At 70.6% G+C, this 115,343-nt stretch carries 98 protein-coding genes, 1 tRNA gene and 2 pseudogenes (1 of these 101 running past the window's edge); 37 read left to right on the plus strand and 64 right to left on the minus strand.

The window, feature by feature from the left end; genetic code table 11:
- The 18 genes and pseudogenes from GA0111570_RS17870 to GA0111570_RS13460 form a co-directional block, all read right to left on the minus strand.
- Positions 1–263, minus strand: a pseudogene (locus tag GA0111570_RS17870) (hypothetical protein); the annotation flags it as partial.
- Between the two features lie 116 nt (positions 264–379).
- Positions 380–1,474, minus strand: a complete 1,095-nt coding sequence (locus GA0111570_RS17720; RefSeq protein WP_175557493.1) for a glycosyltransferase family 2 protein — start codon at positions 1,472–1,474, stop codon at positions 380–382.
- Positions 1,464–3,056, minus strand: coding sequence for a lipopolysaccharide biosynthesis protein (locus tag GA0111570_RS17725; RefSeq protein WP_281245214.1), 1,593 nt, complete (start codon positions 3,054–3,056; stop codon positions 1,464–1,466). The genes GA0111570_RS17720 and GA0111570_RS17725 overlap by 11 nt, the downstream gene beginning before the upstream one ends.
- The gene (locus GA0111570_RS13390; RefSeq protein WP_139283250.1) at positions 3,053–4,225 is read right to left on the minus strand and encodes a glycosyltransferase; all 1,173 of its coding nucleotides are present in this window, start codon (positions 4,223–4,225) and stop codon (positions 3,053–3,055) included. The genes GA0111570_RS17725 and GA0111570_RS13390 overlap by 4 nt, the downstream gene beginning before the upstream one ends.
- Complete coding sequence (locus GA0111570_RS13395; protein WP_092612269.1) at positions 4,222–5,376, minus strand: DegT/DnrJ/EryC1/StrS family aminotransferase; 1,155 nt, start codon at positions 5,374–5,376, stop codon at positions 4,222–4,224. The genes GA0111570_RS13390 and GA0111570_RS13395 overlap by 4 nt, the downstream gene beginning before the upstream one ends.
- A complete protein-coding gene (locus tag GA0111570_RS13400; protein WP_092612273.1) occupies positions 5,373–6,569 on the minus strand; it encodes a glycosyltransferase in 1,197 nt (398 codons plus the stop codon). The genes GA0111570_RS13395 and GA0111570_RS13400 overlap by 4 nt, the downstream gene beginning before the upstream one ends.
- A gap of 1 nt (position 6,570) precedes the next feature.
- Entirely contained in the window at positions 6,571–7,263 is a 693-nt protein-coding gene (locus GA0111570_RS13405; RefSeq protein ID WP_092612276.1) for a NeuD/PglB/VioB family sugar acetyltransferase, read from the minus strand.
- Positions 7,260–8,447: a DegT/DnrJ/EryC1/StrS family aminotransferase gene (locus GA0111570_RS13410; RefSeq protein ID WP_217634173.1), complete on the minus strand. Its 1,188-nt coding sequence runs from the start codon at positions 8,445–8,447 to the stop codon at positions 7,260–7,262. The genes GA0111570_RS13405 and GA0111570_RS13410 overlap by 4 nt, the downstream gene beginning before the upstream one ends.
- Positions 8,448–8,467: 20 nt before the next feature.
- Positions 8,468–9,502, minus strand: coding sequence for an NAD-dependent epimerase/dehydratase family protein (locus tag GA0111570_RS13415; protein WP_245703212.1), 1,035 nt, complete (start codon positions 9,500–9,502; stop codon positions 8,468–8,470).
- A complete protein-coding gene (locus GA0111570_RS13420) occupies positions 9,499–10,602 on the minus strand; it encodes a Gfo/Idh/MocA family protein (RefSeq protein WP_092612279.1) in 1,104 nt (367 codons plus the stop codon). The genes GA0111570_RS13415 and GA0111570_RS13420 overlap by 4 nt, the downstream gene beginning before the upstream one ends.
- Complete coding sequence (locus GA0111570_RS13425) at positions 10,602–12,308, minus strand: sugar transferase (RefSeq protein ID WP_217634174.1); 1,707 nt, start codon at positions 12,306–12,308, stop codon at positions 10,602–10,604. The genes GA0111570_RS13420 and GA0111570_RS13425 overlap by 1 nt, the downstream gene beginning before the upstream one ends.
- 239 nt (positions 12,309–12,547) lie before the next feature.
- Positions 12,548–15,250 carry a helix-turn-helix transcriptional regulator gene (locus GA0111570_RS13430; protein ID WP_092612282.1) on the minus strand — a complete coding sequence of 901 codons (2,703 nt, stop codon included), beginning with the start codon at positions 15,248–15,250 and terminating at the stop codon, positions 12,548–12,550.
- Complete coding sequence (locus GA0111570_RS13435) at positions 15,247–17,652, minus strand: response regulator transcription factor (RefSeq protein ID WP_175557495.1); 2,406 nt, start codon at positions 17,650–17,652, stop codon at positions 15,247–15,249. Before GA0111570_RS13435 ends, GA0111570_RS13430 begins: the two co-directional genes overlap by 4 nt.
- A gap of 438 nt (positions 17,653–18,090) precedes the next feature.
- Positions 18,091–19,125 carry a metallophosphoesterase family protein gene (locus GA0111570_RS13440; RefSeq protein WP_092612288.1) on the minus strand — a complete coding sequence of 345 codons (1,035 nt, stop codon included), beginning with the start codon at positions 19,123–19,125 and terminating at the stop codon, positions 18,091–18,093.
- A gap of 304 nt (positions 19,126–19,429) precedes the next feature.
- Positions 19,430–20,575, minus strand: coding sequence for a thiolase family protein (locus GA0111570_RS13445; RefSeq protein WP_092612291.1), 1,146 nt, complete (start codon positions 20,573–20,575; stop codon positions 19,430–19,432).
- Positions 20,572–21,612: an acyl-CoA synthetase family protein gene (locus tag GA0111570_RS13450; protein WP_139283251.1), complete on the minus strand. Its 1,041-nt coding sequence runs from the start codon at positions 21,610–21,612 to the stop codon at positions 20,572–20,574. Before GA0111570_RS13450 ends, GA0111570_RS13445 begins: the two co-directional genes overlap by 4 nt.
- A gap of 294 nt (positions 21,613–21,906) precedes the next feature.
- Positions 21,907–22,896 carry an NADPH:quinone reductase gene (locus tag GA0111570_RS13455; RefSeq protein ID WP_217634175.1) on the minus strand — a complete coding sequence of 330 codons (990 nt, stop codon included), beginning with the start codon at positions 22,894–22,896 and terminating at the stop codon, positions 21,907–21,909.
- Positions 22,897–22,954: 58 nt separating this feature from the next.
- Complete coding sequence (locus GA0111570_RS13460; RefSeq protein WP_092612299.1) at positions 22,955–23,995, minus strand: alpha/beta hydrolase; 1,041 nt, start codon at positions 23,993–23,995, stop codon at positions 22,955–22,957.
- Between the two features lie 163 nt (positions 23,996–24,158).
- Between GA0111570_RS13460 and GA0111570_RS13465 the strand changes: the two genes are divergently transcribed.
- From GA0111570_RS13465 to GA0111570_RS13480, 4 genes are all read left to right on the plus strand, one after another.
- The gene (locus tag GA0111570_RS13465; protein ID WP_139283252.1) at positions 24,159–25,229 is read left to right on the plus strand and encodes a sulfite oxidase; all 1,071 of its coding nucleotides are present in this window, start codon (positions 24,159–24,161) and stop codon (positions 25,227–25,229) included.
- Positions 25,226–26,053, plus strand: coding sequence for an SDR family oxidoreductase (locus GA0111570_RS13470; protein WP_092612302.1), 828 nt, complete (start codon positions 25,226–25,228; stop codon positions 26,051–26,053). Before GA0111570_RS13465 ends, GA0111570_RS13470 begins: the two co-directional genes overlap by 4 nt.
- A gap of 213 nt (positions 26,054–26,266) precedes the next feature.
- Positions 26,267–26,464, plus strand: a complete 198-nt coding sequence (locus tag GA0111570_RS13475) for a helix-turn-helix domain-containing protein (protein WP_175557496.1) — start codon at positions 26,267–26,269, stop codon at positions 26,462–26,464.
- Positions 26,461–27,645, plus strand: a complete 1,185-nt coding sequence (locus GA0111570_RS13480; protein ID WP_092612305.1) for a type II toxin-antitoxin system HipA family toxin — start codon at positions 26,461–26,463, stop codon at positions 27,643–27,645. The genes GA0111570_RS13475 and GA0111570_RS13480 overlap by 4 nt, the downstream gene beginning before the upstream one ends.
- Positions 27,646–27,702: 57 nt before the next feature.
- Here the strand turns inward: GA0111570_RS13480 and GA0111570_RS13485 are convergent, their stop codons facing one another.
- Entirely contained in the window at positions 27,703–28,359 is a 657-nt protein-coding gene (locus tag GA0111570_RS13485; protein ID WP_092612308.1) for a phosphatase PAP2 family protein, read from the minus strand.
- A 122-nt stretch (positions 28,360–28,481) separates the two neighbouring features.
- The gene (locus GA0111570_RS13490) at positions 28,482–28,949 is read right to left on the minus strand and encodes an SRPBCC domain-containing protein (protein WP_245703214.1); all 468 of its coding nucleotides are present in this window, start codon (positions 28,947–28,949) and stop codon (positions 28,482–28,484) included.
- 123 nt (positions 28,950–29,072) lie between these two features.
- Here GA0111570_RS13490 and GA0111570_RS13495 point away from each other — a divergent pair, with 123 nt between their 5' ends.
- From GA0111570_RS13495 to GA0111570_RS13515, 5 genes are all read left to right on the plus strand, one after another.
- Positions 29,073–30,332 (plus strand): saccharopine dehydrogenase family protein, encoded by a 1,260-nt coding sequence (locus GA0111570_RS13495; protein WP_092612314.1) that lies wholly within the window; start codon positions 29,073–29,075, stop codon positions 30,330–30,332.
- Between the two features lie 68 nt (positions 30,333–30,400).
- Complete coding sequence (gene trpD / locus GA0111570_RS13500) at positions 30,401–31,768, plus strand: anthranilate phosphoribosyltransferase (RefSeq protein WP_092612317.1); 1,368 nt, start codon at positions 30,401–30,403, stop codon at positions 31,766–31,768.
- Complete coding sequence (locus GA0111570_RS13505) at positions 31,765–32,469, plus strand: indole-3-glycerol-phosphate synthase (RefSeq protein ID WP_092612320.1); 705 nt, start codon at positions 31,765–31,767, stop codon at positions 32,467–32,469. The genes trpD and GA0111570_RS13505 overlap by 4 nt, the downstream gene beginning before the upstream one ends.
- Positions 32,466–33,149 (plus strand): phosphoribosylanthranilate isomerase, encoded by a 684-nt coding sequence (locus GA0111570_RS13510; RefSeq protein ID WP_092612323.1) that lies wholly within the window; start codon positions 32,466–32,468, stop codon positions 33,147–33,149. Before GA0111570_RS13505 ends, GA0111570_RS13510 begins: the two co-directional genes overlap by 4 nt.
- 190 nt (positions 33,150–33,339) lie before the next feature.
- Complete coding sequence (locus GA0111570_RS13515; RefSeq protein WP_092612326.1) at positions 33,340–33,615, plus strand: SHOCT domain-containing protein; 276 nt, start codon at positions 33,340–33,342, stop codon at positions 33,613–33,615.
- Between the two features lie 99 nt (positions 33,616–33,714).
- Here the strand turns inward: GA0111570_RS13515 and GA0111570_RS13520 are convergent, their stop codons facing one another.
- The 3 genes from GA0111570_RS13520 to GA0111570_RS13530 form a co-directional block, all read right to left on the minus strand.
- A complete protein-coding gene (locus GA0111570_RS13520) occupies positions 33,715–35,010 on the minus strand; it encodes a radical SAM protein (protein ID WP_092612329.1) in 1,296 nt (431 codons plus the stop codon).
- Positions 35,011–35,112: 102 nt separating this feature from the next.
- Positions 35,113–35,865, minus strand: a complete 753-nt coding sequence (locus GA0111570_RS13525; protein WP_175557497.1) for a metal-dependent hydrolase — start codon at positions 35,863–35,865, stop codon at positions 35,113–35,115.
- 127 nt (positions 35,866–35,992) lie between these two features.
- Positions 35,993–37,477, minus strand: coding sequence for an XRE family transcriptional regulator (locus GA0111570_RS13530; protein WP_217634176.1), 1,485 nt, complete (start codon positions 37,475–37,477; stop codon positions 35,993–35,995).
- Between the two features lie 130 nt (positions 37,478–37,607).
- On the opposite strand from GA0111570_RS13530, the gene aceA reads away from it, so the two are divergent.
- The 4 genes from aceA (at position 37,608) to GA0111570_RS13550 (ending at position 43,885) form a co-directional block, all read left to right on the plus strand.
- On the plus strand, positions 37,608–38,879 hold the full coding sequence (aceA, locus tag GA0111570_RS13535; protein WP_092612338.1) for an isocitrate lyase: 1,272 nt from the start codon (positions 37,608–37,610) through the stop codon (positions 38,877–38,879).
- Between the two features lie 32 nt (positions 38,880–38,911).
- On the plus strand, positions 38,912–41,140 hold the full coding sequence (locus GA0111570_RS13540) for a malate synthase G (RefSeq protein WP_217634177.1): 2,229 nt from the start codon (positions 38,912–38,914) through the stop codon (positions 41,138–41,140).
- Positions 41,141–41,318: 178 nt separating this feature from the next.
- On the plus strand, positions 41,319–42,335 hold the full coding sequence (locus tag GA0111570_RS13545; RefSeq protein ID WP_092612344.1) for an alpha/beta hydrolase family protein: 1,017 nt from the start codon (positions 41,319–41,321) through the stop codon (positions 42,333–42,335).
- A 209-nt stretch (positions 42,336–42,544) separates the two neighbouring features.
- The gene (locus GA0111570_RS13550) at positions 42,545–43,885 is read left to right on the plus strand and encodes a cysteine desulfurase-like protein (protein WP_092612347.1); all 1,341 of its coding nucleotides are present in this window, start codon (positions 42,545–42,547) and stop codon (positions 43,883–43,885) included.
- Between the two features lie 314 nt (positions 43,886–44,199).
- Here the strand turns inward: GA0111570_RS13550 and GA0111570_RS13555 are convergent, their stop codons facing one another.
- Together GA0111570_RS13555 and GA0111570_RS13560 are read right to left on the minus strand one after the other, a co-directional pair.
- On the minus strand, positions 44,200–44,397 hold the full coding sequence (locus GA0111570_RS13555; protein WP_092612350.1) for a hypothetical protein: 198 nt from the start codon (positions 44,395–44,397) through the stop codon (positions 44,200–44,202).
- Complete coding sequence (locus tag GA0111570_RS13560; protein ID WP_092612353.1) at positions 44,397–45,857, minus strand: NAD(P)/FAD-dependent oxidoreductase; 1,461 nt, start codon at positions 45,855–45,857, stop codon at positions 44,397–44,399. Before GA0111570_RS13560 ends, GA0111570_RS13555 begins: the two co-directional genes overlap by 1 nt.
- Before the next feature lie 236 nt (positions 45,858–46,093).
- On the opposite strand from GA0111570_RS13560, the gene GA0111570_RS17730 reads away from it, so the two are divergent.
- Complete coding sequence (locus GA0111570_RS17730) at positions 46,094–46,252, plus strand: hypothetical protein (protein WP_175557498.1); 159 nt, start codon at positions 46,094–46,096, stop codon at positions 46,250–46,252.
- Positions 46,253–46,398: 146 nt separating this feature from the next.
- Here the strand turns inward: GA0111570_RS17730 and yidD are convergent, their stop codons facing one another.
- From yidD to GA0111570_RS13580, 4 genes are all read right to left on the minus strand, one after another.
- Complete coding sequence (gene yidD, locus GA0111570_RS13565; protein WP_092612563.1) at positions 46,399–46,677, minus strand: membrane protein insertion efficiency factor YidD; 279 nt, start codon at positions 46,675–46,677, stop codon at positions 46,399–46,401.
- A 247-nt stretch (positions 46,678–46,924) separates the two neighbouring features.
- Positions 46,925–47,566: a vitamin K epoxide reductase family protein gene (locus tag GA0111570_RS13570; RefSeq protein ID WP_092612356.1), complete on the minus strand. Its 642-nt coding sequence runs from the start codon at positions 47,564–47,566 to the stop codon at positions 46,925–46,927.
- A complete protein-coding gene (locus tag GA0111570_RS13575; protein ID WP_092612359.1) occupies positions 47,559–48,332 on the minus strand; it encodes a DsbA family protein in 774 nt (257 codons plus the stop codon). The genes GA0111570_RS13570 and GA0111570_RS13575 overlap by 8 nt, the downstream gene beginning before the upstream one ends.
- 136 nt (positions 48,333–48,468) lie before the next feature.
- Positions 48,469–48,972, minus strand: coding sequence for a hypothetical protein (locus GA0111570_RS13580; RefSeq protein ID WP_139283253.1), 504 nt, complete (start codon positions 48,970–48,972; stop codon positions 48,469–48,471).
- A gap of 154 nt (positions 48,973–49,126) precedes the next feature.
- Here GA0111570_RS13580 and GA0111570_RS13585 point away from each other — a divergent pair, with 154 nt between their 5' ends.
- A complete protein-coding gene (locus tag GA0111570_RS13585; protein WP_245703215.1) occupies positions 49,127–49,468 on the plus strand; it encodes an MGMT family protein in 342 nt (113 codons plus the stop codon).
- Between the two features lie 41 nt (positions 49,469–49,509).
- On the opposite strand, the gene GA0111570_RS13590 is transcribed toward GA0111570_RS13585, so the two are convergent.
- Both GA0111570_RS13590 and GA0111570_RS13595 read right to left on the minus strand, forming a co-directional pair.
- Positions 49,510–50,883, minus strand: a complete 1,374-nt coding sequence (locus GA0111570_RS13590) for a cytochrome P450 (RefSeq protein WP_092612367.1) — start codon at positions 50,881–50,883, stop codon at positions 49,510–49,512.
- Positions 50,884–50,979: 96 nt separating this feature from the next.
- Complete coding sequence (locus GA0111570_RS13595; protein ID WP_092612370.1) at positions 50,980–51,432, minus strand: DUF1810 domain-containing protein; 453 nt, start codon at positions 51,430–51,432, stop codon at positions 50,980–50,982.
- A 171-nt stretch (positions 51,433–51,603) separates the two neighbouring features.
- Between GA0111570_RS13595 and GA0111570_RS13600 the strand changes: the two genes are divergently transcribed.
- The 5 genes from GA0111570_RS13600 to GA0111570_RS13620 all read left to right on the plus strand — a co-directional run bounded on the left by GA0111570_RS13600 (position 51,604) and on the right by GA0111570_RS13620 (position 60,223).
- Entirely contained in the window at positions 51,604–51,984 is a 381-nt protein-coding gene (locus tag GA0111570_RS13600) for a tautomerase family protein (RefSeq protein ID WP_092612373.1), read from the plus strand.
- Between the two features lie 74 nt (positions 51,985–52,058).
- Complete coding sequence (locus tag GA0111570_RS13605) at positions 52,059–53,591, plus strand: TIGR02677 family protein (RefSeq protein WP_092612376.1); 1,533 nt, start codon at positions 52,059–52,061, stop codon at positions 53,589–53,591.
- Positions 53,588–54,766: a DUF2398 family protein gene (locus tag GA0111570_RS13610; protein ID WP_092612381.1), complete on the plus strand. Its 1,179-nt coding sequence runs from the start codon at positions 53,588–53,590 to the stop codon at positions 54,764–54,766. The genes GA0111570_RS13605 and GA0111570_RS13610 overlap by 4 nt, the downstream gene beginning before the upstream one ends.
- The gene (locus tag GA0111570_RS13615; protein ID WP_092612384.1) at positions 54,763–59,022 is read left to right on the plus strand and encodes a TIGR02680 family protein; all 4,260 of its coding nucleotides are present in this window, start codon (positions 54,763–54,765) and stop codon (positions 59,020–59,022) included. Before GA0111570_RS13610 ends, GA0111570_RS13615 begins: the two co-directional genes overlap by 4 nt.
- Before the next feature lie 286 nt (positions 59,023–59,308).
- The gene (locus GA0111570_RS13620; RefSeq protein WP_281245216.1) at positions 59,309–60,223 is read left to right on the plus strand and encodes a TIGR02679 domain-containing protein; all 915 of its coding nucleotides are present in this window, start codon (positions 59,309–59,311) and stop codon (positions 60,221–60,223) included.
- An 83-nt stretch (positions 60,224–60,306) separates the two neighbouring features.
- On the opposite strand, the gene GA0111570_RS13625 is transcribed toward GA0111570_RS13620, so the two are convergent.
- Entirely contained in the window at positions 60,307–61,293 is a 987-nt protein-coding gene (locus tag GA0111570_RS13625) for a DUF2695 domain-containing protein (protein WP_245703216.1), read from the minus strand.
- A 127-nt stretch (positions 61,294–61,420) separates the two neighbouring features.
- On the minus strand, positions 61,421–63,319 hold the full coding sequence (locus GA0111570_RS13630; protein WP_245703217.1) for a DEAD/DEAH box helicase: 1,899 nt from the start codon (positions 63,317–63,319) through the stop codon (positions 61,421–61,423).
- Positions 63,320–63,459: 140 nt separating this feature from the next.
- On the opposite strand from GA0111570_RS13630, the gene GA0111570_RS13635 reads away from it, so the two are divergent.
- Positions 63,460–63,879 (plus strand): iron chaperone, encoded by a 420-nt coding sequence (locus GA0111570_RS13635; RefSeq protein WP_092612569.1) that lies wholly within the window; start codon positions 63,460–63,462, stop codon positions 63,877–63,879.
- 142 nt (positions 63,880–64,021) lie between these two features.
- Positions 64,022–65,092 carry an FUSC family protein gene (locus GA0111570_RS13640; protein ID WP_175557499.1) on the plus strand — a complete coding sequence of 357 codons (1,071 nt, stop codon included), beginning with the start codon at positions 64,022–64,024 and terminating at the stop codon, positions 65,090–65,092.
- A gap of 33 nt (positions 65,093–65,125) precedes the next feature.
- On the opposite strand, the gene GA0111570_RS13645 is transcribed toward GA0111570_RS13640, so the two are convergent.
- A complete protein-coding gene (locus GA0111570_RS13645; protein WP_092612396.1) occupies positions 65,126–65,986 on the minus strand; it encodes a glycerophosphodiester phosphodiesterase family protein in 861 nt (286 codons plus the stop codon).
- 448 nt (positions 65,987–66,434) lie between these two features.
- Between GA0111570_RS13645 and GA0111570_RS13650 the strand changes: the two genes are divergently transcribed.
- Together GA0111570_RS13650 and GA0111570_RS13655 are read left to right on the plus strand one after the other, a co-directional pair.
- The gene (locus GA0111570_RS13650) at positions 66,435–68,120 is read left to right on the plus strand and encodes a DUF8189 domain-containing protein (protein ID WP_139283255.1); all 1,686 of its coding nucleotides are present in this window, start codon (positions 66,435–66,437) and stop codon (positions 68,118–68,120) included.
- A 12-nt stretch (positions 68,121–68,132) separates the two neighbouring features.
- Positions 68,133–68,474, plus strand: coding sequence for a protease inhibitor I42 family protein (locus GA0111570_RS13655; protein ID WP_092612402.1), 342 nt, complete (start codon positions 68,133–68,135; stop codon positions 68,472–68,474).
- A 57-nt stretch (positions 68,475–68,531) separates the two neighbouring features.
- On the opposite strand, the gene GA0111570_RS13660 is transcribed toward GA0111570_RS13655, so the two are convergent.
- Entirely contained in the window at positions 68,532–68,735 is a 204-nt protein-coding gene (locus GA0111570_RS13660) for a cold-shock protein (RefSeq protein WP_092612405.1), read from the minus strand.
- Positions 68,736–68,986: 251 nt separating this feature from the next.
- The gene (locus GA0111570_RS13665) at positions 68,987–69,457 is read right to left on the minus strand and encodes a carbohydrate-binding protein (RefSeq protein WP_092612408.1); all 471 of its coding nucleotides are present in this window, start codon (positions 69,455–69,457) and stop codon (positions 68,987–68,989) included.
- Between the two features lie 135 nt (positions 69,458–69,592).
- Between GA0111570_RS13665 and GA0111570_RS13670 the strand changes: the two genes are divergently transcribed.
- On the plus strand, positions 69,593–70,813 hold the full coding sequence (locus GA0111570_RS13670; protein WP_092612410.1) for a cytochrome P450: 1,221 nt from the start codon (positions 69,593–69,595) through the stop codon (positions 70,811–70,813).
- A 48-nt stretch (positions 70,814–70,861) separates the two neighbouring features.
- Positions 70,862–72,295, plus strand: coding sequence for a type I glutamate--ammonia ligase (locus GA0111570_RS13675; RefSeq protein WP_217634178.1), 1,434 nt, complete (start codon positions 70,862–70,864; stop codon positions 72,293–72,295).
- A gap of 64 nt (positions 72,296–72,359) precedes the next feature.
- On the opposite strand, the gene GA0111570_RS13680 is transcribed toward GA0111570_RS13675, so the two are convergent.
- Entirely contained in the window at positions 72,360–72,542 is a 183-nt protein-coding gene (locus GA0111570_RS13680) for a DUF1059 domain-containing protein (RefSeq protein ID WP_092612575.1), read from the minus strand.
- A 241-nt stretch (positions 72,543–72,783) separates the two neighbouring features.
- Positions 72,784–75,600, minus strand: a complete 2,817-nt coding sequence (locus GA0111570_RS13685) for an AAA family ATPase (RefSeq protein WP_245703220.1) — start codon at positions 75,598–75,600, stop codon at positions 72,784–72,786.
- Positions 75,601–75,745: 145 nt separating this feature from the next.
- Here GA0111570_RS13685 and GA0111570_RS17735 point away from each other — a divergent pair, with 145 nt between their 5' ends.
- Positions 75,746–76,111, plus strand: a complete 366-nt coding sequence (locus GA0111570_RS17735) for a hypothetical protein (RefSeq protein WP_175557502.1) — start codon at positions 75,746–75,748, stop codon at positions 76,109–76,111.
- A gap of 138 nt (positions 76,112–76,249) precedes the next feature.
- Here GA0111570_RS17735 and GA0111570_RS13695 read toward each other — a convergent pair.
- Positions 76,250–76,323, minus strand: a tRNA-Pro gene (locus GA0111570_RS13695).
- A 92-nt stretch (positions 76,324–76,415) separates the two neighbouring features.
- Here GA0111570_RS13695 and GA0111570_RS13700 point away from each other — a divergent pair.
- The 5 genes from GA0111570_RS13700 (at position 76,416) to GA0111570_RS13720 (ending at position 80,573) form a co-directional block, all read left to right on the plus strand.
- The gene (locus GA0111570_RS13700) at positions 76,416–77,531 is read left to right on the plus strand and encodes a patatin-like phospholipase family protein (protein WP_139283256.1); all 1,116 of its coding nucleotides are present in this window, start codon (positions 76,416–76,418) and stop codon (positions 77,529–77,531) included.
- A gap of 87 nt (positions 77,532–77,618) precedes the next feature.
- A complete protein-coding gene (locus GA0111570_RS13705) occupies positions 77,619–78,224 on the plus strand; it encodes a biotin transporter BioY (RefSeq protein WP_092612419.1) in 606 nt (201 codons plus the stop codon).
- Between the two features lie 53 nt (positions 78,225–78,277).
- Positions 78,278–79,279, plus strand: coding sequence for a thiolase family protein (locus GA0111570_RS13710; RefSeq protein ID WP_217634179.1), 1,002 nt, complete (start codon positions 78,278–78,280; stop codon positions 79,277–79,279).
- Positions 79,273–79,965, plus strand: coding sequence for an energy-coupling factor ABC transporter ATP-binding protein (locus GA0111570_RS13715; RefSeq protein ID WP_092612422.1), 693 nt, complete (start codon positions 79,273–79,275; stop codon positions 79,963–79,965). The genes GA0111570_RS13710 and GA0111570_RS13715 overlap by 7 nt, the downstream gene beginning before the upstream one ends.
- A complete protein-coding gene (locus GA0111570_RS13720) occupies positions 79,965–80,573 on the plus strand; it encodes an energy-coupling factor transporter transmembrane component T family protein (RefSeq protein ID WP_092612425.1) in 609 nt (202 codons plus the stop codon). Before GA0111570_RS13715 ends, GA0111570_RS13720 begins: the two co-directional genes overlap by 1 nt.
- 1 nt (position 80,574) lies before the next feature.
- Here the strand turns inward: GA0111570_RS13720 and der are convergent, their stop codons facing one another.
- The 14 genes and pseudogenes from der to metH form a co-directional block, all read right to left on the minus strand.
- Positions 80,575–81,900, minus strand: a complete 1,326-nt coding sequence (gene der / locus GA0111570_RS13725; protein ID WP_092612428.1) for a ribosome biogenesis GTPase Der — start codon at positions 81,898–81,900, stop codon at positions 80,575–80,577.
- 9 nt (positions 81,901–81,909) lie between these two features.
- The gene (locus GA0111570_RS13730) at positions 81,910–82,701 is read right to left on the minus strand and encodes a lysophospholipid acyltransferase family protein (protein ID WP_092612431.1); all 792 of its coding nucleotides are present in this window, start codon (positions 82,699–82,701) and stop codon (positions 81,910–81,912) included.
- Positions 82,702–82,716: 15 nt separating this feature from the next.
- Positions 82,717–83,394, minus strand: coding sequence for a (d)CMP kinase (gene cmk, locus GA0111570_RS13735; protein WP_092612434.1), 678 nt, complete (start codon positions 83,392–83,394; stop codon positions 82,717–82,719).
- Between the two features lie 71 nt (positions 83,395–83,465).
- A complete protein-coding gene (locus GA0111570_RS13740) occupies positions 83,466–84,551 on the minus strand; it encodes a prephenate dehydrogenase (protein WP_092612437.1) in 1,086 nt (361 codons plus the stop codon).
- Positions 84,544–85,245 (minus strand): proteasome subunit alpha, encoded by a 702-nt coding sequence (prcA, locus tag GA0111570_RS13745; RefSeq protein WP_092612440.1) that lies wholly within the window; start codon positions 85,243–85,245, stop codon positions 84,544–84,546. Before prcA ends, GA0111570_RS13740 begins: the two co-directional genes overlap by 8 nt.
- 28 nt (positions 85,246–85,273) lie before the next feature.
- Positions 85,274–86,086 carry a proteasome subunit beta gene (prcB, locus tag GA0111570_RS13750; RefSeq protein WP_092612443.1) on the minus strand — a complete coding sequence of 271 codons (813 nt, stop codon included), beginning with the start codon at positions 86,084–86,086 and terminating at the stop codon, positions 85,274–85,276.
- Positions 86,083–86,265, minus strand: a complete 183-nt coding sequence (locus GA0111570_RS13755) for a ubiquitin-like protein Pup (RefSeq protein ID WP_092612446.1) — start codon at positions 86,263–86,265, stop codon at positions 86,083–86,085. Before GA0111570_RS13755 ends, prcB begins: the two co-directional genes overlap by 4 nt.
- A gap of 33 nt (positions 86,266–86,298) precedes the next feature.
- Complete coding sequence (gene dop / locus GA0111570_RS13760) at positions 86,299–87,801, minus strand: depupylase/deamidase Dop (protein ID WP_092612449.1); 1,503 nt, start codon at positions 87,799–87,801, stop codon at positions 86,299–86,301.
- The gene (locus GA0111570_RS13765; RefSeq protein WP_092612451.1) at positions 87,798–88,163 is read right to left on the minus strand and encodes a DUF3054 domain-containing protein; all 366 of its coding nucleotides are present in this window, start codon (positions 88,161–88,163) and stop codon (positions 87,798–87,800) included. Before GA0111570_RS13765 ends, dop begins: the two co-directional genes overlap by 4 nt.
- A 30-nt stretch (positions 88,164–88,193) precedes the next feature.
- Positions 88,194–89,861 carry a proteasome ATPase gene (gene arc, locus GA0111570_RS13770; RefSeq protein ID WP_175557503.1) on the minus strand — a complete coding sequence of 556 codons (1,668 nt, stop codon included), beginning with the start codon at positions 89,859–89,861 and terminating at the stop codon, positions 88,194–88,196.
- A pseudogene (locus GA0111570_RS13775) lies at positions 89,854–90,738 on the minus strand (tRNA (adenine-N1)-methyltransferase); the annotation flags it as partial. The gene arc and the pseudogene GA0111570_RS13775, both read right to left, overlap by 8 nt.
- 55 nt (positions 90,739–90,793) lie before the next feature.
- Positions 90,794–92,314 carry an ABC transporter substrate-binding protein gene (locus tag GA0111570_RS13780; protein ID WP_092612460.1) on the minus strand — a complete coding sequence of 507 codons (1,521 nt, stop codon included), beginning with the start codon at positions 92,312–92,314 and terminating at the stop codon, positions 90,794–90,796.
- Positions 92,311–93,033, minus strand: coding sequence for an HAD family hydrolase (locus tag GA0111570_RS13785; protein WP_092612463.1), 723 nt, complete (start codon positions 93,031–93,033; stop codon positions 92,311–92,313). Before GA0111570_RS13785 ends, GA0111570_RS13780 begins: the two co-directional genes overlap by 4 nt.
- Positions 93,023–96,517: a methionine synthase gene (metH, locus tag GA0111570_RS13790; RefSeq protein ID WP_281245215.1), complete on the minus strand. Its 3,495-nt coding sequence runs from the start codon at positions 96,515–96,517 to the stop codon at positions 93,023–93,025. Before metH ends, GA0111570_RS13785 begins: the two co-directional genes overlap by 11 nt.
- A 46-nt stretch (positions 96,518–96,563) precedes the next feature.
- On the opposite strand from metH, the gene GA0111570_RS13795 reads away from it, so the two are divergent.
- Both GA0111570_RS13795 and GA0111570_RS13800 read left to right on the plus strand, forming a co-directional pair.
- Complete coding sequence (locus GA0111570_RS13795; RefSeq protein WP_092612469.1) at positions 96,564–97,406, plus strand: PAC2 family protein; 843 nt, start codon at positions 96,564–96,566, stop codon at positions 97,404–97,406.
- A complete protein-coding gene (locus GA0111570_RS13800; RefSeq protein WP_139283257.1) occupies positions 97,403–98,494 on the plus strand; it encodes an FUSC family protein in 1,092 nt (363 codons plus the stop codon). Before GA0111570_RS13795 ends, GA0111570_RS13800 begins: the two co-directional genes overlap by 4 nt.
- Positions 98,495–98,513: 19 nt before the next feature.
- Here the strand turns inward: GA0111570_RS13800 and thrC are convergent, their stop codons facing one another.
- Together thrC and rpe are read right to left on the minus strand one after the other, a co-directional pair.
- A complete protein-coding gene (gene thrC, locus GA0111570_RS13805) occupies positions 98,514–99,941 on the minus strand; it encodes a threonine synthase (RefSeq protein WP_092612474.1) in 1,428 nt (475 codons plus the stop codon).
- A 26-nt stretch (positions 99,942–99,967) separates the two neighbouring features.
- Complete coding sequence (gene rpe / locus GA0111570_RS13810; RefSeq protein ID WP_092612477.1) at positions 99,968–100,645, minus strand: ribulose-phosphate 3-epimerase; 678 nt, start codon at positions 100,643–100,645, stop codon at positions 99,968–99,970.
- Between the two features lie 42 nt (positions 100,646–100,687).
- Here rpe and GA0111570_RS18285 point away from each other — a divergent pair, with 42 nt between their 5' ends.
- The 3 genes from GA0111570_RS18285 to GA0111570_RS13825 are packed head-to-tail and all read left to right on the plus strand — an operon-like array spanning position 100,688 to position 104,976.
- Positions 100,688–102,655, plus strand: a complete 1,968-nt coding sequence (locus GA0111570_RS18285) for a primosomal protein N' family DNA-binding protein (RefSeq protein ID WP_092612480.1) — start codon at positions 100,688–100,690, stop codon at positions 102,653–102,655.
- 15 nt (positions 102,656–102,670) lie between these two features.
- The gene (fmt, locus tag GA0111570_RS13820; RefSeq protein WP_092612483.1) at positions 102,671–103,594 is read left to right on the plus strand and encodes a methionyl-tRNA formyltransferase; all 924 of its coding nucleotides are present in this window, start codon (positions 102,671–102,673) and stop codon (positions 103,592–103,594) included.
- Positions 103,591–104,976, plus strand: coding sequence for an RsmB/NOP family class I SAM-dependent RNA methyltransferase (locus GA0111570_RS13825; protein WP_092612486.1), 1,386 nt, complete (start codon positions 103,591–103,593; stop codon positions 104,974–104,976). Before fmt ends, GA0111570_RS13825 begins: the two co-directional genes overlap by 4 nt.
- On the opposite strand, the gene GA0111570_RS13830 is transcribed toward GA0111570_RS13825, so the two are convergent.
- From GA0111570_RS13830 to carA, 9 genes are all read right to left on the minus strand, one after another.
- Complete coding sequence (locus GA0111570_RS13830) at positions 104,962–106,452, minus strand: HNH endonuclease (RefSeq protein WP_092612489.1); 1,491 nt, start codon at positions 106,450–106,452, stop codon at positions 104,962–104,964. The two genes, GA0111570_RS13825 and GA0111570_RS13830, sit on opposite strands and share 15 nt — an antisense overlap.
- An 81-nt stretch (positions 106,453–106,533) precedes the next feature.
- Entirely contained in the window at positions 106,534–107,751 is a 1,218-nt protein-coding gene (coaBC, locus tag GA0111570_RS13835) for a bifunctional phosphopantothenoylcysteine decarboxylase/phosphopantothenate--cysteine ligase CoaBC (protein ID WP_092612492.1), read from the minus strand.
- 8 nt (positions 107,752–107,759) lie between these two features.
- The gene (gene rpoZ / locus GA0111570_RS13840; protein WP_092612495.1) at positions 107,760–108,176 is read right to left on the minus strand and encodes a DNA-directed RNA polymerase subunit omega; all 417 of its coding nucleotides are present in this window, start codon (positions 108,174–108,176) and stop codon (positions 107,760–107,762) included.
- 40 nt (positions 108,177–108,216) lie between these two features.
- The gene (gene gmk / locus GA0111570_RS13845) at positions 108,217–108,711 is read right to left on the minus strand and encodes a guanylate kinase (RefSeq protein ID WP_245703221.1); all 495 of its coding nucleotides are present in this window, start codon (positions 108,709–108,711) and stop codon (positions 108,217–108,219) included.
- Positions 108,712–108,773: 62 nt separating this feature from the next.
- Positions 108,774–109,085: an integration host factor, actinobacterial type gene (gene mihF / locus GA0111570_RS13850; RefSeq protein WP_092612501.1), complete on the minus strand. Its 312-nt coding sequence runs from the start codon at positions 109,083–109,085 to the stop codon at positions 108,774–108,776.
- Positions 109,086–109,133: 48 nt separating this feature from the next.
- On the minus strand, positions 109,134–109,976 hold the full coding sequence (gene pyrF, locus GA0111570_RS13855) for an orotidine-5'-phosphate decarboxylase (RefSeq protein ID WP_092612504.1): 843 nt from the start codon (positions 109,974–109,976) through the stop codon (positions 109,134–109,136).
- A gap of 13 nt (positions 109,977–109,989) precedes the next feature.
- Positions 109,990–111,084 (minus strand): quinone-dependent dihydroorotate dehydrogenase, encoded by a 1,095-nt coding sequence (locus GA0111570_RS13860; protein WP_092612507.1) that lies wholly within the window; start codon positions 111,082–111,084, stop codon positions 109,990–109,992.
- 1 nt (position 111,085) lies between these two features.
- Positions 111,086–114,436: a carbamoyl-phosphate synthase large subunit gene (gene carB, locus GA0111570_RS13865; protein WP_092612510.1), complete on the minus strand. Its 3,351-nt coding sequence runs from the start codon at positions 114,434–114,436 to the stop codon at positions 111,086–111,088.
- A gap of 3 nt (positions 114,437–114,439) precedes the next feature.
- Positions 114,440–115,343: the 3' portion of a glutamine-hydrolyzing carbamoyl-phosphate synthase small subunit gene (gene carA, locus GA0111570_RS13870; RefSeq protein WP_092612513.1), read on the minus strand. 221 nt of this gene lie beyond the right edge of the window; only the last 904 of its 1,125 coding nucleotides appear in the window; its start codon lies off the right edge, out of view; its stop codon occupies positions 114,440–114,442.

Below are 115,343 nucleotides of genomic sequence, written 5' to 3' on the forward strand. Positions count from 1 at the left end.
CACCACCCGAACGGAACATGAGCCAACCGCCGAGTCACCGAGTCACGCGGGTCCCCGCGCCGGCCGCAGGCCGGACACAGGTCACCGGGCGCGACGACGTGGCAGACCAGAACGGTGTGGTCGGGAGCAACCTGCTGGCCGACCACGGTCAGGCCGAGCCGGTCGAGGCGGCAGAACTCGTCCAGAGACGGAGCGGACAGGGGTGACGTAAGCTGGGACATACGGGCCTTGGGCTTGGCGATGACGGCGTAGAGAACCTCCATCTTCCAACCCAGGGCCCTTCTTCACGCCCCCGTCCCAGCCCTCACCCGCCCAGAGCCCCTACACCCCCAACTGTGAAGAGCCAGATGACGACCGTGTGTGAGGGGTGCGGGGGGCGTCAGTACACACCGGTACGTTCCCAGCGCCAGGTACGAAGACGATGTCGCAACGCCAGACGTGACCTGCGAACGAGACGGCTCATGGGGTTCGACGAACGCGTGCCCGCTGCGCGTCCGTCGAGCCACCTGAGGCGCCGGGATGACTCCAGATCGGGGGAGATCCGGAGCGCGAGGTCACGGAAGGGCCTGTACTCGGACTCGATCGGAAGGTTCGCATCGAGCGCATGGGTGGCCGCCATCAGCGCCAGTTCGGCGATCGTGTCTCGAGCCCTCGCCAGCAGGGTGTCTGCCCCGGCAATGGGCTGAGGCGCTGGCGACCTCACGTCGTGCCTCGGGGAAAGGCGAGGCTTCAACAAGGTCTCGAAAGCTTCGAGGCGCTGTTCGAGGTCCAGAACCCCGGACACTTCCCGGGCGGAGAGGCTGGCGCTGTGCTCGCGGTGCCAGGCCTGATCGACTCCGCGTAGGTAGGCAACCTGCGAGACGGAAGCGATGCGCAGCCAGTGCTCCATGTCGTGGCTGTGTGCCAGCGGCGCCTGTCCCCCTACTCGGCGCACGACCGAGGTCCTCATCACGACCTCGGGTGAGGTGATCACGTTGGCCCCGTCGCGGCAACGATCCACTAGCCACCGTCTGCCATCCCACACGGTCACGCCTCTCATGCGCGTACGCGGGACAGGTAGGTTCTCGGCGTGGAAGTGCAGGGGGTGCCCGTAGACCAGGCCCACGCGGGGCCGGGAAGTGGCGGCGCCGACGGCTCGGGAGAGGGAGCCCGGAGTGAGCATGTCATCAGCATCCAACCGGACGAGGAACTCCCCAGTGGCCCGCGCCAGCCCGTCGTTGAAAGCGACCACGGGACCTCGGTTCCGGTCGTGCCCGACGACCGTGACGCGGGTATCGATCGCTGCCAAACGACGTGCGACGAGCAGGCTGTCATCCGTGGATGCGTCATCAACGATGATGACCTCGACATCGACACCCTGTTGTGAGACGGCGCTCTCCACCGCTTCCGGCAGGAATCTGGCGTAGTTGTAGCAGGGGATGACCACCGATACGGTGATCGGCGCCGCGAGCGAGATGGAGCTGTCATGCCTCATGGTGCGGGCCTCCCTGTACTGTCCGACCGATCACGCTGGGACTCCCCGGCGGTTCTGTCCCCAGCGTCGCGGTGTGTGCCGAGCCGAGGCGGCGGGCCTCGTTGAGGCGTCCCCGGAACCAACGCCATAGCAGGGCGGTATAGACCGCCGTGCCAACCACGCCGCCGACGAGCAAGTCCACCAGGGGCCTGTGAGCGATGAGTGTGCATGCCCAGGCTGCGGGGGCGGCAACCACGGCCGCGGCCAGCGGCGGCCAGAATGACGCCCAAACCGCCCGAATGTCCGTTCCGACGCGAGCGAGGGAGATGCCGTACAGCAGGAGCAGGAGGGCGCCGGCAGTGACCTGGGCCAGAGCCGCGCCCACAGCTCCTGCGGTTCGGATCCCGAGGACCAGCCCTGGAACCAGGATCACCATCCATCCCAGCTGAAGCCAGAGCACGCGGGTCGAGTACCCTCGCGCCAGGAGATACGTGGTGGCCAGGTCCAGGACGGTTCGTAACGCCCCGAAAGCGCCGAGGATCATCAGCAGCGGTGCAGCCTCCAGCCACCGGGTGCCGTACAACAGCTGGACCGCAGGAGAAGCCAGCACTGTCAGCAGCAAGCCCGCCAGAACGCTGATACTCCAGACAGGCCCCCAGGCGATGCCCAGGGCCCGATCCCCTGTAGCATCGGAGACTCGGGAGAACGTCGGAAGGGACACCGAACGCACCACTTGTCCGAGGGCGCTCATTGGCCAGTTCGCGATATTGAAAGCCAGAAAATAGACGCCCAAGGCTGCGGCCCCTGCCATCCCGGAGAGCAGCATCTTGTCTGCACCGAGGAGGGCCCAAGACAGAAGATTGGCCCCGGCCACCGGTAGACCAAACGCCACGACACCGCGAGCCACGCTCCGGTCGAAGCCCAACCGGGGACGTTCACCGACGAACCGGTATTGCAGGATGACGGCGATCGACTGAGCTGCGACGCGGGAAACTGCTAGGGACATCACGCCTAGTCCCGCCAGGATCAGTACTAGGGTCAACGCGGTCCCCACCGCGAAATCTACTACGGATATCAGGAATAGCTCCCTCTGCCTGAACTCGCGCTGCAGTGTCGCATACGGGACCACCCCGACCCCTGCGATGAGCAATGTCAACGACATGACCGCCAGTACGGGGCCGCCGCCCGGTGCACCGACAGAGGCAGCGAGCTCCGCGGCAACAGCCATGGTGATCGCCGTCAGGACTGCGGAGATACCCAGGGAGAGCGTGGCCACTGTGGGGGCCTTCCGCGTGTGATCCCCGGAACGGATCAGATCAGTACTCAGCCCGAAGTCGGCCACCGTCATGAGGACTGCCTGAACCGTCAAGACAACTGCATAGACGCCAAACTCCTCGTGACTGAACATCCGGGCCAGGAAGATCCCCACTGCGAAGGTTCCCAGCCGCATCACGAGGCTACTGACGCTGCTCCATGCAAGTCCGTGGCGTATATCGACCTGTAGTGCCGAGATTGGGTCTGTGATGGGTGGGATGTTCGGTGGCCCGAGCGTCGGCTGCCGCGAGTCGGCCCGGGGGAATCGCCCATGGTCATCCGGTGTCATGCGACTGCCCTCCTAGGCAACACTCGATGGACCATGTAGGAGCCCACTCCTGCCGCCGACTCCAGCAACGAGGCCGCGCCGCCCCACGAGGAGCCTCGGCGAGCAAGCGCCTCGCTGTACACCCCCGTCAGCACCTCCGCGGCATGTCCGAGGCTGTACCGGTCGACCACCACGCCGCGAGACCAGATGCCGATGATCTGCCGATCCTCCGGCGAAGCCGCCAACCGCTCCAGGAAGCCAAGAAGTCCTCGATATCCACTACCGTCGTCGACGCCGTAGAAGCCCTGCCACGTGAAGGCTTCGATGGTCCGTCTAGTCACCGGGAGACAGAAGCCCGAGGCCCCCAAGACGATGCACGGTCGGGCGAATGCCATGGCACGCAAGATGGAGCTTCCCATGCCCAGTACCACATCAGCGGCCGCGTACACGGGTCGCGGGTCCACCAGGCTGCCGGTCATTTCGACGACGGTTCGATCATGGCGCGTATTCACACGTCCCGCGGCATCAGCCACCCGTACCAACTCGGGCCCATCGCCAGCCACCACAAGGACGACGTGCCGTTCGGCAGCCATCTCATCGACAGCCTCGATGGCGGCCAGTACACCGGCGACCTTGTCCAAATCTGTGGTCAAGCGCCCGACCAGCGAGACCACGAAGGCGTCCGGATCCAGTCCGAGAAGGTGCCTTTGCTGCGCTCTATCGCGGGGGGCGTCCTGCTGCGTGTCCACCGGCGGCTCTATCACGTGCCGGTGCTGGAACCGACCCGAGTCCGCCCCCAGCTGCTGTGTCCCGACCACGAGGTCCAGGTGCCGTGGTAGAAAGTCCGGCACATCCATGGACAGCACCGTCATGACCTGCGCCGTACCCAGCAGCCCGTGCGGACCGAATGCCGCACCGACGGACGGGGCCCACTCGTAGGTGTGGACGAGGTCCGCGTGCCATGATCGGGCTAGCCTGACGAGGCCGATGGTCCACGCCGCCGATAACCGCAACCCTGGTGGGGATGCGGTCCAGTCAAGGTCCAATGCCCGGACGCGGTCGAGGAGCGGGCCTGGAGGTGCGTACAGCATGACATCGTGGCCGCGCTGGCGAACCGCCGCAGCCAGGTCGATGGCATTGATCTGGCTGCCCCCCATCCCAGTGTCGTGCGGGCAGACAATGACCCTCACGATACGGCCTCCGACTGCCCGGATGCGGTCACTGCAGCTGCCAGAGTTTCCGCCACGTGCTCCTGCTGATCCCGCGTGATGTGCGGGAACATCGGCAGCGACAGCAGCCGGTCAGCCGCCGCCTCAGCCACCGGGAACGCCCCCCGCGGATATCCCAGGTGTTCGTACGCACCGGTGAGGTGCACCGGCACTGGATAATGGATGCCTGCCGAGACTCCCCTCTCCTGGAGTCGCCTCAGTACGCCGTCCCGGTCCTCGACCTGCACCGTGAACAGGTGCCAGACGTGCTCGTTGCCCTCTGCCTCGGACGGCAGCCAGATTCCCTCGATGCCGTCCAGGAGTTCCGCATAGCGGGCGGCCGCCTCCCGGCGCATCCGGTTCCATTCCTCCAGGCGGGCCAGCTTGGCCAGCAGCACCACTGCCTGGACCGCATCGAGGCGGGAATTCATCCCGATGACGTCGTGCCGGTACTTCGCCGAGCTCCCGTGGTCACCCAGCCTGCGTACCCCGGCAGCCAGGTCGTCGTCGTCGGTGATGACAGCACCTGCGTCGCCCGCGGCGCCCAGGTTCTTCCCCGGGTAGAAGCTGGTACCGGCGGCGGCGCCCAGGGTTCCGGCCCTCCGTCCGTTTCGCCTTGCCCCCTGTGATTGGGCGGCGTCCTCGATGATCAGCGCCCCCGTACGCTCCACGATCGGTTCCAGCTCCTCCACGAAGGCAGCCTGCCCGAACAGGTGCACCGGGATGATCGCCCGGGTGCGCGGGGTGATGGCAGCTTCGATGGCTCGGGGGTCGATGAGCAGGTAGCGGGGATCGACGTCCACCACGACGGGCCGGGCCCCGATCCGACTGACCGCCTCGGCGGTGGCGATGAACGTGTTGGCCGGGAGGATGACCTCTGCCCCGGCCTCGACACCGGCTGACCGGAGCGCCAACTCCAGGGCATCCGTTCCGCTGGCGACCCCCACGCAGTGCCGGGCGCCCAGGAACGCCGCATAGGACTGCTCGAAGCGGGCGACGTGCGGGCCCCCGATGAATGCCGTATCGGCGAAGACCTGACGCAGGTCCTCCTGCACCTGCGCGTCGATTTCGCGTTGCTGGGCTCTCAGATCCACGAAGGGGACGCTGGTGGTCTGTGGGGTGATGGTGGTCATGCGTACGCTCCTTGGCGGGCCCATTCCTCGCGCGCCACGACCGACCCCATGCGCATGGCGGCGTAGTAGCGTGCCCCGGTCATGGCGGACCGGGTCAGCGAGCGCATCTGGGTGGTTCGAGGGCAGCGATCGAGGACGGTATCGGAGTAGATGGTGGCCAAGTGGGCGGCTGCCCGACTGGCGTCGTAGCGATCGATGACGAGGTTGCGCCCGTACGCGCCGAGGCGGTGCCGCAACGCGGGCGACTCCACGAGCCGGGTCAGGGCAGTGACCAGGTCCCGCGCCCCGTCCCCACCGTGGCCGTACCACCCGGCGTGGAGGAAGTCGTGCGCCGTCGTCTCGTCGAGGACCTTCCAGAACCCCGCCTCGCCGTGCACGACCAAGGGTTTGGCATGGGCCATGCCCTTGATCGCGGACGACCCCATGCCGAGCACGATGTCGGCGGCCGAGTAGACCGGGGCACTGTCCAGCTGGAAGCCGAGCGGCTGGATGACGGTCCGCCCGTGCCGGGCGTTGACCGCTTGGGCACGCGCCTCGACCGCCGCCCGTCCCTCGCCGTCGCCGGCGATCAGCAGCCGAAGGGGGTGGTCGGCGGACAGCCGGTCGACCACCCGGATGGCTTCCAGCACGCCCTGGAGCTTCTCCAGGTCGGTGGTGAGCATGGAGACCACGCCGATGACCAGTTCGTCCTCGGAGATGCCCCATCCGGCCCGGGCCGACGAGGCGTCGACGGTGTGGAAGCGGTCCATGTCCACCGGCGGCTCGAGCAGGTGGGCCGTACGGCCCTGGGCCAGCATGCGCTGCTGGAGCTGGGGGGTGCCGACCACGATCGGCAGGTGCGTGGGCAGGAAGCTCGGTACTTCCATCGACATCACGGACATCAGCATCGGGACGCGGCGGCCGCTGCCGAAGGCGGCCTGCAGGCAGGTGCGCCATTCGTAGACGTGCAGCAGCTGGACGTCCCACAGCCGGACGACGTTCGCCAGCCGCCTCGACCAGGCAAGGCCCGGACTGTCCGGCGGGGGCGCCTCGATCCAGGTCAGGCCCGCGTCCCGGACGATCTCGGTCAGCACACCCGGCGGTGAGTAGACCAGCGGCTCGTGGCCGTACTCGCGAATGGCGGAGGCCAGTTCGACGGCGTTGAGCTGGCTTCCTCCCATTCCCATCTGGTGGGGGCAGATAAGGATTCTCATGTCACGCGACTCCTTCGGTCTGCGACGCTGCGGGATTCTCGTGGATCGGGGCAGGGCGTCGGACGGCCTTGGCCAAAGGCGCCGCCGGGTTCCCCGCCCAGGTCTGGGCAGCAGGGACGTCGCGCAGCACCACCGCACCCATCCCGATCACGGCGTCCTCGCCGACGGTGAGGTCCTGGCGGACACTGGCCTGCATCCCCAGGTAGGTCCGGGCGCCGATCCGGACACGTCCGGCGACGGTCGCACCGGCGGCGCAGGTGACGCCGTCGGCGAGCACGTCGTCATGGGTCAGGACCGTGCGGGGCATCAGCACCACGTGCCTGCCCAGCCGTACGTCACAGGTCAGCACACAGCCGGCCAGCAGGATCGATCCCGCGCCGACCCGGCTGCCGGCCCCGACCACCACCGACGGATGGACGTGGACCGCATAGCGATCCTCGCCGACCCCGAGGGCGGCCAGGCGGGAGGCCAGCGCCAGGCGGCCGGCTCCCGATCCCGGGCACAGCAGGAGCATCTCCGTTCGGTCCGCCGCCAGTTCCGCACCGCCGAGGACGGGCACCCCCCCGATCGTGGTGCCGTGCAGGGCAGGGTTGTCGTCCAGCAGGCCGGTCACCCGGTCATGGCCGGCGGCACGGATCGAGGCCATCGTCTCCCGGGCGAGGCCGCTGGCAGCGACCAACAGGATCTGGGTCATGGCCGGACACCGTTCGCCGTCGAGGGCCGGGTCGCGTGGCGGCCCGGCGCCCCGGCCGCCGTCACCAGGCTGTCGAGCACCCGATCGAGTTCCTCGGCGGTCATGGTGTGGTACATCGGCAGGATCAGGGTCGAGTCCGTCAGCCGCTCCGTCACCGGCAGCGGGGCGACCACGCCCGAGTGATGCTCGTAGGCCGGCTCGAGGTGGGCCGCCATGATGCCGCGCCTGGCGGAGATGCCGTCGGCCGCCAACCAGGCGAGCAACTCGTCCCGGTCCACGGGGAACCCGGGCAGCACCTCGACCCAGAAGGACTGGAAGTTGGAGGTCCCGTACGGCGGGTCGACCACGCACCGCAGGTCGGGGATGCTGGCCAGCACCGTGCGGTAGTCCTCGGCCAGCGAGCGCCGACGCCGCACCATCTCCGGCAGGCGCCCCAGCTGGACCAGCCCGAGGGCGGCCTGGAGGTCCGTCATCCGGTAGTTGAACCCGACCTCGGTGTACGACTCCTTGGCGGCCAGGACCGCCGAGTGGCGGTCGGCCGCCGAGATGTCCATGGAGTGCTCCCGCAGCCTCCTGGCCCGCGACGCCCACTCCGGGTTGCAGGTGGTGATCATGCCGCCCTCCCCCGTCGTCAGCAGCTTGCGCGGGTGGAAGGACCAGGCGGTGACATCCGCCCCTGCACCCACAGGCGTCCCGGCGTACGTGGATCCGGCGCCGCAGGCCGCGTCCTCCACCAGGACCAGTGAGCGGCGGTCACACATCTCCCGCAGCGGCTGCAGGTCCACCGGGACGCCGCCCTGGTCGACCGCGATCACCGCGGTGGTCGCCGGGGTGAGGACGGCCTCCACGGTGTCCGCCGTGATGTTTCCGGTGGTCGGGTCGACGTCGGCGAAGACCGGGCGCGCCCCCACGTACGTCGCGGCATTGGCCGTGGCGATGAACGAGAAGGACGGCAGGACGACGTCGTCCCCTGGCCGGACACCGGCCACCACCAACGCGAGGTGCAGCGCAGTGGTGCACGAGGACGTCGCCACGCCGTGGGACGCCCCCTGTGCCTGGCTGAACTGCCGCTCGAACTCGGCGACACGGGGACCCTGGGCGATCCACCCCGAGGCGATCACCTCGGTGACGGCCTCGATCTCCTCGGCCCCCAGCCACGGGCGCATCACGCTGATCCTGTCCATTGCCGTCGTCCTCCGATGTCTCAGGCGGTTGACTGCGTGGTCATGAGGTTCCGGCCTGCCGCAACCTCGTCGCGCAGCGGCCGCCACCATTCGACGAGTCGGCGCAGCCCCTCGTCGAGGGACACGGTGGACCGGAAGCCGAGGTCCCGTGCGGCCGCCGACGTGTCGGCGAGGCGCCGGACCACCGAGTTCACCGTCCGCTCCGGTCCGTGCACCACCGGGAGGTCGGAGCCCATCACCCGCAGCAGGGTCTGCGCCAGTTCGAGCAGACTGGTCTCCTCGCCGCTCGCGATGTTGTACACGCCGGCGGTGACCGGTCCGGCGGCAGCGAGCAGGTTGGCCCGGGCGATGTCCTCGGAGAAGACGAAGTCCATCGTCTGGCTCCCGTCACCGAAGATCAGAGGCGGAAGTCCGTCGTCGATCCGCTCCATCCAGCGGACCAGCACCTCGGTGTACTTCCCGTGCACGTCCATCCGCGGCCCGTAGACGTTGAAGTAGCGCAGCATGACGTAGTCCAGCCCGTACATCGCCCGGAAGCTGGCGAGCAGGCCCTCGTTGAACGTCTTGGCAGCCCCGTAGATGGTGTCGTTGTTGTACGGGTGGTGGCGCTCGGTGGTGGGGAACTCCTCGGCCATCCCGTACACCGAGGCGCTGGAGGCGGCCACCACCTTGGACACCCCTGCGGACGCCGCTGCCTCGACCACGTTGAAGGTGCCGTTCACCATCACGTCGACGGCCAGGCGGGGATCCTCGGCACACTGGGTGATGCGGATGGCCGCCTGGTGGAACACCACGTCCTGGCCCCGGACCAGGCCGCCGACGAGGCTCCGGTCACGGATGTCCCCCTCGACCAGTTCCACCCGACCGCTGGCCAGGGCACCTGCCAGGTTGGCCCGTCGCCCGCGGACGAGGTTGTCCAGGACGTCGACGCGCTCCGCTCCGGCGGCGAGCAACTGGTCGACGATGCCCGATCCGATGGTCCCGGCGCCTCCGGTCACCAGGAAGCGACGACCGCGCAGTGCCTCCGTGCCGTCACCGGCGCCGAGCGGATTCACCGCTCCTCCCTGACTGCGCCGGCCGGGACCGGGTCCTCCAGGCTGACATGCCGTCCGTGGTCGGCCAGTGACCTGCTGGTGGCCTCCAGGACGTTGAGCACGCGCAGGGCCGAGTGTCCATCGGTGGGGGCCGGTGTCCCGCTCCGGATGGCCGAGGCGAACTGCGAGACCATCAGGCCCAGGGGCTCGAACTCGGACAGGGCGGGTGACCAGGTGTCGCCGAGCCGGTAGGAGATGGTCACGCCCTTGCGCGTGGCCACATCGTCCAGGACGCGCTCCTGTCGTCCGAGGTCGACACCGCGGTCGAAGACGCTGATCCGCTGCTGGGGATTCAGGTCGTCCCAGACCAGCGTCCGCCGGCTGCCGCAGATGACCATCTGGCGGATCTTGGTCGGCGAGAGCCAGTTGACGTTGACGTGGACCAGTGCCCCGCTGCGCTGCGGCAGGGACAGGTATCCGATGCACGCCTTGCCTGCGTCCAGCGGGTCGGCACCCTCGGCGGCGACGCTGACCGACTGCAGCCCGTCGGGGAGGACGAAGTCAAGGATGGCCAGGTCGTGGGGCGCCAGGTCCCAGAAGACGTCGACGTCCGGCTGTACCAGTCCCAGGTTGATGCGTACCGAGTCCACGTACAGGATCTCCCCCAGCTCCCCGGCCCCGATCAGGTCGCGGATCTTGATCACGGCCGGCGTGTAGCAGTAGGTGTGGTCGGCCATCAGGATCGTGCCGGCCTCCTGCGCGGCAGCGACCAGCTCGCGGCCGCGGGCTGCGGTGTCAGCCAGAGGCTTCTCCACCACCACGTGCTTGCCGGCCCCGATGGCCTGCATCGCGATCGGGTGGTGGGTCCTGGCCGGCGTGGCGATGGCGACCGCATCAACGTGCTGGCCGGCGAGCAGGTCGTCGACGGACGTGACGACGTCCGGGTTCCCGGTTCGCCTGGCGAGGCCCTGCGCGCGTTCGGCATCGGTGTCGCAGATCGCCACGAGTTCCCAGTCCGTGCTCATGGCGAAGTTGCGCGCCAGGTTCGGACCCCAGTAGCCGGCCCCGATCACCGCGACCCGGAGTGCGGGGTTCACGGTGCTGTCTGCTGCGATGCTCATCAGTAAGCTCCTTCGGGATTGACCATGACCTTGAAGGTCCGCCACATGATCATGAGATCGCCGGTGACGGACCAGTTCTCGACGTAGTAGAGGTCCAGTCGGACGCTTTCCTCCCAATCGAGGTTCGAGCGTCCGTTGATCTGCCAGAGCCCGGTCAGTCCGGGCTTGATGTAGAGCCGGCGGCCGGTGTCCCCCTCGTAGGTGGCCACCTCCTCCGGTAGCGGTGGGCGCGGTCCCACCAGTGACATGTCGCCCCGCAGCACGTTCCAGAACTGGGGCAACTCGTCCAGGGAGTGCTTGCGCAGGACGGCGCCCACCCGGGTGATCCGGGGGTCGTGGCGGAGCTTGAACAGCGGCCCGGCGGCTTCGTTCTGCGCGACCAGCGCTGCACGGTCCTGTTCGGCGGTGGCGACCATGGTGCGGAACTTGTACATCCGGAACGGACGTCCGCGGCGACCCGTACGGATCTGGGAGAAGAACACGCCTCCGTCGGAGTCGCGGGTGATGAGCACGGCGAGCACGGCGAACAGTGGCAGCATCACCAGCAGGGCCAACGCGGACACCACGATGTCGAGACCGCGCTTCAGCACGTGGCGCCCACCCTCGAAGCGGGGCTGCTCCACGTGCATGAGGGGGAGGCCCTCCATGGGACGCATGGTGATCCGTGGCCCGGCGACGTTGACCAAGGAGGACACCAGGATCAGTTCGGTCCGGGACGGTTCCAGCGCCCAGCCCAGCGCGCGGATGGCACGGTTCCCGTCGCGCAGCGGACCGGCCACGATCACGGCGTCCGCGCCCAACTGCTGGACAACCTCGGGCACGTGTGCAGTGCCGTGGAACTCGGGAAGCCCGGCGGATCCGATGCCGGTGTCCGGGCGGGCCGACGAGCCGGCAGGGGCGACCGAGCTGTCTCCGCGGCCGGCGCCGTCCGTGCCGTCGAGCACGACGCCGATCACCCGGTAGGCGACGGCGGATCGGCGGGCGATCTGCCTGATCACGTACGCGACGTCCAGCGGCTGGCCGACCACCACGACGTCCGACAGCGCGACGCCACGGGCACGCAGGTGCTGCAGCCAGGTGCGCCAGGCCCACCGCCCCAGCATCAGCCCGACCAGACCCAGTGGGAAGGTCAGCAGTAGGTGTGACCGGGCGGCCGGCCCCATCCCTGTGCTGAGGAACAGGAGCGAGGCTGCGGCCATGATGCCTGCCGTGGCCGCGGTGGCACCGACCGTGCGCTTGTACTCGTCGGCTCCCACCGCCATCCGCCGCGGTGACCGGGTACGGAATACCTGCAGGGTGACCATCCACAGCAGGACCAGCCCGGTGACCTGCCAGACCTGGAGGAGCGGCATGGATCGGCCGGCGGCGACCATGGATCCCGCGGTGGCGGCGAGGCTGATGACCGCCAGGTCCGTCACGAGGACCCTGTGGCGGTAGCGCGCGGCCCACGAGGCCGCCGAGCCCGGGGCGTGCGAGGCGACGGCGTCGCGGTCGACCAGGTGCAGCACGCCCGCGCCGCCCGTCTGGGGCATCGTCGGTTCCAGAGCCGCAGCGTTGGCGATCTCAGGCTGCACCGGATCATGCAAGGGAGCAGTCGACCGGACGGCCGTCGCCTGGACGAGACCGCGGAGCCGGTCATCGATGGCGACGAACGCCCGGGCACGCGCCCGGCTCCTCTGCTGGACCGCCGTTGGCTGCTGCTGCATGGTCAGACTCCCGTGGGGCGGGGGCCTGTGATCACGTGGTGTGTCGTCGGCCCCTCGGAGGCGGCTGTGCCGCCGGGACTCCTTCGACACTAGAGACGGGACCTTCGTCGAACATCCGTGCGGACTACTCGTTCGTCCCTCGGGCCGACACCTATTCCGCTCCCCCACTCGCAGGGACTACTCGGTCCCGCTGTCGACGGGCAGGCAGTGGGTGCTCAGGGTCAGCTGGACCGCCGGCCTCAGAGTCCCAGGTCCCACAATTCACTGCGCTCGCTGATGCCCAACTTGGTGAACACCCGGTACAGGTGGCCCTCCACCGTCCGTGGCGAGACCACCAGGACCCGGGCGATGTCAGCGTTGCTGAGGCCATCGAGGGCCAGCCGGACGATCTCGTGCTCCCGGTCGGTGAGTGCTGCGAGGTGCAGGGCCTCGCCCACGTAGCGACTGGGTATTCCTCCGAGTGCCTGTACAACGTCGTGCAGGTGTCGCAGCGCCTCCCCGCGCCTGCGCAGGTCGTGCGACTGGTTGTGCAGCAGCACCACACGGGCCCACACGCCCGCCGCGAGGGCGAGGTCCCCGGACCTCCGTACGTCGTCGGCGACCCGGGCGAGCAGGACCGCATCCGAAGCAACCGCGGGATCACAGACCTTTCGGATCAGCGACGAACGCGGTCCGTCGAGTGGTGAGCACGCTTGGTGCAGCCGCGCCACCAGTTCGTCGTGGTCGTCCGCGGGACCCCGACCGAAGGCTGCGGCGAACAGGATCTCCCTCCGGACCACCGGGTAGCGGTCCAGGGCAGGATCATCGAGGACCCGGCGCCACAGGGAGATCTCCTCCGATGTCCCGGCCTGGGCGAGCTCATCGGCCAGACTGGCGAGGGCCGATGCCAACAGCCACCGGTCCTGCGGACCACGGCGGCCATCGGCTCGGATGCGTGCGAGGGCCGATTCGTCGGCCGGGGCCGGCGGAGCGACGACCGGGACGGTGGTCAGGGCGTGCAGTGCCTGCACCAAGGGCATCAGGTGCGCGGGGTCGGCGTGGGCCAGGTCGACGCCGGCATCCTGCAGTCCGCGGATACCCGAAGCCATCCGCCCGCGGAGGAGGTCCACGAATCCCTGGAGCGCCTGGACGGTTCCCGAGGACGCGTGCCACCGGTGGGCCGCCCGACCCCGCTGGTCGTCCAGTACCTGGTCGGCCGGGTCGGGATCGCCGAAGAAGGCCAGGGCCATGGCCAGCTCGACCATCGCGTGCCCGCCCATCATGGCGGTCATCCGCGGCGTACGGGCCACCTCCTCGTGCGCGAGGGCGGCCTCCCGTACAGCCTCGCCCAGTCGGCCCGTACGGGACAGCCCGTCCATGCGCAACCAGTGCGCGATGGTCCGCACGGCCGGATGCACCTGGGGTGCTTCCAGCAGGTCGGCGGCCAGGGCCAGCAGTTCTGATCGCCCAGAGGCGGGTTCGTCCTGGTGCAGGGCGGTCAGCAGGGTCGCGACCGGTCCGGTGGCCAACAGCGCCGTGCGGCCTTGCTGGCAGGCTCGGTCCCGGTACTCGGACCAAACCTGCCCCAGTGCCTCCCAGGGGGAGCTTTGGGGGCCGCACCTGACCAGATCCATGGCCAGCACGCACAGCACCTCGCTCAGCAAGTGGTCGTCGCACAGCGTGTCCGCCAGTTCGACCAGGTCGGCGCGGCCGGACCAGGTCCGTGTCGAGGAGAGCATGACCTCACCGCGCAGGAGCGCCAGACGTGGGCCGTCCGACGGTGCGGTCCGGGCGGCCAGCGACCAGGCCGCGGCCAGGTCTCCGGCCGCCAGGCACTCGTAGCCGGCGGCCAAGCGGTCCGATTCGGAGGCTGGCAAGCCGTTGTCGAGGCTCCAGACCACGCTCCGCCCGGGAAGGGGCCGCAGGGCCGAACCACCGGCTGCCTGCCACTGCTCCAGGAGCAGCGAGCTTCGGCCGGGAGGCACCGTGCTGCGCAGGACGTCGGCGTACAGGGGGCAGGAGAGTTCGATCATCCCGTCATCGGTGGAGCGGGTGACATGCACGTCGGCGAACCCCTGGCCGTGGTCGTCTGCGACTACGCGCAGCAGGGTCCGTGGCATGCGTCCGGCCAGCGCGAGCATGGTGGCCGCCACCTGCTGCTCGTCGGTCAGCTCGGCGTGCATGGTCTCCACGGCATCGACCAGGCGCTCGTCGACCGACGGGGCGGGTCGCAGCAGCGTCCACGCCGCGGACGGGGCCGCGCTTCGCCCGGGGCCGCGGTCCCGCACGACGATCCCCTGGTCCAGTGCCGAGGCCAGGAAGGCTGCGATCAGCCGGGGGGAGCCCCCGGTCATGCCGAGGACGGTACGTACCGCCCCTTCGGTCGGGCTACCGCCGACCAGCGATTCGCACATCGCCCGCGTCTGGTCCATCCCGAGGGGGGGCATCGTCACGGTGGCCAGCAAGCCGGTGTCCACCAGGGCGGTGAGCGCAGACTCCCCTCGCAGGCCGACACTGGTGGCGAGCAGGATGGCCTCACGGTTCTGTCCCAGCTGGGCGAGGACGAAGGCGCTCGCCGCATCCAGGAACTGGCAGTCCTCCACGATGATCACCGGGCGCTGGTGGGTCCGGACAGCAGCCGACGCCCCCTCGTCAGAGGGTGGGTCGGCAAGGACGTCCAGGCGTCGCTGGACGGCACGCAGGACATCCACCGGCCCTTGGACCTCATCCAGGTCGGTCAGGAAGGGCGAGAGCGCCCCGTACGCGACGTCGGCCAGTGAGGCACTGCACTGCAGGCTCAGCGAGGCGGCATGGCCGCTACCCCGGAGCACGGTTCGGACCAGTGTCGTCTTTCCGGCCCCCGGTCCCCCGACGACCACCGCTCCGGCACGCTCGGCATCGCCGAGGACGGCCCGCAGGGCGTCCAGCTCGGGGCCCCAGAACTGGACGGCGTGCTGGCTCATTCAATCGCCTGGAGTTGTGCCGACTGGGCGGCCAGACGCGTCAATCCGTCGCGTCCGCGGACCTGCAGCTTGGCGTAGATCTGGTAGAGGTGGCCCTCCACCGTACGGACGGAGATCCCGTTGCGCCGTGCCACCGTGGCGTTGGACAGCCCCTCGACCACCATCTGGGCGATCTCCCGCTCGCGCGGCGTGAGGGCTTCCATCCAGACGGGGGCCGCGTCGGGCGCCCGCTCCATCCCCGCATCCTGCTGGACGGCCATGGCCTCGGCGAGTCGGCGTGCCTCGGCCGGTGGCAGCCGCGCCACCACCGGGGTGATCCCGCCATGGCACCAGCCGGTGTAGCCACCGGATGCCAAGCGGGTCAGGGCAGTGCAGAACATCGCGGTGTCGTCGGCCAGGATCGCTGCTGCCAGCTCGGCACTCGGAGGCGATACCGCTGCTTGGGTCCGAGCGGCAACGTCCTGCAGCCGAGGAGCCAGATCGGACGATCCCAGCAATACCGCCCCGAGGAGCGCGTGCAGCTCGACGACGAAGAGACCCTCGCCGCGGGCCCGATCGGCAAGGGCAGCCAGCCGGGCCACGGCAGCGTCACCCGCCCCGTCCGCGGCGACGGTCAGCGATCGGATCACCTCGGTGAACCATCCGAGCCGACCCCATACGACCGGCCCGACGTCCGTGGCCCGAGCGTCCGCTCCTGCAGCGTCCGGGCCCGGCTGCGGGTCCGCACGGTCGTACGTCGATCGGCAGTAGGCCGCCAGCGCCTGCGCCACGGCCGTCGCGTGGCGGTCACCGACTGCCTCGCCCTGTACGGCGAGCCGGGAGGCCCGGTCCTCGGCCTGCTCGAACTGTCCGGACAGGAGCTCGAGGGCGACGACGACCAGTTCGGCGAACAGCACCGCCTGGGGGTTGCCGTGACGGCAGGTGAGAATCGCCTCGGCCAGGTGCCGGCAGGCCTCCAGGTCACCGCACTTCAGGCGGGTCTCCAGCAGCGAGACCGCCAGGGCGGCGCGGTCATAGCTGCTCATGATGTCGTCCAGGACACCCCGCCGGTGGAACATGGCCAATTCGTGGTCGACCCAGGTCGCTGCCCGGCGGGCACCGTCCTGGTCGTCGGAGAAGGCCAGGACCTCCGCGCGCGTGGCCTCCGCCCGCAAGCGGACGGCCTCTCCGTTCAGCCCCGGGTGCTGCGGATCGAGCAGGTCTGCGCGGTGGAACGCTTCGTTCACGTCCAACCAGCGGCGTGCTGCCGGCAGGTCCCCCCGAGCGGAGGCCGCAACCGCCAGCAGGACGGTCAGCGAGTGCTCGTCGGTGTCCGGAGACCACTCGGCCGTGTCCAGGGCAGTGGAGAGATCACTGGAGGCCATCAGGGCCCGGACCTTCGCCCAGGCCAGGCGTGCGCGCACCGAGGCCGGCATGTCCACGTCCGAGGTGGCCTCGGCGGCCCCGCTCCCGGAGAGCTCCGGGGCGAGCAGGGCAAGCGCACCGGCGGCATCAGCTGTGGCGAGATGTTCCTCGGCCAGGCGGAGCCGGTGACCCAGCCCGGTGTCGCGATCCTGGACCAGGGCATCGAGCTCGCGCTGCCGTTCGGGTTCGAGCGCCCCCAGGACACGGTCCCGCCACATCGGCTGGACCACGGCCACTCGTCCGTCCGGCGTGGACCGGATCTGGACGATGCCCTGGCTCTGCAGCTGGTCCAGCTCGGCGCCGTCCCCTGCACGGATGAGTTCACTGACCTGCACGGGCCCCCTGGCGGCCAGTACCTCCAGCAGCGCCCGACGGCGAGCCGGCAGGCGCCGTAGCACGATGTCGTGCCCCCCGGGCCCCTCGCCATGGGGCATGGGTCCACTGCCCATCACCCAGGTGCCGTCCACCCGCCGGAGCTTCCCGGACTCGATGCACAGCTCGGCAACCTCCGAGAGCTGGCCCGGATGGCCGGCGCTGTAGCGCCAGAGGACCGTGGTCGCCATCCGGGAGATCGGACCACCGAGTTCCCCGGACAGCAGCTCACGGGCGGCGGCCGGCGTCAGGGGCTGGACCGCAATGCGCTGCAGGCTCCCTGCCCGGGCCAGGGCGGCGAAGTCAGAAGGCAGGTCGAGTTGCCGGTCGCACTGCACCACCAGGGTCACCCGCCGTTGCTGGGCAAGTTGTGCCAGCACGGTGACGGAGTCACGATCCATCAGCTGGGTCTGGGAGAGGATCACCACGGCGGGCTCGACCCCGTCCGGTGACAGGAACTCCCCCAGCACCTTGGTGGTGTGGTGCCAGCTGGCACCTGGACTTATGTCCAGCCGGGCGAGCAGGACGGACAACGAACCGTACGACATCTCGGAGGCGAACGTGCTGCCGTGGAGCTGGTACACCGGACGACTGGCCGACATCTGGTCGAGAGCGGTCTGGATCACCCGGCGGCGATCCTCGTGCGTACCCACCAGAACGACACCGGCACGCTCGTCGAGAACAGCCCTGAGAAGTGCATCGACCGCAGACAGCGGCTCGTGACTCCAGGTCCCGTCCGAATCCGGGTTCAACCACGCGAATGCGCTGATCATGCTATCGGGCCCCCTCCCGGCAGCCCCAGGAACGCGCGTCCCGCATCGATGCGGAATGGGAACGATACAGTGCTGCTTCTGTCGAGGATAAAAGTCGACAGTGATCCTTGTCACGCGTTAGCCAAAAGTAGCCACTCATTACTAGACAAACGTCTAGTGCGCGGCGTGCGGACGGGCGCTGGGTGCCGGCCCACGCCCGGCGCGTCAGCCGGGCCCGCTGCGGGAACGAGGATGCCGGCCCGCCCGCCCCGGGAGGCGTGCAGGCCGGCACACAGTCACTCGGCGTGTGCCTCAGTGCGTGTAGGCGACCCGCTGCCAGCTCAGTGCCTCGGCGGCGCCGGGACGGTTGACCGTAACCCTGAGCCAGTCCTTGTTGTTGCTCGAGCCGTCCACGGTGATGCGGGTCAGGTTGTCGGCCGTGCCGCGCACCCCGTAGTAGCCCAGCCAGGCCGACCCGGCGGCCAGCGGCTTGTCGACATTGTACGTGTGGCTGTCCCCGTCGAACAGGTACACGTCACCGTTGAAGGCGGACGATTCGTCGGTGAGGACCTGGACCAGTTCGTTGAACGCCGAGGTGTCCCAGAAGCCATCGCGCGGGTTGTCCGGGTCGAACATGTCGGCCTGCAGGAAGATCGCCACCGCGCGGTCATGGCGCCGGCCGGCATTGGCGAAGGTCTGGCGGACCAGGTCGATGGAGGCGTCCATCCGGGCCCGCTCCTCGGTGACCTGCACCTGGTTCGGCGCGGTCGCGCCGGTCCAGGGGGCCAGACCGTTGTTGGACCCGACCACGTGGATGGCGGCCATGGAGATGCCCTGGCGGCGCAGGGAGACGTTCTCCGGGAAGCCGAGGGCCGCCTGGGAGCTCACCTTGGTGGGCGGCTCGCCGAGCGTGGTGCCGGGCTTGTCGAAGAAGATCCGGCGGATGGTGTCGAGGCGCTCGTACGGGTTGTACGAGCCGTTGTTCGGTCGGTGGCAGTCGGTCCACTCGTTGTCACCGGGGGTGTAGACCAGCGGGGCCTCGAAGCGATCGAACTGGGTGCGGATCATCTTGTAGTAGCTGGTGTCGCAACGGTCCGAGCCGCTCTTGATGTCCCCGACGTGCAGCACGAGGGATGGGTCCGCGGCGTTGATGTCGTCGACCCAACCCGGGAACCTGGCGACCTGGGCTGCGCCGTAGGGCACGTCGCCGATCACGGCGAAGGAGTAGTGGCCGGCCTGCTGCTGGCCGGGGGCCTGGCCGGGGGCGGCCTGCGCGGCCGGGACGCCCACGAGGGCGGTCACGGCCAAGGTGGCAGCGGCCACCGCCAGGGAACGGATGCGGGACATGGAGTGCTCCTGTCGTAGGGAAGATGCACTCCGTTCCTAGCGCCCGGGCCATGAACACCGCGCCCTGGCGAGGTGACGGCTGGATGAACGCTTGCCGCCCTTCCGGCGGACCGTCCGCATCCGCCACGGTCGACAGGAGGGCGCCACCCCGGGGACGAGAGGGAGCTCAGAGCACCGAGAACTCGGCCGGCAGCGGTCGGCTTCCCGTGATCGCCACCTGCAGGCATCCGTTCGCCGCGGTGGTGAACCATGTCCGGGTGTCCAAGGCACCAGTCAACACGCGGTCGCGCGCCAGGGGAAGGCCTCAGATGGCCTCGACCAGGATGGCCGTGCCCTGTCCGCCGCCGATGGCGATGCCTGCCAGCCCCAGCCGGGCGCCGGTCGTGTTGTGTCGGACCAGCTGGCTGAACAGCCGGGTCAGCTGGACCGCTCCCGTCGCCGCCCAGGGGTGGCCGAGCGCGATGGCACCGCCCTGGGGGCAGTTGCGTCGCTCGTCGATGCCCAGCCCGTCCAGGCAGGAGAGCACCTGCCCGGCGAACGCCTCGTTGAAGTCGACGACGTCGATCCGATCCAGCTCGACCCCGGTACGTCCGACCAGGCGCCGGACCGCCGGGACGATACCCCAGCCGGGCCGGTCGGGGTCGCAGCCGACGCTGATCGCATCGAGTACCCGCAGGCCGTGCAGCCCGCGGCTCGCGGCCGTTCGTCCGTCACAGACCAGGACGGCCGCGGCGCCGTCGTTGACCCCGCAGCTGTTGGCGGCCGTCGCCGTGCCCTCGGGGCTGAAGGCGGGCCGGAAGCGGGCCAGCCGCTCGGGCGTGAAGCCCGGCCGTGGGCGTTCGTCGTGGTCCAGTCCTGCCACCGGAACGATCTCGGCCCTGAACAGCCCCTCGTCAGCGCTGGCAACCGCGCGCTGGTGGGAGCGGGCGGCGTACGCGTCCTGTCGCTGGCGTCCGATACCGCGCTCGGCGGACAACAGGTCGGCGGCCAGGCCCATGTCGGGGTCGGCGTGGCGCGAGTCGGTGAACGGGGCGCGGAAGTACTGCTGCGGCGGGGCGTCCGGACCGGCGGGTGGCCAGAAGGTCAGCGGCTGGGTGCTGGAGGACTGGGTGCCGCCGGCAAGCTGGAAGCCCTCACGGTACCCGGAGAGCATGGCGACGCTGTACTCGATGGCCGCCATCCCCGAGCCGCACTGGCGGTCCAGGGTGACGGCGGGGGTCGACTCGTGGATGCCGGCCTGCAGTGCGGCGATCCGGGCAGGATTGCCGCCCGGGCCGCGGATGTTGCCGACCACCACCTCGTCGATCGGTCCCTCGCAGCGGCGGGCCAGCTCGGCGAGCACCGGCGCCAGCAGGCTCGGCGCGTCCACCTGGCGCAGCGCTCCGCCAACGGTGCCGATCGGCGTCCGTAGGGCGTCGACGATCACCGGGCAGTCCTCGGGATTCCTCATGCCTGGTCCTCTCGGCGATCCTGCCCGGTCCGTCGCGATTCTCGGTGGGGGTGCCGGTCGGTCGCCAGGATGTCGGCGACCAGTCCTGCCCGGTCGATCTTCCCGGTCGGGGTCAGTGGCAGGACGTCGCGGACCAGCCAGCGGCGGGGGCGCCTGGCGCCGATCAGGTGCGTCCGCCCCCAGGCCCGGATCGCCCGGAGGTCATGGCTGGTGGTCACGCAGCACACCACCTCGCCCAGGCGTGCCTCCGGAACGGCCACCACCACCACGCGGGCGCTGGCGTGGTCCTGCAGCTCGGCCTCGATCGGAGCCAGCTGGACGGTCGCCCCGGCCGTGGTGGCGTTTCCGGGCCGGCCGAGGACCTCGACGTGGTCCCCCTCGAGCCGGGCCACGTCGTGGACGCTCGCGTAGCCGCGTTCGTCCGTGGGCACCCGGGACAGCCAGGGCGAGCGGACCCAGAGCACGCCGTTGCGGACTTCGGCATCTACGTGGTCGAACAGGCGCAGGTCGGTCGCGTCATGGCCCCACGCGACCAGGGACAGCTCGGCAGCGCCGTAGTAGTGGTCGACCCGCCATCCCGCAGCTTCGGCCCGCCGGCGCAACCCCGGTTCCAGGCCGTCGCCGGCGACCAGGGCATGCCTGCCCGGTGCGCCGTCCTCGACCAGTGCCAGGAGTTGGGCCGGGGTCAGCTGGGCGTGGGTGCAGCCGTCGGGCTCGCTGCTCCACCGGGCCCCCACGTACGTGGCCAGGCAGGCGGCGAAGAGGTTCATCGTGGCAGCCAGGGGTCCGGGGATCCAGAACCTGCTCGACTCCGCCAGCTGGAGCCGCTGCGCGCACGCGTCGAAGCTGTCCACCCAGGAGGCTGTGCTGCGGACGATCACCCGGGGCGCGCCGGAACTGGTCCCGGAGGTGGACAGCGCCACCTCCCGGCCCTCGCGGTGCGCCTGCCAGAACGCGGCGACCGGATCGGTCTCCTCGAGCACCGGGAGCGGGGCGGGGCGAGCAGGTGCGGAGGTATCGGGCGGCGCTGGTGTCATCGGTCCTCCGAGCACAGTAGGGAACTCCAACCCTATTTGAACAGCGTTCAAGGCGAGGGTGCAGGCGGGTTCAGGGTGTGGACCGCAAGACGTGCCGGGGGACTGAGGCGCCGTTCGGCGGCCGTCAGCAGGTGCGGCGCTACCAGAACCACCGCCGGGTGGCACGCAGGCGGGGGCTCGATCGGCGGCGCCGGTTGATCGAGAGGGACGGTGCGCTCAGGCCGGGGCCGGCGCGAGCGGCGCGAGCGGCGCGAGCGGCGCGAGCGCGGGCGGCGCGGGGCGGCCCGGCCGTGGTCAGGGGGTCAGCAGGAGCCGGCCGTGCACCCCTCCGTCCTGCAGCATCCGGTGCGCCCGAGCGGCCTGTGCGAGCGGCAGGGCCGCCGCCACCCGGCCTCGCAGCGTCGCGGTGGCGAGGAAGTGGTTGATTACCTGCGCCGCGGCGGCCAGGTCCTCGACCGTGGCGTTGCTCATCGCGAACCCGTGCAGGGTCAGGTCGCGGGTGTAGAGGGCACCGACGGGAAGGGCGGGGCGTGCCGCCATCGCGGCGGTCACGACCACCGAGCCACCGACCCGTACCAGCGGCAGGACGGTCTCCACGTCAGGCAGTCCGCTGGTGTCCCACCAGATGTCGATCCCCTCGGGTGCCGCATGCCCCACGCGGGTGACCAGATCTGGTGCCCCGTGGTCGAGGACGACGTCGGCGCCGTTGTCACGACACCAGGCGGCGTCCCTCGGGGATGCGGTGGCGACCACCCGCGCCCCCGCGGCCGCGGCGAGCTGGACCAGGGCGGTGCCGACTCCCCCGCTGGCATGGCCCACGAACAGCGTCTGCCCGGGCTCGAGCCGTGCCCGACGGAACAGCCCGATCGACGCGGTCGCCGCCGTGTGGAGCACTGCAGCGGCGACCATCGGGTCGACCCCGGGCGGCAGCGGGTAGAGGCGGTCCTGGGCCACCACCGAGTACTCCGCGAACGTGCCCTGCCGGCCGCCGTGGCCCATGCTGTTGCTCCAGACCCGGTCACCGATGCCGAACGCCGTCACGCCGGGTCCGGTTGCGACAACCGTGCCGACCAGGTCGCGCCCGATGACGAACGGGAACGGCGTCGGTGTCCGGTAGGCGCCCGAACGGACCAACAGATCGACGTGGTTGACCTCGGAAGCCTCCAGCCTCACCAGCACGTCGGTCGGCCCCGGCCGCGGGACGTCGAGCGGGCCGACCTCGATCAGCTCCGGGCCGCCCAGGGTCCGTACGAACGCGGCCTGCATCCTCGTCGGCACGTCCATGCCCCGTCCCCTCCCGGTCGTCGCTGTTTCCCTGGTCGCCACGAGGGATGCGGCCCCCTCAGCGAGCCGCCTCGCCGAGCACGCGCAGCAGGAACTCGCGCTGCACAGCCGCCGCCTCCTCGAACACCTGGCCGGGCCAGTAGACCAGCCCGAAGTGTCCGTTGCGGATCTGCACGACCTCCTTGGCACCTCCGGCCGACTCGTACGCAGCGCGGGCGACCTCCGGGGCCGCTCCCGGCATCTCGTCGGTCGGCGAGAGCAGCCACAGCGAGGGCACGGCCAGGTGCGGGACTGCGAGCCCGGCATGGAAGGGCACAGGGGTGTCGGGGGTGAACCGGGTCGCGACGTTCTCCCACCCGGTGCCGTGCCGGGCGCCGTGGTCGATGAACCAGCGGAAGGCGGTCAGCGGCGTGAGTAGCGAGGGGGTCCCGAGCTGGTCGGCCGATACCACCGGCAGCGGCCCCGCGCTGGTGCCCGGCCCGGTCACCTCGCCGTCCTGCAGGGTCCCGCGAAGCGCAGAGAACAGCGTGCCGTCCGGATCCGCCGGCGGATGCCTGCGACCGCAGGCCGGCACCTGCGCCACCACCGCCGTGACGCGCTCGTCGACGGCAGCCACCACCAATGCCACGGCGGCGCTCAGACTGTCCCCCCAGACCGCGATCCGGCTGGCATCGATCCCGTCCAGGGCGGACACGTACGTGACGGCGTCCTGGTACCCGCGGGCCTGCAGCCACGGGTTGACCACCAGGCGCTGGTCCGCGTCGCTGCCGCCGAAACCGGCATGGTCGTAGAGCAGCACCGCCAGACCCGCGGCGGCGAATACATCGGCGTACTTGTCGGCGGTCATGGTGATCGTGGCCGTGAAGCCGTTCGCCATCACCACCACGGGACGATCCCCACCGGCATCGCCTCGCCCGTACAGGCGTCCCCGCAGCCGGGCACCATCGGAGGACAGGTCCCGAGCGGTGAACGCGACCTCCTCGAACGCGACCGCGTCGTCCATCACCGGCACGCTCGCGCCACCGTGGTCACCATCGGGCCTCCTCGGGCTCGCGACACGACTGACGGCGCAGGTCACGCCGTGCTGGACGACAGACATGGCAGATCCCGGCCTCGTCTGCCAGTTTTGCCGATACCGCGCGGAGTGCACAAGAGCCGCGTCCGTCCGCTGTCGGGGGCCGTGGACGTCCGGGGCCTCCGCTGTCCTCCGAGCGGCCCTTCAACCTCTTCCCGCCACCTCGGGAGAAGGCCTAAGGTAAGTCATGGACGTGCCCCAGTCCCCCGACCGGTTCTCGCTGGTCGAGCTGCAGAACGCGTTCCGCAATCGCGGCATGCCCCTGGAGGCGCTGCGATCCGACATCACCCCGACCGGACTGCACTACCTGCTGGTCCACTTCGACATCCCCGAGGTCGACGCCGACAGCTGGCGGCTCAGGATCGACGGCCACGTGGACACGCCCCTCAGCCTCTCCTTGGCCGACCTACTGGCGCGCCCGTCACGTTCGGTGCCGGTGACACTGGAGTGCGCCGGCAACGGCCGGGGCCGGATGGCTCCGCGGGCCGAGTCCCAGCCGTGGCTGCTGGAGGCAATCGGCACCGCTGACTGGACGGGAACCCCACTGCGCGGCGTGCTGGCCGAGGCCGGCCTCCGGGACGGGGCGGTGGAGTGGGTGTTCACCGGTGCCGACCACGGGATGCAGGGCGGCGTCGAGCAGGACTACCAGCGCGCCCTCACCCTGGCCGAGGCCGATGGCGAGGACGTCCTGCTGGCGTACGCGATGAACGGGCGCCCACTGGAGCCGCAGCACGGGGCGCCGGTGCGCCTGCTGGTGCCCGGTTGGTACGGGATGACGAGCGTCAAGTGGCTCACCCGGATCGAGGCGGTGACCGAGCCCTTCGGCGGCTACCAGCAGGCGGAGGCCTACCGCTACCAGAGCGACCCGGAGGACCCCGGCGAGCCGGTGACCCGGATCCGGGTGCGGGCGCTGATGGTCCCGCCGGGCTTCCCCGACTTCCCGGATCGACAGCGCTACGTCGACGCCGGCCCGGTCACGATCCGGGGTCGGGCGTGGAGCGGCCAGGCCCCCGTCGTACGGGTCGAGGTGGGTGTCGACGGGCAGTGGTGTGAGGCCAGGCTCGAGGCCGCGCCCGGACGGTACGCGTGGCGTGCCTGGTCGGGCGAGGTCGACCTCGCTCCGGGGCCACACGTGCTGGCGTGCCGGGCCACCGACGCTGCCGGGAACACCCAGCCCGAGGAGGTATGGAACGTCCAGGGGATGGGCAACAACGCGGTCCAGCAGGTGCCGGTCCTGGCCAGGTCCGGGGTCCGATGACGGAAACACTCGCGGGTCGCACGCTCCTGATCTCGGGTGGCAGTCGGGGGATCGGTTTGGCCATCGCCCTCAGGGCCGCACACGACGGTGCGAACATCGCCCTGCTGGCCAAGACCGACCGGCCGCATCCGCGCCTGGCGGGCACCGTCCGCACAGCCGCCGCTGCGATTCGCGAGGCAGGCGGCAGTGCCCTGGGGATCGTCGGGGACGTACGCGACGACGAGGCGATCAGCGCAGCGGTGAGCGAGACGGTCGCGGCGTTCGGCGGGATCGACATCGTGGTGAACAATGCGAGCGCCATCGACCTGTCAGGCACACTCGACCTCGAGCCCAGGCGATATGACCTGATGCAGGACGTCAACGTGCGCGGCACCTTCATGCTCTCGCGGGCGGCGATGCCGGTGCTGGTCCAGGCGGAGAGCCCGCGAATCCTGACCCTCTCCCCGCCCCTCGACCTCAGCCCCCGGTGGCTGGGGGCGTTCCCGGGCTACATGGTCGCGAAGTACGGCATGACCCTGACGACACTCGGCCTCGCCGCCGAGTTCGCCGGGGCCGGCGTACTGGCCAACTGCCTGTGGCCGCGGACAACCATCCGGACGGCAGCCGTCGCCAACCTGCTGGGCGGCGATGAGGTGATGCGACGAAGCCGGACCCCAGACATCTACGCCGACGCCGCGTACCTCGTGCTGACGGATCCGCTGGGCAGGACGGGCCAGACCTTCATCGTCGAGGAGGTGCTGGCCGAGGCCGGCATCACCGACCTGGCCCGCTACTCCCCGGGCGTCGCGGAGGAGGACCTGTACCCGGACGCCTTCGTCGAATGATCCCACCCCGCACCGTCGGATCCAGAGGGAGCGATCGGGACCGGGGGGAGGGCGTGTACCGGCACGATCGTGCCGGTCTCAACCTCTAGATCCGATTCCGGACGCACCGGGTGGTCCAACCGGCACGATCATGCCGGTTCGTCTCGCCACAGACCGCTGGACAAGGATCGGGCGATTCAACCGGCAGGATCATGCCGGTTGGAGGTGGCGAACATGACGTTGGCCCAGGACGTACGACGGCGTCGCAGGGAACTCGGCCTGACCCAGGTCGACGCCGCGGAGCTTGCCGGCGTCTCGGAGCGGTTCGTCCGACTGGTGGAGGGCGGCAAGGACTCGGTCCGGCTCGACAAGCTCGAGATGCTGCTCGCGACCCTCGGACTGGAGTTGCGCGCAGGGGTGCGACAGACGTGAGTGTCGACCTGCGCACCGTCCGGCACGCCGAGGTCTACAAGGCAGGTCGTCCGGCCGCCACCCTGACGCGCGGAGACGGGACGGTGACCTTCACCTACCTGCCCGAGTACGCGGGTCCTCCGGTCGCCCGTACGCTCCCGGTGGGCCGCTCGGTGACGACGTACGGAGGTTCCCTGCCCCCGTTCTTCGCGGGCCTGTTGCCTGAGGGACGTCGCCTCACCGCTGTCCGCCGGGCCGCCAAGACCTCCGCCGACGATGACCTGACTCTGCTGCTGGTGGTCGGCTCCGACACCGTCGGCGACGTGACGGTGTTCCCGGAAGGAGCCGACCCCTCCCCCGCGGCGCCCGCCGTCGCGTCCACCGATCTGGCTTCACTGCGGTTCGCCGACCTGGTGGCCGAGGCCGGCTTCGTGGACCGACGGGCCGTACCGGGGGTCCAGGACAAGCTGTCGGCGAGCCGGATCACCTTGCCCGTGCGTTTCGCGGGGATCGACGCGATCATCAAGCTGGACACGCCGGACCATCCACTCGCAGTGGCCAACGAGTCCTACTTCCTCGACGTGGCGCGACGACTGCGCCAGCAGGTCGTCGAGTCCGAGGTGATCCGCGACCGGGACGGGCGCCCGGGCCTGCTGGTCCGCCGCTTCGACCGACCCCGCGGCACGGTGTCCAAGCTGGCCGTGGAGGACGCCACCCAACTGCTGGACCGCTACCCCGCCGACAAGTATGCCGTCACCGGCGAGGAGACGGCCATCGCTGTCGCACAGGCCTGCGCCGCCCGTCCGGTCGCGGCCCGGGGGATGTTCCAGCAGTTCGCGCTGGCCTGGTTGGTCGGCAACGGCGACCTGCACGCCAAGAACGTCTCCGTGGTGCAGCTGCCTTCCGGTGAGTGGCGGGTAGCCCCGATCTACGACGTCTCCTCGACCCTGCCGTACGGCGACCCTGCGATGGCCCTGTCGCTGCAGGGCTCGATCGAGGGCCTGACCCGATGTCACTTCCTGGGGTTCGGAGCGGCCCTCGGGCTGCCCCCACGGGCGGTGGAATCGGCGTTGGCCGAGGTTCTGGAGGCCACCGAGAGCGTGCCCGACGACCTGCAGGCCGGCGCCGTTCTCTGGCCCCCGGGCGTTCGCCAGGCACTGGCCGGCGAGTTGCTCCGGCGCCGGCACGACCTCGAGGCCTGACCGGGCTCGTGTCCGCAGGCGGCAGGAGCACTGGGACGCCGAGCGCCGAGCGCCCGGTCAGCGCATCGCCATCCGGGGGCGGGAGGGCAGCAGGGGGACCGAGGCTTCCACGTGACGTACGTGGCGTCCTGGGCTGCTGGCGATCGTCGACCCGATCGCTCCCCAGCCGACGGCGACCAGGATCGCGGCGGCCACGTCACTGGGACGGTGCCACTGCAACACCACGACACTCCACCCGGCGGCCAGGACCAGCACCGCCCCCGCCTTGGCAAGGGGCGCCCGGGCCCGCAGCGGGGCGAGCACCACCAGTGCGACCACGACCGACGCCACCGCTGTCAGGTGACCGCTGGGGAAGGAGTTGCCCATCGGCAGCTCGTCGATCGCGGGCCGGGACAGCACCAGCTTGAGCAATTCACTGGTCACCATCGCACCGACAATGGTCAGGAGCGCCGAACCGTAGCGGCGGAACTGCCGCCTCCCGATCGCCATACCTACCAGGACGAGAGCGACCAGGCCCACGAGCGGGGCGATAGCGCCGGCCATCCATGCCGCGGCGGTGACGGCCGCGGGCGTCAGCGCGCCGGCGCTGAGGCCCGGCAGATGCGTCATCAGGGCCTGGTCCACCTCCTGCCCCGGCAGAGTCGTCACGAAGATGCGGTACAGCGCGGCGATCCCGGCCGCGCAGCAGAGGACAACCCAGGTGGTGCGTTTCATGGTCCGTCCTCTCGAGCGTGTCCCTCCAACCTAGGGAGCGATCCCGAGCCCCTCCCCTGTCGGTCCTGTGCCCACGATGTGTGCCGTGCGGAACGCTGGGGGCGGGGCAGAGGAGGTCCGATTCAGGTCTCGACGAGGCGCGCCAGCTTGTCCAGGGCCATCCGGGTCCCGATCTCGTTGTCGTGCGCGGGCACGCCGTCAGGGATCCCCTCGTAGCTGATCGTGACGTCGGTCCCCTCACCGGCGTCGGTCAACGTGGTCGTCATGGTCATCGTGCCGCGCAGCCCGGTGTCCTCGGTCTCGAACTCGGAGGTCTCGATGACCTGCACGTCGGGGACGAGCCGCACGAACGTGCCCTGGTAGGTGTCCGTACGCTCCCCGCTCTTGCCGACCCCGTCCGCCACCACGTAGGTCAGCGAGATCCGCAACCGACCGCCCGGCCGGGCATCGAATTCGTGGACCAGCCCGACCATCCCGTCGGGGACTCGCCAGCGGGCGATGGCCAGCGGATCCACCAGTGCCTGGTAGACCACGGGGCGCGGAGCCTGCACGTGTCGGGTGACCGTCATCGCGTACATGGCAACCCCCACGATTTCGACAGTGCGGAACACAGCCAATTCTGCGCGCCGATCGGCCCACTCTCCAGAGCCGGCGGACCGGACCGCCCCCGCGCGCCTCGACAGCCGTGCCCAGCCGCCTGCCAGACTCGCGGCATGACGACCCGAGAGTTCGACATCGTCCTGTTCGGCGCCACCGGCTTCGTCGGTGCCCTGACGGCCGCCCACCTGGCCTCCGCCGCCCCGGCCGGCACCCGGATCGCGCTGGCCGGCCGCTCGCTCCCCCGTCTCGAACAGGTCCGGGCGGAGCTGCCCGCCGATGCCCGGGACTGGGACCTGGTCACCGTCGATGCCACCGACCTCGAGGGGCTGCGCCGCCTCGCCGCCCGCACCACCGTGCTGGCCTCGACCGTCGGACCGTACGCCCCGCACGGCAAGGACGTCGTCCGGGCCGCCGCCGAGCAGGGCACCCACTACGCCGACCTGACCGGTGAGGTCCTCTTCGTCCGCTGGACCATGGACGAACTGGATGGCATTGCCCGGACCAGCGGCGCCAAGATCGTGCACTCCTGCGGATTCGACTCGGTCCCCTCCGACCTCGGCGTCCTGGTCACCGCGCAGCAGGTCGCCGCCGACGGCCAGGGCACCCTGGCCGACACCACCCTGGCCGTGACGTCACTGCGCGGGGGTATCTCGGGCGGCACCATCGACTCGCTGCGCCAGCAGATCATGATGACCCACGAGGATCCCGCCCTGCGCCACGTGCTGGCCGACCGGTACGCGTTCAGCCCGCGCCGGTCCGAGGAGCCGACCCCCCACCGGCACATTCCGACCGGACCGCTCGCGCGGCTGCGCCGGCTCTCCCTGGCCCGCCGCGACCCGGCCACCGGCCACTGGACCGGCCCGTTCTTCATGGCCGGCTACAACACCCGGCTGGTGCGGCTGTCCAATACGCTGACCGGCTGGTCGTACGGGCGAGGCTTCCGCTACCGCGAGGTGAGCGACCTGGGCACCGGCCCCGCTGCCCCCGTGCGGGCGACGCTGATGGGCCTGGCCCTGGGCTCGGTGGCCGCCGGACTGTCCTGGCGGCCGACCCGTACGCTGCTGGACCGCCTCCTGCCCAGCCCCGGCCAGGGGCCGAGCGCCGCCCGACGCGCCGCCGGCCGGTTCCGGATGGAGATCACCGCCACCACCTCGACCGGCGCCCGCTACCGGACCACCGTCGCCGCCGACCACGATCCCGGCTACGACGGGACAGCGATCATGCTCGGCCAGAGCGCCCTCTGCCTGGCCCTCGACGGTCCACGGCTCCCCGACCGCACCGGTGTCCTCACCCCGGCGACCGCCCTGGGTGCTGTCCTGGTGGACCGACTGCGCAGCCAGGGCTTCACCTTCGCCGTCGAACGAGTCGCCTGAACCGCACAGCTGTTCCGCCAGCACCCGAACCGGCACACGCCGGCACGGGAAACCGCAAAGATGTCCTCGTGATCACCGCGATGGTTTCCCTCAAGGTCAAGAAGGGCGCCCTCTCCCGGGTCGCCACCGAACTGAGCGCGATCGAGGAGGTGTCCGAGGTCTACTCGACCACCGGGACGTACGACCTGCTCGCCCAGGTACAGGTCCACGAGTACGAGAACCTCTCCGACGTCGTCAACGACAAGATCGCCAACCTGCCCGGCATCCGGGACACCCGGACGGTGACCGCCTTCAAGCAGTACAAGTTCCGCCGGCTGGATGCCGGCGGGGCCCCCGCCCTGGACACCGCCCCCGGCGCCCCCGGGGATGCGGGGAGCGAGGCGGCCCAGTCCCAGCTGGCCCGCGGCCGCCGGGCGATCGCCCCGATCCTGGCCAAGCTGTCCGACAACTTCAACCTGGACCGGGCCGAGATCTCCGCCGTCATCGCCGCGATCAACGCCGGCGAACTGTCGGACGTGCAGATCGCCGGGTTCCTGGTCGGGCTGACCACCAAGGGCCCGACGGTCCAGGAGGTCGCCGCAATCGCCGAGGCCATGCGGCGGGTGGCCGTGCCGTTCAGTGTCGAGGTCGCCGGCGAGCTGTCCGACACCTGCGGGACCGGGGGTGGCCTGACCACCTTCAACGTCAGCTCGGCCAACGCGATCCTGTCGGCGGCCGCCGGGGTGAAGGTCGCCAAGCACGGTAGCCGGTCGATCTCCTCCTCCTCGGGCAGCGCCGACGTACTGGAGGCCCTCGGCATCGACATCGACTCCACCCCTGAGCAGGCGGCCCGGCTGCTGGAGACGGTCGGCGTGGCGTTCCTGCACGCTCCCACCTTCCACCCGATCATGGGCCGGGTCTTCGGCCCGGAGAACGAGCTGGGCATCAAGTCGATCTTCTTCACGATCATCGGCCCGCTGATCAACCCGGCCGGCGCCCGGAACCACTCGATGGGCGTCTACAAGCCCGAGCTGGTCTCGATGATGGCCCAGGTGGTCGCCGAGATGGACTTCAACCACGTTCTCATCGCGCACGGCCTGGACGGCCTGGACGAGCTGTCGCTGCTGGGACGTACGTCCATCGCCGACGTGCACCGGGGCCGGATCCGCTACTACGAGCTGACCCCGGAGGACGTGGGACTCCGACGATGCACGATCGAGGACCTCACCGGCGGCACCCCGGAGCAGAACGCCCGCATCATCCGGGACATCTTCACCGGTGCCGAGACCGGCCCGCGCCGCGACATGCTGCTGCTCAACTGCGGCGCGACGCTGTACGTCAACGACAAGGCCGCCACGATCGCCGACGGCGTGGCGCTGGCCCGCCAGGTCCTCGACTCCGGGGCCGCCAACGCCAAGCTGGACGAGCTGATCGCCGCCTCGCGGGCGCAGGCATGACCCGCTCCCTCGTCGCCTCCATCCGGGATCGCCAGCACGCGGGTCTCTTCCCGGTGATCAGCGAGGTGAAGAGCCGCTCCCCCAAGGAGGGCGACCTGCTGGCCGGCCGCGATCCGGTCACGTACGCCCGGGCGATGGCCTCGGCGGGCGTGGCCGGGATCAGCGTGGTCACCGAGCCCGAGCATTTCGGCGGCTCGATGGACGTGCTTCGGGCCGTCGTCGCCGCGGTCGACCTGCCGGTGCTGGCCAAGGACTTCGTGACCTCCCCCGACGAGATCGACCCGTTCGTCCAGGCCGGCGCCGCCGCCCTGCTGCTGATCGCCTCGCACCTGGAGGCCGACACCCTGGCGGCACTGGTCGACCACGCCCGGGCCCGCGGCATCGAGACGCTGGTGGAGGCGCACACCGTTGAGGAGGCCCGCATCGTCGGGGCCCTGCCCGGCGACCTGCTGGGCATCAACAACCGGGACATCACCGTCCTTGAGGTCGACGACAGCGACGTCTCCCGGACCGCCGAGCTGGCCGGCCTCTACCCCGCCGGCCGACCGGTGGTCAGCGAGAGTGCGATCGCCGGCCCGGCGGACGTGCGCCGGGCTGCGGCCGCCGGGGCGGATGCGGTGCTGGTCGGCACCGCCGCGCTGCGTGCCCCCGACACGGTGGCCTTCCTGCGTGGGCTGGCCGGGGTGGGCTGGCCGGTATGACCTGGGCCAAGATCTGCGGGATCTGCCACCCCGAGGACGTGGCGACCTGCGTCGGGGCAGGGGTGGACGCGCTGGGCTTCGTGGTGGAGTATCCCGCCGACGTGCCGTGGAACCTGACCGTGGCACGTGCCCGGGAGCTGATGGCCCTGGTGCCACCAGGGGTCGAGCGGGTAGCCGTCGTCGGCGACGATCACGGGCGGGTCCTGTCCATCGCCGGCGAGCTGCGGCCCGACCTGGTCCAGCTGCACGCGGACGAGGATCCGCGCACCACGGCCCGGCTCGTCGGAGAGCTGCACGGTCTGGGCATCCGGGTGGTGAAGGCGTTGCGCTTCGACGTGGACTCCGGACGCCTCCTCACCGCCCACCCGGTGCCCGGGACCCCGCTGGCCACCGCGCGGTGGTACGCCGAGGCGGGCGTCGACATCCTGCTGGTCGACTCGGTCAGCAGGGACCGCCCTGCCGGGACCGGCCGCACGGTCGACCTGCGGGTGGCCAGGGCGGTCCGGGAGGGAGCAGGGGTGCCGGTGGTCCTGGCCGGCGGCCTGCGGGCGGACAACGTTGAGGCGGCGATCGAGGCGGTGCAGCCGTACGGGGTGGACGTGATCAGTGGGGTGGAGGGGCCGGTCGGGCACAAGGACCCCGACCGGGTCCGGGCGTTCCTGGCCGCTGTTCGGGGCTGATGAGGGTCAGGTTCCAGGATCCTCCGGTCGAGACCCACCACCACCCGACGAGGACCACCGCGACCAGGCCCGCGGCCGGAACACCAAGATTCCCCGCCTGTCTGAGCAGGGCTGCATGTTCGCCAGAGGGCCCCACGACGAGAGGTGCCGGTTACGATGACGAACAGGGACTCCGGCGAAAGGGGAGGCGATGCATCCGTTCTACGAGCCGAATGCCCGCCAGTTGGCCGGCCGCGGCACGTCGGCCTCAGGCCTGCTGTCGATGGCGGCCTACCTCGCGTTCTGGGCGGTGGCTCTGGTGATCGTCCGGCGCGAGGTCGACGCCCGGTTCCCCAAGGGGAGGATCTCCCAGCCGGACACCGCGATGGTGCTGCTCCGCGAGCGCTTCGCCAGGGGCGAGATCGACCAGGACCAGTTCCGCGCGATGACGGCTGTGCTGCAACGACCGGCCCCGACCCCCGGGTAGGCGCGTCCACCCTTCGGGCGGTGCGGCGTGGTCCTCGCCGGCGGGTCGTTCCGGCGGTTCGGGGAAGCCCGTCAGTGCCGTGCGCCCTGCCTCCCTGGCCTACCTGTGCTGCCCGGGACGGGGACGCTCCAACACGCGCGAGACCACCGGCCAGAGCGGACCACGCCGGGCGGAGACGGTGGTGGCCCAGGCCGCCCGTCCCCCCTCACGGTCGTGTTCGGCCAGCATCTCGGCCCACAGCGGCTCGATCAGGTGGTAGGTCACCCAACGCTCCAGGTCGTGGTACCGATCGAATCCGCGCGGCGTCAGCGCGTGGATACCATCGCCGGACGGCTGCGCGAACAGGCCAGCCGGGGCACCGAGCGCCAGCGGGGCCCGCAAGACGTCAGCCAGGCGTCCGTACGAGGCCTGCAGGGCCGGGAGGTCGATGGCGCCGGCGTAGGCCTGCCAGAAGGCGTCGTACGCGAGCCCACCGGCCCCACCCAGCTGTAGCCGACGCGCGATCGGCAGCTCACCTCGGTCGACCGCCGCGATGTAGGTCTCGACCCCGAAGTGGTTGACCAGGAAGTTGCGGCCGAGGAAGGACGAGGACCCCGCGCCGAAACCGAGGAAACGACGGCGGGTGATCGAGGTGTAGCTCGCCGACGAGCGCCGGTTGAACGTCCAGACAGACCGACGCTCGTAGCCGTACGACGCCGCGATGTCGGTCGCCGCGGCGAGGACCTCGTGCTCACGCCTGCGCTCGTGCCGGGCACGGCCGAACGGGGTGTACCCGAAACGCATCAGCGGATAGGTCGAGACCTGGTCGGCCCCGAGTTCGAGACAGGTCCGCAGGTCGCGCAGGAACGCCCCCGCATGGGCGTCGTCGTACTCGACGTCGACGATCAGGTCGACGTCAACGAGATCGAAGCGCCCCACGGCGGCCTCCACTGCGGCTCGGGTCTCCGCGGCGTCATGCGGACGACGCAAGTGGCGCAGCACGTCGTCGGAGAAGGACTGGGCGCCGATGCTCACGGCGCTGAATCCCATGGCGCGCAGGGTGTCCAGTCGTTCCGGGGTGCCATGGGTCGGCAGCACCTCGATCGCCCGCTCGCCGGCAACCGGGAAGTCCGCAAGGAGCTCGGCGAGCGCCTCGGGGAAGAGGGTGGGAGTCCCGCCGCCCACGTACAACGACGTGAAACCTCCCGGTCCGGCGATCCCGGCATCCAGGTAGCGCCGGATCTCACCGAGCAGCGCGGCGAAGTATCGCCCGGGCTGCCCGGTGCGGGGGACGACCTTGTTGTACGGGCAGAAGGGGCAGATCCGCGTGCAGAAGGGGACATGCACGTACGCACCGACGGGTGCGTCCAGCATGGCGACCACGTCCGCAGGTCCCAGCCCGGAAACCTCGCCCATGGAGACATCGTCCCACGACCGCTCGTGATCGGGGTGTGCTCGCTCCCGAAGGACGACGGGGCAGTAGCACGCCTGGGGGCCGCCGCTGCTGGTGCGCCCGCGTCAGGCGAGGAGGTTGGTGAACGCGGTCCGTGCCGCGAACAGCGCACTGTCGAGGAAGGCGGTCGGGTCGGCGGACCGGGTGAAGAGCCAGGACATCTCCCCGACGACGACCAGGCTGAGCACCGGGGAAAGGACGTGCTTCTCGAAGAACCTGCCGGTCGTGAGGTCCGCAACATGGAAGCGGATCCTGGAAAGCGGCAACAGGTAGGGCACGCCTTCCCTGGTCAGGGTGTCGCCGAGCAGGTGTGCGACGTACCCGATTCCGAAGCTCCAGGTGACCAGCCCCAGCGGCACGTACAGGTCCGACGTGGTGATCGCCACGAGGACGACACCGACCGCCAGGGACACGAGGGTGTGCAGGACCATCGACGTCTTCGAGAAACGCAGCTGCAGCGCCGCGAACCCGACGGCGAACAGGAAGCCGCACCAGAGGCCGGCGACCAGGCCACCGACCCACATCAGCAGGCCCGTGATCGCGGTGAACACCACCGCGCCGAGGATGGAATGGGTGCCCTGGCGGTGACCGCCGGAGATGTGCCCGACCAGCGAGGCCAACCCCTTCGAGATCGGCCCGAGGGACCGCGCGATCGTCGCGCTCGGATGGTCGAAGTCGGGCATCATCGCACCGCCGGCCGCCGCCGCGGCGACCAGCGGGATGCTCCACGCGTTGCCGAGGACCCCGAGCCCGGTCAGGGCAGGGACGGCTGCGAGCGCCAGGGCTACCCCCGACGTCGCATGGGTTCGCCCTAGCACGAAGGCTCCGGTGCTGTTGTCCCAGGTGCTGTCTCGGACTCCACGGCACCGAATCCCTCGTCGATCACGCCTGACCTTAACCCCTGCGGCTGCGCCACGATCCCCCGGGATGGACCGGACCGGTCGATCAGGCCTGTGGCGGACCCGAGTGCGAGTCGAGGAACCGATAGACCTCCACGTCGTCGACGCCCGGGAAGGTGCCCGGTGGTAGCGCGGCCAGCAGGTGCGCGTGCGTCCGCGCGCTCGGCCAGGACATGGACGACCAGCGCTCGGTGAGCGCCGCCGGTGGTAGGCGGCAGCAGTTCGGATCGGGGCACGTGGAGACCGAGTGCTCCTTCGTGTCCCGCCCCCGGAACCACTTGGAGTCCCGGTAGGGCACCCCGATGCTGGTGGAGAACGACCCACTCACCCCGGTCCGGTCGACTCGAGCCGTGCACCAGTAGGTGCCGCTCGGGGTGTCGGTGAACTGGTCGAACGAGTTGAACTTGTCCGCCACGTCGAACACCTGCCGCGAGGTCCAGTTACGACACACCGGCTGCCCCTCGATCGCGCCCAGGCTGTCCTGGGGGAAGCTGATCCCGTCGTTCTCGTACGCCTTGTAGATGATGCCGGACTCGTGCACCCGCTGGAAGTGCACCGGGATGCCGAGGCGCTTGGTCGCGAAGTTCGTGAACCGGTGGCAGGCGGCCTCGTAGCTGACCGCGAAGGTGTCCCTCAGGTCCTCCGGCGCCAGCTCCCGCCGGGACTTGGCCTCTTCCAGGAACTTGACTGCGGGCTCCTCCGGCATGAGGAGCGCCGCGGCGAAGTAGTTGGTCTCGACCCGCTGGCGCAGGAAGTCACCGTAGTTCGTCGGTGGCGTGTGGCCGAGGATATAGTGGCCGAGGGCCTGCAGCAGGACCGACTTCGGGTCCTGGTCACCCAGGCCCGCCGTGGGCAGGTAGATCCGCATGTTCTTCAGGTCGGTGACCGAGCGGGTCGAGTGCGGCAGGTCGCTCGCGTACTGCAGGGAGAAGCCGAGGTGCGCAGTGATCTCGCCGATGACGTGTTGTGACAGCGGCCCCGAGACGTAGCCGACGCGCTTCAGCAGCTTGGCCGCCTCCGCCTCCAGCTCACCGAAGTAGTTGTCCCGGGCGCGCATCTCGTCGCGCAGCAGGGCGTTGGCGCGCCTGGCCTCCTCGGGTGTCGCGACCCGCTCCGCCGCGTCGTGGGCGATCTCGCGGTGCAGCCCGACGAGCGCCTCCAGCACGTCCATCGGCATCCGCGGGGAGATCCGCACGCTCGGCAGGCCCTTGGCCCGGGCGAGGGTGGAGTTCATGTGGCGGTCGAGCTCGATCTCGAGCTGGGCACGGCGGCTCGGCACCGGCGCGGTCAGGTCGTCGAGCGTCGCCTCGTACAACCGGGCGAGCACCTGCAGGGTGGACACCTTCGCCTCGCGCTTGCCGTTCTCGAGCAGCGACAGCTGCGATGCTGCGATGCCGGCCTGCTCGGCGACCTGCGCCAGGGTCAGGTTGCGCTCCTTGCGCAGGTGGCGCAACCGGCGTCCGAGTGAAAACGGGTCGAAAGGCTCTGCTGCGGCGTCGGGACCGGTGGGCCGATCATCGTTGACTAGCACGATATTCACAATACCTGAAGATATGCATTTCTTTCCAAAGAATTTTCTCCAAAATGACTGGCGCGTACCGGAGAGTTGGTCCTACGAGGCGCACAGCAAGGAAGCTGGCCCCAGAGCCGAAGGAACGGTCATGACCTACACCTCCTCCGAACTGATCCAGCACGACTGGAAGACCAACCCGCGCTGGGCGAACGTCAAGCGTGACTACACCGCCCAGGACGTGCTCCGGCTGCGTGGCACCGTGCAGGAGGAGCACACGCTGGCCCGTCGCGGCGCCGAGCGGCTCTGGGACAAGATCCACACCGAGGACTACGTCAACTCCCTCGGCGCACTGACCGGCAACCAGGCCGTCCAGCAGGTCAAGGCCGGCCTGAAGGCCATCTACCTGTCCGGCTGGCAGGTCGCGGCCGACGCCAACCTGTCGGGCCACACCTACCCCGACCAGTCGCTGTACCCGGCCAACTCGGTCCCGCAGGTCGTGCGCCGGATCAACAACGCGCTGATGCGCGCCGACCAGATCGAGCACTCCGAGGGCATCCGCTCCGTCGAGGACTGGCTGGTCCCGATCGTGGCCGACGCCGAGGCCGGCTTCGGCGGCCCGCTGAACGCCTACGAACTGATGAAGTCGATGATCGTGGCGGGCGCCGCCGGCGTCCACTGGGAGGACCAGCTGGCCTCCGAGAAGAAGTGCGGCCACCTCGGTGGCAAGGTGCTGATCCCGACCAAGCAGCACGAGCGCACGCTCAACGCCGCACGCCTGGCCGCCGACGTCGCCGACGTCCCGTCGGTCATCATCGCCCGCACCGACGCCGAGGCCGCCACCCTGATCACCTCCGACGTCGACGAGCGCGACCAGGAGTTCCTCACCGGGGAGCGTACGAGCGAGGGCTTCTACAAGGTCCGCAACGGCATCGATGCCTGCATCGCCCGTGGCAACGCCTACGCCGAGTACGCGGACCTGCTGTGGATGGAGACCGGCACCCCCGACCTGGAGGCCGCCAAGAAGTTCGCCGAGGCGATCAAGGCCAAGCACCCCGACCAGTTGCTGGCCTACAACTGCTCCCCGTCGTTCAACTGGAAGAAGCACCTGGACGACGCCACGATCGCCAAGTTCCAGCGCGAGCTGGGCGCGATGGGCTTCAAGTTCCAGTTCATCACCCTGGCCGGCTTCCACGCCCTCAACTACTCGATGTTCGACCTGGCCGAGGGCTACGCCCGCGAGGGCATGACCGCCTACGTGAACCTGCAGGAGCGCGAGTTCGCTGCCGAGGAGCGCGGCTACACCGCGACCCGTCACCAGCGCGAGGTCGGCACCGGCTACTTCGACGACATCGCCACCGTGGTCAACCCGGAGAGCTCGACGACCGCTCTCAAGGATTCCACCGAGCACGCCCAGTTCTGATCCGACGACGTAACCCAGGCGAGGAGACCACCATGACGACATCGACAGCACTTCCGGCCATGTTCCGGATCGAGACCCACGAGCCGATCGGCAACCTGCTGGTCGACAGCCGCCTGGTGGAGTTCCTCGACCTGGAGGCACTCCCCCGCACCACTGTCGACCGGGAGCGGTTCTGGGACGGCTTCGTCCGGCTCTTCAACGAGTTCACCGGCCCCAACCGCGCCCTCCTGCAGGAGCGCGAGCGCCTGCAGGAGGCCATCGACGAGTACCACCGGGAGCACCCGGGCGTCCCCGAGCCGACGGCGTACCAGCAGTTCCTCCGCGACATCGGCTACCTGCGCCATGAGCCGATGGGGGTCCGGGCGCGGACCCGGAACGTGGACACCGAGATCGCCCAGATGGCCGGGCCGCAGCTGGTGGTGCCGATCACGAACCGCCGGTTCGCGATCAACGCCGCCAACGCCCGGTGGGGCTCGCTCTACGACGCGCTGTACGGGACGGACGCGATCAGCGAGGCGGACGGGGCCGAGCGTGGCCGTGGGTACAACCTGGTCCGGGGCGAGCGGGTCGTCGCCTGGGCACGCGAGTTCCTCGACCGGGCCGTGCCGCTCACCTCGGGCTCGCACGCCGACGTGGTGGAGTACCGCGCCGGCCGGCTGTTCCTGGCCAAGCTGGAGTCCGGCCGCGTCGTCGGCCTGGCCCAGGAGGACGCGTACGTCGGCTTCACCGGCACCGCCGAGGCCCCGACCGGGATCCTGCTGCGCAACCACGGGCTGCACATCGAGATCCGGATCAACCCCGACAGCTCGGTCGGTCGCGCCGACAAGGCATCGGTGAGCGACGTCGTCCTGGAGTCCGCGGTCACCGCGATCATGGACTTCGAGGACTCCGTGGCCGCGGTCGACGGACCCGACAAGGTCATCGGCTACCGCAACTGGCTGTCCCTCAACGACGGTAGCGCCGCCGAGGAGATGGAGAAGGGGGGACGGACGTTCACCCGTACGCTCGCCACGGACCGCAAGTTCACCACCCCGGACGGTTCCACGCTCCGGCTGCCTGGACGCTCGCTGATGCTGTGCCGCAACGTCGGCCACCTGATGGACACACCGGCGGTGCTCGACGAGAACGGCGACGAGCTGCCCGAGGGCATCCTGGACGCCCTGGTCACCGCCCTGTGCGCGCTGCCGGGCCTGGCCTGGGCCAATGAGCGGGCCAACTCGCGCACCGAGTCGATCTACATCGTCAAGCCCAAGCAGCACGGCCCCGAGGAGGTCGCGTTCACCTCGGAGCTCTTCGCCGCCGTCGAGGACGTCCTGGGCCTGAAGCGGCACACCATCAAGATGGGCATCATGGACGAGGAGCGCCGCACCACGGTGAACCTGATGGCCTGCATCGAACAAGCCGTCGACCGGATCATCTTCATCAACACCGGCTTCCTGGACCGCACCGGGGACGAGATCCACACGTCGATGGCCGCGGGCCCGATGATCCGCAAGGCGGAGATGAAGTCCGCCACCTGGATGAAGAACTACGAGGACTGGAACGTCGACATCGGGATGGCCTGCGGGCTGCCCGGTCGGGCACAGATCGGCAAGGGCATGTGGGCCATGACCGAGCTGATGGCGGACATGCTCGAGACGAAGGTCGCCCACCCCACGGCCGGGGCGAGCACCTCCTGGGTGCCCTCACCGACCGGCGCCACCCTGCATGCCACCCACTACCACGAGGTGGACGTGCGGGAGCGCCAGGCACAGATCATGTGGCAGGGACGCCGGGCCCACCTGGCCGGCCTGCTCGAGATCCCGCTGGCCACCGACCCGGACTGGACCGAGGAGGAACGGCGCAACGAGGTCGAGAACTCCTGCCAGTCCATCCTGGGCTACGTGGTCCGCTGGGTCGAACAGGGCGTGGGGTGCTCCAAGGTGCCGGACATCAACGACATCGCCCTGATGGAGGACCGCGCCACCTGCCGGATCAGCTCCCAGATGCTGGCCAACTGGATCCACCACGACGTGGTGTCGGCCGGGTTCGTCGTCGAGGCGCTGAAGCGGATGGCCGGGGTCGTCGACCAGCAGAACGCCGGCGATCCGGACTACCTGCCGATGACACCCACCACGCCCGAAGGATCGTACGAGGACTCGATCGCCTGGTGCGCCGCCCGTGACCTGGTGCTCCAGGGCACCACGTCACCGTCGGGCTACACCGAACCGATCCTCCACGCGCGACGTCGGGAGTTCAAGGACCGCCACGGCATCAGCTGACCCCACCGTGGTGCACCACGCGTGAGCCCCACCGGCCCCCGGCCGGTGGGGCTCATGTCCGTCCGGAAGGACGCCCCGGCTGATCCCCCGGACCGTCCGGGCAGTACCTTCGAGGCAGCAGTTCGAGGCAGGTGTGGGATGACGGCGAGGTCATCGCACCCGGGCCCGGTCAGGGGGAATGAGCATGCCACTGTCGCGCCGTGAGGTGCTCGGTGCCGGGGCCGGCATGGCAGCCGCCCTGGCTGTCTCCAGCACCACCGACACCATGGCAGCGGTGCCCGTCCGCCGGGTCCGGGCCCCCGATCAGGCACCCGGACTGCCGCCGCTGCGGCATCCGGACTCCCTGCCGGCGCTGATGCGCAGGACGTTCGCCAGCACGGCCCCCGACCGGCGCAAGCAACTGGCGGCCACCGACCGGTGGCGCAAGTACCTGGTGATGTACCCGAGCGCCGACCTGCACATCTCCGGAGTGCTCTACGTGCCCCGCGGCACCGGCCCGTTCCCCGCGGTCGTGCTCGCCCACGGCTACTCGGTGCCGGCCCAGTACGTCAGCGGCCTGGGCATGGAGCGCGAACAGCGCTACCTGGCCGACCGGGGCTTCGTCGTGCTGCAGACCGACTACCGCGGCCACGGCGCCTCCTCCAGCACCGACGAGCTGCAGCTGGAACTGCGCCTTGGCTTCGCCGAGGACACCCTGAACGCGGCCCAGGCGCTCAAGCAGATGCCCGAGGTGGACCCCGGCAAGGTGGCGCTGTTCGGGCTGTCGCTGGGGGGAGGAGTGGCAACCAACGCGCTGGTGGCCGGGCCAGGTATCGTCCGGGCGGGGGTGACCTGGGCGGCGGTGAGCTCGAGCTTCGTCGACAACTACCGCAGCCTGCTCGCCCGCCGGCTCCCCGGCCGGGTCGAGGCGATCCGCCGGCGCTACGGTCCGCCCACCGAGGCCAGCACCTTCTATCCCGACCTGTCCTCGCGCACCTTCTTCGACCGGATCAGCGAACCGGTACTGCTCGACCACGGCACCGCCGACCCGATCTGCCCGGTCGGTTGGTCCCGGGCCACCGCCGCGCACATGGAGCAGGCCGGCGTGGACGTACGCCTGCGGCTGCGCCGCGGCGAGCCGCACATCTACTCGCGGCGCTGGCAGGCCGCGATGGACGACACGTACGCGTTCCTGCGCGAACGCCTCGAGTCGTAGGGGCGGGAATCAGGAGCTCTCGTGCTGCTCGAGCCCGGCCGCGTCGGGCAGCTCGCGGCTCGCCCGCCGGAGCCGCTCGGAACCGGTCCGGCCTGCTCGTCCAGCAGTTCGCCGAGGGCCGCCACGAGGCGTTCAGCCTCTGCTGGGTCGCCTCGAGTGGCACGCGATCCTGGGGATCGGCTCGGTCTGCGATGCCCTAGGTTGGCCGGGTGAGTTACGACGTCGACGCCGTCCGCCAGCACTTCCCGGCCCTGCGCAGCGGGACCGCGCACTTCGATGGGCCCGGGGGCTCCCAGACCCCGGCCGTGGTGGCCGAGGCGGTGGCCCGTACGTTGACCTCCTCGATCGCCAACCGCGGCACCGTCACTGCCGCCGAGCGGCTCGCCGAGCAGACGGTGGTGGCAGCCCGGGCGGCGATGGGCGACCTGCTCGGGACCGACCCCGACACCGTCATCTTCGGGCGCAGCATGACCGCCAACACCATGGAGCTGGCCCGGACGCTGGCGCGCTGCCACGGCTGGGGCCCGGCTGACGAGGTCGTGGTCAGCTCCCTGGACCACGACGCGAACATCCGGCCGTGGGTCCTTGCCGCCGAGGCCGTCGGCGCTACCGTGCGCTGGGCGCACGTCGACCCCGACACCGCCGAATTGCCGCTCGACGCCGTGACCGAGGTGCTCTCGGAGCGGACCCGGCTGGTCGCCGTGACCGCTGCCAGCAACCTGGTCGGGACCAGGCCCGACCTGCACGGGATCATCGCTGCCGCCCATGCGGCGGGGGCACTGGTCCACGTCGATGCGGTCCACCTCGCCGCGCATGCCTCCGTCGACCGCGAGCAGCTCGGGGCGGACCTGGTCTCGTGCTCCCCGTACAAGTTCTTCGGGCCCCACCTGGGCGTCACCGCCGGTCGGGCCGAGCTGCTCGAGCAGCTGCGGCCCGACAAGCTGCTGCCCTCGACCGACCGGGTGCCCGAGCGCTTCGAGCTCGGCACGCTGCCGTACGAACTGCTCGCCGGCACGACCGCGGCCGTGGATTTCCTCGCCGGTCTCGCCGGTGTCGCCGGAATGGCCGAGCCGGCCGACGCTGCCGGGAACAGGGCTACGGGGCCACTCCCCCGCCGCCGGCGACTCCTCGCCTCGTACGCGGCGATCGAGGAGCACGAGGACCGGCTGCGCGCGCAGGCCGAGGCCGGTCTGCGCGGGATCGATGGGATCACCGTCCACTCCCGCGCCGTCCGTCGTACGCCGACACTGCTGTTCACCCTGGACGGCGTCGACCCCCAGGTGGTCTACCGACTGCTCGCAACCCGCGGCATCAATGCGCCGGCCTCGCACTTCTACGCCTGGGAATGCTCCCACCGGCTGGGGCTGGGCGCCGCTGGAGGCGTTCGGGTGGGGATGGCGCCGTACACGACCGCCGAGGAGGTCGACCGGCTGCTCGAGGGCGTCGCCGAGGTCGCCGCAGCGCGCTGGGTGGCCCGAGACGGTGGCCGCAGGACCGCTGGACGGACCGCGCCTCGGCACGCACTTGATTTTGTTTTACGCAAGACATAAAGTTGGGGTTGTCAGGGGGACCGGCCCCGGACAGGACGAAGGAGAAACACATGATGGAGCGCAACGAGAACAACAGGACCATCGCCCAGATCTGGCTCGAGGGTTTCCGCCAGACCGCCGCCCAGCAGGCGCAGGCCGAGGAATGCGGCCTGCGCTTCTGAGCCAGGCACCCACGGACACCGTCGTCCGGGGACCACACCAACTGCGGGCTGGAGACCATAGGTCCCCGGCCCTTCTTGTTTTCCTCCCGTTGTTCCCCGTCCCGGCCCGAGGCGCCGCCCGCATGGTCAGTGGTGGCCGGTGGTCACCGGTGGTCAGTGGTGGCCGGCCAGCACCATCCGGGTCAGCCGGAGCGCGAAGACCACCAGTCGAACGAGTTGCCTGGCGGGATTGGCGCGGGCCGCGAGTTCCCGCGACGACGGGATGCGCGCCGCCGACAGGTCGAGCCACGGCTGCTGGGCATCGCCCTTGTCCGCGTTGGTGGTGTAGAGGGCCTTGTTCGTCATGATCATCACTCCGGAATCAGGTGCCAGCCGGGCCGGCCCTTGGCCTTGTGCAGGAACAGGTGGTGGAGCAGCAGCTTCATCCAGTGCCCGGACAGCCCGATCTCACCGCGGGTGTCCCCCGTGTCCCGGCCGGTCGGGTAGGTCAGGGGGTCCGGAACCACGGGCATCACCGAGATCAACGCCGCCGATCCGGTCCGCAGATCAGCTCCGGCCGAGGCCACGCAGGCAGCGCCCATCTTGTACATCGGCGCACTGCTCAGCGGTGCGGCCGGCCCCTTCTCGATCCGGTCGCGGATCGACATCGCGACGGTCTTGGCGATCACGCCCGAGGGCATCCCGGTGCGCGGGGGCGCCGGCGTGATGACCGTCCCGTTCGGGGACTTCCTGGGCCGGGAGATCTGGTGCGGCGGCGCGAACGCGATGCCGGCGGCGAAGATGTTGTCGTGGCCGGGAACGGCGTACGTCTGCGGCCAATCAGCCGGCTTCCAGTCCTCGTACGGCTTGGGGGTGTAGTCGCCGTCGACCTTCATCAGGCCGTTGGGGGCGAAGATCTCGCCGGTGATGTCGGCGCCGTCCCGGGCGTACGCCTTCATCGGCTGGCCCGCGAACGGCGGGATGAGCATGGCGAAGTCGTAACCCAGGGCGTGGGTGGTCCCGTCGAGGGTCTCGTAGTGGATCAGCCCCTCCTCGATCCGGTTCACGTGGGCCCCGACGATGGCATCGATCCCACGCTCGCGGTAGAGCGACTCGGCCCACTCCTGGCTGGTGACCAGCTTCCCCTTCGTCGGCTCGAAGACCATCCCACCCATGCCGAAGTCGCCCAGGGCCGCCTCATTGGACAGGTAGACCAGCCGGCACCTGCCGCGGACCCCGGCGTCACGCAGTTCGTGGTCGACGTTGAACAGGTACTCGAACGCGGCACCCTGACAGGTCGCCGTGCCGTGGCCGGTCCCGATCACCAGCGTCTGGGGCACGTCGGCCTTCAGCGCCTCGATCTTCTCCGCCAGCACCTTCGCGGCATGGACCGCATGGTCGGCCGTACAGACCGAGACGGTGTAGCCCTCATCGGGTCCCAGCCCGGGCGTCGCACCGAAATTGAGCCGGGGGCCGGTCGCATTGACCAGGAAGTCGAACCGGATCCGCTCCTCCTGGCCGTCCTTTCCCTGGCCGGTGTAGACGATGTCCACCGCGCCACGTCCGTCCTCGGCGTCGCCGTCCGGACGGATGGCCACGGCCTTCGCCTGCTTGTAGGCGATCCCACGCTTGGCGTAGACGGGGGCCAGCGGGAAGGTGACCTGCCTGGGGGTCATCCTGCCGACCCCGACCCAGATGTTGGACGGGATCCAGTTCCAGCGTGCATTCGGTGTCACCACCGTGACGGTGTGCTCGTTGCCGAGCCACCGGGACAAATGGAGTGCCGCCGTGTGCCCGGCGACCCCTCCCCCGAGAATGACGACGTCGGCCATGACTACCCCTTCATGCCGCTGTCCCTCGCGTGCGCGACGCGCACGACCGGTCGATGAGCCCGACGCCACGTACGCGAACCCGGACGTGGACGGCAGCTCACCTCGGATGGGCCGGACACAAGGACCCGGACCCCACCATCGCCGGCCCTTCCCCTGGACGAGTCGGACGTCACGCGGGCACCGATCAGGATGCCCTGTCTCCATGTCACCACGCCGGACCGGTCCTGACCGGAGCCGTGACGGATCTCACGGCTTCCACGGCGAGCCGCCGTGCACTGCTCCGGCGCAGGGACGGCCATCGCAACGATCATCCCGGCGATGCCGAGTCCGATGATGGCGTCGGACTGCTGGAAGCCGATGACAGCAGCACCGCGGTGAGCACGTCGACGACGTGATGGGTTCCGGACTCGGCCCGCACCGGATCAGAGGTGCTCATGTCGCCACCTCCCCCGAGATGGGGGTCGCAGAAGCTTCCTACTCCTGATGGTAGATGGCGATCGCCGGGTCCGCGGGCTACTCGGGCGCGAGGCCGATCACGGCCTCAGAACCGGAAATGGATCGGGATCGGACCGCAGCAGCAGACCCCCTGCACGTGTGAGGGCAGCAACATCGAGGCCAGGGCGCAGGCGGCGAAGCGACGCATCACCGGCAGGCTTCCGCGCACCAATCCCCGCTCGGCGATGATCGTCCGGACGGCGGCCGAGCAGCTCTGGCCCCCGTTCGCGACGAGGTGGGCGCAGTTCCAGCCCTTCCGGGGCGACAGGCGTCGCTGGTACCAGGCGATGGCCCGGTCGACGGCACGGCACGGTAGGTCCTTCATGCCGACAAGCTTGGCACGCATCGGGGCGCCTGTCGCGGGTCTGCGACGCCCCGCCTCAGCGGCACACGGGGCCACCTCCGTGCCGGGCCGGTCACCCGGGCGGCTTACCTGGCGTGGTGATGGGCGCCCTGGTGCTGCTGGGCTGATCCGCGGGTGGGGCACCGGTTCCGGTCCCCCGCCCGCGGCTCGAACGACCAGACTCACCCGCAGGGACCCGGCTCACCCGTACGACCCCGGCAGGCTGCGGTCAGGCGATCAGCGCCGCCCCGTAGCGGACGACGATGAAGACCAGCAGGCCGAGCAGCCACAAGCCGACGATGATTCGGTCCAGGCCCCAGCGCACCCCGGTGAGCAGCACCGCGTGTGTCCGGGGCGGCAGGAACAGGTTGTTGTGCACGATGTTGAACCTGGTCAGCGAGGCGAACACCCCTGTCGTCGACAGCGTGACGAGCAGGCACCAGGGACACAGGGCCCCGATCCGGAACACCGCCTCGAAGAACAGCCAGTAGGCGAACAGGAAGCCGAGCAGGTAGACGACCTGCGCGGCGAGCATGAACCCCCGCGGGAACCGGACGCCGGCCAGGCCTGCGACGGCCAGGGTGATCACCACCGGCTCGGCGACCAGGCCCAGGAAGGCGTTCGGGAACCCGAACACGCTCGCCTGCCAGGACGTGCCCACCGTGCCGCAGCTGATGGTCGCGTTGATGTTGCAGGACAGCGCCGCCGTCGGGTCGGCGGCCAGCTTCACCGCGTCGACGGAGAGCACGAACGAGGCCAGCAGGCTCAGTGCTGCCGAGACGAGCATCGTCGCGAACAGCACCCGATCGGCGCGATCCTGCCCGGAAGTGATATCCGCGGTTTCCCGCTCGGCGGTGGCGAGGTCACTCATCGGCGGCGGCATCGATCGCGGCCTTCAGCGGGCCCGGCGTGTAGAGGTCGCCGTCGTACGTCTGCCCGTTGATCTTCACGGTCGGGGTGCCGGTGATGCCGGCGGCGAAGTCGGCCTTGGTGCCGTTCCTGAGCCACTGCTCGTACGTCCGGTCGGCGAAGGTGTCGACGACGGTCTGGTCAACGCCGACACCGAGGGCGATCTGGGCGATCTGCCCGTCGGTCAGGCCGGCGGTACCCTCGGCCGGCTGGTTGGCGTAGAGCGCGGCATTGAGGGCCAGGGTGTGCTCCGGGTCGGCCTTGGCCGCGGTGACGAAGGCGTTGGCGGAGCGGGTGGAGTACTCCGAGCCCTGCGAGGTCGAGTCGAGGAAGGACATCGGATGGAAGGTCAGGTGGACGGTGCCGTCCTCGACCAGCTGGGCGAGCTGTCCCCCGTTGGCGTTCTCGAAGCGGCCGCAGTACGGGCACATGAAGTCCTGGTAGACCTCGACGCTCACCGGCGCCGTGGCCTGGCCGACCTCGATGGTGTAGGCGTCCTCGCCGGAGGCCGCGTCGGCCGAGGGACGGGAGGCGACGTAGGACTTGCCGACCCAGGCGCCGGCGAAGACCACAGCGGCCACGATGGCAAGGGTCAGGGTGAGTCCGACGCGACGGCGGATCCTCCGGTCGCGCTCGGCCTGGGCGGCCTGGGCCGCCAGTTGCTGGCGGCGGCTGCCGCTGGGATGGGGGTGGGAGGACGACTTGTCGGATGGCGTGTTCTTGGCCATGGTGGTGGGCTCTCTCGTTGGGCGTACGTCGTGGGCGGCCGGGAGCCGGCCGCTGGTTGACACGGCGCGGGCATGGCCCGGCGCCGGGGGATGCTCACCCACGCCACGCGGCACTGGTAGTGCGTGCTGGCGGGGGCTACCCGTGAACGAGGAGGAGCGGCGGTCCGCGCCGCTGCGCGTCGCGCTGGACGATGATCGAGCGCAGGTCCGGGAGGCGGAAGTTGGCCGGCCGCTCCGGACGCCGGAGGGGCACGTGGCCTGGTCCGAACCTGGGCAGGGGAAGGCGCCCGACGAACCAGTCCCGGACCCGGCGCAGCAGCCGGTGCAGGGCCAGCCCGAGTCCCGTGGTGCCCAGCAGGCTGGCCGATCCCAGCAGCAGGCTGCCCAGGCACAGGCTCCAGGCGAGCGGGCCCGCCTGGATCACCGCGACCCCCAGGTCGTGGAGGTTGAGGCCGCAGACGGGTGACTCGACCATGATGCTGACGTCGATGCCGAGGACCGACAGGCCCGGCGGCAGGGAGGGGCAGGCGGCCGCTTCCCACCCGTGCGCCCCGGACAGGCCGAGCAGCAGGAGGATCCCGGTCACGATCAGGGGCTGGGGCGTGAGGAGCCCGCGCCGGCCGACAGGCGGGGGCTTCATCGCCGCGGGCTTCGGCCGGCGACCGTACCTGGTGGCATCCCGCGGCGCAGCGTCGCGGATGTCATCGTCACGCATCGATGTTATCGGGCCCCTCGACCGGCATCAAACGCCCGCACCTGGCCGCATGTGCGACGCTGGCCCCAGGAGGTGCACCGTGCCCGGAGTCGTCGACCGCGTCCTGCTGGCCGTTGAGCAGATCCCGGCCGGCAGCGTCGCCTCGTACGGGACGATCGGCCGGATCGCGGGCGCCGGCCCCCGGCAGGTCGGCACCATCATGCGGTTGTACGGCGCCGACGTCTGCTGGTGGCGTGTCACCGACCGCGAGGGCGACCTGGTGCCGCTGGAGAAGGCCCGGACGCACTGGGCCGCCGAGGGCATCGTGGTCAAGCCGAACGGGCGCGGCTGCCGGATGCCGGACTTCGCCGCGGACCCGATCCAGCTGGCCGGCGACTACCAGGAGGCCTGCCGCGAACGCGGCTGGGATCCCGACCGCTGACCGGGCACGCGCCGACCGGTCGACGTACGGTCCGGAGCTGCTCAGTGGCGCGCGAGCACGCGCATCGGCAGGCCACCCACCGGCACCAGCACCCCTTCCATGGCCCACCGCGGCGGGCCGCCGACCAGCGCAGGCGCGAAACGCCGGGCCAGGACCGCCAGGAGCAGGTGGGACTCCAGTAGCGCGAAGTGGTTGCCGATGCAGACCCGCTCCCCGGTCGCGAACGGGTGGTATGCCTGCGGGTGGCGGGCCGCCTCCGCCGCGGGCGTGAACCGATCGGGGTCGAAGCGCTCCGGGTCCTCCCAGAAGTCGGGGTGGCGATGGGTGTAGTAGGGCGACAGCATGACCGGGGTACCCTCGGCCACCTCGTAGCCACCCACCCGGGCCGGCCCGACGGCGTCACGGACGTAGAACGGCGCTGCCGGGTAGAGCCGCAGCACCTCCTTGATGACCTGCAGGGTGTAGGGCAGCCGGCGCAGGTCCTCGACCGTCGGTGGCCGGTCACCCAGGACGTCGTCCAATTCGGCGTGCAGCCTGGCCGCCACCTCGGGATTGGCCGCCAGGGCCGCCCACGTGGCCGCGAGCGTACGGGCAGTGGTCTCGTGGCCGGCGAAGAACACCGTGATCGACTCGTCGCGCAACAGCTTGGCCGACATCGGCCGGCCCTCGTCGTCGCGGGCGGCCATCAGCCGGTCCAGGAGGTCCGGCACGTGCGGCGAGCCCGTCGGTACGGTCACGTCCGGCGTCGGCACCGCCTGACGCTGCGCGATGATCCCCTCGAGGTAGCCGTGCACCTCGTCGCGGGCGACCCGATAGGCGCGGCCGGCCGGGGTCGGCACCCAGTCGGGCAGGTGCGGGCCCATCCGCCGGGTGGTGTAGCGGATCATCGTCTCGACGTGCTGCTTCAGCCGGCCGATATCGGCGGCCGCGGCGGTCCCGAACATGGTCCGGACGATGATGGAGGCGGTGAGCTCCATCATCTCCGCGCCCATCTCGACAACCTCGCCCGAGGCTGCGAGCCCGTCCCAGCGTTCCTCGAGCCGGTGTGCGTCCTCGAGGAAGGTCTGCGCGTAGTGCTGGATCCCTCGTGGGGTGAACAGTGGCGCCATCAGCTTGCGCTGGCGCCGCCACAGCTCCCCCGTGCTCGCGACGAGGCCGTCCCCGACCAGGTACTTGCGGGCGCCGTCGTAGCTCCTGCGCTTGTCGAAGCTGCGACGCTGGGTCAGGCTGACCTCCCGTACGTCGTCGGGGTGGATGGCCATCACCAAGGAGCCGATACCGAGCCTGAGCTCGAAGGTGTCGCCGTGCTCGCGCCACATCCGGCCGGTCTGGCCGAGGAACCCGTGGCGGGCGATGCCGGCCAGCGAGAGCACCGGGTTCGGGCCGGGCGGGGCGGCTGCTGGCGTCATCGTCATGCCATCAGCGTACGGGCGGGGCCCGAATCGCCGGCTGCTGCCGGATCCGCTCTCCGTCACCTCCGCGGAGGGAGGCGTACGGCCGGCCGTCCGGACTCAGGCGTCGTCGTGCGGCCGCCGCCCGAGGATCCGCAGGGTCCTCGGATCCGGATCCCCGTGGAAGTAGCGTTCCAGGACCAGCCGGAACACCGGGGTGCCCGGGCTCGCCGCCTCGAACAGGGTCATCGACGAGCGCAGCTTCACGGCATCGATGTGCCCGAGGAGGTGCTCGGCGGTGGTCGCCGGCCCGTCCGCCACCGCTCGGGAGGCCTCGACGAGCCGCTGCTCCAGGAGCGGGTGCTGCAGGTAGGCGTGGGCCTCCTCCATCCCGGAGATCGCATAGTGCACCGCCGTCGAGCTGTGGCCCAGGCCGGCGACCTGCGGGAACACGAACCACATCCAGTGGCTCGTCTTGCGCCCCTGGCGCAGCTCGGCGAGGGCCTGTTCGTACACGCCATTCGCCTGGGCGCGGACGAACCGCTCCAGGTCGTACGGATCGGTGGCAGCCATGGACCAATTCTGCCCTCCGCCGACGATCTCGTCAGGAGCCGGACGTGCAGCGCCGCGGCAGTGTCCGGTCGCGACCCCGGTCGTCGTATCGTGCAGGGGCCGGCTCCGCCACGGACAGACCCGTGCGGACCCTGCCATCCATTGCCCACCACCTCACCGAAGGACCAGACCATGCCGCTCGTACGGATCGACCTGCCCGCAGCCACCCCCGCCTCCGATCGGGAGGCGATCGCCGCCGTGATCTACGACGCCCTCGTCACCGTCGCCGCCGTCCCAGCGAACGACAGGTTCATGGTCATCTCCGAGCACGAGCCCAGCCACCTCGTGCTGGACCCGACCTACCTCGTCGAGCGGACCGACCGGGCGCTCATCATCCAGATCACCCTCAACGCCGGACGTACGGTCGAGGTGAAGAAGAACCTGTACCGCGCCATCGCCGACGGCCTGCACGAGGCGATCGGGATGCGTACCGAGGACGTCCTGGTCAACCTGGTCGAGGTGCCCAAGGAGAACTGGTCCTTCGGCGGCGGGGTCGCCCAGTACGCCGACTGACTGCCAACCGACCTCCAGCAGGGCTCGTCGTGTCAGCGGTATCCCCTAGCGTGGTGGTCGGCGGAAGGAATCCGATGACCGACACTGCGATGCCAGCCTCCAGCCGTGAGCCGGAGCCCCTTGAGTCCTGGTCACTGCTCGGGCTGCCCGGCACCCTTTCCGCGGCCTCGTTCCTGACCAGTACGCGCGCCCACCAGTACCGGCTCATCGTCGACATCCTTGCCGAGCGGCAGACGCAGTCACTGACCGGGGTCGGTCACGACGAGCTGACAGTCCTCCTGCGCGAGCGCCTGCCCCTTGAGTCAAGCGACGAGCTTCTCACCACCCTCAACGTTGACGAGCGCCTGGCCCAACTGGTCCAGTGGGGGACGTGTGAGGCGTGGCAGGAGACCGCGAGCACAGAGGCGGACTTCCTGCGGAATCGCTTCCGGTACCAACTGACTGAGGCCGGTGCCGAATTGCACCGGACGGCACTGCGGATCGAGATCGAGGCCGGAGCAGGCTCCACGGCCGCCTTGATGGCCCCGGCATCCCTGGCCGAACGTCTCGAGGCCACGATCAGTGCCCTGCGGTCGGGCGATCTGGGAGCGGCGTCCAGTAGCTACGCGCAGGTGCAGACCACCCTCGAGAACATGGCCAGCTCGGCGTCCACGTGGCAGTCGAAACTCGCGGCCGCGCTGGGCGGCGCTCCCGAGGAGGCCAAGGTGACGCGGTTGCTCGAGACGATCCTCGCCTACGTCGAGGCATGGGGTTCCGGTATCGACGCCTACACGGCGCGCATCGCCGACGCCCTTCCCACCCTGCGCGCCATGGACGACGACATCTGGCGGGGTCTCGCGCTCGTCCGTGTCCAGACGGGCGCCCCGGAACACACCCTGGCCGGCACCATCGATGAGCTGCGGGGGATCATCTCCACGCTGGAGCTGTGGTTCAGCGGCCCTTCCCCGCAGGCTCAACGCCTGCGACGCCAGATGCGCGATGCCGTCGCCCCCGTGCTGCGCTCGCACCGCACCCTGCTCGCCGTCGGCGGCACCGTTTCCCGCCGGGTGGAGTTGCTCAGGCTCGCCCGGGCACTCGAGGCGGCCCCGGACGCTGACGTCGCCTGGGAGCTCTGGGTGTCCGCCACCGGGCTGTTCTCGGCCCGCCACCTGCGGCTGGAAGCTCCCGCGATCGACAATGCCCAGCACACCTCCACCTGGGACGCGCCACCGGCTCCGGTCTCGCGCAGGCTCCGCACCCAGGGCCACCGGTCTGTGGCGGGCCGCACCGCGCGCATCCCCGACATGGCTGGCGCCCGCGCCGAAGCGCGCAGCCGGGCCGCCCGGGACCGCGCCGACCTCGCCCTCGCCGAGGCTGCGCTCGCCGCCCGCTCGGGTACCCGACTCGCCGACTGGGATCCCCTCGATGCGGCCCAGACCGACCTCTTCCTCCGCCTTGTCTCGGATGCCCGGGACAACCGCACTCCAGACGGGACCCAGACCGGCCTCAGTGCAGACGGCCGCTGGCGACTCGTACTCCACCCCGTCGAGCCTGCCGCGTACGCGGTGCTGCACACCCCCGACGGTCGTCTCCTCCTTCCCGACGCCTACGTGGAGATCAGTCCATGACCTCGTTGTCCTTCCGCGCGGTGGATCTCGCCGACAAGCAGACCGCGTTCACTGGCCTGCTCGCCTGCCCGCTGGTCACTCCATGGGTGGATCCCACCCTGTACGCCCTCGTCACCCGGCACGAGCGCGAGCTGGAAACCTGGTCGGCCCGGCTCGGGTACCGCCTTTCCCGCATCGACAGGTGCATCCGGCTCCGCCGCCCGCCGCTCGGCGCCCTCCCTGCCGTCCCGGCGGGCAGGCCTCCACACCGGCGCCCGCTGGTGCTGGCCCTACTCGTGTCTGCGGCGCTGGAGGACCAGCGCGAGGACTCGGTCACCCTCCAGGAGCTGTCGGACACCGTGCGTCGGCTCTCGGCGTTGCATGGTCTCGCCCCGTACGATCCCAACCAGCGCGGGCACCGGGTCGACCTCGTCGCGGCGGTGCGGCTGTTGGGCAGCTACGGAGTCCTGGAACAGCGGACCCACCGTACCGACCTGCTGACCAGCTGGGAGCGCGAGGGCTCCGGAATTGGCGCCGGCTACACCATCCACCGTGACGCCATGGTCCTGCTGGTCGACACACGTGACGTCGGACGCACCCTCGCGCCCGATCCTCCCACCACCGACACCCGCGGCGCCCGGCTGCTGCGCGCACTCGTCGAGAGCCAGGCCCTGTACCCACTCGAGCTGGACGAGTCCGATCGCGCCTACCTGCAGTCGCAGCGCCGCCGACTCATCCAGCAGGCAGAGGAGATGACGGGGGGTGTCGTCGAGGTCCGGGCCGACGCGCTGGTGCTCGTCCTGCCCTCGGACAAGGGGCTGGCTCCGGCGCTCTTCGTTGACTTTCCGGAGGCCACCGCCGCCGACTGGGTGGCCCTTTCCCTCCTCGACGGGGCGATCACCGCGTCCGCGCCTGATGCGGTCCCCGGACGCCGCCGTTGCCCGACCGCCATGGTCGACTCGCTTGCCACCGCGCTGCATGGCCGCCATGGCACTCGGCTCACCCTCGCCCTCCGCGAGGGCCCGTCGGCCGTCCGCAGCGCCGCCGAGCAGCAACTGGAGGCAGCGGGCCTGCTGACCGTCTCCCCCACCGGCGACTGGGTGCTAAGACCAACAGCTGCGCGCTACCGGGACGCCGAACTCGGCTCGGAGAGCTCACGTCTCGCCGATCCCAGCCTGCTCGAGGAGGAGCAATGATTGTGGACGGACCTGGCACGGACCGTGGGGTCGTCCCCCTGGACGCTCTTCCGGACACCCTCTCGGTATGGCTGGCCGCTGCCCAGGCGGGCGGTTTCCCCACCCCGAGCCGCGAGGATCGCTGGCAGCCAATGCGTGCCGGGGTCGTGAACCTGTGGGAGTTCGAAGCTGCCGAGTACTGGTACGCGAACGGTTGGGTTCAGCTCACCGGACGCAACGAGACGGGCAAGTCCTCCTTGATGGCCCTCACGACGCTCATCCCCTGGCTCGCCGACACCTCCAGCACGAATATCGACACCCTCGGTCGCTCGGGCAAGAAGTTCCGCTACTACGTCGAGCCGACCGGCCAGGACGGCGACAGACGATCCAGTGACACATCCACCAATCGCGGTTGGCTCTGGGTGGAGTACGGCCGGCTGGTCGAGGGAACCCCTCGTTTCTTCACCACCATGCTGTTCGCGGAGGCCCGCGCGGCCTCGTCGAGTGTGACCCTCGGGTGGTGCACCGCGGAGGGCGGGCGCGTACGGGAGTCGGTCGACCTGGCGCCCCACCGCCTGGTGGCCCACCCCAAGGACCTGGCGTCGTGCGGTGTGCTCTCCCACCCCTCGGCCACGGCCTACAAGCAGTACGTCGCCCGTCACCTGCTCGGCTCCACGCCGGACCGGCTCGAGGCGGCCGGCAAGATGCTGCGCGTCACCCGCACGCCCAAGCTCGGCGCCCAACTGGAGATCGGGTTCGTCTCCGAGCAGCTTCGCACAGCCCTGCCCGAGCTCGACCGGACTGAGGTGGATGCCCTGGCCGCTGGCTGGGACCAGCTCGACCACCTGCGTGCCGACCTCGAGGCCACCGACCAGGCGGTAGCCACTGTGGAGAAGTTCCGCAGGACCGCCTGGCTGCCCTGGGTCCGCGCCGAGTTGCGGCGCCGGGCAGACATCGCCTCCCGTGCCCGTACCGATTTCGACCGCGTCACCCGGGAGGAGCGCTCGGCGCGGGACAGGTTCACCTCGCTCACCGAGCAGGAGCGGCAGTTGACGGACGACCTGCGCACCGCATCACAGGATGCGAACGCCGCCCGCACGGCCACCGAGGAGCTCCAGGACTCTGCACGCTTCCGGGACGCCCAGGCGCGACTCCAGACCCTGGAGCAACGACGCCGGGAGGCCAACCAACTCCGGGACCAGCAATTGGCCCGCACCGAGTTCCTGGGACGAGCCCGCTCGGAGGAACAAGCGGCCGCCCAGGAAGCCGACCGCTACCGCGAACTGGTCGAGAAGTCCCGAGCGGAGACCACCGACGCGCGCGACGAACTGGCCAGAGCGGCTGTCGACGCCCATGTCCCGGTGCCAAGCGGCGACGTCGACCTGCACCTGTTGGACCAACGGGTCCGTGAGCGACGGCAGGAGATCACGAGGGCCCGCGCCCTCCTGGTCGAGAACAGACGGGCCGATCAGGATGCTGCCCGCGCCGAGGACGTGGCGGCCAGTACCCGCGACCGCGCCACCGAGGACCGGACCAGCGCCGAGCAGGCGTGGCAAGATGCCGAGACCCGTCGCGCAACACTGGTGGAGGCGGTCTCCGCGTGGGCGACCACGCTCACCCCGGAGCCGGCTGCGGCCGCCATTGATGCCTGGATCGCCGCTCTGCCCAGCGGCGTCTCCGACGACGGCCGCGTCGCGGGACGGCCGCTGCGCGAGGTCATCCAGGCCGATTGGTATCTCCCCGTTCGCGACGCCGTGCGCCGGCGCGAGCAGGCCGCCGCGTCCCGCCGCGCCGAGGCCGAGGCTCGGGTGGCGGCGCTGGGCGAGCGGATCGAGCAGTTGCGATCGGCGCCGCCTCCTGTGTTCGCCCCGCCCGCCGGATGGTTGCGACGCCAACGTCCGGACGCCTCCGCTACCGGGGCGCCGCTGTGGGCACTGGTCGACCCGCGCCCGGAGGTACCCGCCGACGACCTGTCGCGGATCGAGGCGGCAATGGCAGCACAGGGGCTGCTGGATGCCTGGGTCACACCCGACGGGGTGTTCCGCCCCGAGCGTGACGGGAATGACCTGGTCGTGGCGACGGGTGTGGGGGACGGCATGGCGACCCCGCCCGATCGTGCACAGGAGATGCTGAGCAGCGTGCTCGTCCCCGCGGAGGGACGGGAGGATTTGGCGCCGTCCGTCACCCGGATGCTGGCCGGCGTCCGGCTCCTCACCGCCGACGAGCCTATCCCGGAGACCGGTATCGCGGTGGGCCGGGACGGCCGGTGGCGCAGCGGCGTCCTTGCCGGACGGGCCGCCCCCGAGCATGCCCACCCGGAATGGATCGGCGACTCGGCCCGAGCCGCCCAGCGGCGACGGGCCATCGAGGAGCTGTCGCTGGCTCGCGAAGAGGCACGCGACGAGGCCGGCACGGCGGCCTCGGACGAGCAACGGGAGGCGGCGCAGCTGCTCACCCTCGCGCGAACCTTCGAGCGCTGCCCGTCGGACACCGAACTGCGCCACGACCTGACGCTCGCCGCCGAGCGGGACGCAGCGGCGGAGAAGTCCGCCGCCGATGCTGCCCGGAAGCAGGCCGCAGCGGACCAGCTGCGCACTACGGCAGATCGCGCGCTCGCAGCCGTCCGCGACTTCTGCGCCCAGCGCCAGCTGCCCAACGACGAAGCTGGACTCGAGGTCGCGGTCGAGGCTCTGGCGGAGGCTGAGCGGGTCGCCACTCGGTTCCGGAGCAGGCGTGAGGCACTGGTTGTCACCGAACACACCTTCGACGAGGCACGAGGTCGGCTCCTCGGCCGCCAGCAGGACGTGGTCACCGCCCAACGCCAGCTCTCCGAGGCCGAGGGTCGGCTGGCCACGGTAGAGGCCACCGTCGCGGCACTGGAGAGCACGCTCGATGCGGACGACCACGCCGTCATGGCCGAGCTCGACCGGCTGCGGGCTGCCGAGCAGGCCGCGTCGGGCGAACGCGACCGCCTCCAGGGCATCCTGAGAGTGGTGGGGACCAATCGCGGCGAGGCACAGGCCAAGCTGTCGGGTGCCGAGGAGCGCCGGAGTTCAGCCACCATGGCTCGGGACCAGGCCTTCGCTGGGTTCCGGGTCCTGGTCGACCGCGGCCTCGGCGACGAGGCGGAACTGGACCTTCCCGACGTCCACGCGAGCACCGTGGACAAGGTGCGCGACCAGGTGGCCGCCGCGCGCCGGCAACTCGACCTCGACCCTTGGCCCGACGACGCCACCGCCCAGACCACCGAGGAGCGGCGGCTGTACGGCCGGCTAAGCGAGGCTGTGCACGAGGTCCGGGCCCTGTTGGAGACACGCGGACGATCGCTGCAACTCGTGCCCGATGACCTAGGACTGCCGCGGATCGAGGTCCAGGTGGACGCGACAGGGGTACCGCTCGGTCCTCGCGAGGCGGCCACCAAACTGGCTCAGATTCATGCCGATCTCGGCGCCACGTATACCGCGCGGGTCCAGGAGACCCTGGACGAACTGCTCGGCTCGACCTTCCTGGAGCACCTGCGCGGACGGGTCGGAGCAACCGACGCCCTCGTCAACCGGATCAACACCGTGCTGGCCGACCACCAGGTCGTGACGACCTCGACCTCGCTACGCATCGTGCTGGAACCGGAGGCAACCCAGGATCGCATGATGCTGGACGCGGTCCGTGGGCCCTCCCTGGCCAACCCGGAGGCTGCCGTGCACGTCCGCAACCATTTGCGCACCCGGGTCGAGGCCGCGAAGCGGCAGGCGGCGGCAGCAGGCGAGGCCGACTGGCGCGACCGGCTCGTCGAGACCCTCGACTACCGCCGGTGGTTCAACGTCCAGCTCCAGAGGAAGGTGGGCTCGTCCGGAACCTGGCGTCCCCTCACGAGCCAGGGCTTCGCCGAGATGTCCGGGGGCGCACGGGCGGTGATGTTGATGCTTCCACTGGTGGCCACCCTCGCCGCCCTGTACGAGGACATGGACGGTGCGCCGCGTCCGCTGTGGCTCGACGAGGCCTTCGACGGGCTCGACAGCGCCAATCGCGCGATGATCATGGACCTTTTCCGCAGCTTCGACCTGGATGTCCTGCTGGCCGGACCGACGCGGCTCGTCAACGTACGCACCGTGCCCGCCGCCTCGATCTACCAGGTGGTCCGCTCACCCGCACCCTTCCCCGGAGCCGACCTCACCCTCGAGCTCTGGGCCGGCGGCGACCTGACCGTTGTCAATCTGCCCGCCACCCTGCCGGTTGGCGCGCCCGCTACCGGCGACGGACCGCAGGAGGCCCTGCTGTGACGGGGACAGTTGTTCCGGATTTCCTGCTGGACTGGGCACGACGACCGGGCCCGGACAAGGTGCTGCAGATCGCCCGCACCCGACTCGAGCGCGGGCGGCTCGGTGATCGCTCGGTCATGGACATTCCGCTGTCCAGCGACGAGCGGCAAGACGTCGGACGGTTGCTTCCAGCGTCCTGGACGGCGTCGGGCGAGCCTGTACACACGCGTGGGTTGCGTGCCGGTCTCCGGGCGCATGGCGCGACATTGGAGCAACTGCTGGTCGCGACGGGGGTCCCCTCCGAGACCTGCCTGCCGAGCGCCGCAGAACCCGCCAGACCGCTGCCCTGGAGCGGGCGAGCGCCCTCGGCGACCTCCGGCAGCTCATGGGTCTTCCTGTCCATGTGGACCCCGGGGATGGAGTGTCCGCAGCCATCCTGCGCTGGGTACTTCGCGACGGCCAACCGCCCCAGCGAGCACGCGAGGTTTCGCGGGTCGTCCAGGAACTGCCCCGGGAGGGCAACCTCCCCCTGGCTGCACTGGCCGCCGCGGTGTTCGCGGATGCCCACGCGCTGGACCGGTCCCGTCCCCTCGGACGGGCGATGGCCCGCTTCCTGGCCCTGCGTGCCGCCGTGGCGGACAGTATTTCAGGAGGCGCAGCCAGGGACTCGACAGTGGCCCCAGCCTTCGAGTTCACCGATCCGCTTTCCACTCCCGCTGGCTGGCGCGCAGCATGGGCCTCGGCCGGAGTCACCTGCGACGCCGTGTCATCTCAGGTCCTCGTGCTCAACCTGTCCCTGGTCGGCGATGCACCGGCAGTCGCGATCTGTGGCGCCTGCCCGGGAGAGCCGACGTGGCTGACCCTGCGCTCACTGGAGGGCAGCTTTGGCCTCGCAAGCCCGCAGGACGTCTTCGTCTGCGAGAATCCCACGATCGTCGAAGCCGCCGCTGCAATGTCCGGAGCACGATCCCGTACCCTGGTGTGCACTTTCGGACGACCATCTGCGGCTGCCTGGGCCCTCCTTCGAGGCTTGGTCCCCGCCGCCCGGCTCCATTTCCGAGCCGACGGGGACGTCACAGGGTGGAGCATCGTCGAGACATTCCTCACCGAGTTCCCCCAGGCCACCACGTGGCGGATGCCACCGGGCATGACCGCCTTCGAGGAGGAACTCCTGGGGGATCTGCTGTCCGACCTTGTCAACGAGGCCGACCAGACGGAGTAAGCGGGTGCCCGTGCCCAGTACGAGGAGCCATCGACCAACAAGCAGATCGTCCCGGCTGATCGAAGGGCCCGTCACCAGCATGCTCATTGCCACAACCCGCAGGGCTGCGTCGAGCCTGTGCTCACCCCCGTGCAGGCCGGGAGGGAGTCGGGCGATCGTTCGCCCTCGTCGATGACCGTGCGGCCGTCCTCCTCGTGGGTCAGGGCGGGAAGCCAGTGCTCCGGGCGCAGGTCGTACGCGTTGAGGAGGACCTCGCAGTCGCAGAACCCGCCCGCATTCGCCAGGCGCCGCTCGAGACCAGTGGCTCGAGGCGCCCGTGCGTCGCGGTACTGCCGGGCGAACCGCAGATGGTTGTCGCACCCGAACTGCAGCACCATGCGACTCACGTAGCACAGGAGGCACTCCCCCGGTCGAGGTGCTCCCGAGCTGTCGGCCACAACGTCCCCAGCATGGGGTATGGCAGTGCCGGCATCATCTGGGCTCGCCGGGAGGGGCGCGACCGGCTGCCGCCATTCGACTCCGGGGGCCGACTGGTCACCAGTGACGGCCTGGACCGGTAGCACAGGACTGCAGCCCGACCATTCGGCCAACAAACCCGCCCATCCGCCGGGAGTCACCACGTAGACGTCACCGTGAAAGCCGGCCGTCAGGTGGTTGCTGTACCGCCACCCCCAGAAGAACTGCTCCTCGACTGGACTGATCGCCGCCTCGCCCTCGCGGCAGACGACTGTCACCAGCTCGCCTGTGATCGGCCCCCACCGATCACCCGTCCACGTCCGCGCGGGAACGATGTCCGTGGCCATCGCACACAGCTGGTGGCTCAGGGAGGAGATCGCGCCGATGGGCTCAGGCACGCCGTCCACGAACGGCTCCGGTGTCGGGATACTGCGGACGGCAAGCACCTCGAGCGTGGCCCGCTCGACGTGGGCGATGAGGGTGACCCCGCAACGAGCCAGCCCCGAACTGACAATCTCGGTGAGGACGCGCTCACGGTCCTCACGGCCACTGAACAACTCAATGAAGGACGACATGGAGCCAGCGTGGTGCGCCAGCGGCCAGTCCGGCCTCACCGGCCGCAGGGTGTAGAAAACCCCCTCGTTGCTCCTCCATATCCACAGCGCGACAGCAGGAGAAGGGGGCATTCCGGGTAGTTACGGCGTCCGGATCACCTCTTCGAGGTCGGGACCCGTCGCAGGCTCAGTCCCTGCGCTGGCGCGGCCGATCGTCGCGCCAGGGTCGTCCACGGTCGAGTTCGAGCTTGATGAGCTGGCCGGAGATGCGGGTGGAGCGCAGGGCGTCCCAGGCCTCCTGCGGCAACGTCGCCGGCAGCTCGACCAGCGAGTGGTCGGGCCGGATGTCGATCCGGCCGAAGTCATCGCGCTGCAGCCCACCCTCGTTGGCGAGGGCACCGACGATCTGTCGCGGCGAGACCTTCTGCCGGCGTCCGACGGCGATGCGATAGGGGACCAGGTCGCCACCGGACCGGCGGGCGCCCTTGCCGGGTCGCCCTTCCCGGTCGTCGCGCCGGTCCCGACCCCGGGGACCACGGTCCTCCTCGCGGGCGCCGCGCTCGCGCTGGCCGGGCCTGTCGTCACGGAAAGCGGGTCGCTTCGGCTCGGGCTCGGGTTCGAGCAGCATCGGCTCGTCGCCCTGCATCACGGCCGCCAGGGCGGCAGCGACGTCCATCTCGGGGATGTCGTACTCCTGCACGTAGTGGGCGACCACGTCGCGGAAGAAGTCGATCCGCTCGGTGGTCTCCAGTGCTGCGGTGATGGCGTCGTCGAAGCGGGTCAGGCGGGTGGCGTTGATGTCCTCGACAGTGGGCAGGTTCATCTGCGTCAGCGACTGCCCGGTCGCCTTCTCGATGTCGCGGAGCAGCCGTCGCTCGCGCGGGGTGACGAACGAGATCGCGTCGCCGCTGCGCCCGGCACGCCCGGTCCGGCCGACGCGGTGGACGTACGAGGCTGTGTCGGTCGGGATGTCGAAGTTGACCACGTGGCTGATCCGGTCCACGTCGAGTCCGCGGGCGGCCACGTCGGTGGCGACGAGGATGTCGAGCTTGCCGGACTTGAGCTGGTTGATCGTCCGCTCACGGGCCGCCTGGGCGATGTCACCGTTGATGGCTGCCGCCGAGAGTCCCCGGGCCCGCAGCTTCTCGGCCAGCGTCTCGGTCTCGTTCTTGGTGCGGACGAAGACGATCATCCCCTCGAAGTTCTCCACCTCGAGGATGCGGGTGAGTGCGTCGACCTTCTGGGGGTACGAGACCACCAGGTAGCGGTGCGTGACGTTCGCTGCGGTTGAGGTCTTGGACTTGAGGCTCGCCTCGACCGGGTCGGTGAGGTACTTCTGCGAGAGCGACCGGATCTGCCGGGGCATGGTCGCGGAGAACAGGGCGACCTGCTTGTCGGCAGGCGTGTCGGCGAGGATCTTCTCCACGTCCTCGGCGAAGCCCATGTTGAGCATCTCGTCGGCCTCGTCGAGCACCAGGTAGCGCAGTTCGGACAGGTCGAGGGTGCCGCGTTCGAGGTGGTCCATGATGCGTCCCGGCGTGCCGACGACGACATGCACGCCACGGGCGAGCGCACTGAGCTGGACGCCGTACCCCTGGCCGCCGTAGACCGGCAGCAGCCGGACGTTGGGCAGGTGTGTCGAGTAGCTCTCGAACGCCTCGGCCACCTGCAGGGCGAGCTCGCGGGTGGGCTCGAGCACCAGCGCCTGGGGCGCCTTCTGCTTGCGGTCGAGGCGGTTCAGGATCGGGAGCGCGAAGGCGGCGGTCTTGCCGGTGCCGGTCTGCGCCAGGCCCACGACGTCGCGGCCCTCCAGGAGGGCGGGGATGGTCGCCGCCTGGATCGGGGAGGGCGACTCGTAGCCCAGGTCCCGCAAGGCCTTGAGGATCCGCTCGTCCAGGCCGAACCCGAGGAAGGAGACCCCATCGTCCGTGTCCGCATCCGCGTCGGTTCCGCTCCCGGTCTCCGGCTGGACGTCGGTGTCCGGAATCGACTCGGTCTCGGTGGCCACAATCGCCTCGGCCCCGGGAATCGTCTCGTTATCGGCAGTCGTCTCGGGCTCCACGGCACCGAACCCTTCGTCACTCACCCTTAGACCCTAGTCCACCTTGGGACGGCATGCGCGGAATGGCATGGCGTCATCCCCTCGGCCATGGGGCTGCGGACCATGCATGGTGCTGGATCCCCGGCTCCTCGTCTCGGATCCGCAGCCATGGCATCATCGTCCCCATGGCAACCAAGAAGGACGGCCTGTCGGCCGAGGAGAAGGCCGCCGTGCGGCAGGCCGCTGCGGAGCGCAAGCGCTCGGAGGCCGGCAAGAACGGCGAGGCGGACGTCCTGGCTGCGATAGCGGCGATGGACGAGCATGACCGGCCGATCGCCGAGGGTCTGCATGCCCTGGTCCGCCGTGAGCTTCCGGAACTGACGTGCAGGACCTGGTACGGCTTCCCGGCCTACTGCAAGGACGACAAGGTGGTGTTCTTCTACCAGTTCGCCGCCAAGTTCAAGACCCGCTACGGCCACATCGGCTTCCAGGACGTCGCGAACCTCGACGATGGGGCCATGTGGCCGACCGCGTTCGCGATCATGGAGTGGAACGATGAGGTCGAGGCGCGGGTGGCCGACCTCATCAGGCGGGCCGTCAGTTAGCAGATCCGCCACTCCCCCGCTGGGCGGCCGCGTCGACAGGCAATCAGCCGACCACGAGGGACTGCTCCTCCTTCTCGTGGACTTCGACGCCCTCACGGGATCTCTCAGATTCACCGGCCGCGAAGCGAGTAGCGTTCCGATCGTGTCGGACAACCCGCTTCGCCTGCGCAACCTCTTCACCCTGGGTCCCGCAGCGACCGATCCCTGGGTGTCGCTGCGCTGTGGGCTGGGGATCTTCCTGCCACTGCTGGCCCTGATCCTGTTGCATCGCCTCGACCTGGCCGTCTTCGCCATCTTCGCCGCGTTCACCAACGTGTACGGCCGCGTCCCGGGCCACACCGACAGACTGCTCGCCCAGCTCAAGGTGGGCGGCACCTTCTGGGCGATGATGCTGGCCGCCTGGCTGTCGTCGAGGTACCTGCTCGACTACTCCTCCGACCGGGGCCTGTGGCTGCTCGTGTCGCTCACTGCTGTGGTCAGCGGGCTAATGACTGCCTGGGCGGCCTTCCTGCGGATCCGGCCCGCCGGTTCGCTGTTCCACATCTTCTGCTTCGCCACGATCGCGGCCCACCCGGTCACCGCACCGTTGGGCGACGGCATGTTCGTCGCGTCGGCGACCATCGGGTTCGCGCTCCTCCTGGGGCAGGCCGGACGACTGTGGAACCGACACCGCACGCCCTGGACGGTGACCACCCCGGTACCCCTGTCAGCGGTGGAGCGCCGCGAGGCGTGGCTGTCAACGGCCCTGCACGTCGTGGCGGTGATGACCGCCGGGGCGATCGCCATCGCGATCACGCCGCAGATCGGCGCCGGGCACCGGTACTGGGCCCTGGTGGCGGCAGTCGTCCCGCTGGTCGGGCACACCACGCGGCACCGCATCGCGCGCGGCATCCACCGTATCCTCGGCACGACCATGGGCCTGGCGGTGCTGGCCGTGATCATGTGGTGGGGGCCGCCGACCTGGATGGTGGTGCTGCTCATGGGCGCTGCCCAGTACGGCACCGAGTTGCTGGTCAACCGCAACTACTTCTTCGCCCAGACCTTCGTCACGCCGATGGCACTGCTCGGCTCGGCCCTGGGGAAGCCCTTGACGCCTGCCTTGCTCTACGACCGGATCACCGAAACACTCATCGGCGCCACGGTCGGCATGACAGCGGTGGTGTTGTTGTCCAGGGCCCAGAAGCGGATGGAACGCCGTCGGACCGGCACCTAGCGGGACCGCTGCCGATCGCGGACGCCGCACGGGTCACGAGCGCGAGCCCGGATCCCCGATCACACCATCGCAGTGACGAGCGGCAAGCGCGGCATCGGCGGGGTTCTCCGCCGTCCAGCACAGCAGTGGACGTCCCCAGCCGCGCTGCACCGTGGTCGTGACCGACGGCACCAAGTCCAGATCCATCGCGACGAAATCCGGCTTGCTGGCCCAGTTCATCAACAGGTGCCGCAGGAGGAACACCTCGTACCAGGCGAGGTCCTCGCCCTCGAAGTCCCCGGAGAGCTGGCCGCGCGGCAGGTCGGGTGCGACGGACGCCATGTGTCGGAGCGAGTAGGGGTTGAAGGACATCACCGCCGCCGGCCCGCGGTAGTCGGCCAGTTCGCGAGCCACTGCCTCCTCCAGGGGCCCCACCTGCGGCGGGCTCTTGACCTCCACGAACACCGGGACGCGGCCGTTGACGACGGTCAGCGCCTCGGAGAGCGCCGGGACCGTCTCCGCCCCGCCCTGCAGGTGCCGGGCGGCGACCTCGGCGTACGGGGTGTCGGCGACCCGGCCGGGTCGGCCCGTCATGCGCGCCAGGTCCTCGTCGTGGAGCACCACCACGACGCCGTCAGAGGTCAGTTGGACGTCGAGCTCGATGGCCAGGGAGCGGTCCGCCGCGGCCTCGAAGGCAGCCAAGGAGTTCTCCGGACGCTCCGGTCCCGTGGTCCAGTCGCCTCGGTGGGCCACCGGCGCGGCCGTCAGCCACGCCGCCGGTTTCCGTGCCGGAACACCACGGGTCGCGAACAAGGCGACTGCTGCCACCACGAGAGCCACGATGCGGACGGCGATGACGGCGAGGCGGACCCGATGGGCCCCTCGCCCGGACCGTCTGTGGCGATTGGCTGCCATCGCTCCCCCATCCCCTGCCCGATGACACCAGTGTGTCCCGGCGAACGTGCTGATACAGGGGTGCTGACAGTGACCGTGCTCACCTGTCCACTCGCAGGAGAATCGATCCGGTGGACAGCAGGATTTCCTCTACATTCCGGACCCGAAGCACACCCTGAGAGAATCCATTCACCAGTACACCGAAAGCCGGCGCACGACAATAGTCGCGAGATTCACCGACTTTCTTCCACCACCTTCCGAATCTGACGGAGGTACGGCAGAAAATAACTCGCGAAACCCGTGTCGGCAAGATCTTGCCGCGGATATTGCGGCGCTTCTATCATTTCCTTGGAACCGCTTTTCCACCCAGCCCTTTGCTCCCGGAGGGTGGAACCCGACCCCTTTCCCACCAGGAGGACTGCGCGCCGCCAGGCGCCCAGCGGAAGCAGGCGACATACCCGAACCCAGGTTGAACGTCGACGAACTCATCAAGGACCTCTCACAGCGCGGCAAGCGCTGGACAGCACGGAAGACGCCCCAGTCGGAGCTCGACGAGGAAGGCCAGAAGGCGCTCCTCGGTGTGGTCTTCACCCAGACCGACATTGAGCTGAGGGCCAACCCTCCGACGGCCTCAGCCCCGCCGGCGGGTGCAGTGACCTTCGACCCGGCCGTCGATTGGCGGAACAAGGGCGGTAACCATGTGACGTCGGTCAAGGACCAGAAGTACTGCGGCAGCTGCGTCTCGTTCGGATGCACGGCGCTCGTCGAGTCGATGGCATCCATAGAACTCGGCGCGCTGCTCGACCTCTCGGAGGCCGACTCGCACTTCAACTCGGCCCACGGACCTTCCTGCGGCGGCTGGAACACGCCGGCATGCCTGGAAGAGATCCGGCTGCGGGGCGTGGTCAAGGATGCCGCCCTGCCCTACATGAGCGCCTTCGACAACCCACCGGTCATCGATCCGACGACCAGCCTGTGGAAGCCGTACGTACGTCCCACCCCCGACCGCGCGGCCAACCAGGTCTCGATCGACAGCCATGACCTGGTCGTCGACATCAATGCTCGCAAGCAATACCTCAGCAAGGTCGGGCCCGCCGCAGCCTGCTTCGACGTGTACGAGGATTTCTACGCCTACTCCGGGGGAGTTTACGAGCACGTCTCGGGCGTATTCCGGGGTGGACACTGCGTCGAGGTAATCGGCTATTCGGAGGCCGAGCAGTGCTGGATCGCCAAGAACTCCTGGGGAACCGCCTGGGGTGATGGCGGATTCTTCAAGATCGGGTACGGCCAGTGCAACTTCGATGTCTATGCGTTCGCAACGGCCAAGGGAGTCAAGCTGCCCGCCGGGCTCTCCTGGCGCGGCTGGGAGAGCCTCGGCGGGGTCCTGACCTCCAGCCCGGCGGCAGTGTCCTGGGACCAGAACCGCATCGACGTCGTGGCACGTGGCACCGACACCGCGGTCTGGCACCGCTGGTGGGACGGGACGGGCTGGCGAGGATGGGAGAGCCTCGGGGGTAGCTGCCAGAGTGCCCCGGCGATCTGCTCCTGGGCACCGGGACGGCTCGACATCTTCACCGTCGGGACCGACCATCGTCTCTGGCACCGATGGTTCCAGGGCGGCTGGAGCAACTGGGAGAGCCTGGGCGGCCTGCTCTCCTCGGCGCCTGCCGCCGTCTCGTGGGGACCGAACCGGATCGACGTCTTCGCCCGCGGGATGGACTCGGCGATGTGGCACCTATGGTGGGACGGCGGCGCGTGGCGAGGCTGGGAGAGCCTGGGCGGCATCCTGGACTCGGCCCCTGCGGTGGCCTCCTGGGCGCAGAACCGTCTGGACACGTTCGTCAAGGGGACAGACAGCCAGCTCTACCACAAGTGGTGGGACGGCGGCGCGTGGCGAGGCTGGGAGAACCTCGGCGGCTACCTCGGAGGCGACCCCAGCGCTGTTTCCTGGGATGCCGGCCGGATCGACGTCTTCTATCCCGGGCAGGGCTTCAGCCTCCGCCACCGTTGGTGGGACGGGTCCGGCTGGCGGGGCGAGGAGGACCTCGGCGGCCAGCTCGCCTCCGGCACGGGTGTCAGCTCCTGGGCACCGCAGCGTCTCGACGTCTTCGCCGAGGGCATGGACTCGGCCCTGTACCACAAGTGGTACGCGTGAGACGGCACAGCGATGACTGAGGCAGAGGATCCCACCGGCTCGGAGGATCGTACGGTGGCGGCGGGTGAGGCGTTCCCCATCGACCTTCCCGTCTCCGGCGGCACCGGCTACCGGTGGGAACTGGCCGACGCGCCTCCCACCGTCGAGTACCGCGAACAGGACACTGGTCCGGGCCCGGGACGGGGATCCTCCGCCGACCACGGTGCGACGGAGCCCGGTGCGCCGGTACACCAGCGCTTCGTCCTGCGGGCCACGTCACCGGGTACAGGGGTGATCGAACTCGATTTCGTCCTCCGCCGACCCTGGGAGTCCGAGCCGATAGCGCACCGCCTGATCCGCATCCAGGTCGTCTGATCCGGTGGCATGCAGAAGGGCCCGGCCGAAGCCGGGCCCTTCCTTGCTGTGGTCAGCTCAGAGGACGGTGATGTTCGTCGCCTGGAGGCCCTTGGGGCCCTGCTGGGTCTCGAAGGACACGCGGGCGCCCTCGTCGAGCGAACGGAAGCCGCTCGAGTTGATCGCCGAGAAGTGCGCGAACACGTCGGCCGAGCCGTCTTCCGGAGCGATGAAGCCGAAGCCCTTGTCGCCGTTGAACCACTTCACGGTACCTGTAGCCATGATGTATCTCCTCTACCTAGGAAAGCGGAGCATCCGCGGTCGCGGCGCTCACATGATGCAGCTGCAAAAGACGCTTCCCGAGAGGACTACACGCCGGAGAACCGGCGCTACAACCAAACAAGCAAACGAAAATGACGAACAACAACAAGATCACCATAGCAGTCGGCCATCTGAATCCACGAATCGTGCCGTACGGCCGCTGTCGTCCCCACGACCGACACGATCAGCTCCTGCCCCCAGGACCAGCAAGATCAGGCGAGACGCCATGCCTCCAGCGAGGCGCGGGCGCTCCCGCCACCGATGTCCGGGATGATCTCCAGCTCCAGGACGGCGACCCCGGCCAGGTCGACACCGTGCTCCTCCACCTGCCGGGTCGAGCCGCCGGGGCTGAAGTTCCACTGCTGCCGCAGCACCTCCCGGAACTGCTGCCCCCCGTCCGCCGACCAACGAAGCACGTACTCCTGGGTGCGCTCAACCGTTGTCTCCCGGAATTCGAGCAGGATCCTGTGCAGCGGCTGCGGCGGGTCGAAGATCAGCCGAATCGTCTGCGGCCCCGGTCCCGCCGCCCGCCAGCCGGCGCCGACCCCTGGCAGGAGTGCCGCTTCGATCGGGTGGGCCGGGTCCTCCGAGGTGATCTCCACCTCCACCAGCGGTTCCAGGTCCAGCCAGTCGACGTCGGCCTTCCGGGCATCCTCTGTCGAAGGCAGTACTCGCTTGCGCATCGCGCCCTCCCTTTCCACTGGACCCGATCCACGTCACCTACATCACGTATTCAGTGACCAGTCTCTCACCAGGGTTCCTCGACGGGCGGGCTTGCGCACAGAAGGGGGGCTGGGAGCTGCCAGTACCCTCGCTGCATGAGCGCCGATGCCCCTGACCGCCGTGTGTCCCACCGTCCGGGCGAGGCGTCCCGACCACGCGTCGAGCATCGCGGTGAGGTCTGGCACCTTCGCTCGACCGAGGCCGTACGCCAGGTGCTGCGGGAGAGGGACGCCACGACCCAGGCCGGTTTCAGCGCCGAGCAGATGCCTGACAGCGTCGGCGAGCGGCCGATCCTGTTCATGGACGGTGAGGAGCACCGCCGGCAGCGTACGAAGGTCGCGCGCTTCTTCGCGCCGAAGACGGTGGCGAACCGCTACCGCGAGCTGATGGAGGTCCGCGCGGATGCCCTCGTCGCCGAAGCCCTGGCGACCACCACCTTTCGCCTCGACCAGCTGAGCCTGCGCTACTCCACCGAGGTCGCGGCGCAGGTGATCGGCCTGACCAACTCCAACATGGAGGGCATGGCCAGGCGCCTGGAGCGATTGTTCGCGCAGCCGGACTGGAGCCCCGACTCAGGGGTCAAGGAGGGCGGCCTCAGAGGTCTGTGGCGCATGATCCGTGGCCACACGCCGATGCTCGCGTTCTACCTCGCCGATGTCCGGCCCGCCATCGCTGCACGCCGCAAGGTCGCCGCCGAGGACGTCATCAGCCACCTGCTGGCCGAGGAGTACAAGGCCCCGGCCATCCTGATCGAATGTGTCACCTACGGTGCCGCGGGCATGGCCACCACCCGCGAGTTCATCTCGATGGCGGTTCTGCACCTGCTCGCTGACGCCGACCTGCGGGCTCGCTACCTCGCGGCCGAGGAGCCTGAACGCTTCGAGATCCTTCACGAGATCCTGCGGCTGGAGCCGATCATCGGTCACCTCTACCGCCGGGCTGCCCGCGACATCGACCTCCCCGTCGACGGCGAGATGCTGCACATCCGGAAGGGCGAACTGATCGACCTCTATGTGCGGCAGGCCAACAGCGACGAGTCCACAGTGGGCGACTGCCCCCTTGACCTGCGTCCGGGACGTCCCTTGCCTCGAGGCATCGGCCCGGAGGTGATGAGCTTCGGCGACGGGCAGCACAAGTGCCCGGGCAACTCCCTGGCGATCCAGGAGACCGACATCCTGCTCTCCCGGCTGCTCCGGCACGACCTGGTCGTCGCCCACGCGCCGATCATGGAGTGGGACGAGCTCACCGCGGGCTACTCGCTGCGGGAGTTCGTGCTCACCGTCCCCAAGCCGCTGCCCGTCGCCGTCGGCGGCTGAGTGCCATGAGCGGGTGGATCAGACCCCCTGATCGGCGCCAACCGCTCCATGTTGACAGCAGAGCGCGTCGACGCGCAGGCCGACGTGCATGCTTGGTCCATGGATGCGGCCAGGACTGACCCGACCCTCTCCCCCCTGCCCGAGGGCGATGCCGTGGACAGGCTCGAGCAGCAGCTGCGCACGGACGGCGTGCGCTGGATCATCGGGACGGCCACGAATGCGGCCGGTCTGGTTCTCGCCAAGAGCATCCCGGCCCCGCGGCTGACGGCGTTCGTCCGCTCTGGGTGCGGGCTGTCGCCCGCACACAACGCGTACGGCGTGGACGGCAGTGTCGTGGACGCCGCGTCCGTACCGCACGTCGGCGACCTCCGGCTACGCCTCGATCCTTCCGGGGTGCGGATGATCGGCGATGGCATCGCGATGGGCCCCACCGACACCTTCTTCCAGGACGGGACACCCGACCCGGCCTGCCCGCGCGTCGTGCTCGCGAAGGCGGTCCGCGACCTTGCCGAGCAGGGGCTCCACGCGATGGTCGGCCACGAGGTGGAGTTCGTGCTGGTGCGACCGGACGGGTCGCTGCTGGATCCGGGGAACTGGAGACCCTACGGTGCCAACGCCCTCTTGGGCCAGGAAGAGCTGGTGCTCGACCTGCTCGCCGGGTTCGAACGAGCCGGGATCGGCGTCGAGCAGGTGCACGCCGAGTACGGCGAGGCCCAGTTCGAGGTCTCGCTGGGTCCCGACGATCCGATTCGCTCGGCCGACGCCCTGATCACGGCCCGCGTGCTGATCGTACGGACGGCCCGACGGCACGGGCTGATGGCGTCCTTCTCACCGCTGCCAGAGGTGGGAAAGGTAGGGAACGGTGCCCACCAGCACCTGTCTCTGCGCCGCGGCAACGAGCCCCTCTTTTCAGGCGGGGACGGCCCGCACGGCCTGACCGGCGAGGGCGCGCACGCCATCGCCGGACTGGTCAGGGGGCTGCCGCAGGCGCAGGCTGTGCTGGCCGGGTCGGCGTTGTCCGGCGCCCGGCTCCAGCCGGGCGGCTGGTCGGGCGCGTACGCCTGCTGGGGCAGGGAGAACCGGGAAGCTGCCGTCCGGTTCGTCACCGATGGGATGTCCAATCCCCACGGTGCCAATGTCGAGGTCAAGATGATCGATGCCTCAGCCAACCCGTACCTAGCGACGGCCTCCCTGCTCGGGCTGGCGCTGGACGGCATTCGTCGCCGGCTGCCGCTGCCTGCGGAGGTGACCACCGACCCGGCCGATCTATCGGACACCGACCGCGTCCATGCAGGCGTGACCCGGCTTGCCTCGGACCAGGCCGCCATGGTCGACGCACTGGAGTCGTCGGAGGAGATGAGGCGGATCCTCGGGGACCCGGTCGTGACCGCGGTACTCGCCGTACGTCGCCACGAGCAGGTTCTGTTCGCCGGGATGCCTCCGGAGGGGGTGGCGGCCGCCCTGCGCCTGGCCTGGTCCTGAACCCCCTAGCCTGGTCCTGAACCCCTGAACCCCTGAGCCACCGAGCACGAGCAGCGAGTCGCGGCTATCCGCGCGTCTGCGCGCGTACCTTCTGCAGCAGGGCCGGATCAGCCAACTGCTCATCGGTCATCCCGTGCACATCTTTCGCGTGGGCGGCCACCTGCATGAGGACGTCGTCGTCGCTCTCTGCGTTGACGACGGCGTCGCAATCGAATCCGAGATCGCGACAGTGAAGTTCCTTGCCCATGTCCCACCCCTGGCGTGAGGGTCGGCTTGTCTGCCGGCCGTCTGCGAGCAGCATGACATCCGGCTGGGGTGCCCACAAGAGCCTGACGACGTTCACGTGGGACGCCATGAACCGGTGCGGGTCCTCGTAGCGGGATGCCTGCGAGGGGGGCACTGCGGTCGTGGGAGGTGGGGCGTTGCGCGGGCCGGATCGCCCGCCCCTGAGGCGAAGGGGGTCGTCCCAGCCCCAGTCAGCAGTGCAGCTACCCCTCTCGGGGGTCGGTGTGGGCCTGCATCCAGACGGCCAGTTCCGTTCTGGTGCTGAAGTCGAGTTTGGCGAGGGCACTGCGCACGTGCGATTCGACGGTGCGGACCGAGAGGAAGAGCTGGTCGGCGATCTGCTGGTTGGTCCTCGCCTGGGCGACGAGCTCGGCCACCTCGAATTCGCGGCGGGTCAGTGTCTGCGCCAGATCGGTCCTGGGGTCGGCATGGGCCAGGAGCCGCTCGGCCCATGCCAGGGGGCCGGGCATGTCGAGTCGCCGGAACTCGTCGGCCGCCGCGGTGGCCAGGTGGCGCACGTGTTGCCCACGAGAGGGGGTCCCCTTCGGTGTCCCGTCCGGTTCGAGTTGCAGGCACTGGGCCAGGCCCAGTCGTGCGAGGGCCACGTAGGGGCGGGCACCGATACGCAGGTCGGCGGAAACAGCCCGTTCGAAATGACTCGTGGCCGCGTCGACGGCACCAGCGCCGAGGGCGATGACGCCGACTGTGTACTGGTTCGAGCCGTGGTAGAAGGGTGCCCCACCTCCGTCGGCGAAGTACCAGTGGGCCGTCGGTGCGAGGAGGTCGTGGCAGCGGCCGGCGAGATCTGCATCCTGCAGGGCGGCGGCCGCCAGGCCGATCTGTCCCATCGTGCCCATCCAGCGGGGACCCAGCGGCATGCGGCCAGGCAGGTGACGCACCAGGTCGAGGAGGGCAACGGCCCGATCACGTTCCCCCAGGACTGCCAGCGTCTGCGCGCTGAACGCCTGCATCAGTGGAACGGGCGGAGGCTGGTCGAGCATCGGTCGGGCTGCCGCCGGGATCTCCTCGGGGTCGCCCCGCAGCAGTGCCAAGGAGATGCGTAGCCCGAAGTAGTTGCCGATCATTGAGGCGTCCCCGGCACGTTGGGCGATCCGCAACCCGGCGTCCGCTTCGCTGCGTGCCTCGTCGAAGGCCCCGCGCACGGCGGCCCGGAGCGCCCGGAGGCGGTGCTCATGCCAGCGGCCGACCGGCGAGGACCTTTGGGCCACGACACGGCCCAGCTGTTCGATCACGGCATCCAGCGCACCGAGCTCACCCTTCTGCAGGGCGATGTCTGCCTGCCAGAGGTACCCCCACAGGAACCCCATCGCCGTCGCGGACGAGCGGCCCAGTTGCACGGCGCGCTCGGTGAGCAGCAGGCGTTCGTCGATCGCCTGCGGGTAGGACAGCACGTAGTGACGGGCCGCCACGGCCTCCAGTTCGGCGTTGGCCGAGCCGGAGCGGCGGGCGAGGTCGAGGGCCGTGGCGGACAGGGCGTCCGCGCTCGTGTCGACAGCCTCCTCGGCCGCGGCAACTGCCCGGAGAGCGGTGAGCCCGGCGCGGGCTTCGAGATCATCGTCGGGTACGCGTTCCAGAGCCCGTCCGCAGAGGTCGCCGACGACTCGCGCGACCTCGCGCGAGCCGACTCCCTGGGCTACCAGCGCAGCCTGTGCCATCAGGTCGGCACGATCGGCTGCCTCGGCGAGATCCACCGCCTCCACACACGTGTCGAGGGCAGCCGGGATCAGTCCGGCCAGCCACTCGTACTCGGCCAGCTCGACGAGCCGCTCGGCGAGGTCAGCTCCGCCGGATCCCAGCCGGCGCGCGTGGCGCACGCTCATCCGGGCGAAGGCGACGGCCTCCTCGTGGGCGTGGGTGGCCGCGGCCCGGGCTGCGGCCAGGCGAGCCGTGTCCCGGCAGCGGGCAGATGCCACGGAGCCCTCCGCGCGGTCCCAGTGCGCAGCGGCAGGACCGATCAGCAGCTCATCGTCGGTCGCCTGCATCGCCTGGGCGATGGACGCCTCGACGGCGCCCCGCTCATGCGGATCGAGGTGCGCGATCACCGCGTCGCGCACCAACGCGTGGACGAATGCGAGCCCCGTCGCGCCGTGCTGCAGCAACCCTGTGCGGATTCCCTGCGCCAGGTGGCCGCTGACCTGGGGCACCGAGCGACCGGTCGCCGCGGCGAGCAACGTCGGCGAGAGGCGTTCCGCAATGAGGGCTGCCGTCGTGATCGTGTCACGCGCATCCTCGGGGAGTCCCAGGAGCGGTGCGACCAGGATGCTCCGGATGCCGTGCCGTGTGGTGAGGGCCTCGTGGATGCCGGCCGCAGGCGGGGGACCCTGCGATGTCAGGACTCGGATGTAGAACGGGTTTCCATCGGTGAGGCGTACGAGGTCGGCGGCCAGCACGCCCCATCCGGCGGTCACCGGATCACTCGAGAGCCACTCACGGACGTCGGCGGTGGTCAAGCCGGACAACGGGACCGGCGTCGAGGCGCTGCTGCGCAGCAGGTCGGGCAGGGCGCGAACGAACGGAGTCGACGGATCCTCGCGGGCTGTGACCAGGACCAGCACCCGCGAACCGGGAAGGTCGAACGCGACGTGGCGGAGGAGGGCGACTGACAGCGAATCGGCCCAGTGCAGGTCCTCGAGCACGACCAGGAGACCGGACGGCTCGGCCGCGCTCGCCAGGGCATCTGCCACGGCCTCCCACACGGCGAAGCGTGCCGCATCGTCGTCGAGGTCCGTCGCGGTGACCGTGGCCAGCACCTGGCCCAGCTCCGGGAGCTGTCTCGCGGCCCGGCGCCACGGCCACAGCACGGGGGCGCCCGGATCATCCACGGCATGGCCGTGGGCGGCCCGCATACCGCGGGACGTGGCCCGTTCGATGGCGGTCTGCCCGAGCAGCGTCTTGCCGATGCCCGCCTCACCCGTGACCAGGAGCAGCCCGCCCCGACCGCCCGACGCGGCCGAGACCGCGTCGTCGATGAGGGCGACCTGCTCCGAGCGACCGACCATCGCCAGCACGATCCCAGTATCCCGCGCCCGCCCGACCGTTCCACGGATTCTCAGTGGTGACGTCAGTGGCTCCACTGAAGCATCGGCAGGACGATCGGCGCATCGTGGAGTCATCCCCGAACGGGACCGGACCAAAGGAGTCATCATGTATGCCGATCTCATCATCTTCGACGGACCTCGATCGCCCGAGTTGGTCGCGGCCGCCGATTTCGCCGACACCCGGCGCATCAGGCCCCTGATCGACGCCGACCAGCACATCCGTGGTGACATCCTGGCGAGCTTCGATCTGCGTCAACGCGACGGTGGACGGGCCGTGCTCGTCATCACCGGATCCGAGGCCACCCTCGACGCGTTAGCAGAGGTGGTGATGACCTCCGAGCTCATGCCGGGCGAAGACCCCACCCTGCTCCCCGGACCCACCCGCGCCGAGCGCTACACGGTGTTCGAGGCCTCCGTCAAAGAGGGGGCTGATCTGCGCCGATCACCTGCCACGTCCCACGGATCGGCGTAGCGCTTGAGCTGCCGGCCCCATCGCGGCCCGAGCGGACGGGCAGCCGTGACCACCAACGCAATCCATCTGACCGGCCAAATAGCCCGAGCCCTCACGATGAGGGTTCGGGCTATTGCCATGTCATGGGACATCACACGGTCGGGCTGACAGGATTTGAACCTGCGACCCCCTGACCCCCAGTCAGGTGCGCTACCAAACTGCGCTACAGCCCGTGGACCGGATTCCCCCGGTCACGAGGAGTTACATTACTACCATCGAGCCGCGGAACGCCAATCGTGGACACACCAGCGCCTAGCATCGAAGCATGACGGCACGGAACACGGTTGCTCTCGCCCTGGGCGGCGGTGGCGCCCGCGGGTACGCCCACATCGGAGTCCTGGAGGAGCTGGACGCGCGCGGCTACCGGGTCACCCGGATCGCCGGGACGTCCATGGGGGCGATCGTCGGGGCGCTCTACTCGGCCGGCAACGTCTCGGAGTTCACCGACTGGGTGCTCGAGCTGCGCCACCAGCGGGACGTCCTGAGGCTCCTGGATCCCAACATCAGCGGCCCGAGCACGATCAAGATCGAACGGATCCTGGCGCGGGTCAACCAGATGATCGGCGTGGAGCGGATCGAGGACCTGCCGATCCCGTTCACCGCGATCGCCACGGACCTGTGGGCGCGCCGGGAGGTCTGGTTCCAGGAGGGCCCGATCGATCCCGCCCTACGGGCGACGATCGCGATCCCCGGCGTGTTTCCCCCGATCGTCCTCAACGGCCGGCTGCTGGTCGACGGCGGCATCGTCAACCAGGTCCCGGTCAGCGTGCTGGCCTCCGCCCGCGCTGAGCTCACCGTGGCCGTGACCCTGGACGGCTACCGCAAGCAGGCCGAGCGTGGCGAGGGCCTACCTGTGCATACCTCCTCCGACGAGGAGCCCGAGGAGGAGTGGAGCGGACGGTTGCGTCGTACGGTCGGCCTGTTGATGGAGACCGAGCCGATCCGCAGCATCGCCGCCCGGATGGCCGCCCGCCCGCGCCGGCAGCGCTCCGAGCTGTCCGCCCCCTCGGTGGAGGAACTGTTCGAGGAGTTGCCCGCCGGGCTGCGTACGACCGACGTGATGACCCAGTCCCTGGAGGTGATGCAGTCGATCGTGCAGCGCTACCAGCTCGCCTCCTTCCCCACCGACGTGCTCGTCATCGTCCCGCACGACTCGATCGGCACGATGGACTTCCACCGGGCCGCCGACCAGATCGCCCTGGGACGCCGGCTGGCGGCCGAGGCGTTCGACCGGGCCGGCATGTTCGGTGGCCCCGCGGAGGATGGATCGGCGGGCGGGCCCGTGAAGGTCAGTACCGACCAGCCCTCCCCTGCGCTTTCCCCGGCCGCCTCCCCGGCGGCCTCCCCCACGCCGGCTCCGACCTCATGGATCCCGGGCTGAGGTCCGACTTGAACGGTGTTCAGCTCGGGCGCGGATCTGTCCTACACTCCTCGCGTACGCTCCGCTCGATCGAACGAAGGACCTGTCGTGGCCCAGCACCGCACTCCCGCCCGTGACCTCGCCCTGATCGCCGTCTTCGCCGGCATCACCGCGGCGCTGGGCCTCATCCCCGCGTTCTACACACCGTTCTCCCCCGCGCCGATCACCGCGCAGTCGTTCGGCATCATCCTGGCCGGCGCCGTCATCGGCGGCCGCCGGGCGCTGCTCTCCCAGCTGCTGTTCATCGCCCTGGTCGCCCTCGGCCTGCCCCTGCTGGCCGGTGGCCGCGGCGGCATCGGCGTCTTCGCCAGCCCGACCGTCGGCTTCCTGGTCGGCTACGTGGTGTGTGCCGGCGTGATCGGCTGGTTCACCTTCCGCAAGGGCGCCCCCTACTCGATCGCCTGGGGCCTACTGATCAACGTGCTGGGCGGCATGGTGCTGATGTACGCGTTCGGGATCATCGGCATGATGGCCGTCGCGAAGCTGTCCTTCCCCGCCGCGATCCTCGCCAACCTGCCCTACCTGCCCGGTGACACCATCAAGGTCGTCGCCGCCACGCTGATCGCCAGGGGCGTCCACGCCGCCTACCCCGGACTGCTGCCGTGGCGCGGCACGAAGGTCGAGGATGCACCCAGTGAGAAGGTCGAGGCCTGACGCTAGGCTTCGAGGGCCGGATCAATCGTCCGAACCATGCCCTGGAGGATGCAGTGATCAACAACGCGGTCATCATCGATGCCGTCCGTTCGCCCCTCGCGCACAACGGTGGCGCCCTCGCCGCGGTCCACCCCGCCGACCTGGCGGCCCCGGTGATCAGGCACCTGTACGACGCCTGTCCGCAGCCCGAGCTCCTGCGGGACGTCGTCCTGGGCCACGCCTTCGGCCGCGTGGGCCTGGGCCGGGACGCCCTCACCGCCGCCGGCATCCCGGTCGAGGTCCCTGCCATGTCGCTTGAGCGCGGCCGGGCCTCCGGCCTCTCCGCTATCGACTACGCGGCCGACAAGCTGGTCGCGGTCAACAACCCGGGCTACGCCATCGCCGGTGGGGTCGAGTCCGGATCGCTCGCCGACGCTCCCCTCAACCCGTCGATGGCCGATGCCGCGAACGTGATCGCCGAGGAGTACCACATCAGCCGCGAGCAGCGCCAGGCGTACCTGGCCCGTTCGCACGAGCGGTTCGCCGCAGCCCGGGCGAAGGGAATGTTCGACGCGGAGATCGTGCCGGTGGCCGGGGTCAGCGCCGACGACCCGGTCGAGGCCGGCACGGACCTGTCGGTGGTCGACGACGGCGCCGCCGCGGTGCTGCTGGTCGACGGTGCCACGCACCGCCGCGCCCGCCGACCCGGCCTGCGGGTCACCGCCAGCGCCACCTTCGGCTGCGACCCCTCGCGGGTCGGCTGGAGCATCATCCCGGCGATCGAGAAGGTGCTCTACTCCACCCGGTTGAAGCTGGAGCAGTTCGACGTGATCGAGTTCGACGAGGCGTACGCGGCCAACGTGCTCGCTGCGTGCTCGGCCCTGCGGATCGACGACTCGCGGGTCTGCCGCCAGGGCGGGGCCCTCGCCCTCGGGCACCCCTGGGGTGCCTCCGGTGCGGTCGTGATGGCCCGGCTCTTCACCCAGTTGGTCCGCCAGGACGGTGGCCGCTTCGGACTGGCGGCAGTCTCGGCCGGCTCGGGCCAGGGCATCGCGATGGTGGTGGAGCGTTGCTGATCGAGGCCGACCACGTCAGCCACACGTACGGACAGGGTCCCACCGCCCGTACGGTGCTGCAGGACCTGAACCTGCGCATCGAGGAGCGGCGGGTCGGCATCGTCGGCCACAACGGCTCGGGCAAGTCCACCTTCGCCCGGATGATCAACGGCCTGATCGTGCCCACCGCTGGCACCCTCACCGTCGACGGCCTGAGCACGGCCAGCAAGGCCAAGGAGATCCGCAAGCACGTCGGGTTCGTCTTCACCGACCCCGACAACCAGATCATCATGCCCACGGTTGCCGAGGACATCGCCTTCGGGCTGCGCAGGAGCAAGCTGCCCAAGGAGGTGGTCGCCCGCCGGGTCGACGCCCTGCTGGAGCGGTTCGGGCTGGCCGGCCACGCCGACCACCCCGCCCACCTGCTGTCCGGCGGGCAGAAGCAACTGCTGGCGCTGGCCTCGGTGCTGGTCACCGAGCCCGACATCCTGGTCATGGACGAGCCCACCACCCTGCTCGACCTGCGCAACGCGCGGATCATCGGGGAGGTCGTGGCCGGGCTGGACCAGTCCGTGCTGCTCGTCACGCACCACCTGAACCTGCTCGACGACTTCGACCGGGTGCTGGTCTTCGACGAGGGCCGGCTGGTGGCCGACGACTCCCCCGCTGCCGCCGTGGCGTACTACCGGGAGCTGATGGCGGTCTGATGCAGTCCACCCTCGGCCTCTACCAGCCGGGCACCAGCGTGTTCCACCGCGCCCCGGCCGGAGCCAAGCTCCTCGCCCTGGTGGTGCTCGGCGCCGCCTCGGTGTTCCTCACCTACTGGTGGCTCGTCCTCGGCCTGATCGCGGTACTGCTCGGCGCCTACACGGTCGCCGGGATCGGACCCCGGACGATCCTCAGGCAGGTCCGGCCACTGCTGTGGCTGCTGGCGTTCACCGCCGCCTACCACGTCTGGGCGACCGGCTGGCAGCGTGCGACGGTCGTCGCCGGGACCATCGTGCTGCTGGTCCTGGCCGCGGCGCTGGTCACCCTCACCACGCCGACGACCAGACTGGTCGACGCGGTCGTCCGGGTCCTCGGCCCGTTCCGCCGCTGGGGCGTCGACCCGGACCGGATCGGCCTGTTGCTCACCCTCGGCATCCGCTGCGTCCCGCTGGTCGCGGACCTGGCGGCCCAGGTCCGCGAGGCCCAGATCGCCCGCGGGACCGGGACCAGCTGGAAGGCCTTCGCCGTCCCGCTGATCGTCCGGGCGCTGCGCGACGCCGACGCGATGGGCGAGGCCCTGGTCGCGCGCGGCGTCGACGACGACTGACTCAGGAGCGCTTCGCCCGCGGGCGGACCTCGATGTGGATCGGGGTGCCGCGGAAGCCGAAGTCCTCGCGCAGCCGGCGCTCGACGTAGCGTACGTAGCCCGCGTCCAGGTCGCCGGTGGTGAACAGGATGAACGTCGGCGGCCCGGACTGGGCCTGGGTGCCGAACAGGATCCGCGGCTGCTTGCCACCGCGCAGCGGGTGCGGGTGCGCGGCCACCAGCCGGCCCAGGAAGGCGTTCAGCTTGCCGGTCGAGACCCGGGTCTCCCAGCCTGCGATGGCCTCGTTGATCGCGGTGCGCAGCTTGACCACGTTGCGGCCGGTCAGCGCCGAGATGTTGACGTGGTCGGCCCAGCCGAACTGCACCATGTCGCGCTCGATCTCGCGGTCCAGGTAGCGGCGGCGCTCCTCGTCGGTCAGGTCCCACTTGTTGAAGGCGACGACCAGTGCGCGGCCTGCCTCCTCCACCATCGACAGGATCCGCAGGTCCTGCTCGCTGATCTCCTCGGAGGCGTCGATCACCGCGACGCACACCTCGGCGCGCTCGATCGCGCTGGCGGTGCGCAGCGAGGCGTAGTACTCGTGGCCCGAGGCCTCCTTGACCCGCTTGCGCAGGCCGGCGGTGTCGACGAAGCGGAACACCTCACCGGCCACCTCGACCAGCTCGTCGACCGGGTCGACGGTGGTGCCGGAGATGTCGGAGACCACGGCGCGCTGCGCGCCGACCAGCCGGTTCAACAGCGAGGACTTGCCGACGTTCGGCTTGCCGACGATGGCGACCCGGCGGGGGCCGCCGGCCTCCTCCTCGGGGACGGCGGAGCGCTCGGGCAGCGCCTCGACGATCGCGTCCAGCAGGTCGCCCGACCCCCGGCCGTGGATCGCCGAGACCGGCCAGGGCTGGCCCAGGCCGAGGTTCCACATGGTGGCCGCCTCGAGCTCGGTCTTCTGGTCGTCGACCTTGTTGGCGGCGAGCACCGTCGGCTTCTTGGAGCGGCGCAGCACCTCGACGACGGCCTCGTCCTCGTCCAGGGTGCCAACGGTCGCGTCGACCACGAGCACCACGACGTCGGCGGCGTTGATCGCCAGCTCGGCCTGCTCGGCGATCCGGGCCGCCATGCCCTTGGCATCGGAGGCCCAGCCGCCGGTGTCGACCACGACGAAGTCGCGGCCGTTCCAGGACGCGTCGTACGAGATGCGGTCACGGGTGACGCCCGGGATGTCCTGGACCACGGCCTCGCGCCTGCCGATGATGCGGTTCACCAACGTCGACTTGCCGACATTGGGGCGTCCCACGATGGCGACGACGGGTCTGGTCTGGTTCTCGATCACCGGACAAGACTAGTGCACGGCACCACGCGGGTCGCCGTTCGAGGCGATGCGCTCCTGCGGCACGCCCGGGAGCGACATGCCCGTCAGTGCCTCGGCATGGCGTACGTGGGCGGCGAGCTCGACCCTCAGCCGCTCCGAGGCTGCGCGAACGTCGGCCTGCCGGCGGGGCCACTTGATCCAGGGCAGGTGCAGCGGCGCACCGAAGACGACGTGCATCCGCGCGCCCGGCCGCGCGGTGCTGTGCGGGCTGTCCCCGGACCGTCGGGTGCCGAGCATCGCGACCGGAACGACGGGGGCGCCGGTGACCATCGCGAGGTAGGCCGCCCCGGACCGGATCCAGCGGAACTCGCCGGTGTCACGCATCCCCTCGGGGAAGATCGCCAGGGCGTTGCCGTCGCGCAGCACGCGGATGCAGCGGTCGATCGCCGCGCGGTCCACGATCACGTCCCGCTGGATCGGGATCTGGCCGGAGCGCTGGAGCACCTCGCCGAGGACGCCGCGGAACAGTTCGCTCTTGGCCAGCGCGAAGGTCCGTCGCCGCGGCGTCGTCAGCACGGCCAGCGGGCCGTCCATCGTGGCTATGTGGTTGGAGGCCAGGATCACCGGCCCCTCGGTCGGGACGAGCCCGGCGCCGTGGACATTCACCCGCCAGAGCGCCTGCAGCACCGCGCGGGCCGGGCCGAGGACGGCGCCGAGTAGCCGGTCGTCGGGGGCGGCCAGCTGGTCGGTCCGGGGAAGCCTGACAGTGGGGACGGTGGAGGTGGGGTCGCTCCATGGCTCGATCCGGCTGTCCACTGTCATGGCTGTTCCTCTCGGTCAGGGCTTCTCGACAAGGACCTGCTCGACGAGGTCGACGACCCGCGCCACCACGGTGGGCAGGTCGTCATGGGTGGAGTCGATCACGGTGACGCCCTCGGCCGCCTCGGTGAAGGTGGTCACCTTGGAGTCGTCCCGGTCGCGGCGGATGACCTGGTCGGTCACCTCGGCGCCGGTGGCGGCCTCCCCCAGCTCGGCGGCCCGACGGGCCACTCGCGCCCTCGGGTCGGCGACCAGCAGGATGCGTAGGTCGGCGTCGGGCGCGACGACGGTGGTGATGTCGCGTCCCTCGACCACGATCCCGTCGGGTGCGGCGGCGATCGCGGCGCGCTGGCGGGCGATCAGGTCGTCGCGCACCTGCTGGATCGAGGACACCTTGGACACCTCGGTGGAGATCCGCGGCTCGCGGATCGTCGCGGTGACGTCGGTGCCGTCCACATGGATCGTCGGCGCGGCCGGGTCGGTGCCGACCTCCAGCCGGACGTTGCGGACCATGGCGGCCACGGCGTCGGCCTGCTCGATCGGCAGCCCGGACTCCAGCCAGGCCCAGGCCATCGCGCGGTACATCGCGCCGGTGTCCAGGTAGGCCCATCCGAAGTGCTCGGCGACGGCTCGGGAGGTCGAGGACTTCCCCGACCCGCTCGGCCCGTCAATGGCCACGACTACCACGTTGCTCACCCTAACTTTCCTGGTCGACAATTCCTGACGTCCGTATGTCCTGCAGGTGGACGGCCGGCGAAATCTCGGCGTCAGACGAGCCGCCACCCGGCGGCCCGCATCGCCTCCTGGACGTCCCGCAGGTGTCCCGGCTCCACGGACACGGCCAGGTAGCCGACCTGGCGGACCAGGTCGTGCTGGATCTGGATGTCCTCGACGTTCACCCCGGCATCGGCGAAGTCGCGGAACAGCTGCGCCAGCGCGCCGGGGGTGTCGGGCAGCTCGATCACGATCTGCGCGTAGTCCATCGCCGGGGCGCCGTGCTTGCCCGGGATCTGGCGGGTGCCGTTGACCCCGCGCTGCAGGAACGCCCGGACCTTGTGCGCCGGGTCGTCCAGCGCGTCGATCAGCTCGTCCAGCCGGGTCCGGACGTCCTCCAGTTCGGGGCGCAGGGCATCGACGTTGCCGGCGATGATCTGCTCCCACAGGTCCGGGTCGGACCCGGCGATCCGGGTCACGTCGCGCAGCCCCTGGCCGGCCAGCTCGAGGTGGCCCGAGGGGATGCCGAGCAGGTGGTCGGCCATCAGCACCGAGACCAGCTGCGGCAGGTGCGAGACCTGCGCGACCGCCCGGTCGTGGTCCTCCGGGGTGAACGCCGTGTACCGGGCGCCGCACACCTGGATCAGCAATCGGACCCGGTCGGCGGTGGGCTCGGAGACCTGCCGGTGCGGGGTCACCGCCCACGTACGGTCCACGAACAGGTCCGGGCTGGCCGACATCGGGCCGGAGTGCTGGCTGCCGGCCATCGGGTGGGAGCCGAGGTAGCGGGACAGGTCGCGGCCGGTGGACTGCAGCTGGTGCAGCACGCGGCTCTTGACCGAGCCGACGTCGGTCACGGCGGCGTTCGGGTACTTGTCGAGCGCCTCGCCGATGACGGCGGCCAGGGAGCGGGGCGGGGTCGCCACCACGACGAGGCGTACGGCGGCCGGATCCGGCTTGTCCACCGTGCCGGCCCCCAGCGACGCGGCGACGCGGGCGTGCGAGAAGACCGCGTCGGTCAGGTGCACGGTGACGCCGGCACGGGTCAGCGCGGCACCGATCGAGGCACCGAGCAGCCCGGCACCGATCACCACCGTGCTGTTGATCAGGCCCAGGTCGGGCTCCTCGGTCTCAGGCATTGAGCACCTCCGCCAGCTGGGCACGGGTCAGCCGGCGGAACTTCCGCGGCCGGGGACGGACGCGGTCGAGCACCGCGACCTCGAGGGTTTCGGGGCCCAGGGTGCGCGGACCGGACGGGGAGGTGTCGGCACCGAGGGCACGGACGGCGAGCCGGACCGCGTCGGCCAGCGGCGCCGTGGGATCGATCCCGCGGCGGACGACGTCGGCGATCAGCTCGGTGGCACCGCCCATCGCGGCGAAGTTCTCCTCGTCGGCGACCGACCCGTCGTACGTCAGGCGGTAGATCTGGTCACCGGCAGGGGCATCGCCGAGCTCGGCGACGACGAGTTCGACCTCGAACGGCTTCTCGGTGCCGTTGGAGAAGCTGCTACCGAGCAACTGGGCGTACGCGTTGGCGAGCATCCGCCCGGTGACGTCGGAGCGGTCGTACGCGTAGCCGCGCATGTCGGCCTGCTGGATGCCGGCGATGCGCAACTGCTCGAACTCGTTGTAGCGGCCGACCGCGGCGAAGCCGATCCGGTCGTAGATCTCCGAGATCTTGTGCAGGGCCAGCGACCGGTTCTCCGCGACGAAGCAGATGCCGTCCCGGTAGCGCAGCACGACGACGGCCCGGCCCCGGGAGATGCCCTTGCGGGCGAAGTCGGAGCGGTCCTTCATCTGCTGTTCGGGCGCGACGTAGAACGGCATGCTCATGGTGCTTCTTCTCCTGTCTCGTACCGGCTCAGACCAGCGGGGCGGCGGGGCCGTCGGGGCGCTCGCGGCGGCCGGCGATGACCTCGTCGGTGATCGCGGTCATCTCCTGGTCCGAGAGCTGGTGCACCCCGTCGGGCCCGGCCACCATGATGATCGGGTAGATCTTGCGCATCAGGTCGGGGCCACCGGTGGCGGAGTCGTCGTCGGCGGCGTCGACCAGCGCCTGGACCACCGCTGTGGCGCAGCCGTGCAGGTCAAGGTCGGGGCGGTAGATCTTCTTGAGCGATCCGCGGGCGAAGATCGACCCGGAGCCGACCGAGTGGAAGGCGGTCTCCTCGTAGCGGCCGCCGGTCGCGTCGTAGGAGAAGATCCGGCCCAGTCCCCCGGCCAGGTCCCAGCCGGCGAAGAGTGGCAGCACTGCCAGCCCCTGCATCGCCATGGCGAGGTTGGAGCGGATCAGGGCCGCCAGCCGGTTGGCCTTGCCGTCCAGCGACAGCGGGGCGCCCTCGATCTTCTCGTAGTGCTCCAGCTCGACCCGGAACAGCCGGACCATCTCCACCGCCAGGCCGGCCGCGCCGGCGATGCCGACCAGGGAGAACTCGTCGGAGGCGTACACCTTCTGGATGTCGCGCTGGGCGATGTAGTTGCCCATCGTCGCGCGGCGGTCACCGGCCATCACCACGCCGTGCGGGAACGTCGCGGCGACGATGGTGGTGCCGTGCGGGGAGAGTTGCTCGGCCGGGCCGGTCGGCACGCCCTGCGACAGCCGGTGCGCGGGCAACAGCTCCGGCGCGGTGCGGGACAGCAGCCCGAAGAACGAGCTGGCCAGGTCGTCGGTCACTGTCCGCCCTTCTGCACGAAGCCACGGACGAACTCCTCGGCGTTGGTCTCCAGCACCGAGTCGATCTCGTCGAGCAGGGCGTCGAAGCCCTGGTCCTGCTGCTGCGGGGCGGGCGCGAAGGCCTCCACCTCGTCGGTGGTCTCCTCGGCCTGACGGCGTGCATGCTGCTGCTCGGACATCGGTCTCCTTCCAGAACCAGGGGCAGGTAGAGCCTACCCGTGCAGGCGGGTCGGGAAGAGGTCAAGCAGGTCGGCCGGTCGGTGTGCCGCCTCCACCCGCTGCCCGACGGCCTCCTCGGTGCCGCCGAACGGGTCGGCCAGTTCGAGTCGGACGACCCCCAGGCCGCGCTCCCCCGCGAAGGTCAGCCCGTCCCAGCCGGCCCCCAGCAGTTCGCCGATGAAGCGCCCGACGATCCGGCCGCGGGCCCAGGCCCGGGTGTCGACCGGGGGCGTACGACGCGCGGCCGTCACCTCTGCCGGGTCCAGCAGGGTGCGCAGCCTCCCGGCCCGCTCCAGCTTCAGCGCCAGGCTGCGGGCCGGGTCGATGTCGGCGTACTGCAGGTCGACCAGGGCCAGCTTCGGCGAGTCCCAGCCCAGCCCGTCGCGCTCCCGGTAGGACTCCAGCAGCAGCCGCTTGGCGGCCCAGTCCAGCCGGTCGGCGGTGCGCCGCCAGTCGGTGCGAAGGTCGTCGAGCACCTGCTGCCAGGCCGCCAGCAGCTCGTGGTCCTCCTCGCCCAGGTCCTCCAGACCGCGGGCGGCGTCCAGCCACGCCTGCTGGAGGTCGATCCCGGTCACCTGCCGGCCGTCCTGCAGCCGGACCGTACGGGCCAGGTCAGGATCGTGCGAGATCGCCCGGAAGGCCTCCACCGGGCGCGCCGGGCGCAGGTCGGGGGCCAGGTCGGCCTCGACCGTACGGACCGCCAGGGCGGCGGTGCCGACCTTCAGCCAGCCCGCGACCTGGGCCTGGTTGGCGTCACCGGTGATCACGTGCAGCCGGCGCCAGCGCCGGCGCAGCGCGTGCGGCTCGTCGCGGGTGTTGATGATCGGCCGGCGGATGGTGGTCTCCAGCGCGACCTCGGTCTCGAAGAAGTCCGGCCGCTGCCCCAGCTGGAACCCGGCGGCCTGGCTCTCCTGCCCCAGCCCGACCCGGCCGGCGCCGACCACCACGGTCCGGGAGACCAGGAAGCCGGTCAGGTCGCGCACGATCCGCTCGAAGGGCACCTCGCGTGCGACCAGGTAGTTCTCGTGGGTGCCGTACGAGGCTCCCTTGGAGTCGGTGTTGTTGCGGTAGAGCCGGATCTCGTGGCCGATCGCCGCCGAGGCCGCGTGCGCGGCGTCCAGCATGATCGCGTCGCCGGCCCGGTCCCAGAGCAGCGCGTCGCGGGCCGTACGGACCTCGGGGCCGGAGTACTCGGGGTGGGCGTGGTCGACGTAGAGCCGGGCGCCGTTGTCGAGCATGGCGTTGCCCAGGCCCTGGTCGATGTCGGTCAGCTGGTCCAGGCTGGCGCGTTCGCGCGGCATGGTGAAGCCGCGGGCGTCGATCAGCGGGGACTCGGCCGTGTAGTCCCACCGGCCGATGCCGAAGCCGATCGACTCCAGGTACGTACGAACGACGTGGTTGGCCAGGTACATCGGGTGCGGCGCCTCGGCGGCCGGCACTCCGATCAGGCTGATGCCGTACTCGGTCTCCAGGCCGTGGACCCGGGGGCCGGTCACGACGCGTGGACCCCTTGCCGGCGCAGGATCGTCCGGGCGACGATCCGCCAGCCGAGCAGCAGCACGGTCAGGGCGACGATGCTGACCACCACGAAGGTCCAGTGAGTCGAGCCACCGGCCAGCACACGGACGGAGTGGCCGACGACCACCGTGATCGCCATCAGACCGGCCGCGGTGCCGAGCCGCAGCGGCGTACGCCAGGCGCGCAGCACGCCCCAGCCGGCCAGGCAGCCGACCAGGAAGGGCCAGGCGGTGTCCGCGACCTGGGCCACACCGACGGCCTCACCATGGGCGCCACGGCCCAGCGTCGCGAACGCGACCACGCAGACCAGGTCGACCAGGAGTACGAAGGGAGTCCTCACCCGGCCCAGACTAGTCCGACCGGCACGGCCTCACAGGTACTGTCCGGTGCCGCCCGAGGACGCCCCACCACCGCGCAACTGGCGCACCGCCACGATCGGCTCGCGGCCGTGCTCGCCCTGGTCCGGCCCGATGATCCGGGCCCAGTCCGCCGGGTCGGCGGTCGGCAGGTCGGTGTGGTCGGCGAACTGGATCTGGGTGGCGCGCAGCAACTGCTCCGTGGACACCCCGGTCGGGCCGCCGGCCAGCACCTCTTTGATCGCCAGCTTCTTGGCCCGCGCCACGATCGACTCGATCAGCGCACCGGAGGCCAGGTCGCCGTAGCGGATGGTGGCGGTCGCCCCGGAGGCGTACGTGATCTCGAAGACCTCGGCGGACGCGTCGGTGGCGTACAGCCGGTCCAGCGCGGCGGCGACCATCACCTCGCGGCTCTCGCCGGCCCGGATCGGCACCCGATCCGACAGGTAGCGGGTGAAGATGTCCCGGGCGGCCGCCCGGTCGGGCCGGCGGATCCGCACCTTGACGTCGAAGCGCCCCGGCCGCAGGATCGCCGGGTCGATCATGTCCTCCCGGTTGGACGCGCCGATCACGATCACGTTGGCGAGCTGTTCGACGCCGTCGATCTCGGCCAGCAGCTGCGGCACGATCGTCGTCTCCACGTCGGAGGACAGTCCGGTGCCTCGGGTCCGGAAGATCGACTCCATCTCGTCGAAGAAGATCACCACCGGCGCGCCGGTGGTGGCCTTGTCCCGGGCGCGCTGGAAGACCACCCGGATCTGCCGCTCGGACTCCCCGACATACTTGTTCAACAACTGGGGACCCTTGATGTTGAAGAAGTACGACCGGCCCTCGGCGCCGCCCTCCCCCGACAGCGAGTGCGCGACGGCCTTGGCGATCATCGTCTTTCCGCAGCCGGGCGGCCCGTACAGCAGGATGCCCTTGGGCGGAGTGAGGTCGTACGTCCCGAACAGCTCGCGGTGCTTGAACGGCAGCTCGACCGCGTCGCGGATCTGCTCGATCTGCGGACCCAGCCCGCCGATGTCCTCGTACGCGACGTCGGGGGTCTCCTCCAGGATCAGGTCGGCCACGTCGGTGGTCGGGACCCGGTCCAGCGCCAGGCCGGCCTTGGTGTCGACCAGCAGGGCCTGCCCGACCCGCAGGTGCTCGGCGTCGAGGGAGGCGGCCCGGTGCAGCACCTCCTCGCGGTCGGTGCCGGTGGAGACCAGCACGCGTCCGTCGTCGAGGACCTCCTTGACGACCGCCATCTCGCCGGTGACGGCGATCTCGGCGACGCCGATCACCTGGGGGACGTCGTTCAGCAGCACCTGGGCGCCGACGGCGATGCCGTCCACCTCGACCGAGGGCGAGACCTGGACGCGCAGCCTGCGCTGGCCGACCACCACGTCGGCGACCTGGCCGCCCGGCAGCCCGACCACCAGCCCGAAGGTGGACGGCGGGCGGCGCAGCTCCTCGAGCTTCTCCTTCAGCGAGACCAGTTGGTCACGGGTCTGGCCGAGCAGGTCGGTCAGCTTCTTGTTCTGCTCGACCAGTCCGCGGCCCTCGGTGCGCAGCGTGGTGACGCGGCGGTCCGCGGTGGTCCGTTCCTGGTTGAGCCGGCGGTTCTGCTCGGTCGCGGTCTGCAGCTCGTCGCGGAGCCGGTAGACCTCGGCCCGCAGCTGCTCGGGGTTCGGCTCACTCATCATCGTCCTCCTCGACCGGGAGCCCGGGGGGCAGCGGGCCGGTGTAGTCGGGTCCGTACGCCCCGGGGGCGGGGCGCCGCTTGCGCATCGGCGCGACGACGCCGTGGGCCATCCGCCGGGCGATGACCAGGAAGCCGGTGTGGCCCGAGGTCTGGTGGCCGGGCCGGATCGCCAGGCCCTCGGCGTGCCAGCTACGGATCGTGGTCTCGGTCGCCCGCGGCTCGGTGTAGCAGCGCGTCGCACGCAAGGTGTCCATCACCCTACCCATCTGGGTGGTGGTGGCGACATAGCAGCACAGCATGCCGCCGCCGACCAGCCGCTGGGTCACCGCGTCGATGCAGTCCCAGGGGGCCAGCATGTCCAGCACCACCCGGTCGACCTCGTCGTCGGTGATCACCTCGGCCAGGTCACCGTGGTGCAGTGTCCAGTTCTCCGGCGGGGTGTCGAAGAACGCGGTGACGTTGCGCTCGGCGACCGCCGCGAACTCGGGGCGCCGCTCGTAGGAGTGCACCACCCCGTCGGGACCGACCGCCCGCAGCAGCGAGAGCGTCAGGGCACCCGAGCCCACACCGGCCTCCAGCACCCGCGCCCCGGGGAACACGTCGGTGAACATCGTGATCATCGCGGCGTCCTTGGGGTAGATCACCGCCGCGCCCCGCTTCATCGACACCGTGAACTCCTCCAGCAGCGGCCGGAAGCACACGTACGTCTGGCCCAGGCTGGACTCCACCGTCACCCCGTCGGGGCCGCCGATCAGGTCGTCGTGGCGGATCTCGCCGCGGGAGGTGAAGAAGGCGCCGCCCGGGGCCAGCATGATCGAGTGCCGCCGCCCCTTCACGTCGAAGAGGTTCACCCGTTCCCCTACCTGCAGGGGGCCGAGTCGTACGCCCGACCGGTGCGGGTCGTTGCCTGTCATGGGTCGAGTCCTTTGTTCAGGAGTTCTGGGAGAAGGCGGCCAGGTCCAGCTGCCAGCCGGGCCCGAGCCGACCGAGGTCGACCTGGAACCCGCGGCGGACGAACACGACCTCGTCCTGCTGGCTCAGCGGGGTGACGTACGCGTCCTCGGCCGCGTACTCCTGGATCGTGGAGGTCGCCGCGGTGCGGGTGGGCTGGTCGCTGGAGGTCAGGCCGCTGGTCATCATGGTGGCCACCGCCTTCGCGTGCGGGGCGCCGGTGACCTGGGTGTAGTCCTGCAGCCAGGCCCGCGGGGTCCAGGTCGCGGCCCGGGTGTCGACCAGCCACAGGTCGATGCCGGGACCGCCCGCCTTCACGGTCACCGTCGCCCCCTTGGTGGCCTCGATCGACCGGGCCAGCGCGGCGGCGAGGTCGGCGCCGTCGGGCATGGTCGGGTCGTACCCGAGGACCAGCTTGGTCGGCGTGGACGGCGCCTTGGCCGTCGGCCGGCCACCGGCCGGGTAGAGGCCCTCCCGGGAGCCGGTGATGCCGGTCGGCATGATGCTGGTCAGCGTACGGCGATCCGCGACGGCCGCATTGACGAAGGACCGGAGGGCCGCGTTGCCGGTGAGGGCGGAGCCACGGTCCCACTCCAGCCGGATCACCCGGGCGTCCTTGGCGACCACCGAGACGTACATCGACTGGTCGCCCTGGACCGTGGCGGTGTGGCGCTGCCGGGTGGTCGCCGCGGCGTCCAGCCCGCGCCAGGCGGCATCGACGTCGCCGGCGGTCATCGCGGTCTCGAGGTCGGCCGAGGAGGCGTACTCGCGAAGGACGACGCGGACGATGCTCGCCGGGGTACGGCCCTGGTAGCTGGTGTAGCGCGCGAACGTCCAGACGCCCTTGCCCGAGGCCATGTAGCGGTAGGGCCCCGAGCCGGAGGGGGTCGTCGACGCGTCGGCGACCCGGTCGGCCGGGTAGGCGGACGGGTCGACGATCGAGGCGGCCGGCGAGGCCAGGCCGTAGCCGATGTCGGTGTCCGGGTAGCGCAGCCGGAACCGCACCGTCTGGGGGTCGGGGGTCTCGATCGAGCTGATCGCGGCCAGTTGCGGGGCGCTCGAGCCGGGCACGTTCAGCCGGCGGGCCCGCTCGATCGAGTACTTCACATCGGTGGAGGTGACCGGTGCCCCGGAGTGGAACCGAAGACCGTCCAGCAGGGTGCAGGTGTAGATCGTGTCCTGCTCGAAGATGCAGTCGCGGGCGGCATCGGGCTTCAGCACGTCGTCGCCGGCCTGGGTGGTCATCAGCCGCTGGAAGACCGAGAACGCGACCGCCTGCGACGCCCCGGTCGTCATGGCCGCCGGATCGACGGTCGTGATCGCGTCGGTGGTGCCGACGGTGAAGTCCCGGTCCGGCCGTGGGGTCGGGGTGGGCGAGGGGCTGCCGGCCGCCTGCTGGCCACCGGGCACGGCCGGGGCCGGCGGGGCCGGCTGGGGCGTGCACCCGGACACCAGCAGGGCGCCGAGCGCCAGCGCCGCCGCGCCGACCCGAGCCTTCATACCCGTGCGTCCGTGGTCGCGGCCCCCCGCAGCGCGTACAGCGACGCCGGGGTGATGCCCTCGAGGGTACGGATCACGGTGCGTCGCGGCATCACCGGCAGCGGCACCAGGTTCGGGATGCCGACCACCCAGGCACCGGCGGCCTGGCCGGCGCGGGTGCCGGTCGGCGAGTCCTCCAGCACGATGCAGTCCCTCGCGTCCACCCCGAGCGCCGCGGCCGCCTGCAGGTACGGGTCGGGGGCCGGCTTGCCGGCGGTCACCTCGTTGCCCGGCACGATGACCTGGAAGGTGTCCTCGGGCAGGTGCTCCAGCACCGCCTCCAGCACCGGCCGCCACGAGGCGGACACCAGTGCGCAGGGCATGCCGTCGGCGCGCAGGCCGGCCAGCAGGTCCAGGGCCCCGGGGCGCCAGTTGATCTCGGGCAGGGCCCGGATCCTGGCGGTCACCCGGTCGACCATCCAGTGCACCACCCATTCGGCGGTCACGTCGTCGCGGCCGGAGACGGTCAGCATGTACCGGGCCGAGTCCAGCAGGTCGGAGCCGATCAGCTTCTCGGCGTGCTCGTCGTTCCACTCACCGCCGAGCAGCTCCATCATCTCGTACTCCGACCCGATCCAGATCGGTTCGGTGTCGGCGACGGTCCCGTCGAAGTCCCACAGGCACGCCGCCGGGCGGTGGTCGGAGCGCAGGTCGTCAGCGAGCATGTCGTCAGCGGGCATTGAAGTACTTCGCCTCGGGGTGGTGCACCACGAACGCATCGGTGGACTGCTCGGGGACGAGCTGGAACTCCTCGGAGAGCTCGACGCCGATCCGGTCGGCGGCCAGCAGTCGGGTGATCACCGCGCGCTCCTCCAGGTCCGGACAGGCACCGTACCCGAACGAGTAGCGCGACCCGCGGTAGGCCTGGTCGCGGAGCATCGCCTCGACGTCGGTACCCTGGTCGCCGAAACCGAGCTCGGTCCGGATCCGGGCGTGCAGCCACTCGGCCATCGCCTCGGCCAGCTGGACACCCAGGCCGTGCAGCTCCAGGTAGTCACGGTAGGCGTTCGCGGCGAAGAGCTCACCGGTCGCCTCCGACAGGGTCGAGCCCATCGTGACCAGCTGCAAGGGCAGCACGTCCGGCCCCTTCTCCTCGGCCAGCTTGCGGTCGCGGAAGAAGTCGGCGATGCACAGGAAGCGCGGACGCTGCTGGCGCGGGAACCAGAACCGGCCGATCTCGCGGTCCAGGTCCTCGGGCGTCTCCGGGTCGAGGATGACCACGTCGTCGCCGACCGAGTAGGCCGGGAAGTAGCCGTACACGGCGGCGGGCTCGGCCAGTCCGTCGGTTCGGATCCGGTCGAGCAGCTCGCGGATCCGCGGGCGGCCCTCGGTCTCGGCCAGCTCCTCGTACGAGGCACCGCCCCGTACGCCGCGCAGGCCCCACCGGCCCATCAGGGTGGCGCGCTCGTCGAGCCATTCGGTGATCTCGCGCATCGGGGTGCCCTTGACCACCCGGGTGCCCCAGAACGGCGGGGTCGGCACGTCGACGTCGTACGCCACGTCGGAGCGGGCCGGCACCTCGACCGCGGGCTCGTCGGGGCGGTCGACGGCCTTCACCCGGCGCTCGCGCGGTGCGGGCAGGGTCGCGCCGGGGACGCCGCGCCGGACCGCGACCATCTTCTCCATCAGCGACAGGCCCTCGAAGGCGTCCTTGGCGTACCGGACGTCGCCCTCGAAGAGGCCCTGCAGGTCCTGCTCCACGTACGAGCGGGTCAGCGCGGCGCCGCCGAGCATCACCGGGTACTTGCCGGCCAGGCCGCGGGAGTTGAGCTCCAGCAGGTTGTCCTTCATCACGACGGTGGACTTCACCAGCAGGCCGGACATGCCGATCACGTCGGCGTCGTTCTCCTCGGCCGCGTCGATGATGGCCTGCACCGGCTGCTTGATGCCCAGGTTGACCACGTCGTAGCCGTTGTTGGTCAGGATGATGTCGACCAGGTTCTTGCCGATGTCGTGCACGTCGCCCTTCACCGTGGCCAGCACGATCTTGCCCTTGCCGGCGCCCGCGGCGTCGGACTCCATGTGCGGCTCGAGGTAGGCGACGGCGGTCTTCATCGTCTCGGCGGCCTGCAGTACGAACGGCAGCTGCATCTGGCCCGAACCGAACAGGTCGCCGACGACCTTCATGCCGTCCAGCAGGAAGGTGTTGATGATGTCCAGCGGGGCGGTGTCGGCCATCGCCTCGTCCAGGTCGGCCTCGATGCCCTTCGACTCGCCGTCGACGATGCGCTGGGTGAGCCGCTCCCCGACCGGCAGCGCGGCGATCGCCGCGGCCCGCTCGGCCTTCTGGTCGGCGGTGGTGACCCCCTCGAACATCTCCAGGAACGTCGCCAGCGGGTCGTAGTCCTCTCGGCGCCGGTCGTAGATCATGTCGAGGGCGACCTGGCGCTGGTCGTCGGGGATCCGGTTCATCGGCATGATCTTCGCGGCGTGCACGATCGCGGAGTCCAGCCCCGCTTGGACCGCCTCGTGCAGGAACACCGAGTTGAGCACCACGCGGGCGGCCGGGGCGAGTCCGAACGACACGTTGGAGACACCCAGGGTGGTGTTCACCTCCGGGTAGAGGCGCTTGATCTCCTTGATCGCCTCGATCGTCTCGAGCGCGTCACGGCGCGTCTCCTCCTGGCCGGTGCCGATCGGGAAGGTCAGCGTGTCGACCAGGATGTCCCCCAGCCGCAGGCCCCAGTTGCCGGTCAGGTCCTCGATCAGCCGGGTCGCGACCCGGACCTTCCACTCGGCCGTCCGGGCCTGCCCCTCCTCGTCGATGGTGAGGGCCACCACGGCCGCACCGTGCTCCTTGACCATCGGCATCACCTTGGCCATCCGCGAGTCGGGGCCGTCCCCGTCCTCGTAGTTGACCGAGTTGATCACCGAGCGCCCGCCGAGCCGCTCCAGGCCGGCCTCGACCACGGGCGGCTCGGTGGAGTCCAGCACGATCGGCAGCGTGACGGCCGTGGCGAGCCGGAAGGCGAGGGTGTCCATGTCGGCGCGGCCGTCGCGGCCGACGTAGTCGATGCACAGGTCGAGCAGGTGGGCGCCGCCGCGGGACTGGGACTTGGCGATGTCGACGCACTCGTCCCAGTTCTCGGCCAGCATCGCCTCGCGGAAGGCCTTCGAGCCGTTCGCGTTGGTCCGCTCGCCGATCGCCAGGTAGGAGATGTCCTGGCGGAACGGCACGTCCGTGTACAGCGAGGAGGCGCTCGGCGGCGGGGTCACCTTGCGTACGTTGAGCGGGCGGCCCTGCACCCGGTCGACGACCTGGCGGATGTGCTCGGGCGTGGTGCCGCAGCAGCCGCCGACCAGGGCCAGGTTGTAGTCCCGGGTGTACTCGTCGAGGGCGTCGGCGAGCTGGACCGGCTGCAGCGGGTAGTGCGCGCCGTCGGAGGTCAGCTCGGGCAGGCCGGCGTTCGGCATGCAGCCGACCATGATGGTGGCGTTGTCGGCCAGGTGGTGCAGGTGCTCGCGCATCTCGGCCGGGCCGGTGGCGCAGTTCATCGAGATCATGTCGATGCCCAGCGGCTCCAGGGCGACCAGCGCCGCCCCGATGTCGGAGCCGACCAGCATCGCGCCCGTGGTCTCCACGGTGACCGACACGATGATCGGCAGGTCACGCCCGGCGGCGGCGAGGGCGCGCTTGGCGCCGATCACGGCGGCCTTGGCCTGCAGGATGTCCTGGGCGGTCTCGACCAGCACGCCGTCGATGCCGCCCTCGACCATCGCGCCGACCTGGACCTGGTAGGCGTCGCGCAGTTCGCGGAAGGTGACGTGGCCGAGCGTGGGCAGCTTGGTGCCGGGGCCGACGCTGCCGAGCACCCAGCGCGGCCGCTCGGGGGTGGCGTACGCGTCGGCGGCCTCGCGGGCCACCCGGGCGGCGGCGAGGGCGAGTTCGGCGATCCGGTCGGAGATGCCGTACTCCCCCAGCGCGGACAGGTTGGTGCCGAAGGTGTTGGTCTCCACGCAGTCAGAGCCGGCCTCGAAGTAGGCCGAGTGGATCTCGCGCAGGATGTCGGGGCGGGTCACCGACAGGATCTCGTTGCAGCCCTCGAAGCCCTCGAAGTCGTCCATGCCCAGGTCGTACTCCTGGAGCATGGTTCCCATCGCCCCATCGGCGACGACGACACGGCTGGACAGGGCGGTACGGAGATCAGAAGCAAACGGGGTCACAAGCCAACACTCTACGTGTTACTCCCAGAGCGGTACCCTCCCTCTCATGACGCCAGTCCCCACCGAACCCCTCCGCACCGCCCCCGTCGCCGTCGTGGCGTTCGGCGGCTGGGGCGATGCCGGTGACGCTGCGAGCGCGGTCGCCGACCACCTGATGCAGAGCTATCCGTCGGAGGACCTGCAGGACCTCGACTCCGAGGACTACTTCGACTACCAGGCCACCCGTCCGCAGAGCGCGATCGTCGATGACACCGGCACCCGCGAGGTCATATGGCCGGCGATCAGCATCGGCGTCGCCCACCTCCCGCAGGCGGACGTGCTCGTGGTCACCGGCCCCGAGCCGAACCTCCGCTGGCAGACCCTCAGCCGCCTCGTCGTCGAGGCCCTGCAGGAGGCCGGCGTGGAGCGGGTCGTCGTCCTCGGCTCGATGCTGGCCAACACCCCGCACTCGCGGCCCCTGCCGGTCTCCGGCTCGCCGCTCTCGGCCGAGGAGGCCCGCCGGCTGGGGGTCGAGGTCTCCGACTACGAGGGTCCGACCGGGATCACCGGGGTGGTCACGCACGCGCTGGTGGGTGCCGGGATCCGCACCACAGCGCTGTGGGTGGCCGTGCCGCACTACGTCTCCGAGTCCCCGCAGCCGAAGGCGTCACTGGCACTGGCCCGCCGACTCGAGGCGCTGCTCGACATCCGTGCCGACTGGAGCACCTTCGTGGCCGACGCGACCGCATGGGAGCGCGGGGTCGACGAGCTCGTCAGTGCCGACGAGGACATCGCCCAGTACGTGGCGATGCTCGAATCCGAGAAGGACGCCACCGAGGAGCCCGAGGCCAGCGGCGACGCGATCGCGGCCGAGTTCGAACGTTTCCTACGACGAAGGGATGACACGTGAGGGATGGGTTGGTCAGGCGGGTCGTCAGCGGACCGGTGAAGGGACTGCTCGACGTCGGCCCGCACGACCGGGCCCACGTGCCCGCCATCCGGGCCGGCGGCTCGATCTCCCTCCCCCTCCTGTTCGTCTGGTTCATCGGCCACCCCGAGCTGGCCCCGTTCGTCGCCTTCGGCGCGATGACGGGCATCTACGGGCGCAACGTGTCACGGCGGCACCGGGCAGCCATGCAGTCCCAGGCCGCGGTGTCCCTGGTGGTCGCGGTGGTCCTCGGCACGATCATCTCCCTCTACCCCGAGCGCGACTGGCTGCTGGTGGTCGCCGGGGCGACGTTCGCGGCGGTCGTCTCGGTCGCCGCCCACCTTCTGGCGTGGCGACCGCCGGGCCCGCTGTTCCAGCTCTTCGGCCTCGCCGTCTGCGCCAACACCGCCGGCAGCACCTGGCACACCGTCGGCATCGCCTTCCTGGTGTCCTCGGCCTCGGCGCTGTTCGCCATCCTGTTCAGCCTGATCGGCCGCCGGGAGACCAACCCCCGGCCCGCCCCCGGGCTACCCGGGCCACGGCAGGCCTGGGACCACTTCCGTTCGGATGCGACCATGCGCCACATCGTCCGGATGGGCGGCGCGACCCTGGTCACCGGCGCCCTCACCACCCTGATGGGCATCGGGCACCCGTACTGGGGCATGGTCGCCGCCGCCGCGCCCTTGGCCGCCCCGACGACGGGACGCCAGGTACAGCGTGGCCTGCACCGCATCATCGGTACCCTGGGCGGCCTGGTGATCGCTGCCCTCTGCCTGCTGTTCCTGCCCCAGGGACTGCCGATCATCATCGCCATCATCATCTTCCAGGCCGGCGCGGAGCTGTTCGTCATCCGCAACTACACCCTCGGCCTGCTGTCCATCACCCCGCTCGCCCTGCTGATGGGGCAACTGGTCCACCCGCAGCCGATCGGGACCGTGCTGTGGGACCGCGGCGTGGAGACCGCCGTCGGCGTCCTGGTGAGCGTCGCGTTCACCTTCCTCACGCACGCCGACGACGACTCCCCCGAGGCCGACGACGAGGAGTTCCTCGAGGCCGTCTCCCCTCGCTGAGGGGCGGTCGAGCCGGGCGTCAGCCGATGTTGCCGGCGATGTACGCCTTCAGCGCCGCCACGTCGACCGGCAGCTCCACCGTGTGCTGCTCCAGACCCGCGAGGTGGGCGTACGCCTCCGGGACCTCGGGATCGCGGCCCAGCGCCTCGCGGATGGTCTCGGCGAACTTCACCGGCTGGGCGGTCTCCAGCACAACCATCGGGACGCCGGGCTCCTGGAGCCGGCGGCCCACGCAGACGGCGTCGGCGGTGTGCGGGTCGATCACGATGCCGCGGTCCTCCCACACCTCGCGGATGGTCCGCAGCCGGTCGACGTGGGAGCTCTGGTCGGTCTGGAAGCCGTACCATTCCGAGCACTGCGCGAAGACCGGGTCGTCGGACAGGTCGAACTGGCCCAGCCGTACCAGCTTGGCGGCGAACAGGTCGAGCACCCGCTCCGGGTCGCGGCCGACCAGGTCGAAGACGAACCGCTCGAAGTTGGACGCCTTGGAGATGTCCATCGACGGGCTGGAGGTCTTGACCGTCTCCTCGGAACTGCGCGGCCGGTAGACGCCGGTGCGGAAGAACTCCTCCAGCACGTTGTTCTCGTTGGTCGCCAGCACCAGGTGCTTGATCGGCAGGCCCATCTGGCGGGCGATGTGGCCGGCGCAGATGTTGCCGAAGTTGCCGGTCGGCACGGCGAAGGAGACCTGCTCGTCGTTCGACGTCGTGGCCCGCAGGTAACCGGCCACGTAGTAGACCACCTGGGCGACCAGGCGCGCCCAGTTGATCGAGTTGACCGAGCCGATGTGCGCGTCGCGCTTGAAGTCGGCGTCGGCCGAGACGGCCTTGACCAGGTCCTGGCAGTCGTCGAAGACGCCCTCCACGACGATGTTGTGGATGTTCTCGTCGTCCAGGGTGTACATCTGGGCGCGCTGGAAGTCGCTCATCCGCCCCTTGGGGGACAGCATGAAGACCCGGATACCGGCCCGTCCACGCATCGCGTACTCGGCCGCCGAGCCGGTGTCGCCACTGGTGGCGCCGAGCACGTTGAGCTCCTGGCCGCGCCGGCCCAGCTCGTACTCGAACAGGGCACCGAGCAGCTGCATCGCCATGTCCTTGAACGCCAGCGTCGGGCCGTGCGAGAGGCCCTCCAGCAGCATCTCGTCACCGAGCGGGGTGAGCGAGACGATCTCGTCCTTGCCGTACACCTCGGCGGTGTACGTACGGTCGCAGATGGCGCGCAGGTCCTCGGCCGGGATGTCGTCGATGAACAGGCGCAGCACCTCGTACGCCAGTCCCGGGTAGCCCTGCTCGGCCAGGACCGTACGCCACTGCCCCAGCATCTCCGGGGTGAGGTGCGGGTACTCCTCGGGGAGGTAGAGCCCGCCGTCGGGGGCCAGGCCCTCGAGCAGGATGTCGGAGAAGCTGCGCGGCTCGGCGCCGCCGCGGGTGGAGATGTAGCGCATGTGGTCCTCTGGCGTCCGGTACAGGGTCAGTGGGCGTGGTTCTGGTGGAGCTCGGCGTCCCCGTGCTCGCGCAGGGCGCGGATCATCGCGTCCGGGTCGTCGGCGCCGTAGACGGCCGAACCGGCGACGAAGACGTCCGCACCGGCCGCGATCGCGATGTCGATGGTGCGCTCGGAGATCCCGCCGTCGACCTGGAGCGCGATCTCCAGGCCGGTGCCCCTGATCAGCTCACGGGTGCGCCGGACCTTCGGCATCATGATGTCCAAGAACGACTGGCCGCCGAAGCCGGGCTCGACGGTCATGATCAGGATCTTGTCGAACTCGCCCAGCAGGTCGGCGTACGGCTCGATCGGGGTGGCCGGCTTGATGCCGAGGGCCGCCTTGCAGCCCATGCTGCGCAACTCGCGGGCCAGCCGCACCGGGGCCGCCGCGGCCTCGACGTGGAAGCTGACCGACTCGGCGCCGGCCTCGGCGTACTCGGGCGCCCAGCGGTCCGGGTCGGTGATCATCAGGTGGATGTCCAGCTCGTGCGTGGTCCGCTTGCGGATCGCCTCCACGACCGGCAGCCCGATCGTCAGGTTGGGCACGAAGTGATTGTCCATCACGTCGATATGGATGGCGTCGGCACTGGGCACCGCCGCGATGTCGCGGTCGAGATTGGTGAAGTCGGCCGACAGGATGCTCGGAGTGATCTGGATTCCCACGCGGCAGAGTCTACTGTCAGCGGCTCATCCTACGATCGGGGCATGAGCGACAACGTGCAGCAGCCGGTGGCCCGGGTGGCCGTCGACATGCCGTTGCTGCACCTGGACCGGCTCTTCGACTACCGCGTCACGCCGGCGCAGGCCGAGTCGGCCCGCCCAGGCGTGCGGGTACGGGTGACGTTCGCGGGGCAGCACCGGGACGGCTTCGTGATCCAGCGGGTCGACGGCGACGACCTCGGTCCGGGCACCGCCCTGCACCAGCTGTCCGAGCTGGACAAGGTGGTCTCGCCCGAGCGGGTGCTGACCGCCGAGGTGACCGGGCTGGTGCGGGCGGTGGCCGACCACTGGGGCGGCTCCTTCGCCGACGTCGTGCGGCTGGCCGTGCCGCCGCGGCATGCCGCGGCGGAGGCGGCCGAGCCGGTGCACCGCCCTGCGCTCGACGCGCGCCGGGCGCTCGGCGTGCCGCACCCGTTCGGCTCCTACCCGGCTGGCGAAGCGTTCCTGGACGCGGTGCGCAACGGTGGGGCGCCGCGCGCGTTCTGGCAGGTGGCCCCGACCCGCCATCCGCTGGGTGACTGGGCGTCCGGCCTGGTCGCCGGGGCGGCGGCCGCCGTCGCCGCCGGGCGCGGCGCGGTGCTGGTGGTGCCCGACGCCCGGGACCTGGAGCGGCTCGCCGCGGCCTGCCGAGTGGCGTTCGCCGAGAGCGGCTTCGTCACCCTCACCTCCGAGCTCGGGCCGGCGGCGCGCTACCGCAACTTCCTCGCCGTCTCCCGGGGCCAGGCCAGGGTGGTGATCGGCACCCGGGGCGCGGTCTGGGCGCCGGTGGAGGACCTCGGCTTCCTGGGCGTCTGGGACGAGGGCAACGACCTGCTCGCCGAGCCGCGGGCGCCCTACCCGCACGTCCGCGAGGTGGCCGCGCTGCGGGCCCAGCTGGCCGGTGCGGCCCTGGTCCTCGCCGGGTACGGGCGCAGTACCGAGGCGGAGGCGCTGCTGGAGCGCGGCTGGCTGCACCCGGTCGCCCTGGCCGGCCGCGACCAGCGGGAGGTCTCCCCCGTCGTCCGGACCCCACGCGACCGACCGGACCAGGCCGGCCGGATCCCGCACGACGCGTTCGACACGATCCGCGCCGGGCTCGTCACCGGGCCGGTGCTGGTCCAGGTCCCGCGGGGCGGCTACCAGGTCGTGGTGGTCTGCCAGGACTGTCGTACGCCCGCCACCTGCCGGGACTGCGGCGGCCCGCTGCACGGGCGCGAGGACGGGCTGATCTGCGGCCTGTGCGGGTCGCGCAACGAGGGCTGGGCCTGCACCGAGTGCGGTGGCACCCGCTGGCGTACGCCGGTGGTCGGGGTGGAGCGCACCGCCGAGGAGCTCGGCCGGGCCTTCCCTCAGGTGCCGGTGCGCCAGTCCCACGCCGGGCACATCCTCGAGGCGGTCGACGAGAAGTCCGCCCTGGTGCTGGCGACCCCGGGGGCCGAGCCGGACGCCGAGACGGGCTACGCGGCCGCGGTGCTGCTGGATGGTGCCAGCCTGCTGCTGCGCGCGGACCTGCGGGCCCCCGAGGAGGCGCTGCGGCGCTGGCTGCACGTGTGCGCCCTCGTACGACCCGCCGTCGAGGGCGGGTCGGTGCTGGCGGTGGCGCCGGCCGACCACCCCGCCGTCCAGGCCTTGGTGCGGCTGGACCCGGCCGGCCTGGCCGCACGGGAACTGGAGGACCGGCGCGAGGCCGGCTTCCCGCCGGCGATGCGCCTGGTCGTGGTCGAGGGCGACCAGGTCGGGGTCGAGGGCGTCTCGGCCCAGCTGCCGCTGCCGGAGGGGGTCGAGGCCTGGGGGCCGGCACCGGTGCTGGAGGCCGACGGGTCGCTGGGCGAGACCTGGCGGTTGACCTTGCGGGCCCCGCTGCCGGTCGGCGCCGCGGCGGTGCAGGCCGTGCGGGACGTCCAGGCGGTGCGGACCGCCCACAAGGACCCCGGGTCGGTGCGGATCAGGGTCGACCCGGAGCGGATCGGGTGACGTTAGACTCGGCAGGTGCGTCTTGTCTTTGCCGGTACCCCCGATGTCGCCGTCCCCAGCCTGGAGGCGCTCGTCGCCTCCCGGCACGAGGTGGTGGGGGTGGTCACCCGACCCGATGCCCGGCGTGGCCGTGGCAAGTCGCTGAGCCCCAGTCCGGTCGCCGCGCGCGCCGCCGAACTGGGCCTTCCCGTCCTCAAGCCCGAGCACCCGCGCGACCCGCAGTTCCAGGACGCCCTGCGCGCCCTGGCTCCCGACTGCTGCCCGGTGGTGGCGTACGGTGCGCTGCTGCCGACGCCGGTCCTGGACATCCCGACGTACGGCTGGATCAACCTGCACTTCTCCCTGCTGCCCGCCTATCGGGGGGCGGCGCCGGTGCAGTCGGCGATCCTGCACGGTGAGTCCGAGACCGGCGCGGTCACCTTCCTGATCGTGCCGGCCCTCGACGCCGGGCCGGTCTGCGGTGAGATCCGCACCCCGATCGGTGCGCGCGAGACCGCCGGCGACCTGCTCACCCGGCTCGCCTCGAGCGGCGCACAACTGTTGGTGGAGACGATGGACCGGATCGAGGACGGCACCGCCGAGTTCGTCGAGCAGCCGGCCGAGGGCGGGACGTACGCCGCCAAGATCGAGGTCGAGGACGCCCACGTCGACTGGGGCGCCCCGGTCGACGTGATCGACCGCGTGGTCCGTGCCTGCACCCCGGCCCCCGGCGCGTGGACGACGCTGGACGGCCAGAAGTTCCGCCTGCACGAGGTGCTGCCGACGGACACCCCCTCCACCGATCCGGGACGGGTCGACCAGGAGGGTCGTCGCCTCTTCGTGCACACCGGCACCGGCCGGCTCGAGCTGCTGCGCGTCCAGCCCGCCGGGAAGAAGGCGATGGAGGCTGCCGCCTGGGCCAACGGCCTGCACACCGACACGATCCGGTTCGGACGATGAGCGCCGGGCGCACGAGTGGTGGGCGGGGTGCGCGCGGTCCGCGACGGCCGGTCGACCAGGCCCGGCGGGCGGCGTACGACGCGCTGCGCTCGGTGCACGCCGCCGGGGCGTACGCCAACCTGGCGCTCGGGGAGATCCTGGACCGCCGGCACCTCGACGACCGCGACGCCGCCCTCGCCACCGAACTCGTGGCGGGTACCTGCCGGCTCGAGGGCACGTACGACGCAGTGCTGGAGGCCGCGGCCGGGCGCCCGCTGTCGTCGCTGCAGCCGGCGGTCGTCGACGTGCTGCGGCTGGGAGCCCACCAGGTGCTGTCGATGCGTACCCCCACCCGGGCCGCGGTGGACAGCGCGGTGGACCTGGCCCGTTCGGCGATCGGGGAACGGGTCACCGGCCTGGTGAACGCCGTGCTGCGCAAGGTGGCCGCCCAGGACCTGGACGGCTGGCTGGACCAGCTGGCCGCCGGGCGCACCGGCACCGCCGAACTCGCGGTGCGGACCCACCATCCGCTGTGGATCGCCCAGGCGTACGTCGACGTGCTCGGGGACGAGGCGGTCGAGGCGCTGCAGGCCGACAACGTCGCTGCGCGCCCGACCCTGGTGGTGCGTCCCGGCCTGGCCGAACGCGACGAGCTGGTCGATGCCGGGGCCGTCGCCACGATCTACTCCCCCTACGGGGCGGTGCTGGAGGGCAACCCGGCGGACGTGGCAGCAGTCCGCGAGGGACGCGCCGGCGTCCAGGACGAGGGCTCGCAGCTGGTCGCGCTCGCGCTGTTCCGGGTCGAGGCCCCGGCCGGCCGGTGGCTGGACATGTGTGCCGGCCCGGGCGGCAAGGCGGCGCTGCTGGCCGGACTGGCCCGGGATCGGGGCGAGGACCTGCTGGCATCGGAACTGCAGGAGCATCGGGCGGCCCTGGTTGCCCAGAGCCTGCGCGGGTACGACCCGCCGATCGGCGTGCTGTGTGCGGACGGAACCCGCCCGGCCTGGGCGGCGCAGGCCTTCACCCGGGTGATGCTCGACGCGCCGTGTACCGGACTGGGCGCGCTGCGTCGCCGCCCGGAGTCGCGCTGGCGCCACAGCCCCGAGGACGTGGACGAGCTCGCACCGCTGCAGGCACAACTGCTGGTCTCCGCGATCCGGTCGACCGCCCCGGGGGGCGTGGTGGCGTACGTGACGTGCTCGCCGCACGAGGCCGAGACCGAGGACGTCGTGCAGGCGGTCGTCGAGGAGACCGGCGTCGAGTTGCTGGACGCGCCGGCGCTGCTGCCGGAGGTGCCGGATTGCGGGCGCCGGGACCCGTGGGGCGGCGAGCGGTTCGTCCAGTTGTGGCCGCACCGGCACCGGACCGATGCGATGTTCCTGGCGCTGCTACGGGTCCGCTGAGGGCCTTCGCGAGAGTCGGTGGCCGACCAGCGCCTCAAGGTCACTGGTGTACTGCGACCAGCGGCGGGTGCCGTCGCGCGAGACCGTGTAGCGACGGCCGATCGGCGTACGCCATAGTCGGACACCGCCCAAGGTGGTGAGGCGGAAGCCGGCGTGGGTCTTGGCCCGGTGAACCGGGCGCGTCAGAGGCCCGAGGTTCGTGATCCGGGTCTGCCCGGGGCGGCCACGAACGTACGGGCGGCAGTGGTCGGCGTCGAGGCCACGGGAGCGGCGGACCGACCACGGGAACACCTCCACCGGCTCGGTGAGGTTCAGCTGCTCGCGCATGGCCGGGGGGACCTCGTACGCATCGACGGCGGTGGTGTCGCGACAGTCGATCACCTGCGTGAGCCGGACCTTGCTGTCGGCCAGGAGCTCGCGGAGCCGGTCGAGCAGGATCGCCCCGCCGCCCTCGACCCGGGCCAGGTCGTCGGGGCCGAGGTGGGCTGCGTTCGCGTGGACGTACAGCGGGGTGGGCGGCGCGAGCCGATCCAGGTCCGTGGTCGGCAGCAGGTCGGCGACCTCCCGGAGCGCTTCGGGCGCCGACCAGGGCGCCCGCATCCCGGCATCGGGGTCGCCCTCCCCCGCCGGTCCGGGCGCGGCCGCAGCGGCGGCCCCGGCCAGCAGCGCGACGGCCCGTGCGGGGGTGGCCATCACGCCGAGGGCCCGCGCATCCCGCTCGCCCTGGGAGCGGGTGTCACCCAGATCGGCGAGGATGCCGGAGAGCCGCTCGACCATCGCACGGACGTGGATCGCGTCGGCGGCGGGCAGCCGGGCGAAGAGCATTCGGGTGCCCGAGGTGTCCTGCCGGCCGAGCCGCACGAAGCGTTGCCGCCGGGCGGCCTCCTCGCGCCGGCGCTGGGCCTGCGGGTCGGCGCGGATGATCTCCGCCTCGACCAGGGCCACGCCGCGACCGAACGACAGTGCCGGCAGTCGCTCGGCCACGGCGTCGTCGACCGCCCGGGCCTGGTCCCTGCGCAGGCCCGCCGCCGCGCACAGGGCGGCGGCCCGGCGCGCGAGACCGACCCTGACCCGTCCGGCCAGCACGGCCTGCCAGGTGCGCGGGTGCCGGTGCCGCAGGTCCAGGGTGTCGGACACCAGCCGCCGGGCGCTATAGGGGGTCAACCCGAGCAGCGGCCCGACCTCCAGATGGAGGAACTCGGGGATCCGAGGGGTCCCGTCCGCGCCTCCGGGAACGAGTCGGGCCTGCCCGGGCACCGGGGGCCCGGTCGGAGCGGGCGCGGTGTCGCACAGGTGGGCGATCAGGACCAGTTCGCGGGCCTCGGCAGCGGTCCGCAGCGAGCAAAGGGCCGACAGCTGGTCACAGGTCGCGGCATCGGACCCCGGCGGAGGCGCGGACGGGTCGACCCAGGCCAGGGTGTCCCCCACGGGTCCCTGCCAGCGGCTGTGGTCACCGTCCCCGGTCGTACCTGTCATGACGACAACGCTAGGAGTGCCCACAGACATTTTTCCGAACCCACGGTTCGGACCGGAACAGGCCCAGGAGGGGCAGGCGGTTCAGTCCGCGCGCTGGGCCAGGACGGCGTCGCAGATCCGGTGCGCGACGACCTGCTTGGAGCCGGTGGCCTCGGCGACGATGCGGTCCCGGTCGATGACCACGACGCTGGTCCGGGCCTGGCCGAAGACCTTGCCACCGCTGACGTCATTGCAGACCAGCAGGTCGGCGCCCTTGCGGGCCAGCTTGGCGGTGCCCAGCTCCAGCAGGTGCTCCCTGCTGTCGGCGGTCTCCGCCGCGAACCCGACGATGGTCTGGCCCTCGTGCCGCGAGGCCGCCAGGGTCGCGAGGACGTCGGTGGTCTGGACGAGGTCGAGGGAGAGCCCGGCGTCGCCGACCTTCTTGATCTTGTGCCCGGCAGCCGCGGCGACGGTGAAGTCGGCGGGGGCGGCGGCCATCACGACCACGTCGGCCTGCGGTGACAGTTCGGCCATAGTGGCGGCCAGGTCACCGGTCGAGGAGACGCGGCGTACGGATACCCCGGCGGGCGGCTCGTGGTCCATGTGTGCGCCGACCAGGATGACCTCTGCGCCGCGCAGGCGGGCGGCCCGGGCGATGCCGATGCCCATCAGGCCGGAGGAATGGTTGCCCAGGTAGCGGACCGGGTCGATCTGCTCCTGCGTCCCGCCGGCGGAGACGACGACGCGGAGTCCGGCCATGTCCTGTGCCGCGGCGCCCGGGGCCAGCCCGGGTTCCTCGACCACCGCCTCGGCGACAGCGCGGATGTCGACCGGGTCGGGCAAGCGCCCCGGGCCGGTGTCAGCACCGGTGAGCCGGCCGGAGTCCGGGTCCACCACGACGACGCCGCGGCTGCGCAGCGTCGCCACATTCGCCTGGGTGGCCGCGTGCAGCCACATCTCGGTGTGCATCGCAGGGAACATCACCACCGGGCAGTGCGCGGTGAGCAGGATGTTCGTGAGCAGGTCGTCGGCACGCCCGGTCGCGGCGCGCGCCATCAGGTCGGCGGTCGCGGGGGCGACGAGGACCAGGTCGGCGTGCTGCCCGATCCGTACGTGCGGGACCTCGTGGACGTCGTCCCAGACCTGCGTCGAGACGGGATGGCCGGACAGGGCCTCCCAGGTGGCGGCGCCGACGAAATTCAGCGCATTCGCGGTGGGGACGACGCGGACGTCATGTCCGGAGTCCCGGAGCCGTCGGAGCACCTCGCAAGCCTTGTAGGCCGCGATTCCTCCGGCGACCCCGAGCACCACTCGGGCCATGGTCCGGGTCAGTCCTGCTTCTCGTCGGGCTGCTCGTTGAGGGGCTCGCTGCCGGGCAGGTCGAAACCGTCACCCATGTCGAGGCCGTCGCCGAAGTCGTACGACCCGAAGTCGCCCTCGAGGAAGTCCTCGCCGAAGGCGGCCTGCTGGGCAGCGGCCTCGGCCTCGGGATCGATCTGGGTGTACTCGAGCAGGCCTTCGTTGATCTCGCGCATGGCGATCGACAGAGGCTTCTCCTGGATCTCGGTCTCGACCAGCGGGCCGACGTTCTCCAGCAGGCCACCGCCGAGCTGTGCGTAGTAGGCGTTGATCTGCCGGGCGCGCTTGGCGGCGAACAGGACCAAGCGGTACTTGGAGTCCACCTTCGTCAGCAGGTCGTCGATCGGGGGGTTCGTGATCCCCGGGGGCGTGGATTCGTTAGTCAAGATCAGCCTTCTGCAACCTAGGGGCGTGGCACTGACGGTGTCACAGACCAGACAACTCTACCAGCTTGTTCACCGTTTGCCCCAACTCGTCGTTCACGACAACGGTGTCGAACTCGTCCTGGGCCGCCAACTCCTCTTCGGCGGTCCGCAGCCGGCGGGCCTGCTCCTCGGGGGACTCGGTGCCGCGGCCGCGGAGCCGGCGAACCAACTCCTCGCGGCTCGGGGGCGCCAGGAAGATGAGGTACGCGCTGGGCCAGGACGCCTTGATCTGCCGGGCACCCTGCAGGTCGATCTCCAGGATGACCGTGTGGCCGGCCGCGACGGCCTCCTCCACGGGGCGCCGCGGCGTGCCGTAGCGGGCCGCGCCATGTACCGTGGCCCACTCGAGCAGTCCGCCGTTGTCGACCAGATCGTCGAACTCCTCATCGCTGAGGAACCAGTAGTGCACGCCGTTGACCTCACCGGGGCGGGACGGCCGCGTGGTCGCGGAGACCGAGACGTACGCCTCCGGGTGCAGCCGACGCAGGTGCGCCATGACCGTTCCCTTGCCGACCGCCGTCGGTCCCGAGAGGACGACGACCCGACCGGGGGATTCGGTCACGAGAACTCCTTCTTCAGCGCATCGATCTGGTGGCGACCCAGTCCGCGCAACCTCCTTCCCGGAGAGATGGCGAACCGTTCCATGAGTACCTCGGCCCGCTTGGGGCCGATCCGCGGGACAGACTTCAGCAGGTCCACGACGCGGATGTGAGCGATGATATCGTTCTCGGCCGCCAGGTCGAGCACGTCCCCGACCGTGAACTGCCGGGTCCGGACCTTCTCCTTGACGGCTGCGCGCTCCCGGCGCGCGCCAGCGGCAGCGGCCCGGGCCGCATGCAGCTGCTCCTCGCTCAAGGGTGGGATGGGCACTGCGGGCCCCCTTCCGGGCCGGATGTCCCGTGCCTCACGGGGGCATCCTCAGCCCATGGTCATGACATTCAGACGTGCTGCCTGGCGCAGCTCATCGGCGTCAGGCCCCTGCCCCATCACACCACGGCTCGTCGTCGGGAGCACATTGCCTAGTGAAGTGCCGAAAATTGTGGGGAGGTCGTCCAACTTTCCGCCCTGGGCACCGATTCCCGGAGCCAGGATCGACCCGTTGAAGGCGTCCAGGTCGATTCCAGTATCGACCCGGGTGGCCCCCACCACCAGCCCGACCGGCCCCGGAATCCCGCCCGCTCCGGAGGCGCCGGCGGCGACGTTGGTCGCTGTCGCGGCGTCGACGATCTGCTGGGCGACCGGTCGACCGTCCGCGCCGGCGGCGAGCTGGACGTGGTCCCCCTCCGGGTTGGAGGTCCGAGCCAGCACGTACACGCCCCGGCCGTTCGCGATGGCCAGGTCGATCGCCGGCTGCAGCGAGCCGTAGCCCAGGTAGGGGCTCAGGGTGATCGCGTCCGCGGCCAGCGGGGCGTCGTCGAGCAGGTAGGCGCGCGCGTAGCCGGCCATCGTCGAGCCGATGTCGCCGCGCTTGACGTCCAGCAGCGACAGCGCGCCGGCGGCCCGGATGTCGGCGAGGGTCCGCTCCAGCACGGCGATGCCGGCCGAGCCGTACTCCTCGAACAGCGCCGACTGCGGCTTGAACACCGCCACGGTCGCGCCGAGGGCCTCGACCATGCCGCGGGCGCAGGACTCCAGCCCGGCGACCGTACGCTCCAGCCCCCAGGCGTCCAGCATCGAGGGGTGCGGGTCGATCCCGACGCAGAGGCGACCGCGGGCGGCCGTCACCTCGGCCAGTCGTGCGCCGTAGGGGATGTGCGGCATGGTGCCTCCTGCGTCAGAGCCGATTGATGTCGCGGACCAGGCCGGGCCCGTGGTAGATGAAGCCGGTGTACAGCTGGACCAGCGCGGCGCCGGCATCCAGCATCGCGCGGGCATCGTCGGCGGTCATGATCCCGCCGACCCCGACCACCGGAAGGCGGGTGTGCGAGGTGACGTACGAGACGACCTCGCGGGCCCGGGCGGTCAACGGGGCGCCGGACAGGCCGCCCGCCTCGGTGGCCAGCGGCCGGTCCTCGAACGCCAGGCCGTCACGGCCGAGGGTGGTGTTGGTGGCGATCACGCCGGCCGCGCCGGCCGACTCGCACACCGCCAGCGCCTCGTCGATCGCCGACCACTCCAGGTCCGGGGCGATCTTCACGAAGATCGGGACCGGGCCGAGGACGGACTGTGGCGAGGCGGCCGCCCGGGCAGCGGCTTCCCCCACCAGCGTCCGGACCAGCACCGACAGCTCGCCGGCACCCTGCAAGGAGCGCAGGCCCGGGGTGTTGGGGCTGGAGACGTTGATCGCCAGGTAGTCGGCCATGTGCGCCAGGCGACGCAGCGAGGCCAGGTAGTCGTCGACCGCGTCCTCCAGTGCCACCGCCTTGGTCTTGCCGATCGACACCCCGATCGGCAGGCCGGCGGCGAGGTTGCCGCGGCGCACGCCGTGCTGCTCCAGCCGAGCGGCCATCGCGGCGGAGCCGTCGTTGTTGAAGCCCATCCGGTTGATCACACCGTGCGAGGACTTCAGCCGGAACATCCGCGGCGGCGGGTTGCCGGGCTGGGGGTGGCCGGTCACGGTGCCGAACTCCACGTGCGAGAAGCCGAGGTGGGCCCAGGCCTTCAGGGCCCGGGCGTTCTTGTCCATCCCCGCGGCCAGGCCGACGGGGCCGTCGAAGCGGATGCCGGCCACCTCCACCGGCTGCCCGGTGCTGCCGAACGCCAGGTCCAGCACGGCCCGACGCGCGGGGGTGCGGCCCCACCAGGCGAGCCAGTCCAGGGTCGTCTCGTGCGCGACCTCGGGGTCCCCGCCGCCGAGGCGGAACAGGGTCGGCCGGCCGACGCCGTCATAGACGGCGTCGACCAGAGGGCCCGGCAGGTGCAGGTCCATCTCAGGCGTTCCCGGCGTGCTCGGCGACGATCCCCTTGGTGATCGCCTCCCACTCCTGCAGGGAGCGCACGGAAACCTCGCCGCTGCGCATCGCCTCGATGCCGAGGACTGCGGCGGACAGGCCCTGGCTGGTGGTCACCGAGGGCACGTTGTGCAGCACCGCGGCCGTCCGGATCTCCCAGCCGTCCCTGCGCGGCTGCGAACCGGCCTGGACCGAGCCGTGCGGGGTGTTGAAGATCAGGTCGACCTCGCCATCGTTGATCTGGTCGACGATGGTCGGCTCGCCGTTCGGGCCGCGGCCCTCGCTGGCCTTGCGGACCTCGACCACCTCGACGCCGTGGCGCCGCAGGACCGAGGCGGTGCCGCCGGTCGCCATGATCCGGAAGCCCATGTCGGCCAGGTGCTTGATCGGGAACACCATGTTGCGCTTGTCCCGGTTGGCCGCCGACACGAAGATCGTGCCGCTGGTCGGCAGCGACCCGTACGTGGCGATCTGGCCCTTGGCGAACGAGGTACCGAAGTCGTCGTCGAGGCCCATCACCTCACCGGTCGACTTCATCTCCGGACCGAGCAGGGTGTCGACGAACTGGCCCTCCTTGGTGCGGAACCGGTTGAAGGGCAGCACCGCCTCCTTCAGCGCGATCGGCAGGCCAGGCCAGATCGCGGCGCCGTCGGTCTCGGCCCGCAGCATGCCGGAGGCCCGCAGGTCGGCGATCGACTCGCCGAGCATGATCCGGGCGGCCGCCTTGGCCAGTTGGGTGCCGGTCGCCTTCGAGACGAAGGGCACCGTACGCGAGGCGCGCGGGTTGGCCTCCAGCACGTACAGGGTGGTGCCCTGCAGGGCGTACTGGATGTTGATCAGGCCGCGGACGCCGACACCCTCGGCGATCGCCCGGGTGGACCGGCGGATCTCGTCGATGACCTCCTGGCCGAGGGTGGCCGGGGGCAGCGAGCAGGCCGAGTCGCCGGAGTGCACGCCGGCCGCCTCGATGTGCTCCATCACGCCGCCGAGGTAGATGTCGGTGCCGTCGAAGAGCGCGTCGACGTCGATCTCGGTCGCATCGTCGAGGAAGCGGTCGATCAGGACCGGGTGCTGGGGGGAGACCGAGGCGTTGCGGATGATGTAGTCGCCGAGTGCCTCCTCGCTGTCCACGATCTCCATCCCGCGGCCGCCGAGGACGTACGAGGGACGGACCATCACCGGGTAGCCGATCCCCGCGGCGACCTTGCGCGCCTCCTCGAAGGAGTACGCGGTGCCGTACTTGGGGGCCCGCTGGCCGGCCTCCTCCAGCACCGCGCCGAAGGCGCCGCGCTCCTCGGCCAGGTCGATCGACTCCGGGCTGGTGCCCACGATCGGCACGCCGGCGTCCTTGAGGTCCTGGGCCATCTTCAGCGGGGTCTGCCCGCCGAGCTGGACGATCACCCCGGCGACCGGGCCGGCCAGTGCCTCGGCGTGGTAGATCTCCAGCACGTCCTCGAGCGTCAGCGGCTCGAAGTAGAGCCGGTCGGAGGTGTCGTAGTCGGTGGAGACGGTCTCCGGGTTGCAGTTGACCATGATGGTCTCGTAGCCGGCCTCGTGCAGGGTCATCGAGGCATGCACGCACGAGTAGTCGAACTCGATGCCCTGTCCGATCCGGTTCGGGCCCGAGCCGAGGATGATCACCGCCTCCTTCTCGCGCGGGGCCACCTCGCTCTCGGCGCCGTCCAGCTCGTAGGACGAGTACAGGTACGGGGTGCGGGCGGCGAACTCGGCGGCACAGGTGTCGACCGTCTTGTAGGACGGGCGGATGCCCAGGGCCCAGCGCACGCCGGCGACGACGTCGGTCCGCAGGCCGCGGATGTCGCCGATCTGGGCGTCGGAGAGTCCGTGGTGCTTGGCGTACAGCAGCAGCTCGGGGGTCAGCTCGGGGGCCTGGCGCAGCTCCTCGACGACCTCGGTGACGAGCACCAGCTGGTCGATGAACCACGGGTCGATCTTCGTCGCGTCGAAGACCTGCTGCGGAGTGGCACCCGCGCGCAGGGCCCGGTAGACGTCGTTGATCCGGCCGTCGTGGGGCCGGGCCGCGGAGGTCAGCAGCTCCTCGACGGTCTGGGTGATCTCGCCGGCCACGTCCAGCGGCGCGGTCGGGTCCTCCATCGAGCGCAGGGCCTTGCCCAGGGCCTCGGTGAAGTTGCGGCCGATCGCCATCACCTCGCCGACCGCCTTCATGTGCGTGGTCAGCGTGTCGTCGGCGGAGGGGAACTTCTCGAACGCGAACCGCGGGACCTTGACCACGACGTAGTCCAGGGTCGGCTCGAAGGAGGCCGGGGTCTCGGCGGTGATGTCGTTGGGGATCTCGTCCAGGGTGTAGCCGACGGCGACCTTGGCGGCGATCTTGGCGATCGGGAAGCCGGTGGCCTTCGAGGCCAGCGCCGAGGAGCGCGACACGCGCGGGTTCATCTCGATCACGACCATCCGGCCGTCCTCGGGGTTGATCGCGAACTGGATGTTGCAGCCGCCAGTGTCGACACCGACCGCGCGGATGATGGCGATACCGACGTCGCGCATGTGCTGGTACTCGCGGTCGGTCAGCGTGATCGCCGGGGCGACGGTGATCGAGTCGCCGGTGTGTACGCCGACCGGGTCGAAGTTCTCGATCGAGCAGACCACGACCACGTTGTCGGCGTGGTCGCGCATGACCTCGAGCTCGTACTCCTTCCAGCCCATGATCGACTCCTCGATCAGCACCTCGGTGGTGGGGCTGGCGTCCAGGCCGGCGCCGGCGATCCGGTGCAGGTCCTCCTCGTCGTACGCGAAGCCGGAGCCGAGGCCGCCCATCGTGAAGGAGGGGCGGACGACGACCGGGTAGGTGAGCTCCTCGGCGGCGGCCAGGCACTCGTCCATGGTGTGGCAGATGAACGAGCGGGCGGACTCGGCCTTCGGGCCGGGCACGTCCAGGGCAGCGACGATCTGCTTGAACTGCTCGCGGTCCTCACCGCGCTGGATCGCCTCGACCGAGGCACCGATCAGCTCGACGCCGTACTTCTCCAGCACGCCGTTGTTGTACAGCGCGACGGCGGTGTTCAGGGCGGTCTGCCCGCCCAGGGTCGGCAGCAGCGCGTCGGGGCGCTCCTTGGCGATCACCTTCTCGACGAACTCGGGGGTGATCGGCTCCAGGTAGGTCGCGTCGGCGAACTCCGGGTCGGTCATGATCGTGGCCGGGTTGGAGTTGACCAGGATGACCCGGTAGCCCTCCTCGCGCAGCACCCGGCAGGCCTGCGTGCCGGAGTAGTCGAACTCGCAGGCCTGACCGATGACGATCGGGCCCGAGCCGATGACGAGGATGGATTCGATGTCGGTGCGGCGTCCCATATCTCAGGCCTCCATCAGCTGGACGAAACGGTCGAACAGATAACGCGCGTCATGCGGCCCGGCGGCCGCCTCCGGGTGGTACTGCACCGAGAACGCCTTGAGGTTGCCCTCCGAGTCGTCCAGTGCCAGTCCCTCGACTACGTCGTCGTTCAGGTTGACGTGGCTCACCCGCGCCAGGCCGTACGGGGTCTGCGTGGTCCCCTGCAGCGGCGCGTCGACGGCGAAGCCGTGGTTGTGCGCGGTCACCTCGACCTTGTCGGTGGACAGGTCCTTGACCGGCTGGTTGATGCCGCGGTGGCCGTACTTCAGCTTGTAGGTGCCGAAGCCCAGCGCACGGCCGAACAGTTGGTTGCCGAAGCAGATGCCGAAGAACGGCGTGCCGCCCGCGAGCACCTGCCGAAGCAGCGCCACCTGCGCGTCGGCGGTGGCCGGGTCGCCCGGCCCGTTGGAGAAGAACACCCCGTCGGGCCGGATCGCCATCAGCTCCTCGTAGCTCGCGTCGGCCGGGAAGACGGTGGTCTCGACGCCGCGCTCGGCGAGCCGGTGCGGGGTCATCGACTTGATGCCAAGGTCGACGGCCGCGACGGTGTACTTCTTCTCCCCGATCGCTGGCACGACGTACGTACGCTCGGTGGTGACGTCCTCGACCAGGTTCTGCCCGGCCATCGAGGGCTGGGCGCGCACGCGCTCGAGCAGCGCCTGCGGGTCGGTCTCTGTGGTGGAGATACCGATCCGCATGGCGCCGAGCTCGCGCAGGTGGCGGGTCAGGGCACGGGTGTCGACACCGGAGATGCCGATGATGCCCTGCTCGCGCATGGCATCCTCCAGACTGCGGCGGGAGCGCCAGTTGGAGGGGATCCGGGACAGCTCGCGGACGACGTAACCGTTCACCCAGATCCGGGAGGAC

This window comes from Raineyella antarctica (assembly GCF_900092135.1).
Taxonomy (GTDB): Bacteria; Actinomycetota; Actinomycetes; order Propionibacteriales; family Propionibacteriaceae; genus Raineyella; species Raineyella antarctica.

What these genes read in the sequence shown, in the direction of transcription:
- thrC (WP_092612474.1), bottom strand. Translation starts at nt 99,941, where the DNA reads ATGCGCTACATCTCCACCCGCGGCGGCGCCGAGCCGCGCAGCTTCTCC.
- GA0111570_RS13675 (WP_217634178.1), top strand. Translation starts at nt 70,862, where the DNA reads ATGTTGACAGCAGAGCGCGTCGACGCGCAGGCCGACGTGCATGCTTGG.
- GA0111570_RS13460 (WP_092612299.1), bottom strand. Translation starts at nt 23,995, where the DNA reads ATGTCTGTCGTCCAGCACGGCGTGACCTGCGCCGTCAGTCGTGTCGCG.
- GA0111570_RS13720 (WP_092612425.1), top strand. Translation starts at nt 79,965, where the DNA reads ATGCAGTCCACCCTCGGCCTCTACCAGCCGGGCACCAGCGTGTTCCAC.
- gmk (WP_245703221.1), bottom strand. Translation starts at nt 108,711, where the DNA reads ATGGCGCACCTGCGTCGGCTGCACCCGGAGGCGTACGTCTCGGTCTCC.
- GA0111570_RS13455 (WP_217634175.1), bottom strand. Translation starts at nt 22,896, where the DNA reads ATGGACGTGCCGACGAGGATGCAGGCCGCGTTCGTACGGACCCTGGGC.
- GA0111570_RS13860 (WP_092612507.1), bottom strand. Translation starts at nt 111,084, where the DNA reads ATGGACCTGCACCTGCCGGGCCCTCTGGTCGACGCCGTCTATGACGGC.
- GA0111570_RS13655 (WP_092612402.1), top strand. Translation starts at nt 68,133, where the DNA reads ATGACTGAGGCAGAGGATCCCACCGGCTCGGAGGATCGTACGGTGGCG.
- GA0111570_RS13755 (WP_092612446.1), bottom strand. Translation starts at nt 86,265, where the DNA reads ATGTCCGAGCAGCAGCATGCACGCCGTCAGGCCGAGGAGACCACCGAC.
- GA0111570_RS13660 (WP_092612405.1), bottom strand. Translation starts at nt 68,735, where the DNA reads ATGGCTACAGGTACCGTGAAGTGGTTCAACGGCGACAAGGGCTTCGGC.
- GA0111570_RS13680 (WP_092612575.1), bottom strand. Translation starts at nt 72,542, where the DNA reads ATGGGCAAGGAACTTCACTGTCGCGATCTCGGATTCGATTGCGACGCC.
- GA0111570_RS13740 (WP_092612437.1), bottom strand. Translation starts at nt 84,551, where the DNA reads ATGCCTGAGACCGAGGAGCCCGACCTGGGCCTGATCAACAGCACGGTG.
- GA0111570_RS13590 (WP_092612367.1), bottom strand. Translation starts at nt 50,883, where the DNA reads ATGACGATGACGCCAGCAGCCGCCCCGCCCGGCCCGAACCCGGTGCTC.
- aceA (WP_092612338.1), top strand. Translation starts at nt 37,608, where the DNA reads ATGACCTACACCTCCTCCGAACTGATCCAGCACGACTGGAAGACCAAC.
- GA0111570_RS17735 (WP_175557502.1), top strand. Translation starts at nt 75,746, where the DNA reads ATGTATGCCGATCTCATCATCTTCGACGGACCTCGATCGCCCGAGTTG.
- GA0111570_RS13645 (WP_092612396.1), bottom strand. Translation starts at nt 65,986, where the DNA reads ATGGCAGCCAATCGCCACAGACGGTCCGGGCGAGGGGCCCATCGGGTC.
- GA0111570_RS13670 (WP_092612410.1), top strand. Translation starts at nt 69,593, where the DNA reads ATGAGCGCCGATGCCCCTGACCGCCGTGTGTCCCACCGTCCGGGCGAG.
- GA0111570_RS13425 (WP_217634174.1), bottom strand. Translation starts at nt 12,308, where the DNA reads ATGCAGCAGCAGCCAACGGCGGTCCAGCAGAGGAGCCGGGCGCGTGCC.
- GA0111570_RS13635 (WP_092612569.1), top strand. Translation starts at nt 63,460, where the DNA reads ATGGCAACCAAGAAGGACGGCCTGTCGGCCGAGGAGAAGGCCGCCGTG.
- GA0111570_RS13795 (WP_092612469.1), top strand. Translation starts at nt 96,564, where the DNA reads ATGACGCCAGTCCCCACCGAACCCCTCCGCACCGCCCCCGTCGCCGTC.
- GA0111570_RS13395 (WP_092612269.1), bottom strand. Translation starts at nt 5,376, where the DNA reads ATGACCACCATCACCCCACAGACCACCAGCGTCCCCTTCGTGGATCTG.
- GA0111570_RS17720 (WP_175557493.1), bottom strand. Translation starts at nt 1,474, where the DNA reads ATGAGGCATGACAGCTCCATCTCGCTCGCGGCGCCGATCACCGTATCG.
- GA0111570_RS18285 (WP_092612480.1), top strand. Translation starts at nt 100,688, where the DNA reads ATGAGCGACAACGTGCAGCAGCCGGTGGCCCGGGTGGCCGTCGACATG.
- arc (WP_175557503.1), bottom strand. Translation starts at nt 89,861, where the DNA reads ATGAGTGAGCCGAACCCCGAGCAGCTGCGGGCCGAGGTCTACCGGCTC.
- GA0111570_RS13595 (WP_092612370.1), bottom strand. Translation starts at nt 51,432, where the DNA reads ATGGCTGCCACCGATCCGTACGACCTGGAGCGGTTCGTCCGCGCCCAG.
- GA0111570_RS13410 (WP_217634173.1), bottom strand. Translation starts at nt 8,447, where the DNA reads ATGGACAGGATCAGCGTGATGCGCCCGTGGCTGGGGGCCGAGGAGATC.
- GA0111570_RS13610 (WP_092612381.1), top strand. Translation starts at nt 53,588, where the DNA reads ATGACCTCGTTGTCCTTCCGCGCGGTGGATCTCGCCGACAAGCAGACC.
- GA0111570_RS13785 (WP_092612463.1), bottom strand. Translation starts at nt 93,033, where the DNA reads ATGCCCGCTGACGACATGCTCGCTGACGACCTGCGCTCCGACCACCGC.
- GA0111570_RS13540 (WP_217634177.1), top strand. Translation starts at nt 38,912, where the DNA reads ATGACGACATCGACAGCACTTCCGGCCATGTTCCGGATCGAGACCCAC.
- GA0111570_RS13445 (WP_092612291.1), bottom strand. Translation starts at nt 20,575, where the DNA reads ATGAGGAATCCCGAGGACTGCCCGGTGATCGTCGACGCCCTACGGACG.
- GA0111570_RS13430 (WP_092612282.1), bottom strand. Translation starts at nt 15,250, where the DNA reads ATGAGCCAGCACGCCGTCCAGTTCTGGGGCCCCGAGCTGGACGCCCTG.
- GA0111570_RS13405 (WP_092612276.1), bottom strand. Translation starts at nt 7,263, where the DNA reads ATGACCCAGATCCTGTTGGTCGCTGCCAGCGGCCTCGCCCGGGAGACG.
- GA0111570_RS13685 (WP_245703220.1), bottom strand. Translation starts at nt 75,600, where the DNA reads ATGGTCGGTCGCTCGGAGCAGGTCGCCCTCATCGACGACGCGGTCTCG.
- GA0111570_RS13505 (WP_092612320.1), top strand. Translation starts at nt 31,765, where the DNA reads ATGACCCGCTCCCTCGTCGCCTCCATCCGGGATCGCCAGCACGCGGGT.
- GA0111570_RS13615 (WP_092612384.1), top strand. Translation starts at nt 54,763, where the DNA reads ATGATTGTGGACGGACCTGGCACGGACCGTGGGGTCGTCCCCCTGGAC.
- yidD (WP_092612563.1), bottom strand. Translation starts at nt 46,677, where the DNA reads ATGAAGGACCTACCGTGCCGTGCCGTCGACCGGGCCATCGCCTGGTAC.
- GA0111570_RS13520 (WP_092612329.1), bottom strand. Translation starts at nt 35,010, where the DNA reads ATGGGCGAGGTTTCCGGGCTGGGACCTGCGGACGTGGTCGCCATGCTG.
- GA0111570_RS13510 (WP_092612323.1), top strand. Translation starts at nt 32,466, where the DNA reads ATGACCTGGGCCAAGATCTGCGGGATCTGCCACCCCGAGGACGTGGCG.
- GA0111570_RS13400 (WP_092612273.1), bottom strand. Translation starts at nt 6,569, where the DNA reads ATGAGAATCCTTATCTGCCCCCACCAGATGGGAATGGGAGGAAGCCAG.
- GA0111570_RS13780 (WP_092612460.1), bottom strand. Translation starts at nt 92,314, where the DNA reads ATGAAGGCTCGGGTCGGCGCGGCGGCGCTGGCGCTCGGCGCCCTGCTG.
- GA0111570_RS17725 (WP_281245214.1), bottom strand. Translation starts at nt 3,056, where the DNA reads ATGACACCGGATGACCATGGGCGATTCCCCCGGGCCGACTCGCGGCAG.
- GA0111570_RS13485 (WP_092612308.1), bottom strand. Translation starts at nt 28,359, where the DNA reads ATGAAACGCACCACCTGGGTTGTCCTCTGCTGCGCGGCCGGGATCGCC.
- prcA (WP_092612440.1), bottom strand. Translation starts at nt 85,245, where the DNA reads ATGAGCATGCCGTTCTACGTCGCGCCCGAACAGCAGATGAAGGACCGC.
- GA0111570_RS13560 (WP_092612353.1), bottom strand. Translation starts at nt 45,857, where the DNA reads ATGGCCGACGTCGTCATTCTCGGGGGAGGGGTCGCCGGGCACACGGCG.
- GA0111570_RS13545 (WP_092612344.1), top strand. Translation starts at nt 41,319, where the DNA reads ATGAGCATGCCACTGTCGCGCCGTGAGGTGCTCGGTGCCGGGGCCGGC.
- GA0111570_RS13470 (WP_092612302.1), top strand. Translation starts at nt 25,226, where the DNA reads ATGACGGAAACACTCGCGGGTCGCACGCTCCTGATCTCGGGTGGCAGT.
- GA0111570_RS13730 (WP_092612431.1), bottom strand. Translation starts at nt 82,701, where the DNA reads ATGACAGTGGACAGCCGGATCGAGCCATGGAGCGACCCCACCTCCACC.
- GA0111570_RS13580 (WP_139283253.1), bottom strand. Translation starts at nt 48,972, where the DNA reads ATGAAGCCCCCGCCTGTCGGCCGGCGCGGGCTCCTCACGCCCCAGCCC.
- GA0111570_RS13830 (WP_092612489.1), bottom strand. Translation starts at nt 106,452, where the DNA reads ATGACAGGTACGACCGGGGACGGTGACCACAGCCGCTGGCAGGGACCC.
- GA0111570_RS13555 (WP_092612350.1), bottom strand. Translation starts at nt 44,397, where the DNA reads ATGATCATGACGAACAAGGCCCTCTACACCACCAACGCGGACAAGGGC.
- GA0111570_RS13700 (WP_139283256.1), top strand. Translation starts at nt 76,416, where the DNA reads ATGACGGCACGGAACACGGTTGCTCTCGCCCTGGGCGGCGGTGGCGCC.
- GA0111570_RS13575 (WP_092612359.1), bottom strand. Translation starts at nt 48,332, where the DNA reads ATGGCCAAGAACACGCCATCCGACAAGTCGTCCTCCCACCCCCATCCC.
- GA0111570_RS13515 (WP_092612326.1), top strand. Translation starts at nt 33,340, where the DNA reads ATGCATCCGTTCTACGAGCCGAATGCCCGCCAGTTGGCCGGCCGCGGC.
- pyrF (WP_092612504.1), bottom strand. Translation starts at nt 109,976, where the DNA reads ATGCCGCACATCCCCTACGGCGCACGACTGGCCGAGGTGACGGCCGCC.
- GA0111570_RS13570 (WP_092612356.1), bottom strand. Translation starts at nt 47,566, where the DNA reads ATGAGTGACCTCGCCACCGCCGAGCGGGAAACCGCGGATATCACTTCC.
- GA0111570_RS13450 (WP_139283251.1), bottom strand. Translation starts at nt 21,612, where the DNA reads ATGACACCAGCGCCGCCCGATACCTCCGCACCTGCTCGCCCCGCCCCG.
- coaBC (WP_092612492.1), bottom strand. Translation starts at nt 107,751, where the DNA reads ATGGCCCGAGTGGTGCTCGGGGTCGCCGGAGGAATCGCGGCCTACAAG.
- GA0111570_RS13475 (WP_175557496.1), top strand. Translation starts at nt 26,267, where the DNA reads ATGACGTTGGCCCAGGACGTACGACGGCGTCGCAGGGAACTCGGCCTG.
- GA0111570_RS13420 (WP_092612279.1), bottom strand. Translation starts at nt 10,602, where the DNA reads ATGAGCATCGCAGCAGACAGCACCGTGAACCCCGCACTCCGGGTCGCG.
- GA0111570_RS13605 (WP_092612376.1), top strand. Translation starts at nt 52,059, where the DNA reads ATGACCGACACTGCGATGCCAGCCTCCAGCCGTGAGCCGGAGCCCCTT.
- GA0111570_RS13600 (WP_092612373.1), top strand. Translation starts at nt 51,604, where the DNA reads ATGCCGCTCGTACGGATCGACCTGCCCGCAGCCACCCCCGCCTCCGAT.
- carB (WP_092612510.1), bottom strand. Translation starts at nt 114,436, where the DNA reads ATGGGACGCCGCACCGACATCGAATCCATCCTCGTCATCGGCTCGGGC.
- GA0111570_RS13440 (WP_092612288.1), bottom strand. Translation starts at nt 19,125, where the DNA reads ATGTCCCGCATCCGTTCCCTGGCGGTGGCCGCTGCCACCTTGGCCGTG.
- GA0111570_RS13665 (WP_092612408.1), bottom strand. Translation starts at nt 69,457, where the DNA reads ATGCGCAAGCGAGTACTGCCTTCGACAGAGGATGCCCGGAAGGCCGAC.
- GA0111570_RS13465 (WP_139283252.1), top strand. Translation starts at nt 24,159, where the DNA reads ATGGACGTGCCCCAGTCCCCCGACCGGTTCTCGCTGGTCGAGCTGCAG.
- GA0111570_RS13825 (WP_092612486.1), top strand. Translation starts at nt 103,591, where the DNA reads ATGAGCGCCGGGCGCACGAGTGGTGGGCGGGGTGCGCGCGGTCCGCGA.
- GA0111570_RS13495 (WP_092612314.1), top strand. Translation starts at nt 29,073, where the DNA reads ATGACGACCCGAGAGTTCGACATCGTCCTGTTCGGCGCCACCGGCTTC.